Here is a 115,343-nt window from a genome sequence, read left to right as displayed (position 1 = left end):
CATCAAACTGGAAAGTCCCAATTTGCTGAAGCTGCCACATCAGCTTCTTGGAAATCTCAGCGGGGCATCTATGACTATAACCGCTCTGTATATGCTGAAGGGGCCTGGCTAACAGGCGGTACCACTAGTATTAGTGTGGAAGGGGATAGTTTTGTTGTATCCTCCGGTAATAAGCATGATGCAATTGTTATCTATACGCGTGATTTGGGTGGGGTCTATGAAAATACAGGTGCGTATTTTGAAGATGTACCTGCTTTTAACGAGACCCGACAGCCTCAGCTTGTGACTGTTGAATTCGTTGGGGGCCAATGGGAGATCGTGAAGCTAAGCGGTATTGATGGGGTTGATTATGGCGCGGATAAATAACAGTTGGTTTTTGCTTCCGTTAGTCTTTTTCTTGGCTTTTATTTTTTATGTGCCACCTGCCAATGCTGTCAATAGTAACTCGGAAATCTATGCCACTGCCTCCGGGGGGTCGACATCAGTAGGGGGTTTAGGGGCTGCATCGGTTGAATATCAGCAGGGTCTTGTAGCTCAACAGAATTTCGCCAGTAATCCTGATGCGTCCGCCCCGGTAGAACCTGATCCTAACAAGTACGCCTACACGGAACCCTGCACGGGGCAATCCACTGACTGTAACCTCACCAAATGCACCGATTCTAACGGGAACACTGGGGTTACTCTCTCCCTATTGCGTGCTGACGCTAACGCCGCCGTTGAGGGAGTCGGTGCTCATATTGATTGGGATAATCAAAACAGGTTGGCTGGGTGGCAGCGTGCTGGTACTTTTTGCTCGGCTATCTTGGATGCTCCTGAGGGTGATGCGCCTGCGCAGCAGCTGATTATTACCGTTACTAATGAGGATTTTCGCAGTCTTAATGTTTTACCTGCCAGCATTATGGGTCAGGGTTCTGGGCATACGTTGAAGAACTTCAACACAAATTTGTGGGCTGATGCTCAGGAGCAGACTTTTGATACCCAGATTAGTGGGCGCAGTGTGCGGGTTGTTGCTACTCCGGTGAGTTATATCTTCGATTATGGTGATGGAACCACCATTACTAGCTTCAGTCCTGGCTATGGGTTGCCTGCTGGTCAGGAGTGGGCTGATATTCCTACTGATACTTCTCATGTTTACACTGAAACCGGTGACTATAATGCTACGGTGACCACTGTTTACAGTGGTAGGTATTCTGTGGAGGGTGGCCCGTGGTTGCCGGTGGCTGGCACTAATGAGGTGGTTTCTGATCCTCGCGTGGTGCGGGTGTGGAAGGTGAAGGTGGGTAACGTGGCTGAGGATTGCCTGGCGAACTCAACAGCCTGGGGCTGTTAACCCAAATCCCGCGCGTCCTGAAAACTGAAATCAGCACATATTAACCGAGAACTGTGTACCCTTAGAACCGCTGTTGGCGAGTTCGGAGACTGGTTTTGGTGCGCCTCTTCGTCGCTGAACGTCGCGTCCCAACCAATGTAGTTGCGCTCCGTCTCATCAATACGTCTGCCAGCGCGAACACGAACGTTAACAGCCTTTTCTGGAATCTTCTCAATAAAAGGGGCACAGCAATTTCCACTTGCAGCGCAGGAAGCACCAGTAAAAACGCTATGAAGAAAAAGAACTGGCAGAAAAGTTTGGTCTCATCTCTTACTACGCTAAGGGTTACACTGATTCATATTTGGGTGTAAAAACTGCGAAAGTTAAGAAAGAGAATATCGCCCAGCTGGTTCAGCTCACCCTTGACGCCATGGTTGCAGCTCAAGAAAGTGTCTCACCTTAAGAACTGACGTGAAGCCTCCACCTGTCAATGACGGGTGGGGGCTTTACTTTTTCTCTCTGAAGGTAACCGTCATGTTCGAGTAACCGCACCGGTCGCAGCAATGAGCCACTATACCTCTTACAGCTTGTCTGAATCCAACAGGCTTAGAGAGTCGTCCAAAGGATCAAGTGCTGCGAAGTCCATCCTTACACTAGTGCCAGTAACTCCTCGTGTACCCTTGTATCGCCGGTGAGTTCCGGGTGGAACGAAATGCCGATGATGTTGCCCTGGCGCACGCCCACAACCTCACCGCGATACTTAGCTGTAATGACAACATTTCCACCAACACGCGAGATGCGGGGCGCACGAATAAAGACGGTTTTTACCGGCGTGATCTCACCCGTGACGGCCTGCCAATCGAGAACCGCCTCAGCAGAATCAACCTGCGAACCAAAGGCATTGCGTCCTACCGACACATCCAGCACCCCCAGCGACTGCTGACCCGGTGCAGAATCATCAATTTCCCGCGCCAACATAATCAACCCCGCACAGGTGCCCAAGGTTGGTAGCCCGCTTTCAACCGTATCAATGAGTGGCTCACGCAGACCAAAGATGCGCGTCAGCCGGTCAATAGTAGACGACTCCCCACCGGGTAGCACCAGGGCATCCAAGCCAACCAAGTGCTCAGGTTTCTTGACGAGAACGACGCTCGCCCCCAACCCCTCAAGCACGGCAGCATGCTCGGCAACGCCACCTTGCAAAGCCAAAACACCAACAGTTTTACCGTTGCTAACAAGAGCATCAGCCACGAAAGAACCCCCAAAAGAATGTGATTACAAAAAGCCAAAGACCCTGTACACCGACGGACGCACGCGACAACGACGTATGGACAGAGCGAAGCGGAAGGACGCCTAACGCCCGCACACAAAGCGAAGGAATCAGTCGCAGAGCGGCGTCCAGAGGCGTACCCCTCCCACAAGTCAGACAAGGCGCTCACAAGCTCGCAGTGCAAAGCACATTCTGGGAATCTACCCCCAAAGTTCACCAGCGCCAGCACTAATCTTCTCTACTCCACAATTTTTACTTCCTCGCACGCTCGGAAAATACTTATTGGTGCTCGCAAGCTCGCACTGCCCTCTACTCACCGCTTCGCTGTGTTCGCAGTAAATATGATTTTTTGGTTCGCCTGTCGGCGAAAAAATCATATTTACCAGCCTCTCTCCGCCAGACGATGCGGTGCCGGAAGATCCGACACATTAATCCCCACCATCGCCTCACCCAAACCACGCGACGCATCCGCAACAGCCACCGGATCATCAAACTGCGCCGTCGCCCTCACAATCGCCCTCGCGCGCGCCTGCGGGTTGCCCGACTTAAAAATACCCGAACCCACAAACACACCGTCCGCGCCCAGCTGCATCATCATCGCCGCATCCGCAGGGGTCGCCACGCCACCAGCCGTAAACAGAACCACCGGCAACTTACCAGTGCGAGCCACCTCAAGCACAATGTCATAAGGAGCCGCCAACTCCTTCGCCTTCACATACAAAAGATCAGGCGAAACCGCGTGCAACGCCTGCAACTCAGCGATCTGGGTTTTGATAGTGCGAATATGCTTGGTCGCCTCAGAAACATCACCCGTACCAGCCTCACCCTTAGAACGAATCATCGCCGCGCCCTCAGCAATACGACGCAACGCCTCACCCAAGTTCGTCGCACCGCACACAAAAGGAACCGTAAAAGCCTGCTTGTCGATATGATTCACGTAGTCAGCGGGGGAAAGCACCTCGGATTCATCAATGTAATCAACCTTCAGCGCCTCAAGAATCTGCGCCTCCACAAAATGCCCAATGCGAGCCTTCGCCATCACTGGAATAGAGACAGCATCAATGATGCCCTCAATCATGTCGGGGTCAGACATACGTGCCACGCCACCCTGCGCGCGAATATCAGCGGGTACCCGCTCCAGCGCCATAACAGCTACCGCACCAGCATCCTCAGCGATGCGCGCCTGCTCGGGAGTCACCACATCCATAATGACGCCGCCCTTGAGCATGTCAGCCAAACCGCGCTTTACCAGGGGTGAGCCGGTGATGTTTTCGTTAAAAGTCTTGTAATCAGTCATGTCTTTCATTCTGAACCCGTATCTGGTCTACTCTAAGAACCAGAATCACAAAGAATTTTTAGACCAGATGTATTCTCCGAGAAAACCCCACCATGTCCCGCTCTTCCGGCCCCGCCGAATTACCGCTTGCCATCAGCCGTGATGTGCCTGAGTCGATTCCTACCCAGCTTGCTGAACAGCTGCGCGCTCACATTCTGGCGGGAACCCTCGCCCCTGCGGACGCGCTGCCCTCAACCCGCGCGCTGGCGGCACGGCTTGATATTGCCCGTGGGTCGGTGGTTGCTGCCTATGAGCAGCTTTCCGCTGAGGGGTACCTTGAAACATCTAAAGGTGGCACCCGCGTTACCAAAAACTTGAAATTACAAGAAGTTCTTGGGGCTTGCTCAGGTGGGACTCAACCGGGGCACCTTCCTCGTAGCCAACAGGTGATGCTCTCAAACGGTGAGCCTTTAGTAGCGGGTGGGGGAGTGCGTCCGCCACGACCACCTGTACCGCCTAGAAATCGCACTATTAACCTCACTCCTGGCAGTCCCGATACTTCACTCTTGGCGAGTACTGCCTGGCGGGCGTCCTGGCGTGTCGCTGCCGCTGAACCCACCGCCAATTACGGTGCATCAGGTTCGCCCGCCCTGCAATATCAACTCGCTGAGCACCTGCGTACGATGCGCCACACGGTCTGCGCTCCGCACGAAATTATGGTGACTGCCGGTGCGCGTGACGGTTTTCGTTTGCTGTTGAGTTCTCTGCGAACCCAGCGCCGAGAGAGACCGCTGCGTATCGCGGTGGAGAACCCCGGCTACCCTTCGCTGTATCAGATTCCGGCGGTTTTTGGGCACGAGATCATACCTGTGAGGGTCGATCAGCACGGGCTTGACCCCGCTTCTTTGCCCGCTGAAGCTCCCGATCTTGTGCTGGTTGCCCCGAGTCACCAGTACCCGCTTGGAGCGTCGATGCCGGTCACCCGCCGCCTTGAACTGCTGGACTGGGCGCGGGAAAATAATGCCTACATCGTTGAAGATGATTACGATTCAGAACTGCGTTACGTGGGCGATGCCCTTCCGGCGCTCACTGCTCTTTCGCGGCAGCATCCTGATGATCGAACAATTATGCTGGGGTCTTTTTCTAAGACGCTGACCCCCGCTCTCGGTCTGGGGTTCATGCTGGCACCGGTGTCTCTTCACACTGATATTTTGCGGTTGCGGCGGGTCATGGGTAACCCTGTTTCAGCGTTGACGCAGGATGCCGCTACTCATTTCTTTGCTCGGGGTGGGGCGCATCGGCATATTGCGCGTATGCGCCGGGTCTACAGGCAACGCCGTGAAACTCTTGTGACTGCTCTGGCGCAGAGCCGGTTGCCTGACTGGGTGAATGTGCTCCCTATGGACGGCGGTCTTCACTTGGTTCTTGAGTTCACCGGTGTCTACGCTAGTGCAGGCTATGAGACGCTTGTCTGCGAAACTCTTATGCGAAGCGGGGTGGAGGTAGCGGCTTTGGGGGACTACTGGGCGCACGCTGCCCTCACCTCTCGCAGCCTGCCGCCAACTGGTACGGACGTGCCTTCTGATGCCCAGCGAACTTTTGGCGTAGTGCTGGGTTTCGGTGTTGAGGCGCCGCATCGTTTGCAAGCTGCTGCGCAGAAGATGACGCAAGTGCTCGATAGCATGGGTGTCGCCTGAAGATCTTTCCTGAACAGTTGCCCCTGTGTACTACCATTCTCACCCTGAAAGAAACTAAGCTAGGGAACGTGAATTTTTCTCTTGCTGCGCACCGTTTTGTTGCGCCGACTCTCGCCTTGTCCTTGGTTTTTGTGGTGTACGGTCTTATTACCGTTTTCTGGCAGCGACCTACTCTTGATTTTGCTGCGGTGCTGATGAGTATTTATTTTTTGTGTATGGGTGGTGCGAGTTTTTTGAACTCGCGTGCAGCGAGCACTGTTGCCTATGAGGGGGATTCTCGCCGGGCGGATGCGAGCCTGCAGGACGCGCCCGTCGGGGTGAATATCGGCAGCGTGGGTCAGCTGTGGCGTTCGTTGGCGATGATTCAACTGGCAGGTGGTGTTCTCCTGCTGGTGGTTCCTCATACTGAGCTGTGGATGACTCTTATTGGTAGCATCATTCTGGGTCTTACCGGTGTGGCGCTTTTGCTGATGGGTTTGCGTGTTAAGAATGTTCTGCCCACTGATAAGGATTGGCGCATAGCCGGGTTTGTGACCGTGATGTCAGCCTTGGGTCTCACCGTGCTCTCAGATTTGGGCGCAAAAGCTATGTTGGGTGTTACTGCGGGTGGTGCGCTCATTGCCGGTATCTTCATGGTGATTGGCGCTATTTCCCTGCGCGGTCAATCCAAAAATCACCGTTAGTAGTACTCACTAAGGGCGGCGTTTACTGAGCGGTAAGTAACGCCCCGCCCCGCCGTAATACTGAGTACTTCTGGGTGGTGGCGCGGGTAGAGTAGATTGAACACTCTTTTGTGGGAAGGAATTCTAGGTGACTCAGAAACGTGGCGGCATAAAGGAACAAATTAAAGGACCGCTTCTTATTGCGGTGGGTCTTGCCCTCGTAGCTTTTTTCGGTGTGGCGCTCTTTGCTACCGGTGGCACTAATAACCCGCCTAAGGTTCCCCTTGCGGCGTCTGTATCAGGTGCTGTTTTTGTGGTTACTCTGGTTATGTGTGCAACCCTCATGATGATTGAGACACCCAACGACGAATCCCTCGGCAAGGGCTCGGGCATCAACCGCTCCTCAGCGAAGCTCTATGCTGAAGCCCGCGCTAAGCGCGAAGCAGCAGCCCGAGAAGCCTCTAAGAATAAGACCTCATCAGCTCAGCACAGTGACTCAACAGCTCACACCCCTGAGCAACCGAGCGCCTAGAAAGACCCACTAAAGACTTTTACATGCACAAGGGGGCGCGTCTTGAGACTTCATAGAAGTCAAGACGCGCCCCTTGCACATACCTCAAATTGCCAGTGTTAAACGTTCACAGCCTCAAGATTGATGACGGTATCGTCATCAACATGCTGTCTGATAGCAGCTGTTGCGCGGCGCAGGACGTCCGGCACGCTTGCTTGGCGACTGACGCCTAAACGAGCGGTTACGCGCAGGGGTTCCTCTGAGCCGAACGACGGTGCGCCTGCGGCGGTGTCTCCCACGGGTGAACTGGCACGCTTCATCACATCAGTGGCACCTTCCACCATAGAACTAATCGCAGCACCAGCGGTCCCAACCGCCTCACCCAACATCTGAGCCGCTGTAGTTGTGTCATGAGCGGTTTGCGGCTGCTGATCATTTCCGTTGTTCAACACCGCCGAACTCACCATGCGCAAGGCACCACCGACCAGGGGCGCGTCCGCATACAAACGCTCAACACCCTCAACCTCGCAAACTGCCTTGTACAAGGTGCCCAGCAACTGCTGATGATCGCTCTCATCACTGTGAGCAGGGTCTTCAATATGCAATATTTTAGGCATGAGGCGGCTCCTCGGGCTTAGCATTGAGCTCCGTTGCCGGCGAGTGGACGTCCTCAACCGTGATATCTACAGCCACAAGATTCAGCTCACTCGTACGGTCAATTTCTTCAAGGACGCGCGCTCGCACTTGCTGCGCCGCATCGGGCACCGCGGTGTTTTGGCGGACGGAAATATTCATTTCCAGTGTGATTTCGGCGTCGGGGGTCTCAATGTCACCGTGCAGGCGAACCTTGCCGACTAGAACGCCGCTGACGCTCTCGCCGGCGCGGCGAGTGGCAGAAAGAATAGCGCCCTCCGTCACGCTGAGCGTGTCGAGGGGGTGATCGCCGGTCAGCGGAATGGCGCGCCCCGCTTTCGTCTCAAGAATAAGATTCTCCAGCAGAGTTTCAACCCAACCAACGTGTGCTGTTTGGGTGTTCTCATCTTCATCGATGAGTTCCTGGGTGGCGCGTTCTAAGCGCTGCAAAGCTTCAAAACGTTGAGTGCAGGTAGGGCAGTTTTCAATGTGTTTGCCCCGGCGCTGGTGCTCGGCACCGGCGATACCGCTGTGCTCATCGTCAAGCCAGATACTCAGGTCTTCAAGGGGGATGTGATTGCTGTTCACTTCCATTCCTCCATTTCCTGAACTAGTTTGACGCGTGCGCGGGCGAGTTTTCCGCGTACGCTTGCGGGTGAGATTCCCAGCAGTTCGGCGATTTCCTGGTACGACGAACCACCTATTTCACGCATAATCCAAATCTCGCGGGACTGCTCTGGCAGGGTCTCAAGAGCGTGGGCGAGAGCGTTAATCTGGGAACCGGTGATAGCACTCTGCTCGGGGGTTTGCTCTTTTGCGTGAGATTCTGCAACAGAATCAATCGAAACATTCGATTTGCGGGTGCGAATGAGGTCTATTGCTTTTCGGCTGGTGAGGGTCATGAGCCAGCTGCGTACTTTGCTGTGGTCTTCGAGGGTGTCGAGTTTCTTCCACGCTTGGATAAAGGTTTCTTGTAGAACGTCGTCAGCATCTGCGGTTGTGCCGGTAAGGCGAATGGCGTAGGCGCGCATCGCGGGTGCATGCTTACGTACCAGTGCTTGAAACGCTGCTTGATCCCCGTTGCTGGCTCTTTGGCTCAGCAGGGCGTCGGTTAATTCGCCGGCGTACTCCGCAAAAGTAGAAGACGTCATCGGTTTCCCTTTGTAGTGGGTATAGGGGTAAGAGACGCTCTCTCACCAAGTAATAAGTTTATATTACTGTCTACTTTCTCGGCAGGTAGACCCGAAAATTTATGCACCCCCTGTAGTGGAGTGTAGCGAAGATACCTCACAGGAAAGTGACTCCACCGTGCGCCCGAGAAGTCTCTCGAGATGAGCGGTGAGGTGTGGGGATGCGCTTTCAATGTGGGTGTTGATGGTGCGGGTGAGGGCCTCTGACCCGTTCTCAAAATCTTGCTGGCTAAACTTGGGGTTATTGCCGAGTAGGCGTTGCGCTAGGGGGGTTTTTGCTGAAATCGCAAGCCCCTGCGTCCGCTCGCTGACGCGCGTAGTTACCTCGTCATCGGCAACCCCGTAGGCGGCGGCAATGAGAGAGGTGGCGACGTCTTCGTAGGCACCGGTGGTGTAGGTAATCGTCAGGTTTTTATCGGGGTTGTTGGTTGTCGGTGCGGACGCGCCTGCGCCCGAAGACGAACCGGCGGGAAGATCATCTATAGACCCCACCTCAACGCTGGCAACTTCGACGGTAACAGCTGAGACGCCGGTGCCGGTGAGCTGTTCTATGTGTTCAAAAATGGTCTCGCCGACAGAGTAAGCAACATCGTGTGGAAGGTGCCCCGCACTGGTGTTGATGCGCACAAGAATCTGAAAACGCCCACGCTCGTACTTGGCGGTTACACCCTGTTTTTCGGGGTGCTTATTATCAAAGAGAGAAAGAACCGTGCCCATTACACGCCCCATGGGGCTGCCCAGTGATTTCACGCCGGGAAAATCGCTCAGAAGAATACCGACCATCTTTTCAGCGGTTGCCTCGGTAACGATGGTGCGTCCTTGCACTGTTTGAGCTTCAGTCACTGCAATATCCTCGGTAAAGATAGGAGGCGACGCCGATAAACGGTAAGTGGAAGGTGCCTAACGACGCCGCCATAGTAAGACGGGGTGATTAATCGATGTGTCACGCCGAAATATAAAACTTTTTCTTACTACCAACTTAGCAGTACACCGCTAGCAGGTAGAACTCACCTACCCGATGATACGGTTTAGGGCTTCCACACCGTCAGGCGCATGGAGTTAAGCACCACGAACACCGAGCTGAACGCCATAGCAGCCCCCGCAATCATGGGGTTGAGCAAACCTGCCGCCGCCACCGGAATCGCCACCGTATTGTAGGCAAAAGCCCAAAAGAGGTTGGATTTGATGAGTTTAAGGGTGGCTTTGGAGAGCTTGAGAGCGGTGGGCACAGACTCTAATTCTGAGCGCATCAGGGTCATATCGGCAGCTTCCATTGCAACGTCGGTGCCTGAACCCATCGCGATGCCCAGATCAGCCTGTGCCAGAGCTGCTGCGTCGTTAACACCATCACCCACCATCGCCACGCTGGCACCTTCACCTTGCAGGGCGCGCACCCGCTCTACCTTCTCTTGCGGGGTCACCTGCGCATACACGTTGCCCGGTTCGATACCCACCTGGGAGGCAACTGCCTCTGCCACAGCGCGCGCATCCCCGGTCAGTAGCATGGGGGTAATACCCAGCTTCTTAATCTCGGCAATCGCCGCCGCGGTACCATTCTTGGGGGTATCTTGCAGACAAATTAGACCCACCGCCTGATTCGCCACCGCCACGGCAACGGTTGTCAGTCCGCCGGTTTCTTGCTTGTGCAGTAGCTCCTTCTGGGTGCTTGTGAGCGCTACCCCCTGTTCTGTCAAAAAACTGGGTTTGCCCACCAGCACCGCGCGTCCATCTGCCAGCGTTCCGCTGACGCCACCACCGGCAAAAGACTTGAAATCGCTGACCTGTGGTAGGGCGGACGTGTGAGCCCCCGCCGCCGCAATCGCACGGGCAAGAGGGTGTTCGCTGTGGTGCTCAACAGCGGCAGCCGGTACTAAAACATCAAGATGCATATCAGCATCTGTAGCAAAGGGGTACACAGCCATGACTTCAAGGTCGCCGGTGGTGACCGTACCCGTTTTATCGAGCACCATCGTTGATACCTTGCGGGTATCTTCAAGAACCTGGGCGCTTTTAATAAGAACGCCCAACTGCGAACCCCGCCCTGTACCCGCCAAGAGAGCTGTAGGGGTTGCCAAACCCAGAGCACACGGGCAAGCAATGACCAGTACCGACACTGCCGCCACAAAAGCACGCGAAACATCACCGGTTACTACCAGCCACCCCACCAGGGTCAGTAGAGCAAGCACCAAAACTACCGGAACAAAAATTGAAGAAATCCTGTCAGCCAAACGCGCAATAGGAGCCTTCGACGACTGCGCCTCAGCCACCAAATGACCCATCTGCGCCAGGGTAGTTTCAGCACCCACACGAGTTGCCTCAACGGTTAGCGCGCCCGAAGTGTTTACGGTGGCACCCGTGACCTGACTACCCGGAGCAACCTCAACGGGAACAGACTCACCCGTCAGTAAAGACTCATCAACCGCAGAGGTGCCTGTTTTCACCACACCGTCCGTTGCGATTTTCTCACCCGGACGCACCGAGAAAACATCCCCCGGCAGAAGATCTTTCACGGGAATCCGAATCTCTTTATTATCCTGTATAAGGGTTGCTTCTTTTGCTCCCAGATCTAGCAGGTTGCGAAGCGCCTGCGAAGAACGTCGCTGCGTCCGCGCCTCAATGTAGCGGCCCAGCAGCAAAAACAACGCCACCATGGTCGATGAATCAAAGTAAAGATTGTGGTCGTGCGCGCTCATATCCGTCATACCCGCGTGCCCCGCATGAGCGGTCACCATAGGGTCTAAGAAAAGATTGGCAGCAGAGAAAAGGTAAGCAGAAATGACGCCCAAAGAAACGAGGGTGTCCATAGTGCCCGAAAAATGCCGGGCGTTAATAGCTGCCGAACGGTGAAAAGGCCACGACGCCCAGGTCACCACCGGCAGCGCCAAGAGCGCAACTACCCACCCCCAATGAGCAAATTGCAGGGGAGCGAACATGGTAATCGCAAAAACCGGCAGTGCGAAAAGCGCAGCCACCCAGATGCGTTTTTTCAACATCTCGGGCGAATGCAAAGACGTTGTATCAACCTCAGCGGGCTGCTGGTCAGTTTTCAGCTGCGCCGTATAACCTGCCTTTTCAATGGTTTCAATCAGCACCTCGTCGCTGATGCCTTGCGGGGCAATTACCCGCGCTGATTCCAAGGGCAGGTTGACGGATGCGTCCACCCCCTCAAGTTTTCGCAACTTACGCTCAACACGACCAACACATGAAGCGCAGGTCATGCCGCCAACGCTCACATTCACGATGCGGGTAGTAGCGGGCGTGGTAGAGAAACTCTCAAGGGGAGGCACGGTGAATCCTTTATCTCTAAAAATCGAGAGTGCAATTTAAGACATGTTTTCGCGAAAAAACGGTCTTAAATTGCACTCTCAGCGAGTAAAACTAGTTGGTAACAACCTCAAAGCCAGCTTCAGCAATAGCAGCGTTCACTGCGGTCTCGCTGATGGGGTCAGTGTGCTCAATGGTGATGGTTGATTCGCCGTCTTTGACAACGTCAACAGTTACCTCATCAACACCCTCAACCTCAGAAACCTCTTCGGTAACGCTCAGCGCGCAGTGGTTGCAGGTCAGACCGGTTGCTCGAACGGTAGTAGTAGCCATGGTGTGCTCCTTTTTTCTTCTCTATATTTCTTAGGGGCTCTTGCCGCGGGGGCAAGAAAACTAGGGGGCGCGTGTTAGCTACGCATCATGCGGGTAATAGCGTCGGTGGCTTCTTTGATTTTCTCGTCAATCAGACTTTGATCGCCGGTTTTCTCCGAGGTGATAGCGGCATCAACAACGCAGTGGCGAATGTGCTCTTCCAGCAAGTTGGTAGAAACCGCGTGCAACGCCTTATTAATAGCCGCAACCTGGGTGAGGATATCGATGCAGTACGTGTCGTTTTCGATCATGCGCTGAATACCGCGCACCTGCCCTTCAACCCGGCGCAGGCGCGTAAGGTGCGCGTCCTTAGAACTGTGATAACCGTGAACCTGGTGGTCGCAGGTGGTTCTCTTGCTCATATCCTCCACGCTATACCCCCAGGGGGTATATTTTCAAGACCTTTCCACCGTCAGCAGAGAGCAACAGGCAACCGGTTACAGGAACGGGAACTTTTTACCCCTGCCGCCTACCGTGTCTTTGGTAGGCTTAGGAGCATGGCTTCTTATATCGAGGACTACGCTCTGCTCTCAGATATGAACACCGGCGCTTTGGTTTCGCGTGCGGGTTCAATTGACTGGTTTTGCGCCCCGCGTTTCGACTCCGGCGCAGTATTCGCTGCCCTGCTGGGGGAGCGCGATAGCGGACGCTGGCTGCTTGCTCCGCTAGAGAGCGTCAATCCGAACCCAGTTGAAGAAATCAAGATTGAGCGTAGCTACCGCGAAAACACTTTCGTCCTGCAGACGGTGTGGTCTGTGGGGGACGCATCGGTGCGAGTCACCGACTTTATGCCGCTGGCTGCGGGCACCTCGATTGTGCGTAACGTGGAGGGTCTCACCGGTGAGGTCACCATGTACAACGAGTTCGCACTGCGTTTTGATAATGGCAAAACCCAGCCGTGGGTAACTCGTTATGAGGGCGCTATTGACGCTAACGGTGTGCCTGATCCCGATGAGTCGATGCTGGTGGGCATGGCTGGTCCGCACGCCCTGGTGTTCCGCGGCTCGCCGATGCCCGACGGTCAGCCTGACCAGCACGCTGGCACTTTTACCGTGACCGCCGGTCAGAACTACGTGTTCACCCTCTCTTACTTTGCATCTAACCAGAACCCGCCTGCGCCCATCGACTACCCCAAGGCACTGACCTACGCCGAAGAGCAGTGGAGCGAGTGGTCCTCGCTGTACGTTGATGAGGTTCCTGAACCCACACCCACGCAGTCCCAGCCGGTTGTTGCAAGCGAGCCGGAAGCATCCACGAACCCTGTGCCTCAGGTGGCACCACCTGCAACCGATGTAAGTGTCGATGCCCAAAGCATCGAGGTTACCCGCGAGGTTGACAGTGAAGTTATTGAACCCTCAACCCAGACCATCTCTTTTGAGGTGGACGCGGCAACCTACGAAGAGTTCGCTCAGACCAGCGCTAACCCCGTCGTTGAAGAAGACGATGAAAACGCTGCTTTTGACGCTGAATTGCGTGAGGCTCGCCTGCGCTCGCTACTCGTGTTGCGCGCGCTGATTTCGCGTGAAACCGGTGGTTTGGTTGCTTCTGTGACTACTTCCCTCCCCGAGGTTATCGGCGGTAAGCGCAACTGGGATCACCGCTTCGCTTGGCTACGTGACGTTGCTATGGCAATGGACGTTACCCTAGCTCACGGTCACGAACGTGAAACCGCCCAGCTGCGTAACTGGATGCTGCGCGCGCTTGCTAACAACCCCTACAAGTTGCACTCGGTGTACGGTGTTGCTGGCGAGAAAGATGATCTTGACCGCCGCCTGGCTCTGACCGGTTATGAGGGGTCTCAGCCGGTGCGTTCGGGTAACGGTTCGCATTCCTATTTTCAGGGGGACGCGCTGGGTCAGGTGCTGGCTACTTTCGCGAATCTGCGCCGTCACGGCGTGGGAGAAGATCACCTCTCGTGGCCGCTGCAGCAGGCTCTTTTGAACTCTGCGGTGGAGCGTATTGGTGAACCTGACCGCTCAATTTGGGAGATGCTGGGTGAACCCCATGTATTTACTCACTCTCAGGCGATGCTGTGGGCTGCTTTTGATGCCGGTGTTACTGCGGTAACTGAGCACGGTATGACGGGGGACGCCGAGGTATGGGCTGAGGCTCGCGACCGCGTGGCGGCTGAGATTTTGGAGCACGGCTATAACGAAGAGCTGAACTCTTTTGTGCAGACCTATGACGGTATACACGTTGATGCCTCCCTTTTGCAGCTCGCTCACATTGGGTTTGTGGCGTGGGATGATCCGCGCATGCTGGGCACAGTGGAGCGTATTGAAGCTGAACTGATGCACTCATCGGGCATGATTTACCGTTACATTAACCGTGACAATATCGATGGTTTCGAGGGGCAGGACAACCCACACTTTGGTGCTTCGCTGTGGCTTGCCGAGCAGTACCTGCGTTCCGGTCGCACCGAGGACGGTCGCCGTCTGCTGCGTACTGTTTTGGATCTTTCCAACGACTTGGGTTTGATGAGTTCTGAGTATGATTTTGACTTGGGACGCATGAGTGGCAACTTCCCGCACGTCATTCCACACATCGCGCTGATTCGCGCGGTGGAGGCACTCTAAAGAATGCTTTAAACGCCGGTGGGTGCGGCTCAGAAAAATCTTGAGCCGTACTCACCGGCGTTTTTATTTTTAAGTTTTGTGCAGGGCAGTGCAAGCGGCAGAGCTAGTTGTTCTGCGCCATGACGTCGAGCATCAGGGGTTTGTCGCTGGGGGCTGTGGCAGTTGCATCCTCAACAGTAATGCCGAAGTCCGTCACCTGACTGAGATCCTGCCCGGTCATTTCGGTGAAGACCTGACCCACCGACCCATCATTGAGTGTGCCTGAGCCTACAATCTGCCCCTCTGCATTGTAGAGCCAGATCATGTAAGCCTTTCCCTCCGGTAACGGGGGAAGGTCAGCGGTAGCGATGGCAGCCATATTGTGCGAGGGGGAATAGACCACAGAAACGTTGGAGCCGTCCATGTTGCCTTTCGCGAGAGAAACATCCTCAGCCATGCTGATTTGATCGACTAACGCGGTGCCTGCGCTCTGCTGTTTCAGGGCAGTTAGCTGGGTGCGCGCGTCCTGCAACTGCTGGTACTGGGTGAAGCCCCAGCTACCTGCAACCAGGGCAGCTGCCGCCGCAACGAGGGTGAGCGCCCGCCAAGTGCCACTCCAGCGCTCCTGGGCTCGGCGCTGCGCGCGAGAAACAGGTGCATCAAGGGGCGAAATGAGATGTGCTGATGAAAGTGAGGGGTCTTCTGCACCGGGTAGGGACGCGCCGCCCTTTCTAGCCGGGGGCTTAACCTGCGGTGTGCTGCGTACCTGCTGCATGAGCTGCGCCTTGAGGTAGGCGGGCGGAGCAAGGGGCATAACCCCCAAACCTATAGTTGCCGCGACCTCCTGGGCATCCCGCACCTGTTCCCGCGTTGGCTTATCAAGGGCAGCCTCAAAAGTCGCCCGCTCCTGCCCACCCAGGGAATTCAGGGCGTAACCAGCCGCGTCCTCACTCAAGAACTTATTGCTCACCGTAAACCCCCTCCAAAGCAGTGCGTAACGCCAACAAACCCGCCCGCGTTCTAGATTTAACAGTACCCAAGGGAACATTCAGTGCCCCGGCAATATCGCGTTGCGTCAGACCACCAAAATAGGCAAGGGTAATAACTTCTGTGTACTCCACCGGCAAGGACGCCAGTGCTTGAGCCACATGCTCAGCTTCAAGATGGGAGTTCACCGTCTCGTGGACGTGCTCATACACCTCTTGAAACTCCGCAGTGCCCTGAGACATATCACGGTTGTAAGATGCCTGCACCGACCGCACCCGGTCAACTGCGCGCCGATGGGCAATCACCATCACCCACGACCTCGCTGAACCCTTCGCAGGGTCAAACAGCGGAGCCTTCTGCCACACCTCCAAAAAGACCTCTTGGGTTACCTCTTCAGCGTGACTCTGATTGCGCGTGACCCGCCACACCAGCGAATAAATATAAGGTGCAAGCTGATCGTACATTCGTTCAAAACACTCTTCACTACCCGTAGCAGTACAGGCGATGAGCTCTTTCAACTGATCCTCATCAGTTGCGCCCACCGCCTGAGATGCCGGGTACAGGGTACGGTCTGTCATGCCTCTTATGCTACTCGTTAGCTCTACGCGAGCATGAATAATCCCAGTGTGATGTCGTGTTACTTCTTCATATCGTCCATGCCATCAGACATGCCGCCCATATCGTCCTTCATCATCATTGACTCGTCCATCATAGGTGAGGGCATCATCGACTCGTCCATCATCTTCTTATCCATGTCATTAGACATGCCGCCCATATCGTCCTTCATCATCATTGATTCGCTCATCATGGGCGAAGGCATCATGGATTCATCCATCATCTTTTCTTTATCCATGTTGTCCATCTTGTCGTCCATCATGGGAGACTCACTCATCATGGGTGAGGGCGTCATGGATTCATCCATCATGGCTGATGAGGACGCCGGTGCTGAGGTTTCTTTCATCATGTCACCGGTTTTTTCGGCGTTAGCGCCGCAGGCTGCCAGACCCAGAGCGAGGGCTGCGGTTGAAACTACCATGAATGAACGCTGTGCAAAAGTTGCCACGATTTTCTCCTTGAGAATGATTTTTACCAGCCCTTGTTGGGGCGTTGACATAAAGAGTTCGTAGCCGGGTGCGCGAGCGGTTTAAGTTTTTTAAGAAAAACTTTAAAACTTTTCTATGAGAGGGGTGATTGCGTTCTGCTCACTGTGACCGTACTCTGCTCAGGTGACCGCGTTTATCGTGGTCACCTGAGCAGAACGTGGTCACTAGTGACGGGAGCCTGGTCACCTCTGAGTAGAGCCTAATCACATGAGGAGCAGAGCAGAGCGGACGCAGGGGCTGGGTGGACGCAGGGGCGGGCAGTCGGGCGGACGCGCGTCCTGAACCTGCCTGCCGTGAAATGAAACTTCATCACAAAAATGCGCCCCGCGACCTTCAACAGTGAAGGCGGCGGGGCGCACCACAAGTGTTTAACTTATTCTTTTACCGGTCATCATCATTATCTGAATCATTGTCGGTATCATCGACGTCGGCGTCCTTATCACCCTTATTGTCCATGTCATTCTTGTCGTCGCGCTCGCCGTTAGCGTCGTCGGCATCCTTATCTGCGGTGTCGGGTGCGTCTGACTCGTTCATGTCGTCAGTGTCTCCGGTGTTGATAGCGCTGGGCTCAACGGTTGAGGTGGGTGCCTGGGTGGTTTCGGTTTCGGCGGGTTTTGAGGCTCCACACGCTACTAACCCGAGGGTGAGAACGAGGGTGCTGAGAGCTAAAAGTGGGGTGCGTGCTGCGGGCATCGTTGCCTCCAAGGGTAAAGATAGTCAGTAGTCTGTTCTTTGTACTCTAAACCTCTTACCATGACCTTCGCAACACCCTGTGAAGCTGTGTTACTGCTCAATATTGTTGGCTTTTGCGTAGGCTGCTGCCCGCCCGGCACAAATCATGAGCTGCACTTGGTGAAAGATCATCAGCGGCAAAATAAGCAGCCCTAAGGACGCGCTGCCGAAGATAATAGCTGCCATGGGCAACCCGGTGGCGAGGGATTTTTTGGTGCCGCAGAATTGAATGGCTATCCTGTCGGCACGGCTGAATCCCAGGCGTTGCCCAACACTGTTGGTTAGTGCCAGCATGCCCAATACCAGCAGTATTGAAAGACCTACCAGTACCAGTAGCTGCGGGGGTGAAACGTGCGTCCAGACCCCATCGACCATTCCCGCAGAAAAAGCGGAGTAGACCACCATACCAATTGAGGTGCGATCAACGTGTTTGGTGATTTTCTTTTTGGCTAGGTTGCCTACCCAGCGCCGCAACAGCTGGCCCAGTACGAAGGGTGCCAACAGTTGTAGGGCGACATTCACAAAGACTTGCCCTGAGATAGTCAGGGAGTCTGAGCGCATGAGCAGCATGACTAGCACTGGGGTAGCCACCACGCCCACTAAGTTGGAGGCACTTGCTGCCACGATGGCACCGGCAACATTACCGCGTGCTACTGATGTAAAAGCCACCGATGATTGAACGGTAGAAGGCACGAGACTCATAAAGAGCAGTCCCAAATACAGTTCATTGCCAATAACGTATTTAAGCGGAAAGAGCGCCAGCCCAATCAGCGGGAAGACCAGGTAGGTGAAAGCGAGAATGGTGCTGTGCAGCCGCCAGTGTTTGAGACCTGCCAGGGCTTCTTGCGGTGACAGGCGTGCGCCGTAGAGAAAGAACAGCAACGCAATTGCCGCTTTGGTGGCGAGCGAGAAAGAGTCGGCGAAATCCCCGCGTGCGGGCAGCGCAATAGCGAGAACCACCGCCGCAAGAATCATGAGAATCAGTGGGTCTGGTTTGCGAAGAAAAGTTGGTAGTGGCACTGTTCTAGTCTACGGCTGGGCGGATGCGTACACGAAGAATAGAGCTGAGCGTTCCGGTGGTAGCAAGAAACCAGTGAACTAGAAAAACTACCAGCAACATCGCTGAAAGGGCATGTCAGCCTATGTTGTAGGCACCCAAGGAGCGCACTCCTACGGGGAAGGTGAGCGCTCACCAGGCTGGTGAAAAAAAGTAGCCCGCGGGCAGTAACGTTGCGTCCTGACCTCTGAGCGAATACGCAAAGCCTGATAGGGGCGGTGCCTGCTGGTGTGGTCTGGAGTGGCGGTGCCGGGTGTTGATGCACGAGAAGGCATAGTTTTTAGTTTATAACTGCTCGTTCTCCTACGCCCGCCTCGGGTGTGACCACGTTATACCCAAGGTGACCGCGTTGATTGCGGTCATTTGAGCACAACGTGGTCACAGGTGAGTAGAACCTGGTCACACCGGGGGGGGAGGCGTTGGGGGGGGGTGGGTGGAAAGGGCGAAACGTGCGTGCCCAGCTAGCCCGGTGCGCCCGCCCTCTGGCGTCCGCTCGGTATACCCGCCCCTGAGTTGCTCTTAGACTTGCAGGTTTTTCCCGGTGTCAGCGTCAAAAAAGTGTACTGCGCCGCTGGGCTTGATCCAGACGTTGCTGTCGCGGGTGAGAGTACGCGCCGGTACTCGCACCGCCACGCACTGTTGCAGATCAGCTCCGTGCCCGGCGAGTTCTACCTCGTCGGTGCGAATGTAAGCGTAGGCGTCCGCGCCTAATTCCTCGATGGTCTCAACACGCCCCGCAATACCTTTGCCCTCGTCGGTGAGTTCTAGATGTTCCGGTCGTATGCCCAGCAGGACGCACCCTGCGTTCCCCTGCTCGGTATTGGTTTGAGGTAAGGGCAGGACGAAGCTACCTAGAGAAGCGCCCTCGCCAGTCACGGGGCACCGAAAGAAATTTATCGAGGGTGAGCCTATGAAACTGGCAACAAAAGTATTGGCGGGGTGGTCGTAGATGCGGGTGGGGGTGTCGAGCTGTTGCAGTACCCCCTGGTGGAGCACTGCTACGCGGTCGCCCATTGTCATTGCTTCTATTTGGTCGTGGGTGACGTAGAGCGTGGTGATACCCAGTTGCCCGGTCACCTCTGAAATGTGGGCGCGGGTGTGCTGACGCAGTTGGGCATCCAGATGTGAGAGGGGTTCGTCCATGAGGAAGGCTTGGGGTTGGCGTACGATTGCGCGCCCCATTGCCACCCGCTGCCGTTGTCCACCTGAAAGCGCTTCGGGCTTGCGGTCGAGGTAATCGGTGAGATCCAGCTTTGCCGCTGTCTCTTCAACTGCGCGCTGGATAAGATCGCGGGGCTGCTTGGCGACCACTAGCGGGAAAGCCATGTTTCCGCGCACTGTTAGATGTGGGTAGAGGGCGTAGTTTTGAAAAACCATGGCAACATCGCGGTTTTTCGGTGCCACGTGGGTGATGTCTGCACCGTTAATGAGTATGCGTCCGCTCGTGATGTTTTCTAAACCCGCTAGCATGCGCAGGGTTGTTGATTTTCCGCACCCCGAGGGGCCTACGAGTACCAGAAACTCGCCGTCGGCGACCTTTAGATTTAAGTTGTCTACTGCTGGGCGTTGAGCGCCGGGGTACGTGCAGGTGACGTTCTCAAAGGTGATGGTGGCCATGATTTCTTTCGGTAGCTGCAAGGTATGCCTGCGTGCGGACGCGGGTTTCTAGTGTATCGCGGGCATCTGAGCTGTGAGCTGACCTGCCGAGAGCGCAATTTTGAACATGTTTTGCGTGAAAACCTGTGCAAAGTTGCACTCTCGGCGGGGCGCTGGTTTTAGTCTTCGGGTTGGCTTTGCGGCTGGGTCTGACCTTGCCCCTGGCCCTGCGGTGCGTTCTGTGCTGCGCGCATCCGCTCTTCGCGTATATGTGGGGGCGCCCACTGGGTTTCGAGCATGTCTGCTACGCGGCGGTCGCGGTGACGGGCAGGTACTTTCTGTTCGACCTGAACAATACCGAAGTGCTGGTTGTTTGGGTTTTCGGGGTAGGTTGCCATGTAGTCGGTTGCCTGCAGCGGGTCTGCCCAGGTCTCTGCGGGTTCGGCGGCAGGAATCATAGAGAGCGGGTAGGGCGGGTTATTCTTGGGGCGCCAAATGAGACGTCCGGGTTCTGAGCGGTCGCGCAGGGCGTGGGCGCGCCAGGTGCCAACGGGGTGGGATGCGTTGAGGTTGGCGATCCAGGTGAAGAAGCCGCCTTCGTAGACAGCGCGGTTGGCGTATTCGTCGAAGTTCACCTCGTTCATGAGGTATTTGCCGGCGGCTAGGACGCCGGTGACTTCGGGTGCGCCCTGGGGGCAGAAGCGGTAGCCGTAGTTATCGGCGGTGTATTCTTGGGCGCGGGAGAGAATGGAGCCGACCAGGGGTAGTTGCATAAAGAGCGAGGTGAATATTAGGCGGAAGTAGCTGACGTGACCGGCTGCGATGTGCCCGACTTCGTGCCCGATAATGAAGCGCAGAGCGTTGGGGTTGCGCGGTGCGCCGCCGATTTCGAAGAGGTCTGAGTAAATCACAATGAAGCGGCGGTGCCCGTGGCCTGAGGCGAAAGCATTGATCTGGCCGTTGCCGAGCATTACGTAGGCGTCGGGGACGCGGCGTAGACCGGCGGCACGGGCTGCTTCTACTATCATTTGGTAGGCTTCGGGAAACTGTGTGGGGCTAATGCGTACGGCGTTGACGCGAATCTGTGCGTACATGAACGCACGCACTAAAAAGAGGAGTAGTGGCAGGTAGACGGCGAGCAGGGTGAGCTGCACCATGAGGCCGATATTGCTGGCGGTTCCTGTGGTTTCATCAACCTCAATCGCCATGAGGTCTGGAATGAACGAGGTTAGAAAGTAGATGCCCACACCAATATAGGCGAAGAGTGTCACACCGTAGGCAGAAATCAGCCAGGGTAGCTCGCCGGGGTGGCGTATGGCGTTAGCGAATTTGAAGGGCAGTAGTGATTGAAAACGGAAGAGCTTAGGGCCCGGTAGTGGGGTGAGCGGTCTTTGGCGGGTGTCTTCTGGCATCCAGCCTTGTGAGACGTCGTTGGGTAGCGGGCGTGTGAGCCCTTCGCTGGGTGCGGATGCGCCCTCTGGTGCGTGGTGGTCTCCTGGTTGGTTGTTCATGAGTACCCTTCAAACAGTTTGTGGCTGTGACACTGAATATAAAACCAATCTATAGAGTTCGCGGTAAATATCCAAAGAGGCTGGCGGGGATGTGAGGGGGGGTGGGTGCGTTCTATCTGCTTTCTTGATTCAGGTGGGGTGGGTGCGTCTTATCTGCTGTGGGCTGAGAGGTGCCATGCCGCGTCCATGTCCCCTACTGGGTGACTACATATTTCTCACAGGTGGCGGGAACGTGATTATACCGTTGGGGTGTAGTCAGATTTTGCTTGCGGACGCGGGTGGTGGGTGTGGGTGAGTGCCCGCCGACGCGCGTCCGTGCCGCTGGTGCTTAACTTCACAAGTAGCCTTATGGTGTGTGGTGGTGCGCGAAAACTTCAGGTACTGGAGTGCAGGGTATGCGTGGGAATGAGTATGCTGAACCCTGCATTTCCCCAAGTCAAGCGGCATTTGGTGTGGCATGGGATTGTTCGTGCCGAATTGTACTTTAAAAGATCAGATATTTAAAAGGAGTCGGTGCGTGGCAAGCCTTTCCGCCAATTTTTATTGCGCCTGAAAAAAGCGAATATATTCCAGATTTTTATAGTTTATGATTATTTCTCACCTAAACAATTACTTGCAGTGTCAATCAATAATGTTTACTGCGTCAAGTAATGCTGCTTGAGTGTGAGTATCCCCGAAAGAGAATCATGACATCATCCATTAACCGCCGCTCGCTGGTAAAGGGCGCCGCATGGGCAGCCCCCGTCGTTGCAGCAACTACCGCCATCCCAGCATATGCGGCATCTGCCCGCTCTTGCCCCACCGTCACCATTGCTCAGACTGCCGGTAGTGTCGCAGGCACCTACGTAGTAACCGTCATCTACAAGGGCACCGCAGAGGGCATGTACATCGGTGGTGTGACCCGCTACAACGATGTTCAAGAGCCAAACCAGCCTGCCATGGTGGAATACATCGATTACGACCGTAACCTGTTTGAACTAGATTTGGATGCTACCCAGTCACTGCGATACATCGGTCCCGCAAAAGAAGTCGACACTACCTTCACTTTTGTCATGGGCAATAATTTTGAAGAGGCTGAGTTCCTCTCATCTGCCCCTGAAACCGTTGAATTCATTCCTAATTCTTTGCAAACTGGTTGGACCGCAATAGCTGGGACAACCCGTTGCGGTCGTCTGCCCTCAACGTATGGTGCTAGTTCCTAAGCCATATTTGCTACTGCAACTGTGAAAATAGAGATGTAAGAAACTTCAATAAGCCCGATGCTTATTGCTCGGGTTGGATACAACGGGGCGTTAGGTTGTATTTGGCTGCGTGAGTGGGTCGCTTTTCTTTGCTGTGGGTCGGTGCTTGTCTCCGGCCTTTTTTCAATGAAAAATAGGGCTCCGAACATGCGGTTTTGCATGCCAGGAGCCTAGATGGTTGCGAAGTAGCTCGCCCTAGATTTTGACCTCAGTGCTGTCTTGGAGGGTGAAGATGAACCCGCCCTCGGGAGTGACGGTCAGGTGGTCTACTAGGGTCCGCCAGAGCATCGGGGTGAACCGGTCGGTTGTGGTGAGCTTGTTGCGTTCTTTGAGGTAGTACTCGAAGCGGACTTTTCTGACTCTCAATTCATCGAGTTGCCCTGCTAGTTCGTTGTACTTTTCGAGTGACTGCTGGTAGTTCGCTTCCATCCGCAAGCTTTGCTCTCGGTATTCTTCAGCGTCGATTTTTGCCCGCGCGTTGCGGTGAGCGAGGTCGAGGAAATCAGTCTGGGCCTTATTGAGGGCTTCGAGCGCATCTGCGACTTCTTCTTCGAGGCTGGTGGTGTCCAGCTGGGTCGATACGAGTTTGTCGACCTGGCGGTGGACTTCGCGTTCATTGATTATTTTGCCCAGCAGGGTGTTGAACGCTTCCTGAATTTGCGCTTCGTTCAAGTGCGGTGTGGTGCAGCCGGTGTGCTTTTCGTACTTGGCGTTGCAGCGCCAGATGACCTGGCGGTATTTGCTGTTGGAGTGCCATGTTTTTGACCCGTAGTAGTGTCCGCATTGCCCGCACACGATTGTTGAAGATAAGGGGTGTTTCTTCGAGGCGTGGTGGCGTCCGCCGCGTTTGATATTGGGGTCGAGCAGGGTCTGGACGTAGTCCCATACCGCTGGAGCGATGATTGGTTCGTGGTTGCCACTGACGTAGTACTGGGGTACTTCGCCGGTGTTTTTCGCTTTCTTCTTGGTGAGAAAGTCGATGGTGTAGCTCTTTTGTAGCAGGGCGTCGCCTTTTTATTTTTCGTTGGTGAGGATGGTTTTGATGGTTCCGCCGTGCCAGGTTTTGCGCCCTTGGCCTGTGAGCCGTCCCATTGCTTCGAGGCGTCGGGCGATTTGGTGCATGCTGATGCCTTCCAGGAACATCGAGTAGATGAGCCTGACGGTTTTGGCTTGTTCTTCATCGATTTCTAGTGTGTTGTTCTCGCCGCGTTTGTAGCCGAGGAAGTTGTTGTAAGGTACGGTTACTTTCCCGTCTGCGAAGCGTTTGCGGTGCCCCCAAGTGACGTTCTCACTAATGCTGCGGGCTTCTTCTTGGGCCAGGGAGGACATGATGGTGATGAGCAGTTCACCTTTAGCATCAAGGGTCCAGATGTTTTCTTTTTCGAAGTAGACCTCCACGCCTTTGTCTTTGAGTTGGCGCACGGTGGTCAGGGAGTCGACGGTGTTGCGGGCGAACCGGGAGACGCTCTTGGTGATGATGAGGTCGATTTTCCCTGCCAAGGCGTCAGCGATCATGGTTTGGAAACCAGCGCGTTTCGCTGTGCTGGTGCCGGTGATGCCTTCATCGGTGTAGACCTTTACTAATTCCCATCCGGAGTGTTCGGTGATGTATCGGGTGTAGTAGTCCACTTGTGCCTGGTAGGAAGAGACCTGGTCATCGTGGTCGGTGGAGACGCGCGCGTAGCCGGCAACCTTTTTGACAGTGAGTTGCTCCAGTGGGGATCCGGTGTGCATCCGCCTGGTGGCGGGAATGGCTGTGACTGTACGTGTGCTCATTTCTCCTCCTCTTTTCCGTTCGTGCCCTGCTGGTTGTTGGGTTGGCAGCGTCCTTGGGCACGCATTTCGCGCATGAACTTAGAGGCCTTGGCTTTACGTTCAGGCGTCCAGGAACGTTTTGATGCTTTCGCTTTACGTGCTTTGCCCTCGGGGGTGAATCCGGCTTTGATGCGCCTGAAGCGTTCAGCTTTTTCTTCTTCGGTCATCGCTGCCCAGCGTTCTCGGTTGCGCCGGCCAACCTCGGCTCTTGCCTCGGGTGTCCAACGGTCTTTTTGCGCCTGGCGCATTTTCTCGATGGTTTCGGGGCTGCGTTTATAGCTGGGCTTGCGTCGCTTCGTTCGGGCAAGGTACTCGCGGCGTTCCTCTTCGTTCATGGATTCCCAGAAGGAACGCAACTTTTGCCCATGGGTCTTGGCGCGTTCTTCTGTCCAGGTTTGGTGGCGGTAGTCGATGGTGGGGATTTCCAGTTCGCGATGTTCTCCGCTGGTCAAGATGAAAGTTCCCCACCCGTTGCGTGTGATTTCGATGCGTTCGACTACCTCTCGCAGGCTTTCAATGGTGAGCTCCTCGATGCCTAGTTGTTCTTGGCAGATATGAATCAGGGAGCGTTCAGCGATTGGTTTTGTGGGGCAACTGGCTACGCCGTCACGGTTGGTGCGGCACACCCAGCGCCTACGAGAATCGTCTTTCCGGCCTTTTTTCGTCCAGTTCGCGGCGCGGAAGTATCCCTGGCAATGGGTGCAATAAATCATTGAGGTGAAGGTGGAGGTGCGAATTGACCAGTTAGCAAATGCTCCTTGGCTACGTCGTTTGGCTCGCTCGGTTTGGACCTTGTCGAACGTTTCCCGGTCAATGATGGCGGGCACAGCGTTCTCGACCCGGTACATGGTTTGCTCGTTGTTTTGAGGGCGAGCATGCACACCCAAGCCGGGTGTTATCCAGCGGCCCAGCACCAGGGTGCCGGTGTAGGCCTCGTTCTTGAGCCAGCAGCGGATAGTTGATGGGCCGATGCTTTGCCCGTCGCGGCCTTTAATGCCTTGTTCTTCGAGCTGCTCACTCATGCGCTCGGCCGATACTTTGTTCAAGAAACTGTCGTAAACCCACCGGATGACTTTGGCTTCTTCTTCGACGATGGCCGCGTCCGTACCGTCTTTAGAATCTGTGTACCCATAGAGGTGGAAGCCGTTCGCTCTGCCTTGCTCGAACTTCTTACGCACCCGCCATTTGACGTTTTCGCTTAGCTGTTCAGATTCTGCTTGCGCGAAGGAAGCAAGCAAGGTCAGCATCAACTCCCCGTCAGCGGAGAAGGTAGAGATGCCTTCTTTTTCAAATCTGACTTCCACACCGATTTCTTTGAGTTCGCGGCATGTAGTGAGCACGTCAAGCGTGTTGCGTCCAAAGCGGCTGATGGACTTGGTGAGTACCAAGTCGATCTGCCCGTTTCGGCATGCCGCGAGCAGTTCTTGGAAACCTGCACGGTTTTGGTTCGTTCCGCTTTTGCCCTCATCGGAATACACGCCCATGTACTTCCAGCCGGGTGTGGACTGAATCAAAGTCGAGTAGTAGTCAATCTGTGTAGCCAAGGACTTAGGGGTTCGCTCAGTGACAACCGAGATTCTCGCGTAGGCGGCCACCCGCAAAATCCCTTCCCACTTCTCACTCACAGGTGGGCTTATCCGTTCCATCTTTTTGCTGCTCATCGTCAACGTTCTCCTTCACATTCCAAGGGGTTCAAGTTCTTGATGGTTTGTATCCATCTGACTCAATAACTCACTTGAAAGCTTTGGAAAGTCCAGGCGGACGCGGGCTAATAAAGCGGTGCGAGAATCAGGAAAACGGGCCTGAATATCTTCGAAGCAGCCGCGCACGTCATCAAGCGTTAAAACCCCTTGGCCAAAGAGTTCTTCAATGTGCAACCACACCAATAACGATTGGCTCTCAACAAGTGCGTTGCGCTGTTCCATCACTGGCCCCACCGAGTTTTTACGTAGCAGGCGTGTGAGCAGTACTTACGGCGCGCATCCCCATAAATACTCACCCGGATCCCGCAGCCTTTGCACATAAAAACACGCTCTGGGCTGCGCTTACCCGCCTCGGGGTGCAGGTGCCACCAGGTGCGTCGGTGCTTCGGGGAGCAAAAACGCTGGCTCGAACGTGAAGGGCTAAATCCAGTGCCGCAGTACCGGCACACCCCCACGCCTAACGGCTGGGCGGGTTTAGTGCCTTCGGGGATGATGTGCTGGCGGGCTAGGTAACCTTTGGCGGCATCACGCGAAATACCAAGATGCGCGCTTATCTCGCTAAGCCCATAACCAGCCCGGCGCAGCCTGGTAAGTGCCTGTTTTTCTACCTGTGATAATGCCACCTGTTAGCACCCCCGGTGTGCTAATTGGTGCCCCACCTCTTGGGGCTCTCGCAGGTATGTCAAAAGCGCCCCGAAAGTTAACCACCCCGCTTGCGTGATCACCTGAAAAACAAGAAAAGCCCTCGCGCCATGACCACAAAGGGCCACTAGCGCGAGGGCTTTCAATTCCGGAACAGGTTACCGGCTGAACAGCAGGGTTTTAACTCTCAGAGCGCATCAGACGTTGGGCTTCAAAGAACCAGTCTTTAGCTTTATCGAGTACTTCACCGACGCCACGCCGCCCGGCGGTGTCACGCCCATCCATACCGCCTTGATCGAAGGACTCTTTGGGGGCGATGAACTTTTCGTACTCGTAAAACACAGAGACGATCTCCTCCAAGAACTGGGCACGCTGTGCGGTATCCATGCCTGTCAGCTGAGAATCAATGGAGTCACGAATAGTCGTACCACCATTTTATTTCCTCAACCTATAGGCGGCTGGGCAAAACCCTAGCCTTGGCTAATACCCAAGTTTGCGGTTCACAATCCGCTGCTCGGCCGCGTAGTTGGCTCCCAGGCGTCGTCGGCGTTCGTCTCCGTTGCCGAACTCGCCTCGGATGACCGCATCAGCAAGGGCGTTCAAATCCGGTCCAGCAGAGGTGGTCGCGGAGCCGTAGCCCAGGCGCTGGTTCACAATCGCCTGCACAGCCGAATACTTAGAACCTAAGCGGCGCTTGCGTTCCTCGCCATTGCCATAATCGCCGCGTAGCACAGCGTCCGCCAGGGCGTTCAGGTCACCAGAAGGCGCAGTTGTGGTGGTGGCGGGTTTGGCGTTGCCGGCTCCGCCACCTCCGCCTAGCCATGGTGCGAGCACGGACGTGGGTGGGTAGTAGCGTCCAGGGCAGTCCGTAGACGTACAGTCCTTGTGGCCAAGAATGGTCAGCGGCCCATGCTTAGCTTGCAGGTCACGGATTAGTTCAGCCACGGTGGCTTTGTCGGCCTCATTGCAGCGGGGGTTGCATTCGATCCCGATGGACTCAAGGTTTTTCACCCAATTACCCGCGTGGTAGGCAGTGTTGCCGTCTGCAACCAACTGGGCGACGCGTCCGGCCTCTGCCACGTAGTGAGCGGAGGTGTTGTTGCCGCCGCGTTCGAACCAGCGGATAGTGCCCTCAAAGGTGGGGTGTTTGGCGGGGTCATCCCAGTGATGCACCACAATGTATTTAATGCGGTGGCCTTGGCGGCCTCGGGTGAAAGCGGTGGCGTCATGGGAATGGTCAATCGTGTAAGACATAGCAGTTTTCTCCTTGATGTAGTGGATGGGTTTTTAGGGTTGGACGATCACGTGCAACCAAATCAGCGCGGTCAATAGCGGGATGATGGCCTGCTCCCACACCCACCAGCCCACCCCGATTACAGAGGCGAGCATCAGGGTGCTGACCAAAGCAGTGAGGACAGTTGGCAGGTGGGAGGCTGGTTTAGTCACCATCACCACCTGCCTCGCCATCCGGCGCGGGTTTGGTGGTGTGGGCCAGAGGCTTCCGCACTTCTGCGATGTTGACTTCAGGGACATGTGGACGCGGCACCGCCACCGGCTCGCTCGTGTTTGTTGCGGCGTGGCGGCCGTGGGCCGAGTTCAAAAGACCATCCGTTGCAGTGCTTTCACGCTCGGTGAGGGTGGCTAGGGCCTGGCTGAACTTGGGTGGTACTGGCAGGCCTAGGACGGTGGCGTTTTCGATCAGGGAGATGCCTTCGTTGGCGATGTAGAAGAAGATCAACGCCCCGCGAAGCACCCCCACCCCACCAAGCACGTGGGTGTCCATCAGCTGGGCTAGAGCAACGAAGGCGAGGATAAGCATCTTGCCAAACAGACCTTTGAAGCCAACCGCGCTGGATAGTTTTCGGGTGGTGATGGCTGCCATGACGCCGGAGATGTAGTCGGCGGTGATGAAGGCGAGCAGGGTGTAGAGCAGGGCATCGGGGGTGCCAAACACCCAACCAGCCCCTGCGCCAATGATTCCGGCGATGGTGCGTAGATAGTGGTCTAGTGGCATGAGAAATCAGTTCCTTCCAAGAGAGGTTTGGGCATGAAAAAAGCCCCGAGGCTTCATTGGCCGTCGGGGCTTGGTGGGAGTGTGAGGATGTGGGTTTCAGGCTCTGAAAGAGGTGGAGGTTCCACCTGCTTTGGCACCTGAGGCTTAACGGCCTCATCTTCTGGCTGGGTCGGGTTAATCTCCATCAGTACTGGCCTCCTCTAACGTGTCGCACAGCAGGTCATAGGTTATGGCATCACTGCCGGAAAAGGTGCCCGGATAATCCACTAAGGCTTTGGTGAGGACCCCGTACTGTTCCTCGTAGAGGGATGGCACGGTGACGGTTTCATTCATCAGCGCCTGGTGCTCTGTCACGAACTCACTAGCCTGACCGGGGTCCTTCAGGGTGAAACCGCCGGCCTCATCCAACAGGATTTCACCGTCCTCGTTGAGGGTGGCGTACTGGCGAGCCAACTCCACCTCAGATACTCCCAATGCTTCAAGGTGAGCGAGCAAGGCAGAGTGGAGTTTGGTTCTGGCACGTGATGCACTACCGGCTAGTTCTAGCCCATCAAGTAGGCCGGTGATAGCAGGTAGATGGTGGTTGCGAATCTTCAATACAGCCATAGAGAGAATAATCATGTGCTCATGGCCGTCAACAATCTGCTGGCTATGGCCGTCTTCATCCCAGACTTTGATGGGGCGGTTATCAAAACATGTCAGCCCTAATACCGTGTTGTCTTGGGGAGAGGTGAAACCAGTTAATGTCTGCCCGTACGTGCTGCTCGGCGAAAGCCTCGATGTCGATACGGGTCGGGCGATCAAGAACCCCAGGGTCCCATTCGCACAAGATCTTCTCGGCCTTGATCTCAAGGCCCCGCGCTGAGTAACGGCGCACCACTATCGCTCACCGTCCCCAGCTTCTGACTCGATCACCTCAATAACCTTCTCCCAGCCCTGTGCTGAAAGTTTGGTATCCCGAGCCCTGCGCAGGGCAACCCTGGCCAGGTCGGTATCCATGATGTAGCCACCAAGATCAGTTGGAACAGCCTCTTTATCTCTAGCGATCACATCACGCATCAAGTCACGATCAGCGCTAGAAAGCTGCAATTGGGAGGCAATCCCTTCAGCAAGCTCAGCCGAGGGCAGGCGTTTACCTGCCTCTAAATCTGACATGTGCTGCCTGGTTACCTCGAGTTTCATAGCAAGGGAGCGTTGGGTTACTCCCGCTGCTAGGCGGCGATCTTTCAAAAAGGCTCCGAACGAGTTCTGTTGCGGATCCATGAACGCCTCCTTTCTATACACCATTAATGTCATATAGTCAGCAGCGCGGCTGACATGTTTAGAATATCACGGCTTTCCTGTCGGGGCGAACAAAAGTTCGATCCCGTGCGGTTGGGGTAGGGGTTAAACGTTGCCAGCGTGCCAAAAGGACAAAACCGTAGTCATGCGGTAAATTTTAGATATTGCGACGCTCAAGGTTCACAGGAGGTGGTAGACGTGGGCTTCGACTTCGGTAGAGCTAATGACGCACAGCGTCTAGCCATCGAAACTACTGATGGTCCGGTGCTGATCACTGCCGGTCCTGGTACTGGTAAAACTTTCACCCTCGTACAGCGCGCCATTTACTTGATCGAAGAGCGCGGTGTTGCCCCTGAAGAGATCATGGTGGCTACCTTCACCGAGAAGGCAGCCAAGGAGCTAGTCACTCGTATCACCAATGAGTTGGATGCTCGTGGGATCAGTGTGAACCTCACTGAGATGTATGTGGGCACCTTCCACTCTTTGTGTCTGCGGATTTTGAAAGAAAACCTCGAGTACACCCGCCTGAAACAAGGATTCAGGGTTCTCGATGAGTTTGACCAGTCCTACACGATCTTCCAGAATTTCCATCACTTCAAGACTGTTAGTGGCTGGGAGCAGGTTCTAGGCGGGCCACAGACTGGGACTTGGCGACGTTCAACAATGTTGTGTTCGTTGGTCAACAACCTGTGTGAAGAGCTGATCGATCCGGCCGCCTTACTTAGCGATTCTGACCCGGATATGATGGCGATCGGTCAACTAGCAATGAAGTACAGGGAGTTGCTGGCGGATGAAAACTTGTTGGATTTTGCCTCAATCCAGGTTGAATCCCACCGCCTCCTCACTGAACATCCCGAGGTTGCGGACAAGCTTTCGACGCAGCTGCGTTACTTGATGATCGACGAGTACCAGGACACTAACTATGTTCAAGAACAGCTCGTCTTCCTCCTAGCCAAGGAGCACGGAAATATATGCGTAGTGGGTGACGACGACCAGGGTCTTTACCGTTTCCGTGGAGCGACAATCCGAAACATTCTTGAGTTCCCCTCTAAGTTCCCAGACGGTGAGTGCCGGATTATCCCGCTCGTGACGAACTACCGGTCGGACGCGCAGATCGTAGATTTCTACAACGAGTGGATGACTACCACTTCTAGCTCAGAGTTCAGCTTCGACTGGGCTGGCTTCCGTTACGACAAGACCATAAAGCCAGCAGGGCCCACACCATTGTCTTCACCATCGGTGATTCGCCTAGAAGGAGAAGACGAAAAGGATTGGCAAGCCCAAGTTCTGCGCTTCGTGGAGCGGCTCAAGGCTTCTGGGAAACTCACCGACTACAACCAGCTAGCCTTCCTCTTTAGATCAGTCAAGTACCCCAAAGTCAAAGCACTGGCCAAGTATCTCGAAGAGCACGGCATCAACGTCTACTCGCCGCGCTCTGAAATGTTCTTCGACCGCACCGAGATCAAGCTCGCGATCGGCCTGCTGCTCCTGGTGTTCCCGGCATATGTGCAGTCCTTGGGGCAGAAAGACAGTCCAGCCGCGAAGTTTCTCAAACCGGAGCAGAGGACGTATTACTCCGAGTGCATCAAGCAGGCTAACACCCACTTGTCCACGCCTGAGGGCGAAGACCTACGTGAATGGCTAGTAGCGCACGGTCGTGAGCACATCGCGCTGACCGCACAGACTGACTACGCGATCGCAGGCCTGTTCTACCAGATGCTCGCCTTCGAACCATTCGTCTCCTACCTGGCTACGCCGATGGATACCGGGATGGTCGACCTGCGGCCCACAAGAAACCTGGCACTCCTCACCCAGATCATCGGGAAGTTTGAATACCTCTACAATGTCTCGATTCTCTCTGGACGCAAAGGCAAAGGACAGTCTCAGCGTCACATCGACCGCACCATAGACCACTTCTTCACCCTCTACTTGCGGCTGCTCATGGAAGGGGGCATTGGCGAATACGAGGATGACTCCGAATACGCCCCCTCAGGATGCGTCTCCTTCCTAACTATCCACCAGTCCAAAGGTATGGAGTTCCCGATCGTCCTCACCGACTCGCTGCATACCGTGCCACGCAAGGACAGAGAAACTATCATCGACCAAGTCATTGCGAAGTATTCCCATCGTGAGGCGTTCGAACCTGAAGACCAGATCAAGTTCTACGACTTTTGGCGCGTGTACTACACTGCGTTCTCACGCGCCCAAAACCTCCTCGTCCTCACCTGCGTGAGGGACGGTAAACGCACCCCCTCAAAGTACTTCCGACACGTCTACAACGATCTTCCCGAGGACAGCAGCGAAGCGTTCGATCTATCTGAGTTCACCTTCGAGACAGTCAAAGACGTCAACATCAAGGCGAAGTTCTCCTTCACCTCGCACATCTCGGTCTACGAGACCTGCCCACGCCAGTACAAGTTCTACCGTGACCTCGAATTCTCACCCGTGCGTATCTCCGCCAGGCTCTTCGGTACCTTGGTTCATCAGACCATCGAAGACGTCCACCGTGCCGCTCTTCGCGGAGAAGAACACCTGATTACTGCTGAGAACGTGGCCAAGTGGTTCGACGTGAACTACACCTACCTCTCACGGGCCGAACGCACCTACCTCGCACCCGCCCAGCAAAAATCCGCGCTCGGACAAGTCCAACGTTACGTTGAACGCCAGGACGGCAAGTGGGAGAGAATCAAACAAGCCGAAGTAGACGTCAGCCTAGTCAAGCCTGAATACATCGTTGATGGCACCATTGACCTCATCCGGGGCGAGAGCGGCACCGTCGAGATCGTGGACTTCAAGTCCGAGAAAAAACCCGATCTCCACTCAACTTCCAAATGGCATCAGGACCGGTTAGAGCGCTACCGTCGCCAGCTCCACCTTTATGCCCATCTCGTGCACGAGCGCACCGGCGAAACTGTCTCGAAGATGCACGTGTATTACACCGGCGAAGAAGACTCCAACCCGCAGATCAGTTGGGACTACTCACCGACCGCTGTGGAAGCGACCATGGAGGTCTTCGATGAGACCGTCCACAAGATTATGGCAAGGGAATACTCCGGATGTGCTCGGAGCGAGAAAACATGCGGCACTTGCGACTTTAACGCGTATTGTTCAACGCAGCCAGGAAAGCCAAGGAACTAGAGGAATAAAGGAATAAAACGACAATGGCAGATGAAACACTCTTCGAGTTCGATATCCGCGAACCCATCAAAGGCTTTCCTGAACTGAGGTGGACCGGCAAGCGCCCATACACCTCAACCCAGTACTACCCAGCCCAACTGCGCGAGTCCTACGGTGAGCCCACACCAGACGCCGACGGTAAAGACTGGATGAACAAAATATTCTGGGGCGACAACCTCCAAGTCATGAGCCACCTGTTGCGGGAATATCGTGGCCAGGTCGATCTGATCTACATCGATCCACCATTCGACTCCAAAGCCGACTACAAGAAAAAAATCAGCCTACGCGGCAAAACCGCCACCTCGGACGCCACCAGCTTCGAGGAAAAACAGTACGGCGACATCTGGACCAACGACGAGTACCTTCAGTTCATGTACGAACGCCTCATCCTCTGCCGAGAACTCCTCTCGGAAACGGGAAGTATTTATGTACACTGCGACTGGCATCAATCTAGCCGAATTAGAATTCTATTGGATGAAATATTCGGTCCACAAAACATTCGCAACGAAATTGTCTGGCGTTACTTCGGCTTTAAACGCGCTACGTCTAAAAAATTCCCACAAAAGCACGATTTAATCTACTCGTACACAAAAACACCTGAATACACTTGGAACGTCCAATATAAAGAGCATTCCGAAGAGTATAAGAAGCGCTTCAAAAAGGATGAGAATGGACGGCTGTACCGGGATGATGTCAATCCTACTGGGGGCGGCTCTCGAATTATTTATCTTGATGAGGTTCAAGGTGACATCATTGACTCAGTCTGGACGGATCTTCCTCCAGTAAATCCTGTAGCTAAGGAACGTCAAAACTATCCTACGCAAAAACCTGAATCTCTAATTGAGCGGATTTTGTTGTCATCCTCAAACTCCGGAGACTTGGTGTTTGACTGTTTTATGGGATCAGGAACCACTCAGGCGGTAGCGATGAAACTTGGTCGCCGGTTCATTGGCGCTGACATTAACCTCGGAGCAATCGCTACGACGACGAAGCGCTTGTCGAAGGTTTCTGCTGAGCTACGGGCGGCTGATGAGAAGGCGTCTTCTCAGCTAGCTGTTGATGGTGAGGAATTAGTGAAGCATTACAATGGCTTCGAAGTTTACAACGTAAACAACTATGACTTCTTCCGAAACCCCATTCAGGCACGACAGTTACTGATCGAGGCTTTGGAGATCCAACCGTTCTCTGCTTCGCAGGTGTGGGATGGCGAGCTCGATGGTCGTATGGTGAAAATTCTTCCCGTCAATCGGATTGCTACGAAGGCTGATTTGGAAGAGCTCAAGGCAAACTTGCCATACAAGACGTACGAACAGCGTAAGGCAGAGAACCCTTCGAGTGTAGTTGAGAAGATCACGCTGGTGTGCATGGGACACGAGCCTGACCTGAAAGCGTCACTGGAAGCTGACTTACCTGAGTACAAGCTCGACATCCAGGTCGTTGATATTTTACGGGACAAGAGCGAGCTGCAGCTCAAGCGTGAGGCAGAGGCCGAGATTGTCCGCGAAGGCGACAAGCTGGTGATCCGAAACTTCTTCCCACTCAACCTGCTACAGAAGCTTTCGCTACAGCGCGAGAACGTTGAAGATTGGCGTCAGCTTGTGGACATGATCAGTATCGACTGGAACTACGACGGTGTCGTCATGCAACCAGCTCTCCAAGATATTCCGGGGAAAAACGAACTTGTCAAGGGATACTACGATATCCCGGACGATGCTGGGACCGTGAAAGTCAAGATCACGGATGTGCTCTCTGAGTCCCTTGAAGTGGAAGTTGAGGTGGACTGATGGCAGTACTTGGTACAGAGGCACCCTTCTTTTCCCAGCTCTGGTTCTACTACGACCGAAACCGTGGGAAGATCCGTTCTCGCTACAACTCCTTGACCAAGAAGTTCTTGGCCTACAACGATCCGGTGGAGAATCCAGACGCGTTTTTGCGTCAGCCCCAGTTCGAGGCTCTGGAGATGTATGTCTTCCTCAAAGAATTTATGCACAACGCTCAGGTGGTTGAGATTTTCGATCAGTGGCGAAGGCGTGAAGGCGACTTCTCTGAGGCCTCCTATTATGGCGTTGACAAAAATGGTGCAGTGACCCTCTTCAACTTCATCACCGAAGAGGATACTGAAGCCCTTTTTAAGCAGATGCGTAAGTACCGGGAGGCCTACCCGAACTACATCTACGCACTAACCATGGGGCTGGGCAAGACCATCCTCATGGCCACGTGTATTTTCTATGAGTTCTTGCTGGCCAAGAAGTACCCCAAAAGTGACCTGTACTGCCACAACGCTCTGGTCTTCGCACCCGACAAGACGGTATTGGAATCCCTACGAGAGATCATCACTTTTGACAAGTCGAAGGTGGTTCCGCCCGAGTACGTCAAGGCTTTGGAACCCTTGATCAAGGTCCACTTCCTGGACGACTCTGGGGTGACCTTGCATGTGTTGGATGACTCGGACTTCAATATCGTCATTTCCAACACCCAAAAGATCATCACCAAGCGCAAACGCAAGGAAGACAAGCCTGCTGACTTGTTCTTCCAAGACATCGCGAAAGATCCAGTGCTTGGTGACCTCTACGGGCCAACTGCCCTGGAAGCTCCCGACTCACCTGACCTGGTTCAAGACGAGAAAAGCCTGATTGAGAACCAGCGATTCAAGAAGCTCACACGTCTAAAGCACCTCGGCGTCTATGTGGATGAGGCCCATCATCTTTTTGGTGCGGACTTGGAAAAGGAAATCCGTAAGGGGTCTGGTGCCAAGACTTCGCTGCGCGACACCATCAACCTACTTGCTGAGCGCACCAGTGTTGTGGCCTGCTACAACTTCACCGGAACACCTTATGTGAAGACTCAGCCGCTTCCTGAGGTGGTCTACGCCTACGGCCTACGCGAAGCTATCCAGAACGAATACCTCAAAGATGCTTTCCCACAAGGTTTTGAGGACATTAAAGGTGAAGTCTTCGTCCGTAACGCTATCAAGGAGTTCTGGCAAGACTATGGCGGCCAGACCTTTGAAGGGCTAAACCCGAAGCTTTGTTTCTTTGCTACCACTATCGAAGAAGCAACCCAAGAACTTCGCCCCATGGTTGAGGCGGCCCTAGCAGATCTTGGGCTGCCATCTTCGAAGATCTTGGTCAACGTCGGGGATGCGAAGATCACCAAGGACGAAGACATCAGGAACTTCAACGAACTCGACGTGCCCGGCTCTACCGGTAACGAGAAACAGTTCTTGATCCTGGTGGGCAAGGGTCGTGAGGGCTGGAACTGCCGCTCCCTATTCGGGGTAGCGATGTTCCGCTCGCCAAAGTCCAAGGTATTCGTACTGCAAGCCACGATGCGTTGCTTGCGCCAGATTACAGAGACTCAGCACCGTGCCCGCGTTTTCCTCTCGAACGAAAACCTCGAGACATTGGATGCGGAACTGCAATCCAACTTCAACATGACCATCAACGACCTGAAGGGTAAAGGCGAATCTACGAGTATCGCCTACGAGGTCAGGGTTGTTCCGCCACCGCGCACGCTCGCAATTAAAGAGATTACGCACCACTACGAGTTGATTGAAAAAGATCCTTCTGAGCCGGTCAACTTCGACCTCGAACACTTGGACCTTGAGAAGTACCTGGTCAAGGTTCATGAGATCGCCACGCTGCGGCGTGAGCAGGCGGCTAAGTCACGTACGGATGCCTCTCTCAATGATTCACGACCGTTCAGTGAATTGACCCTGGTGGCTGAGGTAGCAAGGTATCTCAACATGAAAGCGCTGGACGTCAAGCGCCATCTCGATGCGTCGGTTGATGGAATGGGGAAGACTGTCGAGACGGTCTCTACCTACAACGAGGTCCTCTACGACGTCATAATCCCTGGCCTTTTCAACCACCTATGGGAAGTGCGCTCCACCCAAGAGATCCATGATCGCGAAGTCGTGCTCCTCAAAGATCCCAAGGATGCCGATTACTACACGTTCCGTGCGAAACCAGAACTCGTCATCACTCAGGACAGTTCTGCGCTTAGCAAGGATGAAAAATCCAAGACTTTCCACGCCGACACTTACTGTTTCGACTCCAAGCCTGAACGTGAATGCTTCTTACAGTATGTGGCCAGCGACAAGGTTGAAGAGGTTTACTTCACTGGCATGTTCACCTCCGGCCAAGGCGAGCTCTCAGTCCAGTACTACGACCCCGATTCGCAACGTATTCGTTCCTACTACCCGGACTTCCTAGCCAAGATGACAGACGGCTCATACCAACTCATCGAGGTAAAGGGAGATAACAAGATCGACGACCGCATCGTCAAAGCAAAAGCCGAAGCGGCCACAGAAGTAGCCACCGCCTCCAACATCGAATATATCATGTACGCCGGTAGCCAGCTCACAAATACAAATGTGCTTACTGATCAAGACTTCTCTGACTCCATCCTGGAGGTGGACCAGTGAAAGGAAACGCACTTACCGCAGCGATAAACAAGCGCTTCCGCTTCATCGTCGAGCTCGGCAGTGAAAATATTGTTTAAAGTATGAACCTAATGCTTTAAAGTGGACTCCCTTCAAAGATCTGATCGCAGAAAATATTAAAGCTCTTGAGCCAGAGGCCAATGACTACTGGACCAGCCACTTGCTTAATCCCTGGACGGAACTTGAGGATGCAGTCAAACGTTTAACTGAGAGCGCAGTCTTTGGTTTCATCCGAAGAGAATGGATCGGCAGAAGACCAGCTCGAAAATCTTGTCCGCCAAAGCTTCAACGGCCTCTACCATGACCTGGTAGAGGCAGAGGCTAACATCATTGAGATTCACTTTGGGGTTAACTCCTCGTGCACGAAGGATCTGCGTTTTCCGGAGATGAAGTCCTTCATGGCTTGGGCCTCAAAGCGTTGCGCAAGGACAAAAGAAGCATGCGATTCTCAGGACGCATTGGCTGCTTTCCTTGTGACGCTCAAACAACCATCCTACTTGTACCAGTCAATTAACAGCAGTTACATCTCCCAGAAACTTCCTGATCTCTGGGCTCTTAAACACCAGTTTTCTCAGGATGGTGACCTCAGTGATTTCGCTTCTGACCTTCTGACTTCCTCTAAGGAACAACTCGCGAAGAGCGCGTCTCAACTAGCTGCATCTGACACTGACTTTAGAGTGTCTTTCTCTGCTCTAACCAAGAAGATGACTGCGTATCAGAGTGAGATCAACGATTGGAAGGTGGAGCAGCAACAAGAGATTGATAATCTCGAAAAGCTCCACCGAGAAAAACTAGCTCTCGAAGAACCGAAGAAAGTTTGGGATCACGCAGCCACTATGCACACCATCCGTGCAATCTGCTGGACCTTGGCTGCCGTGGCAGTAGCAGTGGTAACAATCTGGAAAGGGTCAGAAGCAATCCACTGGCTATTCACAGCAAACCTACCGAAGATTCCGCTTCTCTCCAATTCCTTCCTGGCGATTGCGCTGATTACCTTCTGCGTTTACACCATACGAGTATTCGTCAAGATAGCCCTGAGTAACAGCCACCTCGCTGCCGCCTACAGGCAGAAAGCCTCGATGACCTACTTCTACCTCTCTTTGATGGAAAAAGAGAAGGCCGTCAGCGGCGAAGAACGTGCCTTGATTCTCAACTCCCTGTTCTCTTCCGTCGACACCGGCCTGGTTAAACCAAGCGACAACAAAGACCTAGAGACACTGGCCGCGATTGCTTTCAAGAGAGCCTAGAAAAACTCCGATGCCTACGATGCCGAAGTCACTCACTGATGAGCAGCAGAGCGGCTGTTGATTGTGTTGAATCTACAGTCTCTCTGAAGAGCCTCACCGCAATCATTGATGTCCAGACATGACGCTTCGTATCGACTGAAGCCCATCACTGAATGGACTCTTAACGTAGAAGATAACCCCGAATCACTTTCCTAACCACGGCGCGCTTGCCCCGTTCCGGTTGAGCTAATGGGTCGCTATTCTCGCGCACCTACGGTTGCTCCTCTAGGTAGGCTCTCTAGGCTCGTCATGAAGAGCACTTCCAGGCAACCCTGAATAGCCACTTTCGCCTGATAGCAAGCGAAAACCCGAGCGGTCAGACAGAGCAATCAGCTAGACTGGTTGTATCCAACTCATGACGTTCTGCGTCCTCTCCTTGCGGAGGGGCGGGCTTTTTGTGTGCCTCGATATCAGCTCAGCAACTTGGGTCGCTTACCTGTTGCTTACTGACCGGTGTACACGCATCCACCTCACCCTTTGTTAAATGACCACGCATTTCTTACACCCGCTGCCTGCTGGTGTATCGCCTGACGCTACCGTGCTGATGCGCTCAGCTTTTCAGTGGAACACGCCAACCTGCATGCAAGGGGAATCTGTGAAACATAAAATTGTTTCTGAGAATATAGAACTAATCAATAACTGCTGAATATTTTTCTAAAAGGAGTAAAAATTGCCAGAATGAAAATTATTCCAATAATTGCGGCAATTAATGTTTGCCCGTTAATCTACATAATAATAGGGAATGCCTTTGAGGGTTGAATTTACACTACTGAGGTAGCCAACTGATATTTTATGATCTGCATCTGATAGAGCATCCTTTGCTCCTTTGGTTAGCCTAAATTCGTTGCCTTCAAGTGCTACATATTTATCGATTGCGAGCTTTTGCTTATGGGATAGAGACCCTATTCCCGCCTTATTTTGTGGGGTTGGTGCATTCCCTGCCGCAAATTTATTAATAGGCGTAGCCGATTTTCCTCATGGTGTAACCTGCTTGTTGACGTTAGCGTAGCTAGGGATTAGTTCCCATTGGGAGGGAAGGGCAATAAACACAGTTGCTACAGTGTTCTTGGTGTTTCGGTCGATTCGCATCATAAACTCCTTGAGTGCTTGGTTAGTCGCTTTTGACTGAAACTTGGAGATCAAGATTTACCTATCGTGACCTGCACAATATCAGTATGGGTGGTGGAAATCAATAGTTTTTCAGATCTTGATTATTGAAGGCAACCTGGTAGGAATCTGTTTCTGGTAAGGACACGCGTCCGCCCACCTTACAGCTAGCAACCACAAAGATGCCCTTGTAACCGGGTAAATTCCGGGCACAAGGGCACTTTGCAGTTACAGGGGTAATTACGTGGTTACCCCAGAAAAGCTGTTACTTAGGCGGCAACAAGTTCTACGGTTGCCTCTGCAATAGCCTTTTCCTCATTGGTCGGTACAACCAGAATGGGGATTGCTGAGTCCTCGGTGGAGATGATGCGGGCGTGGTCGCCACGAACCTTGTTTGCCTCTTCATCAATCTTGATGCCCAGGGCACCCAGGCGGTCGGTAACCAGGGTGCGGAACTGGTGGGAGTTCTCACCGATACCTGCGGTGAAAATCAGCGCCTGCGCGCCACCAACAGCAACGTTGTAGCCACCGATGTACTTAGCAACACGGTATGAAGTCATATCCAGCGCGAGCTTGGCACGCTCGTCGCCCGCCTCCATCGCATCAACAACAGTACGCATGTCATTGTTGCCAGCAATAGCGAGCAGACCTGACTCCTTGTTGAGAATGGTGTCAAGGCGCTCAGTAGTCATGGTTGAATCCTGCATCAGCACAGAGGTCAAAACTGAGGGGTCGATGTCGCCTGAGCGGGTGCCCATAACCAAGCCAGCCAGGGGGGTGTAGCCCATAGAGGTATCCAGGCACTTGCCGTCCTCAATCGCGGTGATAGACGCGCCATTGCCCAGGTGAGCAACCACAGCGTTAAATTCGCTACGCTCAATACCCAAGAAGTCAGCGGCAATACCGGTCACGTAATCGTGGGAGGTGCCGTGGAAGCCGTAGCGACGTACACCGTAGTCAGTGTAGAAGTTCTCGGGCACAGCGTAACGGAAAACGTGCTCGGGCATAGTCGCGTGGAAGGCGGTATCGAACACTGCAACCTGCGGAACACCGGGGTAGGTTGCGGTCGCAGCCTTCAGGCCCTGTACGTGTGCGGGATTGTGCAGCGGTGCCAGCGGTGACAGCTCGTCAATCTTTTCGATGACTGATTCGTCGATGATAACCGGCTGTGAGAAGACGTCGCCGCCGTGTACAATACGATGGCCGATAGCGTCGATGGTCTTGCCGTGTAGGGGCTCTTCAAGATCCTTAGCCATCAGCTCAAGAGCCGCAGTGTGGTTAGGAATCTTAGTACCGATGTTCTCAATTAGACCCTTGGCAATCACCTGAGCATCTTCGGTAGCGCCTTCAGTGTCGCGCACCTGGTACTTCACAGATGAAGAACCGCAGTTAATAACGAGTACGAGCATAAAAATAACTCCTTGTATTGGTATGAAAAATAGAAAAGTTGTTGGCTGTAAGGACGCTTGTTCGTGAGACCTCTGGCGTGCAGGCAAAGCGAAAAGGTTAGCTTGCCGACGCTGTGCTTGCTGGGCGCAGCGGGTCTGAGTTAGCGCAGGACATAAGAGCTGTGCTCAGTAGTTCCGATGCGAAGCACTCCTTGTAAAACATTGCATACAGGGGTGACCATCTTACAAAGTCTGCGCTTGTATAGCAGTAATCGCGACGGTGTTGATGATGTCTTCTACGGTGCAACCGCGTGAGAGGTCGTTGACGGGCTTGTTGAGACCCTGCAGAACCGGGCCCACCGCAACGGCACCTGAGGTTTGCTGAACGGCCTTGTAGGTGTTGTTGCCGGTGTTGAGGTCGGGGAAGATGAAGACGGTTGCTTTGCCCGCAACTTCTGAATCCGGCAGTTTGGAGGCTGCGATTGATGCGTTGGATGCGGCGTCGAACTGGATGGGTCCTTCGAAGGGGAAGTCGGGGTTTGATACCTTGAGGGCTTCGACGCCTTCGATGACGAGTTCAACGTCTGCACCTGAACCTGAGGTTCCGGTGGAGTAGGAGAGCATGGCGACCTTGGGGTCTACGCCGAACTGGCGGGCAGTTTCGGCGGAGGCTTTGGCGATGTCGGCGAGCTGTTCACCGCTGGGGTTGGGGTTCACGGCGCAGTCACCGAAGACTAGCACGCGGTCTTTCATGAGCATCAAGAAGACGGAGGAGACGATGTTGACGCCTTCGCGGGTCTTGACGAATTCCAGTGAGGGGCGAATAGTGTTGGCGGTGGTGTTGACCGCACCTGAGACCATGCCGTCGACGATGCCCTTTTTCACCATCATGGTGCCGAAGTATGAGGGGTCGGTCATCTTCTCGCGTGCCTGTTCGAGGGTGACGCCCTTCTTGGCGCGCAGCTCAGCGTAGGCGGCTGCGAAGTCTTCGGAGTATTCGTTGTTGTCGATATCGATGATGCAAACACCCTTGTCGCCTTCGTTCTTTGCAACGGGAAGGTTGATGCCTTCTTTCTGGGTGATTTCAGCGATTTTCTCGGGGTTGCCGATGAGTACGAGGTCGCAGAAGTCGCGTGCGATGATTATTTCGGACGCGCGCAGGATGCGGGGGTCGTAGCCTTCGGGCAGTACAACGGAGCGGCGGTTGGAGCGTGCCTTTTCGATGAGCCCGTGCAAGAAGCGCAGCGGGGTCATGGTGACGGGGCGGTCTAGGTCGAGGCGTTCGAGTAGTTCCTGGTCATCAACGTTGTTTGACCATGCACCGAGTGCGGCTGCTACCTTGCGGGGCTGACCGTTGGAGAGTGCGCCGTGTACGCTTGCGACCGCGCGTCCTGCTTTGAAGGTGTCTAGATCGGTGTTAAAGACGGGGAAGGGTGAGCGTTCAACCAGTGAGCTCAGTGCTGAACCGGGGGCTAGAGTTTCGTCGAAGCCGCCGGTGAGCAGCATGCCTGAGGGGGCGGGGAAGCTGGGGGCGAGTGCTGAGGCTAGGGTTGCTACCATGACGTCTGAGCGGTCGCCGGGAACGATGACGAAGTCGCCGTCGTTCATTTGTGACAGGAAGTTCGAGACGGTCATCGCCGCGATCTTGATGTCGTGGATGTCGCGGTTGAGCATGGTTTCGTCCATGTCAGAGGCATCAAGTTCGAGCGCCTTGACGACTTCGCGGACGGAGGGAAGCGCCAGCTCGGGCAGTTCGGGGATCGCATAGACCGGGCGGTTGTGAACGCCACGGTGGGCATTGGTTTTGATGTCATCTACAAGTTCGGGATCGCAGCGGTTGACGATGATTGCCAGAACATCAACTTTGGCTTCGTTCAGTTCGGTGCGGGCAACGTCTACAGCATTGATAGCGTCGGCAGTGTTTGAGCTCTGAGCGCCGATGACAGCGATGACAGGTACACCGAGGTCGCGGGAGAGCTGCGCGTTGAGGTCGAACTCTGACGTTGCGGCGTTGTGCGCCATCAGGTCGGTACCATCAACGATAATCGCATCGCACTCTTCAGCCATCTCGGAGTAGATAGAAACCGCGGTGGAGGAAATTTCTTCGTAGTTACCTTCAGCCAGCAGTTCACGGCAGCGTTCGAGTGAGATGCCGCCGCGTGCTACAGAAATAGTTGATTCGCTGCGTGAGGTGAGCAACTTGACCATGGGATCATCGGCTTCGGTGACGCCGTTGAAGACGGGGCGGAAGAAACCGATTTTGTTAGCTCGCTTGAGCAGTGAGGTCGAAAGACCCAGTGCAATCAGGGACTTGCCTGAGAGCGGGGTCATAGCTGAAAGGTAAATGCCGGTGGCCATGTATCTAAAACATCCTCTAGCGGTTGTGCTATACCGCTCTGTGCGGTATAGCGTGTGTTGCTCTCGCACCTCATGAAGATTGTTTTAACCGTGGGGGCGCGAAAGCCCTGTGTTCTTCTCTTAATGCTACTGAGTCTGGTGAGTGGGTGTAAATCGAAAGGGCTGAGTTGAATATGGCGTTGGGCACGCTTGCAGGCGTAGGGTAGGGAGTATGACTACGTATGACCTGGTTTCCCGTCGTGTGTTCATTTCTAGTGTGGGTGCTTTTGCCACTGCGGCAACGCTGTCAGCTTGTGGTGGTTCGGGCAGCTCCTCAGCCCAACCTAGCCAGGGTTCTGCGACGATCTCGGCGACTGCGTCCGCTAATCGTAGACCATTGCCAGTACCGCCGATTCTTGAACCTACACTTGAGGGCACCACGAAGGTTTTTGCCCTGGACGCGCGTACCGGCGAAAGCGAGATGAAGCCGGGTGTGCAGACCCCCACCTGGGGTTATAACGGGGCGTTGCTGGGCCCCACTCTTCGCATGGCTAACGGTGATAACGTGCGTATTGATGTGAAGAATTCTTTGCCTGAAACAACAACCGTTCACTGGCACGGTATGCACGTACCGGGCATCGCGGACGGCGGCCCCCACCAGCCCATCGAACCGGGTACATCGTGGAGCGCGTCCTGGCAGGTACGACAGAACGCCTCGACTCTCTGGTACCACCCTCACCCCCACGGGGAAACCTCCCGCCATGCCTACCGCGGGTTAGCGGGTCTTTTCATTATTGATGATGAATCCACCGGTACTTTGGGGCTACCCGAGGAGTACGGGGTGGATGATATTCCCCTAGTCATTCAAGACCGCCGTTTCAACGATGATGGAACTCTCGATGAAACTGACCTGCCTGATCTCGGTCTGCTGGGTGATACCACTATGCTCAACGGCATCACCAACCCTCATTTTGAGGCAACCACCTCACGGGTGCGTTTTCGTGTGCTCAACGGCTCTGTCATGCGCCTGTACAATCTCGCGTTTTCAGATGATCGCGAGTTCAGTCTGATCGGGTCTGATGGTGGTCTGCTGCATACGGCAAAAACCGTCAAGAACCTATACATTAGCCCCGGCGAGCGAGCGGAAATTCTCGTAGAATTCGCACCCGGCGACGAGATCACTCTGAAAGCTGTGCCCTTCACCGACCGGTTGGGTATGAGCGAGGGTAGCCAGCCTGAGTTCGGTATCTTTGATTCCTTTGAGCTACTGACCCTTAGCGGCCCTGCCAGCGCCAGCGACGCGGGGCAGGTCGCGTCCACCCTCAACCAGAAGGTAGCGACCTTACCCGAGACCAGCGAGCACACCACCGAACGCAGCTTTAGCCTCACCGGATTTCAAATCAACGGTGAGCTTATGGACACAGAACGCATCGACTTCACCGCCCACCCCAACGAATGGGAAATCTGGACCATCACCAACAACGACAGCTGGATTCACAACTTCCACATTCACAACACCCAGTTTCGGGTGCTCTCCTATGAAGACACTTTCTACCGCGACTACAACCAGGACGCGCTACTCACCGACGGCTGGAAAGACACCGTGCTACTACCGCCGGGCGTCGAGGTGAAACTGGCGGTACGTTTCACTGATTACACCTCTACCGCCTGGCCCTACATGTACCACTGCCACCTGCTCTTCCACGAAGATCAGGGCATGATGGGGCAGTTCATGGTGGTCGAACCCGGGCAAGAACCCGATGCCGTGATTGGCAACGGTGTCACCCACGAAGCCTCACACTCTCACTAGTTCTACACCCCTTGGAGAAAACCATGTTGTTCGCTTTTTCAGTAGCACCTACGACTACCGGTGAAGACGGCTCAGTACACGATGCGGTGGCTGCCGCGGTAAAGATTGTGCGCGAATCGGGCTTGGCACACGAGACCACTTCAATGTTCACCACCATTGAAGGCGACTGGGATCAGTGCATGGACGTCATCAAACGCGCCACCGAAGCAGTCGGTGCCTACGGTAACCGCGTGTCATTGGTGATTAAAGCTGATATTCGTCCCGGCCACGACTCCGGCGAAATCACCGGCAAGGTTCAGCGTCTAGAGCAGGCTATCGCTGATTCTGTGGGTTGAGATGCCCTAAACCAAGAAACCGCCGACCGCCTGATACGCGGATGTAGCCTGGATTAGATTCAGATAGGCTGTCGTGCCTTGTGGCAGGGAGCTTCACCGGATTGAGCAATCACCGGAATAGAAGGGCGACCGACTCCTACAGCGCGTGTTCACTTCACATTCTTTGTGTAAGAGATATGTCTAACCGGCGTGTCTATGACCTACACATCAACAACACCGCCAGATCACAAGGCGTATGCCGTCCGCGCGAGAGATTAGAGCCTCTCGCCATCTCTGCGAAGAGCGAGCCGTTTGTGCTTCTTATGCTTCGCCAATCGACCGACCGAGCCGACCGACCGGCCTGTGTCAATTGCTGATGCCCCTTGTGCTTTTCATTCAAATACCTTTGTGTATTTTGTTTGGAAAGTACAAGGGCATCCGTTTCTCTCCCTCCCTCACCTCTCTCCCAGCCTGAGCTGTGAGGCTGAGTCTTGGAGCAGAAGGAGAGAAGCAAAGATAAAAAGGGTCTGAGCGATAGCGAAGCCCGCTTAAGCAGACTTAAGATAAAAAGTTCTTAGATCATAGAACTTAAGTGAGGGAGTTGTGAGGGCGAGACCAGAGTTATCTCCTGCGCGTAAGAGAAGAAAGGCTTATGCTTGTAAGAAAGAGGAGGAGCGGTGGGTTAAGGCAGCAGGTGAGGTGCAGACCGTCTACCGGTGTATCTGCGATAAGAATCCTGATGCATGTAAGGCAGAAAAACATAAAGGAGATTGAACTCAGCATTCGAGGACAGTCGATTTTGTTAGAAATCGTTACCTAAGTAAGGTCGAATTCCCTCAAACCAATTGATAGCCTTAAGGTGTTCTAAACTACAGCGAGATAGATGTTTTATCTGCTCTAAGTGGCTTGAAGGAGAATAAAATTAAAAACCTCGGTAAGTCGATTGCAGGTCTCGTATCAGTAGCTCTGATTCTGGGTGCATCTGGTTTCGCTAATGACTCTGCCTATGCATATTCTCAGAAGCAGTGGACCGATTGCAGTGGGTGCCGCAATTCTGGGGTCAGCGTTCTTCGCCGACCTTGCCGTAAAAATTGTCGGAGCCGGTGTAGAAGGGCGTGGAATCGCGTTTTACGCAGATTGGGGTATACCACCGCTGAAAGCAAAAATTGAATAAATATCTGAGGTGATTAAAATGGTCGACACTAGATATATACCGGTATCTGAATTATTTTTCGCACTTTATTCTTGCTTTTATTTTTCATCTTCGCATGATTCAGCGGTTTATAATGTTGCCAGTATTTTAATTCTTTGTGGAAGTGTTGTCTACTCTGCATATCGTGCAAATAAGAACTACGTAAACCCTGCGGCATCCTTCATAAAATCCGTATTGTTTATGTTAGCTGTGGTATTTATTCAGGTGGTTTGGCATAGTTCGTTGGCTCAGCTAATAGTTGTGCTTATGAGCGCTTTGTACGCTTGTATCTTTTATAAGCAACAACGAGATGAAGCAAAGATGGAATCTTAGAGAGTAGAATATTAGCCTTTTAGGTTTCTACGGGGAGGTACTGGTAAGCTTCAGTACCTCCCCGGGAGTGTAACAACCCCAACGGTTGCGCACTGTTCTAGGCTCCGCGGAACATTCGGTGCATCTGCCCGCCCTCCCAGGCACCGGAAGTCGCGATGACTTCACCATCTGAGATAAAGCCTCGGGCAGTATAGAAGCCCTTGGCACGTTCGTTATTGGCGATGACCCACAAGTAGACATCGGAATCTTCAGGGTAAATAACAGCATTAAAAAGGGCCGCTCCCAACCCGGTGCCGTGGGTGCGCGCCAGCGTGTACAGATGGGTGAGCTGCCGGGCGTCCGGGGACGCCGGAGTAACGCCGGTATGCTCCTCCCAAGCATGCGCGCCCACCCCAGAGAGAGCAAAACCAACCGGAGCACCCCAATCAATCTGAGCACCAATCACGCAAGAAAGCCCGCCGGAGGGCGTCCACCCCGGAGTCTCATAAGCAAAGAAAGCTCGCGCAGCCGGGTCTGCGATAATTCGTGGCGAATTCTTTGAGCCAGCTATCACGCTGGGCTTCTTGCCGTTCCGCAAAATCTGGATGAAGAAGCTGCGGATAGGTTTCAGCCAAGCACCTGAGCTGCAGATCAATATATTTATTGGCGTCCCCGACCTCAACCGGAGCCAACACATACCTGCCATCAACAACAAAACCCATGAGCGTTCCTTGAACTTTTACCTAGCTCAACAGCCTATAGCGTAGGCTTATTCCGTGGCTAAACGACGTAAAAAACAAGAACCCCTCATGACCGAACCCGCCGGGCTCGTTGAAGGCAAATACAAGATTGATACCGGCATCGCCGAACTCATCGAAGATGACTACACCCCCAACGGGTGGGTGCTTGAAATCAACGGCATGGAATCCTCCCACATCGTTATAGGACGCCCACGCGAACTCGACTTTGAGTACATGCGCTGGCTTGCCGCCGTCATCGAACCCTACATCCAAGCCCACCTCGATGCCGAGAAACTACGCATCACCCACCTCGGCGGCGGTGCCTGCTCGATGGCACGCTACCTTGCCGATGCTTACCCCAAATCCCGCAACACCGTAGTTGAACTTGACGGAAAACTCGCCGAATACGTGCGCGAATGGTTCGAACTACCCAAAGCACCTCTGGTGAAGATTCGTGTGGGCGAGGCACGCGCCGTCACCGAAAGTTTCACCCCAGCCTCCCGCGACATCATCATTCGCGACGTCTTTTCGGGCTACATCACCCCCGAACCACTGACCACCCTGGAATTCACCCAGATTGCCGCGCACTCGCTGGCAGAAAATGGACTCTACATCATTAACTGTGGCGATACCCGCGACTTAATAGGCGCTCGCGCTGAGGCGGCAGCTATCGCTGAGGTGTTCCCCTACACATGCGCGGTTGCTGACCCTGCCATGCTCAAAGGCCGCCGCCGCGGCAACATTATTCTTGCGGGTTCTTTCTCACCGCTACCACTGGAAGGTGAGGTGGCGACAGCCGCGATTTCTAAGCGGTTGCTGGGTGGTGGCGTCCCTGCCCAATACAAGGACGATGCGTGGACGCGCGACTTCGCCCGCTCCGGCAAGCCCCGCCGCGACCCAGCAGTGGTTGAAGCAGCCGTCCCCACCGTCCAGAGTGCAATTTAAGACAGGGTTTCGCCTAAAACCTGTACTTTTTGCATTCTCGACGGGTAGGGTTGCCTTACTCCACGTTCCCATCTATGTAGAACCATGCCCCGCCCTCGCGTACAAAGCGGGAACTCTCACTCTGCACACCTTTTACTTTTTGCTTATCTGGCACAGCGGGCAGCGAGCGATAAAACGCGGCGAAACGTACTGTTCCGGTGGAGTCGAAGACCCCACCGCGCGCGTCCTGAATATCTAGGCGGTACCAGCGTAAGGTTTCATCGAGTTCTAAGGACGCCGGACGAGTGCTGGGGTGCCAGGTTGCAAGCAGGTAGTCTGTAGCGCCCACGGCGAAGGCAGTGAAGCGTGAACGCATGAGAGCCTCAGGCGTGGGGGCAGTGAGGGCGCCGGTTTCAGCGAATGTACTGTGAAAGCACGCGCAGCAGTTGCCGTAGGTTTCGCCCGTTCCGCAGGGGCAGCGAGTGTCTGTGTTCATGATGCTCTATTTTAAATCCGACAAGACGTGGGACGCGGGCTAGGGGCGCCTACTGCGACACTGAGCCTCTGCCCGTCCTTTTGCGCAAGTTGCCTGGGAAGGTGATGGGTCACGAAAGATCCTGGAGAGGTTTTAAAGATTTAGCATTTTTTCAAGGTTGGTAATCTCAATATCATAAGGAAACTGGTATCTTTTTTCTACTTCTATGATGTCAGGAATAGTGGAGTGTTTTTCCATTTTTTCTGTATCAAGGTTGAATCGGTAAATATCAGCGTCTTGTCCTTTGTGAAATTTTATCTGAAATAAGTATTTATCATGAAACTCAAGGAACCCTGGGCTTGTTTTGGTGTCGTAATCAGCTAGATGGAACACCGTGGTGTTATGGGCGGTTTTAAGGTCTGTTTTAATAACATCACCACTGCCGGAAATCCACCACAATGAATTATTGTAGGAGTATGCACTACTGAGTTGTGAGTGCCACATCTCATCGTTAATACGAGTTGACCAGTCGCCGCTCACCTCTTTTTCTGTAAATTCCCCAGTTTTAGTATTATAAGAAATCAGTGATGACCCGCTGAAGTCTTTTGGCCCTCCACCTATGGGATCTGTTATTTCTGGTTTGAAATTATCAACAAAGTAGTAGAGAGTATTTCCTTCGCAAATTGTTGGAACTGACTGGGAGTTGAATTTCTGATAGTTGAAAGAGCCTTGGGGATCTGGTGAAAAGTCTGGGTAGAGCGAGAGAAACTGGGCGGGTGAATTGGCAGGGCCGTAGCCGCTGTTGAAGGAGGTGTCATAGGGGCTTGTCCTGCCCCAAACGCTCCCATCTTCACACTGAGTCGCCCCAACAATATGGTGTCCGATAGTGTGTGAGGTTCTTTGGCCATTGTGATTAATGATGACGTCCCAGCGGTAGCCATGGGTGCTACTTTCAGATAGTGGTTCTTCGTTATCAAGCAGTTCTCCGTTATCAAGCAGTTCTCCGTTTTCTTGAGTCACTCCGACATTACTTAGCGCAATAGAGCCAGGCATATCGTGACGTAGGGGGAAGCTCAAGGGGATTCTTGGGGTTTCATGGTCTGGGTGGGCAGCGACAGTAGTTCCTTCTGGGGTTAAAACGTAGTCATTTTCGTAGTCGTAATAGTGCAGGTTAACTCCGTCAAAATTAAAACTTGCTTTTTCGAGGCCGCCGGTAGCAATATCACTCCATGATTTTGACTGTGGGTTGTAAAAAAGGATGCTGCCACCAGGGTTGTTATTAACTCCGCCAGCACCGTGATAGTCGGTTGCCATTGATAGGGCAAAAGCACTATTTTTTAGTTGTTCCTCAGGTTTTTCATTGCTGATCTGTATATTCCCAGGGGCACATGCAGTGAGTGCTGAAACTAGGACTATGGCGGTGTAAAAGGCACGGGGGTTTTTCATGAGGTTATCTCTTCGTGATTGTTGCATAAGTGGGAAAATCCCTGCTCACGCTGGTTCAGTTACAGGCGGATTTCATACCATGTTGTCCATGATGAGTTTGCAATATCGCTTGGATACACGCCTGGACCTCCATTGGCGTCAAGGTCAACGTTTGGATCATTTGATTTATAAGCAGCCCATACAAGCTGGGAACAATTGTATTTAGACGCATTAATTTTCTTATTGTTAAAAAATACGCCATTGTAAGGTTTTCCTACTTGTTGCAGGGCAAAATTAGCTGCTTTGATTTTATTGGGGCTCTGCTTATCCCAACCCACATAGTATTTATGAGCTGGGGCAGGCGCAACTCGATCTCCTGCATAGGTTCTTACAACTCCTTTCGAGAATCCAGCAGCCTCAACATAGTGGCTTAGAGTATAATAAATTCCATTGTGTCCGTGTCTGATGCCAAAACTGCTATTGGAAGAGTAGAAAATATCTCCAATGTAACGTGCTTTTCCAAAGAAGTTGTGCGCCCTCCCCTGCTTGCAACCTCAGCGTTTTGATTTGCAGTGGTGCGCGATTCATGTTCCATGCTGGAAGCATAGAATTGGTAATCTTGAACTGCTTGGGCAGCAGCCTGCTCAACTGAGATGCCTTCTTGTTGAGACAGATTCTTTAGGTCATCTATTACTTCGGTGCGTACTGTGTAATCATTAGTTTTTGCACCAACTGATGTTACAAGGTAATTAATATTCTGCTCGTAATCACTTTGAGCAAATACTGGTGAAACAGCGCCAAAAGTAAGAAAAATTGTTGCAACTGCAGTAGTGGTTAATTTCAGGAACTTCATATTTTTCCTAACTTTAAGTATGAGGCCGATCAAAAAACTCTTAGATAGTTCCGGGTGAGGTAACGGCGAACTAACTTTCTCGTAGGGTTCGCTAGAAATAACTAGGCAATTTATGTCAGACCTAGTCATTTTGCCTTTGCTGTGTTCCTCCGCCGTCAGAATTTTGAATAATCCTCTATTTAGTCATGGGAATTACCGGAAAATTAAATTTTCCGTGTGCTTTCAATCTAAACCTTCTGGTGCTTGTTCTGAAGATTTTGCTTGGAAGAGGGTACTTAAGTACTTTTGCCTTGATGATCAGCCTGGCAGAGGGGGAGTCTGCTATTCTCAATAGCAACAGATTCACTTCGTCCTGTCCATAAGAAGATACGTGTGCAGAGCATCAGCCTAACCTTCAAGCAACTAGCTTTCATGCCGGCACCACGCAGCATCAGGGTTGTTGCGCTCTGCGGTGCGTTTGCTCTGTGCTTCCTAGAAATCGCGTTTCATATCGATTACCTCTTGACCCCTTACGGCATGCAGGCTTTGGTTCTGGTTAGTCATTTTGCAGTTTGGGGGCTTCTTTTCTACAGGGGCAGTAGGCTTTCTATACTGGTGTACTGGTCAGCTCTTCTTTTTGGCTCACTTGTTTTTGCTACCTACTCTGACTATTATTTTCTTTTCTCGCTTGCGGTCTTTCCTGCGGCGGTAGCTTTCAGCTCTGCTCGTAGCAACCTTGTGAATTTCTGTATTTTTTGTGTTGCACTTGTGGACGACGTCCAAGGCGCCAGCATTTTCAACGCCGTTGCTTTCGTATTGGTTAGTCTTTCCGTCTTTTTCTTCTTCCCGCTTGCTCTCAGGATTCATTGGGAACGCAGACTGCACGAAACTAAAGAGCGTGAAGTGTTTCAGTCTCTGACTGAAGAGAGTAATAAGGAATTAGCTAGAGAACTTCATGATGGGCTCGCGCGACATATTAGTTCCCTTACCTTGCAAGCAAATAAAGCTTTTGCCACCCAAGATATTGATGGTAAGAATGAGCTCTTGATAATGATGAGCAAACAGTCACGCGATGCCTTAGACGATTTACGGCGGATTATGCGTGTGTTGCGTAAAGAGCAAGATTTGGTACCACGGTCTAATCTGACGGGTACTAGCATGAACCTCAACCACTTCCTGAATCAGAGGGTGGAAGACCTCCGCGAAGAGGGGTTTACTATGCAGGTGCAAATAAATGACCTTGATTCAGTGCCGACCAGTCTTATTCCCACAGTGCAACGCATTATTAATGAACTATTTTTTAATATTAAAAAACACGCTGATCAGTTAGAAACTATTACCTTTTCAGCAATAGTTGAGGGGAAAATTTTAAGTATTAGTACCAGTAATCGAACTCGTAGTGTTCTGGGTGTTCCGGGTACACAGTATGGTCTGGCTGGAATTGCTGAGAGAATAGAGGTTCTTGGCGGTACTATCGACGCGATCCGTAACCATTCTATGTGGAGAGTTCAGATTTCTCTCCCACTTTAGGACGTCCAGTGAAAAAGAAAATCACAGTTGTTGTTGTTGATGATGTACCCGAAGCGCTAGATGCTCTTGCTTTCTATATCACTTGTTACTCTGAGACTTTAGAACTTGTGGGTCAAGCTACTAATGGTATGGAGGCGGTAGAGCTCATTCGCGAGCTGCGTCCTGATGTTGTGCTTATGGATCTTCAGATGCCCGTGATGGATGGGATCCAGGCGAGCAAAATAATCCTTTGTGAGATTCCATCGACAAAAATTATTGCTGTGAGCACTTTCCATTCAGATGATTATGTGGTGCCAGCTTTGCAGGCAGGAGTACACGGCTATCTCCTTAAAGACTCTCTGCCTGATGAGGTCTATAACGCTATTATTTCTGCCGGACGTGGTCGTTCAACTGTTGATGCTAGGGCAATGCATAACCTTGTGTCTTCTCTGCCGCAGCCTCAGGCAGCGCCTGGGCAAGTGTGGAGTTCGCTCAGTAGTACTGAGCAGAGAATTACTGCTGCGCTCTGTAACGGAATGAGTAACCGTGAAATTGCCCGATATACCGGTTATGCGGAGTCAACAGTGAAGAACACATTGGTACGTGTGATGGAAAAACTGGGGGTAAATAGCCGACTGCAAATTGCAGTTGAGGCGGGCAAGCACCGCTTTCCTGTTCGAGAGCTTTAGTTATAAGCGGTGGTTGTTCAGGGAAAGAAGAACAAAATTGGGCGATTTCTGTTCTTTGACAGTCAGCGAAAGAACAGAAATCGCCCAATGGTGGGGGTGAGGTTTAGAAAACCCTAGCCGTGCATCCAGCCTTCAATGACGCCCATGCCGAAGAAGATTAGGAAGGCGAGCGATACAACGTACATGATGGGGTGTACGTCTTTGCCTCGACCCTGAATTACGCGGATGAAGGTGTAAGCAACGAAGCCCGCACCAATGCCGTCTGCAATGGAGTAGGTGAAGGGCATCATAATGATGGTCAAGAAGGCAGGAATGCCCAAGCCCCAGTCAGCCCAATCAATGTGGATTGCCTGGCGAACCATCAAGAAACCAACTACTACCAGCGCCGGTGCAACCGCCTCGAAGGGCACAATGTTTACCAGCGGTGAGATAAAAACAGCTAGCAGAAAAAGCACACCGGTGACGATGTTGGCGAAGCCAGTGCGGGCACCTTCACCGATGCCGGTTGCTGATTCTACGAAGATCTGGTGGGCTGAGCTTGATGAGCCACCACCTGCGATAGAGCCTGCTGCGTCAATCAGTAGGACGCGGTCGATGTTCTCGATTTTGCCGTCGGTGTCGATGGTGCCGGCCTCGCTTGCCAGACCCACAGAGGTGCCCATGACGTCGAAGAAGACTGCCAGCAGAATAGCGAACATGAGCATGGTTGCGCCCAGAGCGCCGAGTGCGCTGCCCGCGAAGGCACCGGTCATATCAACTGCACCAATCAGTGACAGGTCGGGGGTGCCTACCCACTGGGTGGGAATAGCGGGGATCATCAGTGACCAGCCGGTAGCTGAGTCTAGGGAAGAACCTGAGGGTGAAACCTTTTCAAGAATGATCGCCAGAATGGTTGAGGCAACCACGCCAATGAGGATTGCACCGCGCACGTTGCGAATAAAGAGTGCAATGGTCAAAAACAGGCCGAAAAGGAAGACGAAGATCGGCCAGCCTTGCAGGTGACCACCGGCGCCGAAAGAAACGGGGACGGTAGTGCCCGCTGCGTCCGGCATGCGGCGTACGATGCCCGCATTAACCAGACCAATCAGAGCGATGAACAAGCCGATGCCCACCACAATCGCGGTTTTCAGCGACTCGGGAACAGCCTGAAATACTGCGCGGCGGAAGCCGGTGAGTACCAGAATCGCCATGACGATACCTGCCCAGACTACCAGACCCATAATTTGCGGCCAGGTGAGGTTGGGGGTGGTTGCAATGGTGGAGGCAAGCAGGGCGTTAACTCCCAGACCTGCTGCCATGGCGAAGGGCTGCTTTGCCCACAGACCCATGATGATGGTGAGGATGCCGGCAATCAGGGCGGTTGCTGCTGCAACGCGTTCTACGCCGAGGGTGTTGCCTGCCGTGTCGGGGCCAAGACCCAGAATCAGCGGGTTAAGTACCACAATGTAAGCCATCGCGAAGAAGGTGGCGAGACCGCCACGGAATTCGGTGGCGAGGGTTGAACCACGTTCGGTGATCTTAAAGTAGCGATCCAAGCCGTTCTTCGGCTGTGGCGCTGAAGCGGAAGCATGAGCCGCGGTGTTCTCAGAAGACATTCGTGAAAATCCGTAGATACTCGTGGGGTGTGTGCGCCCCAAAATGAAAAGAGCGTCCCGCTGCGTGCATCTTTACCCCAGTGATTGAGGGCCCGGCGGCACACAGTTGACGCTCAGAAATGACGTATCAATATTACGGGGCGTGAGCACCGCACCCCACCGTTTGGGCGGGGGTGCGGGGTGTGTTTGTTCTTACGGACGCGCGGGTTCGGTGTTGATGCGCGCCCGGTTCTCTAAGGTTTACCTAACTTTTTATTTCAGTAGGTGAACATCGCTATATTTTGGGCAGGCGTAGCGGTAGGCTCACTGGTGGGTTGATAAGCAATCATTGAAAGATAAAAAAGTAGAGAGGCTCTGTGATATGAGCGAAAGCTCCGAGCATATTTCTGGCTCCGCTGATGTGGTTGGTCTTGACTCGGCTAGGTACCCCGGTGTTGATGAGATGGATTTCGTGAGTGAAACCATTGTTGATACTGACCGTCCTGAGCGTTACGCCAAGCAGTTGGCGTCGCATTTTGGTCATAAGATTCCGTGCAATGAGATTGAGCATGGGCACCGCCTGATTTTTAACCGTGAGGGCATATTTGGTGGATATGCCGATATCGTTGTTGAGCCAATTGACGGTGTTAATCATCTCAAGCTTGTAATTTACGCACCTGATGCTGCTAAGCGTGAAAATCTTGCCGGCGTGGTGGGCAGGCACCTAGAGCGCTTTGGTGAAAAAGACAGCATTGAAGTGTACTGGGATTTCTAGGCTTCACGGCTTAGACACTGATGTGGGCAGCTACTGTCGCGGTGGGTAGTTCAGCTGCCTGTTTGCGTGGGTAATTGCCCGCTGTCGTAGGGTGCTGAGTGGGCACGTCCGCCCGTTTTTTGGGTTTTGTCTCACTTATGCCTTGGAATCGCGGGGTATGCTTGCTCCCGGTGGCGTGGGCACAAGTAGACTGGTGGGAATACGTAATTACATAAATAATTCGCGCCCTTGTCAGGGGGCTTGAAAGGATTTACTGTGTCTGAAGCTTTGCGCCCCTTGCGCGTTGCGGTTATTGGTGGCGGTCCGGCTGGTATTTACACCGCCGATATTCTCACCAAGTCTGAAGAGGTTCGCTCGGGTGAGGTGGAGGTTTCCATTGATATCTTTGACCGTTACCCTGCGCCTTTTGGTTTGATTCGTTACGGTGTTGCCCCTGACCATCCACGCATTAAGGGCATCATTACCGCTCTGCACAAGGTGCTTGATCGCGGCGATATTCGCTTCTTCGGCAATGTTGATTACGGTACTGATCTGAACCTGGCTGAGTTGCGCGAACACTACGACGCAATTATCTTCGCTACCGGTGCTATTAAGGATGCGTCGCTGGATATTCCCGGCATTGACCTTGAGGGTTCTTTCGGTGCGTCTGACTTCGTCTCATGGTATGACGGTCACCCCGATTACCCCCGCGAGTGGCCCCTGAACGCCAAGGAAATCGCGGTTATCGGTAACGGTAACGTGGCGCTGGACGTTGCGCGTGTGCTCTCTAAGCACGCCGATGACATGCTGGTGACTGAGATTCCCGATAACGTCTACGAGGGTTTGAAGAGCTCCCCGGTCACTGACGTTCACGTTTTCGGACGTCGCGGCCCGGCGCAGATTAAGTTCACCCCGCTTGAGCTGCGCGAACTTTCGCACTCACGCGACGTTGATATTGTTCTCTACGAAGAGGACTTCGAATTTGATGAGGCGTCGGACGCACTGGTTCAAGAAAACAACCAGGTCAAGACTATGATGAAGACCCTCACCACCTGGCTCACCGACCAGGAAGAGTCAGAGCAAACCGCTTCGCGTCGCTTGCACCTGCACTTCTTGCAGTCACCCGTTGAGGTCTTGGGTGAAGACGGCAAGGTCGTTGGCATCAAGATGGAACGCAACGAACTTGATGGCAAAGGCGGAGTCCGTGGCACCGGCGACTACACCGAGTACCCCATGCAGGCTATCTACCGTGCGGTGGGCTACTTCGGGTCAGAGCTGCCCGAGGTTCCCTTCGACGAGCGTCGCGGCATCATCAGCAACAACGAAGGTCGCGTCACCGACGAAAATGGTGAGCACATTCCCGGTCTCTACGCATCAGGTTGGATTAAGCGCGGCCCTGTAGGTCTCATCGGTCACACCAAGGGTGATGCGCTCGAAACCATCACCCACCTGCTAGAGGACCGCGAAAACCTCTACACCGCCACCGAACCCAACGCCGACGCCCTCACCGACTACCTCGATTCTAAGGGCATCGAATACACCACCTGGGAAGGCTGGCACAAACTCGACGACCACGAAAAAGCCCTCGGCGCAGCAGCTAAGGACGCCGCGGGGGAGCCGAGAGCCCGCGTTAAGGTAGTAGACCGTGAAGAGATGAAGAAAATCTCACGCGGCTAGATTCTTAGATTTAGCTAGGTTAGTTACCTCTAACCACTCACGCGAAGGGAGCTTTGGGCAGCTTCTGTACAGAAACTGCCCAAAGCTCCCTTTTATGTACCTGCTTAGCCCAGCAGAACTTTTTCGAGGTAGGGGTTTAAGAAGGTGCCGTGTGGGTCGAGTTCTTCGCGTAGTTGGGTGAAAAACTCAAACTCTGGGTAGAGCGTGCTGAGGGACGCGGCACCCTGAGTGTGCAGCTGACCCCAGTGGGGGCGTCCGCCGTGGGCTTTGAAGATGTCTTCGATGAATTTGAAAGTCTTAGTGTAGGGGAAGCGCCAGTATTCGCGTACTGAGATGAAGCCGGTCGGGCGTCCGTAGGCAGGCGAGAGCGGAATATTGTCTGCCGCCGCTGATCGCACCACGAGAGGGTAAGAGAGCGTGAAGGGAGCCTGGGGCAGAACCCCCCGCAGTTCGTCGAGCACACCCTGAATCTGCGTAATATCAAAGGCGTATTCCATGTTATTCTGGCGCACTCGGCGGTTGATGGTGAAAACCTCAGGCGCTAGATCGGCGTAGCGGCGGTTGCCTCGGCCCATAGCGGTTGCTACACGACTGACTTTCTGCGCGGCGGGAACTTTAGTGCCGAGCATCAGTAGCGGTTCAAAAATTCCGTTGTTCACAAGGGTGTCTCTGCCGTGGCGGCGCAGGCGGCTCAGCTGGGCGTAGTGGGGTTCAAAGCCTTCGGGCAGCAGTTGCAGGTGCGTGAGACGGCGGGTGCGTACTTTGTCAGAGCCGGGCATCCAGCTCACTTCGTAGTGGTCAGCGCCTTCGGAGCGTTCAACGAAGCTGGACATGATGGTGTTGTAGGCGTGGCGGCGTTCAGCGGTGTGCAGGCGGAACATTGGCACCACCCTAAAAGTAATGCTGACTAGCACACCCAAAGCGCCCAGACCCACTAGAGCTGCCCTGAAAATCTCGGGGTTGAGATCGTGTGAGCACTCCACCAGATCGCCCTCACTGCTAACCATCACGAAAGACTCTACCTGCGTGGCGATAATGCCATACCTCAGCCCGGTGCCGTGGGTGCCGGTGGTGACCGCGCCTGCCAGGGATTGCTCGCCCAAGCGTCCGAGATTCTCAAAAGCTAAACCGTAGTGGGCGAGTGTTTTATTAGCATCGAGGACGCTGGTGCCCGCCAAAAAAGTTGCGGTCAGTTGGTGTTTATCAATGTCAGTGAGACCCGTCAGAAAATCAAGGCGCATGAGCTGATCGGTGGGCTGGGCAATAGCTGACGATGATTTTGAGTACCCCACCACTTTCAGCTTCTTACCAGCAGTGGACGCGGCCGTCACCGCAGCTTGCACATCGGCAATTGATCGGGGAGTGAGCACCTGATCGGTGGTGAAAGTGTGCTGGTGTCCCCAGGTCGACCAGGTATGTTTTTCGCTCACAATAACTCCTTGAAACTGCGTTTGAGGTGCCTGTAGCAGGTGAACCTTTTCTTGTTTCTATTGTGACATTCTTAGCGCCAGATGAACTGTTGGCAGGGCAAAAACAGGGCAATCGCGGTTCCATAAGGGTTGCTGGGAGTATGCGGGGTATACAATCACAATCCGATAAAAAGGGTTTTGACGGGGGCGCTGTTGTGCTGAAATGGGTTTAAAGAGAAAAGTTTTCGATTAACCGTAAAGCGCGGTGCTGGAAGTGTTATTTGCAGCGCTGCAATGAAAGGGGAATCCCCGATGACTATTTCAACTCGAACCAAGGTCTTGAAGACTGCTGCAGCAGCGGTGGGTGCCGCGTCCGCTCTGACTGCTGGACTCATTGCCCCCGCTCACGCGGTAGAGCCGGTCGAGAACCCGGCAGTCAGCTCGCCTGCTGCAGCCCAGCCAACCGGTAATGCTTACTACCAGCCTTTCGACGGTGGGGTGCATGTAAGGCATGATTTTCTGGGAACCCACACCGTTCGGGGCGGAATTTTCGCGGCATGGCACACCAACCACTCCCTCACCGCCCGCGGTGCCAGCCAAGTCTCTGACCTCATGCCTACCACCAACGAAACCCCTATTGCTGGAGGTTTCCAGCAAGCCTTTGGTCTAGCCAATCAGGGCCGCGGCTATTACTTCTGGAGCGAGGCAACCGGCGCCCACTTCGTTGATCTCGATACCGCAGCCGGTCAGTTTTACATCAAAAACGGCGGCCCCCAAGAACTGGGCTTCCCCACCGGCGAGGTTGTCACCGTTGATGGTGTGAGCGTCCTGCCCACACAGTACGGCGCTTTCACCGCCACCTTCAAAGACGGTGCAGCGATCGCCCAGTTCATACCCAACCCGGCGGGTAACTAAGCACGTCATCACCCGGTGCTCAAACGCTGTTCAACTCCACCGAAATATTCAGTCACACCGGGGCGCAGGTGTGTTCTAAGTCAACAAACAGGACTACACTTGAAAGTAGAAAGCCCCCGGTGCTCACGGGTAAAGGCGCTCGCACCGGGCAGAAGTCCTCTTACAGAAGGAGCCCTAGCCATGACCGCTGAATCTCACGAATCCTTTGGCGTACAAGCCGTAAGAAACCGCACTAACGAGGCTGACTTAGCCAATATCTCCGGTGAAATCATCGTTGGTCTTGACGGTTCAGAGCAGAGCTACGGCGGACTTCTATGGGCAGCCCACGAGGCGAAGCTACGCCAGGTGCCCCTGCGTATTGTGACTGCTTACTCCCTGCCAGTATTTACCGGTAGCGGCTTCGACTCAGGCTACACCGTTGTTGATGAAGAAGTACTTGAAGAGGGCGTCGCGCAGATTCTCGATGAAGCCCAGAAGCGCCTTGGCGCTCTCGCCGATGAGGTTGAGCTGCGCACCAGCGTCCAAACCGGCGATGCTTCAGTGATTTTGCTGGAACTCTCTAAGAGAGCTGAGCTGATGGTTGTCGGTTCTCGCTCGCACGGTTCTTTCTTGGGTCGTCTGCTAGGTACGGTTTCTACCTCTCTACCTGCTCACTCGCACTGCCCGACTGTTGCAGTTCCGCAGTCTTACGCTGAGAAAATCGCTGACAACCCCGCGGTTCTCAATGAAAAGCAGCCGGTGGTTGTGGGTTCTGACGGTTCTGATCAGGCGCGTATAGCGATGCTCAAAGCGGCAGAAGAAGCTGAACGTCGCGGTGTGAAGTTGGTGTTGGTTAATGCTTTGGCACCGTACACGGGCGCTCTTAACTGGGTTCCTGCGGCGGTTGATTTCGAAGCTGTATACCGCGAGATTGCTGCTCTGCAGCGCAAAGCTGCCGAATGGATCCGCAGTTACTTTCCCTCTCTTGAAATTGAGTTCAAACTTATCGACGGCTCACCAGCACAGGTTTTGGTTGAAGAGGGTAAGAACGCTTCACTCATGGTGGTGGGCACACGCGGACGCGGCGGCTTGGCGGGTATGGTGCTGGGCTCGACCTCTCAGGGCGTACTGCACCACGCGCATACTCCTCTCATGGTCGTCCCTGAGCTGGAAGATTCCCGCATTGAGAATGCTCCCTCCGCAGATATCACCTGGGGCTAGGGAACGCATATAGACAAAGTTTTCTAAAGCTGAAAACAGCAGGGTAGCGTCGGCGATGTTCTTATGGTGAGTGCATCGGCGGGCTATCCTGCTGTCTTTTAAAAATTTGAGAAATTTTTGGAAGAAATTTATCTGCTCTAAATATTGGCTTTGGTTAGGGTAAATAGTTTTCTGTGTAAAGTATATTTGCAATTTTCTGTGCTCTGGGTAACCAAAAAGCACCGTTTGGGGTGGGTTTTGGCTATTTTTCGATTTGCGCGGTCTTTTAATCTCCCGTAGAGTATTACTTGTTCGAGCGACGAACCGAAGAAAATAAAGTTCGAAGTTAGCGAATAGGCCCCCATCGTCTAGCGGCCTAGGACGCCGCCCTTTCACGGCGGTAACACGGGTTCAAATCCCGTTGGGGGTACAGTGAATCTTGCGAAAGATTCACGGCCTTATTCAAAACCTCGGTTTTGAATGTTAGGCCCCGTAGCGCAGTTGGTTAGCGCGCCGGCCTGTCACGCCGGAGGTCGCGGGTTCAAGTCCCGTCGGGGTCGCTCCGACCGCGTATTCTTTCGAGAATCGCGGTTGTGGCATATCTAAGCGATGTGCCTGGCTCTGTAGCTCAGTTGGTAGAGCGTGCGACTGAAAATCGTAAGGTCACCGGATCGACGCCGGTCGGAGCCACGAACCTATTCCCCAGGCTTCTACAGTGGGAATAGGTTCTTCCCAATTAACGGGAAAATTTTTCAAGCCCTAGCGGTTACCTTGTATGAGGTGAAGCGCGAGGGCTTTTTCTTTTTAAGTTTTACCTCTTCTGTTCTTGCGATTCTCCTTTAATTGCATGATTCACCCCATGTGTATGGGCGAATCGTGCATCTAAAGGTGACTTACGGGTTTGCTGCCACTTGAAAGCGTATCGTTTTTCGATATGCTTAACCATATCGAATATCAATATGTTAAGGGCTAAGAAAGGACGTGAGGACGCGTGCCACCGCTTGAAGATCACCGCATCAGGTGTCACCTGGACGAGCTGCTAGAGCAGTGCTCTATGAGCTTGGTGGAGCTTTCAGACAGGGTGGGTATCTCCGTCGCTAACCTTTCGATCCTTAAAAATAACCGTGCCAAAGCAGTTCGATTTTCAACTCTTACCGCTTTGTGTGAGGTGCTGGGTTGCGCACCGGGTGACCTATTTTCTCTGGAAGGAGAGGCTCATGTTAAAGGTTAAAGATTATTTTGGGTGCAATGCCCAAGAGGCTCAGCCCGCTGAAAACCACTTCTCTCTGCCGCTTGTATATAGCGGTGCGCTTCTAGTGTTTTTTGCTTATCTGGCGCTTCTGCAATGGCCTGCGTCTGGTATTCCCTCAGCCTTGCAACAGTACAACCTGCAACTTGAAGGCGGTACTTACTGGGTTGCTGATAAAGACCTACCTGCTTATGCGAAGGTTCTGGCATGGGTTGCTTTCGCCTGGAAGTTCTTTATCTACATCACGCTTACAGCGCTCATGTACCGGTTGGCACGTACCTTTTACACCAAGGCTGACTTTACTTCTCGCGTCTTCAAGACCCTGAAAGCAGCTCAGCTGACTTTACTCATTGGCATGATCGTTTATTCAATACTGGTGCATTTTGTGGGACGCGCAGTACAGCAGGCAAGCGGGTTAGCTGAATTTACGCAGATACCCACTTTCCTTTCAGACCAGGGTTTGCTGACTTTTCTTTTCTTGGTAGCGCTCTTCTTTATCGAGGGTGCGCTGCACCGTGGGCTGACGCTACAGGAGGACGTGGACGCCACCATCTAGCTTCCTGCTTCCCGCTGCGCGCCCACTGGCGCCGAGATCCTGATTTATCGCTGAGCCGGTTGCGGGGAGAGCCTAGCTCAGCTCCACTACTACGGGAGTATGATCGGACGCACCCGAACCGGCACGTTCGTCCTTATCAATGAACGCACCGCTCACGCGCGCAGCTAATGCGGGAGAGAGTAACTGAAAATCGATGCGCATGCCTTCATCTTTAGCGAAGCGCCCCGCCTGGTAGTCCCAGTAGGTGAAGCCGGGGGCGCGTTCGCGCACCGGATCAACCAGCCCGGTGTCTAAAAACCCGTTAAAGGCGGCGCGCTCAGGGGCAGAGATATGTGTGAGTTCGTTGTCTAAAAAGTACTGGACGTCCCACACATCTTCATCGCGTGGTGCCACGTTCCAGTCACCCACTAGGGCAAATTCTGCGGCAGAATCAGCATTAAGCCAGGTTTCAACATTACCGCGCAGAGCATCCAGCCAACGCAGCTTGTAATCCATATGCGGGTCGGTGAGTCCGCGCCCATTGGGCACATAAAGACTCCACACCCGCACCCCACCGCAGGTTGCACCTATAGCGCGGGCCTCCAAAACCTCGTCCTCATCGGGCTTACCGAACACCGGCTGATTCTCGAAGCCGCGCTGAACGTCCTCAAGACCTACGCGCGAGGCAATGGCAACACCGTTCCACTGGCTGAGCCCAAAATGCGCTACCTCGTAGCCCATGAACTCAAAAATCTCTGACGGAAAATTGACGTCCGTACATTTGGTTTCTTGAATGGCGAGCACATCGACGTCACTGCGCTCTAACCATTCTTCAACGCGTTCGGCGCGGGCACGCAGAGAGTTCACATTCCAGGTAGCAATTTTCATGGTTTTAACCCTACCCGAACCGCGAAAACCGATAGTCTGGGTTAAGAAGTCATTGTAGGAGAGGTTGCTATGTCTGAAGAATCGCTAGTACTGGTCGAGGTGCGTGGAGGTCTTGGGGTTATCACCCTCAACCGTCCACGCGCGGTCAACGCCTTGAACTATGAGATGCTGAAAAGTGTTGATGGTGCTCTGACTGATTTCGAGAGTAATGAGGGCGTACACGCTGTGCTGATTCGCGGTGCGGGGGAGCGTGGGTTGTGCGCCGGTGGCGATGTTGTCTCTTTGTACCGCGCTATCGAAGAAGAGAACTTTGCTTTTGCTGAGGATTACTTCCGCGTGGAGTACACCCTCAACCACCGTATAGCTTATTACCCCAAGCCCTACATCGCTTTGATGGACGGGTTGGTGCTCGGCGGCGGTATTGGTGCATCAGCGCACGGTTCGCACCGCATTGTCACCGAGAACACTAAAGCTGGTATGCCCGAAACGGTGATTGGTTTTAGCCCCGATATTGGTGGTTTGAATATTTTGGCGCGCGCTCCTCACCACTTTGGCACGGCGATGGCGCTCACCGGTATTCATGTGGGTGCGGCGGACGCCCTGGCAGTGGGCTTGGCTGACTACTTTATTCCTGCTGAGAGGCTGGATGAACTGCAAGAAGCTCTCACACAGGTAAGTGGTGCCGAGCAGGTTACCCGAACCATTGAGCAGTTCACGCAGGACGCCGGTGCTTCAGCTTTTGAAGAAAATAAGGAGTGGATCGAGGCTGCCTTTAGCAAGGAGAACCCCCAGCAGATTGCGGATACGTTGAAGAAGGCGGCGCAGGGGGAATCAAGCAGTCTTGCTGAGGAGTTATATGCGTCCATTTTGCGTAACAGCCCCACGGGCGTGAAGACTGCCCTGAAAGCCATTCGTCGTGCCGAGGGTCAGAGCTTGGCGCAAACGCTAGAGCAGGATTATTTGACCTCCTGCAATGCTTTGCGTGCTCACGATATGCGCGAGGGAATTCGCGCTCAGGTGGTTGATAAAGACCGCAACCCGGTGTGGGAGCCCGCTTCTTTTGATGAGGTGAGTGACGAGCTGGTGGAGAGCTTCTTCGCACCGCTGAATGAAGATGAAGATTTGAAGTTGTAACTATGGGTGTGGGCAAAAATTGTTGGTTTGTATCTAACAGGCAACAATTTTTGCCCCTTTTGGTTGTGGGAAAGAAAGGGAGGTTATGTACGAGAATATTTTGGTTGAAACCCGCGGGCGCGTAGGAGTTATTACCCTCAATCGCCCCAAGTCGCTGAACGCTTTGAATGAGGCAAGTATGCGTGAGGTTGTCGCTGCTGCTCGGGAGTTTGATTCTTCTACCGAGATTGGCGCAATAGTGTTGGCAGGTAGCGAGAAGGCTTTTGCTGCCGGTGCTGATATTAAGGAGATGGCTCCGCAGAGTGCTACCCAAATGTTTGCCGCTGACTGGTTCGCGCACTGGGAGGGTTTGACGAGCGTGCGGACGCCCGTGGTCGCTGCCGTACGCGGTTATGCCTTGGGCGGTGGGTGTGAGCTGGCGATGATGGCTGATGTGCTGGTGGCTAGTGAGGATACTACGTTCGGTCAGCCCGAGATTAATCTAGGTATCATGCCCGGCATGGGTGGTTCGCAGCGTCTGACCCGCGCTGTCGGTAAGGCTAAGGCGATGGACATGATTTTGACCGGTCGAATGATCGGCGGGTCAGAGGCAGAACGTATTGGTTTGGTTTCCCGTTTGGTAGAGGATGAGCAGGTGCTTTCCACTGCTCTAGAGATTGCTGAGACCATTGCGGGTAAGTCAAAGCATGCCTCCCAGGTTGCTAAAGAAGCGGTAAACACCGCTTTTGAAACCACACTGGCTCAGGGGCTGCTCTTTGAGCGCCGTGCCTTCCATGCCCTGTTCGCCAGTGAGGATCAGAAAGAGGGCATGGTTGCTTTCGTTGAAAAACGTGAGGCTGACTTCAAACACCGCTAAATTGATGTACCCCGCCTATTACGCAATATTTTCGCCTGCTCTCGTTTTCTCGGTAAAGTAAAGTGCATGACTACTAAGCAGCCAGATGACCTGGCTAATGCGCGTTTATTTCTTGCCGAGGTTGCGGGTGACCTCGATCTTGATGCGCAGATGATTGAGGACGCGATGCCCTACTTGCTGGGTATGACCAAGCACGTGGCGCATCGGGCGGTTCGACCGGCGGCACCTTTGGCAGCGTTTTTGGTGGGGTACGCATCCGCCCTCGCCGCACAAGATACTGACGGTAGCACCCTTGAAACGGTGCGCTCCAAAATCGGTAGCGTCGAGAAAGCACTGGAACAGTGGGTTGAACCTAGGGAGGGTGAAAAGTAACCGTGGGCAGAATTAATATCTCGGTGGCTACCACCAAGGTCACTCGTAACGCTGATGGCTCGTTTAGCTACAACAAGCGCGGCGATGCAGTGACAGCCGAGGAACCCCTAGAAATCAGGCTCAGCGGCACCACCATTACCACCACCATGCGCACCCCCGGTCACGATATTGAGCTGGCGCACGGCTTCTTGCACTCAGAGGGCATGATTCATTCGGCGCAGGACGTCACCAACGCCCGCTACTGCGCCGGAGCTACCGGACCCGACGGACAAAACACCTATAACGTTCTTGATATCACTCCCATCAGCACAGTACGCGCGCCGGGTCTTGAGAACCTGCGCCTGACGGTCACCAACTCAGCCTGCGGCGTGTGCGGTTCAACGTCTATCGACCAGATTATGCACAAGGCCCACCGCCCGATTGCACCGGTGGAACTAGACCCCGAGACGATTCTTCAACTACCCGAGATTCTGCGCAAAGAACAGAAACAATTTCGGCGCACCGGTGGCATTCACGCAGCGGGCGTTTTTGAGTCGGACAGCACCCTGATTGTCGCCCGCGAAGATATCGGACGCCATAACGCCGCTGACAAGGTCATCGGTCACCTCATGCTTGAGGACTCTCTCGACACCCCCGGACGCATTTTGGTCATGAGCTCGCGCGCATCCTTTGAACTCGTGCAAAAGGCGATTATGGCAGGTTTCTCGGCACTGATTACCGTCAGCGCAGCCTCCTCACTTGCCGTTGATTTGGCGCGCGAAGCCGGTCTCACCCTCGTCGCTTTTGCCCGTGAAGACCGCTTCAACCTCTACTCCGGTGAACTTGCCGAGGCGTCATAAATGTCCAAAAACTAAGCCTGTCTAGTAATCTTTAAAAGAAGCTCGAAAGATACATCCCACGCCCCACAAACTGTTAGGTATAGAGCTATGAATGCACCTTTAGAATCAAATCTTCCTACTGTCAGCCGGGTTAGCGAAGAAGCTAATGCTTTTGACAACCCCAAAGTAACCCATCGCGAAAAGGCTGCTGCCGGTATTCCTGGCGTTTTGCACGCGATGCAGCACGCTATTCCTGCGCGCGGTCTGCTACCCCTGATTAACATGAACAAGCACGGTGGCGTTGACTGCCCCGGTTGTGCATGGCCTGAGCCTAACCAGAAAGACCTCAACATTGTTGAGTTCTGCGAAAATGGTGCTAAGGCTGTTGCTGAAGAGACCACCCCTGATCGCGCTACCGCCGATTTCTGGGCTGCTCACACTATCAGCGATTTGCAGAACCAGACCGATCACTGGCTGGGCAAGCAGGGTCGTATCACCGAGCCCATGTACTATGATCGCGCATCAGGCGATGAGCACTACCGCCCCATCAGCTGGGAAAAAGCGATTTCACTGATCTCAGAGCAGCTGAAGAAGACCGACCCTAAGAAGGCTGTTTTCTACACTTCAGGACGCGCGTCCAACGAAGCTGCTTACACCTACCAGCTGCTTGCCCGCCGCCTGGGTTCAAACAACCTGCCCGACTGCGGTAACCTCTGCCACGAATCAACCGGTAGCGCACTGTCACAGACCCTGGGGCTGGGCAAGGGCTCTATCACCATGAATGATCTTGAAACCACCGACCTGTACTTCTCGGTGGGTCAGAACCCCGGCACCAACCACCCGCGTTCGCTGACCTCTTTCACCAAGATGAAAGAGAACGGCGGCAAGATGGTAGTGCTGAACCCTATGCCCGAGACCGGTCTGATGGCGTTCAAGGAACCCCAGTCCATTAAGGGTGGCTTGGGTATTGCTGAGAAGTTGGCGGACGAGTACCTGCAGGTTCGTCTTGATGGCGACCGCGCTTTCTTCCAGCAGCTTAACCGCGAACTGATTCGCCGTGACGCTATTGATCACGTATTCATTGAGAAGTTCACCTCTGGTTTTGAAGAGACCGTTGAGCACCTGATGAGCCTCGATGATGCTGAGCTGGAGCGCGGCTCAAACATCTCAGCTGCCAAGGTTTCACAGATTGCTGACATGGTTGAGAAGGCTGGCTCTGTGATTGTTGGTTGGACCCTCGGCGCAACCCAGCACAAGAGTGCCGTTGCAACTTTGCGCGAAATCGTTAACTTCTTGCTACTGACCGGCAACATCGGTAAGCCCGGTGCGGGCACCGCCCCCTTCCGCGGTCACTCCAACGTTCAGGGCAACCGCACCGTGGGTATCTGGGAAAAGATGCCTAAGCGTTTTATGGACGCTCTGCAGGACTACTTCGGTTTCGATGTTCCCCGTGAGTTCGGTTTGGATACCGTTGATTCACTGCGTCAGATGCGCGATGGCGAAAACCAGTTCTTCATGTCTTTGGGCGGTAACCTGGTGCGTGTTGCATCAGATACCAGCGCCTGTGAACGTGCAATGACCCAACAGGAAATGACCGTTCACCTCTCCACCAAGCCCAACGGTTCACACGCTTGGCCCGGTGAGAAGTCCTTGATTCTGCCCGTGCTGGCTCGTACCGATGTTGATATGCAGAAGTCAGGCCCGCAGCAGATTACCGTTGAGAACTCAGCTGGCGTGGTGTCAGCGTCTATCGGTAAGCGCACCGCTAATAAGGATCTGAACCTCAAGTCTGAGGTCGATATCATTTGCTCTATCGGTCGCGAGACCTTCGGGGACGATTTCTGGCAGCCCATGATCGACGATTACAGCGTAATCCGTGACGCGATTGAGGGCACTATTCCCGGTTTTGAGCGCTACAACGAGCGAATGAAGAAGCCTGGTGGTTTCTACCTGCCCAACGGCCCGCGTCAGCGCGTTTTCAATACCTCTGACGGCAAGGCTCACCTGACCGTGAACCAGCCTGCTGTTCTTGAGGTTCCCGAAAACCACTTCTTGATGTCAACCGTTCGCTCGCACGACCAGTTCAACTCAACCATGTACGGTTTGAACGACCGCTACCGTGGTATTCATAACGGTCGTCGCGTTGTCTTTATGCACAAGGACGATATCGCGGCGCAGGGTATGCGTAACGGTGATTTGGTAGACATCGTTTCGGTCTGGGAGGACGGCGAGCGTCGTGCGCCTAACTTCCGCGTGGTGGAGTACGATCACGCCCGTGGTTGCGTCAGCACCTACCTGCCCGAAGCCAACGTTCTGGTTCCTCTTGATTCCACTGCGGACGAGTCAAATACCCCCGTCTATAAGTCAGTTCTGGTTCGCTTGGAACCCCTGGGCAAGAACGCTGCGGACGCCTAAAAGCAAGGTCATTCTCACTGCTAAGTACCGTGTGAGTTAGCCCCAAAACGGCACCTAAAAACCCCGGTTCTTTCCTGAATCCTGTATTCAAGAGAGGGTCGGGGTTTTTAGCGGACGGGGTGAATGCTGAAAGTAATTAAAAAGGGGCTACCCTCTCCACTACTCTCATACCGGCATCTCGCCGGGAGGTAGAAAGATAAGGTAGCCCCTTTCACTCCGAGAGCGTTAGCGTCGCGGGTGGTGCTGCCGCCCCGCTGACGCTTCTAGCTCTCGGCGCGCGGGAAGGTGGGGGTGGTGCGTCCTGCCATTGACTCAAGCACGCGAATTACCTGGCAGGAGTAACCGAACTCGTTGTCGTACCAGACGTACAGCAATACATTCTTGGGAGTCACAATAGTTGCTAGCCCATCGACAACACCGGCGGCACGCGAACCCACAAAGTCGGTGGAAACAACCTCGTTAGAATCGGTGTAGTCAATCTGGCGACGCAGCTTAGAGGTCAAGGACGCCTCACGCAGCAAGGTGTTCAGCTCGTCCTTATCCGCGGGGAGCTTCTCAAGCTGCAGGTTCAGAATCGCCATTGACACATCGGGGGTGGGCACGCGAATAGCGTTGCCGGTGAGCTTACCCTCCAGCTGCGGCAGTGCCTTCGAGACAGCTTTAGCCGCACCGGTTTCGGTAATCACCATATTCAGTGCAGCCGAGCGTCCGCGGCGGTCACCCTTGTGGAAGTTATCAATCAGGTTCTGATCGTTCGTGAATGAGTGAACGGTCTCAACGTGACCGTGCTCAACGGTGTAGGCATCGTCAAGAACCTTTAACACCGGGGTAATAGCGTTGGTGGTACACGAGGCTGCCGAAACAACGAGGTCAGAATCTTCGATGGTGTCATCGTTGACGCCGCAGACGATGTTCTTCATGCCCTTACCGGGTGCGGTGAGCAGCGCACGCTTGACGCCCTTAGACTTTAGGTGCTGACCCAGGCTCTCTGCATCACGCCAACGACCGGTGTTATCAACAATAATCGCGTCATTAATACCGTAGGCAGTGTAGTCAATATCAGCAGGATCAGAAGCGTAAATGAACTGAATCGGGGTGCCGTTGGCAATAATAATGTTGTTCTCTTCATCAACGCGAATAGTGCCCTTGAACGCCCCATGCACTGAGTCACGGCGCAGCAAAGAGGCGCGCTTGAACAAATCAACGTCTGAATTCTTACGTACCACCACAGCGCGCAAATTCAGCTCAGACCCTGAAGAACGTTCAAGTAGAATACGTGCCAGCAGACGACCGATGCGTCCAAAACCGTAGAGCACTACGTCCTGCGGAGCCTGCTCATTCTTGCCCTTGCCGTCAATCACTTCAGCCAACTCTTCGCGCAACCACGCCTCAAGATCAGCGGAGTCAGACTTTTCAAAAGCGTGCCACAGCGCAGCAATATCAATAGAACACACCCCCAAATTCAGGCCCTGCAGAGAGTTGAGAACTTTCAGGGAATCACTGGGGTTCAGCTCCACAGTGTCAATCTGGCGGGCAAAACGGTGAGCCTTGAGAATCTGAATAACAGACTTATTAATCAGGCTTCGTCCGTAGATGCTCACAACCACATGGTTTTCGCGGTTGAGCTTACCAATCAGAGGAATCATTGCCTCTGCTTCTGCTTCGCGTGCTACCCACTGGTCACGGGCTTGTGCGGGAGAAATAGTCACTGGTCTCAGACCTACTTCCTCGGTTCTGCCTCATTGCAGAACCGGTAGAGCACACTAGGGTGCGGTGTGATGAGCGGATCCAACTCGCATCATTCAACGATTAGGCGACCGAATCGTCGTTGAAACGAGCGCTACTTCTAGCTTATCGGTTGCTTACAACAGAAATCATTAAAACGGCAGGTGTTTTAGAAAAACAGGTGAAGCAAAGAGTTATGCCGGACGCTCACCAATGAGGTCGAGGTACTCACGCACCTCAGGTGCCGCGAGTGGGTTCTGCGGGTGATCGAGACGCACCGAACGCAATTCGTGGATGCTGAGGTAATAGTTTTCGAGATCAGCAAGGTGACGCGCGATCGCGTCACTGACAAGTTCAGAGACGGCTACGCCTGCGCGCACGCTAATGTTCTCCAGCCGTTCAACGAGGGAGTCATCTAAGGGCACAGACAGAATTTTTTCCATAATTTAAATGCTACAAAAAACTACCCCGAAGCTAGGCGTTACCCACCGTCTATAGACATAAGTGGGGTAAAGAAGATGCGTCTTACCTAACTGTAGGATCCACTTCACAGTCGCTGATAAAATGAGTTCATGTTGACTGTGATTGGTGAAGCCCTCGTAGATATTGTTAAGCGCCCCGGAGAGCCGGAGCACGCCCACCCCGGTGGTAGTCCCATGAACGTTGCCGTGGGGGTCAGTCGCTTGGGTCACCATGCTCAGTTCATTGGTCGTTACGGCGCCGATGATAACGGCGAGAAGATTGACAAACACCTCAAAGACTCCGGCGTCATTCTGCCGGTGGGTGCCGACCAGAAGAAAACCTCAACAGCCCAAGCAAACATCAGCGAGACCGGTGCCGCTGACTACGAGTTCGACATCGACTGGTCGCTGGACGCCGCAGCCGACGCTCTTGCCGAGGTCGCCCGTGCCGCGTCCGCCATCCACGTTGGCTCTATCGGGGCAATGCTTGAGCCCGGCGCTTCAACCGTCGTAGAAACCATCAAAGCTGCCGATAATCACGCACTAATTACCTATGACCCCAACTGCCGCCCGACGATTATTCCTGATTCATCGGTTGCCCGCGCCTGGGTTGATCGAGTAGTTGCTCACGCCGATGTTATCAAGGCAAGTGATGAAGATATTCTGTGGCTCTACCCGCACCGCACCCTCGAAGAGAGCGCCGTTGCCTGGTTAGAAGCCGGAGTGAACCTTGTGGTGGTTACCCGTGGCGAGATGGGGCCTTGGGCTGTTAACAGCCAAACCCGTGACGTCGGTGTTGCTGTTCCCGCTCACCGGGTTGAGGTTGCAGACACCGTAGGTGCGGGCGATTCTCTCATGGCAGCGCTCATCGCTAACCTACTCGACCGGGGAATTGAGGGGGCAGAAGCCAGCACCAAGCTCGACGCGCTGACCGCCGAAGACCTCACCGAGATCCTGACCTTCTCAGCTACTGCCGCTGGAATTACCGTCTCACGTGCAGGCGCTAACCCGCCCACCCGCTCTGAACTGATGCAGGTCTTGGGCAACTAGTTACTCGTTTCGCGCCATCTACTACACTGAAATCTAATTGCTAATCCCGTAACTCAAAGGAGCTACATCCATGTTGAACCGTGAACCCTACGCCGATCTGCCTGACCTGCCTGAATTTACGCTGACCTCCACTGACATCGCTGAAGGCGAGAAGGCTCAGCCTGCCCAGCTTTCGGGCATCTTCGGCATCGAGGGCGGCAAAGATATTTCGCCGCAGCTTTCGTGGAGCGGTTTTCCTGCTGAAACCAAATCGTTTGTGGTGACCTGTTTTGACCCGGACGCACCCACCCCCAGCGGTTTCTGGCACTGGTGCGCCTCAAACATCCCCGCAAGCATTACTGAACTGGCTACCGGCGCAGCCGAAAATATGCCCGAAGGTACGTTGCGTCACCGCAATGACGGTGGTACAGACGCTTTCTTGGGCGCGGCTCCTCCTGCCGGTCACGGTGCCCACCGCTACATTTTCTGCGTGACCGCTGTAGACGTTGAAGAACTCGACATCGATGCAGAGACCAGCCCCGCCGTCGTAAACTTTAACCTCTTCTCCCACGGCATCGCGCGTGCTTTCCTCACCATCACCCACGAGGAACACTAAAAATCACCCATGATCAAACTGATAGCCAGCGATATCGACGGAACCCTTATCGGACACGATTTTGCCTTTAGACCGCGCACCTTGGATGCGCTGGCGGCTGCTCGTACCGCCGGGGTTCATCTGGTGCTGGTCACCGGGCGTCCCTACCGCTGGTTATCTGCCATCGTGGAGCAAATGGGTGGTTACGATTCTTATGCTATCTGCTCCAATGGGGCGGTGACCTATCACCTGGGGCGTCAAGAAATTATAGAAACCCGTACCCTTACCGGCGAGCAGATGTTGCAGGTACACTCATTATTGAAAGAAGCGTTACCGGGGGCACACTTTACTGCTGAGACTATTGATGCCGCCTACATTGACGGTGATTTTCAGGTGGTGCCCGGTGGACCTTTCGACGGTATTAGATGTGAGTACGGTGCCCTGGAAGATGCCATCACCCCAAAGAGCGAAATCATCAAATACCTGGTGCGTCTTGATGAGGCTGACCCGGCTGAGCTTCTAGAAAAAGTGCGGTCTTTAGTGGGGCAGTATGTGTCTGTAACCCACGCAGTACCGGGTAGTCCCCTGATTGAGATGGCTCAGCTGGGGCTGAACAAAGGGTGCGTACTGGAGGATTTCGCCGCAGCTCGCGGTATTGATGCCAGCGAAGTCGCAGCTTTCGGCGATATGCCTAACGATACGGAGATGCTGTTGTGGGCTGGGCACGGCTACGCCCTAGAATCAGGTGCGCCCGCTGTTCAAGCGGCGGTGGGACGCACCTGCCCGCCTTTTGACGAGGACGGTGTAGCTCAGGTGATTGAGCAGCTCTTGGACGAGAACCGGTAGTTGATAACCGCCTTCTTTCACCTTATCTGTGGGGGTGAGCGGTGGTGCTCCTCGCAGTAACCATTAAGTTGTAGTATAAAATTTGTAGTTATGGTTGCACCCTCCACTTCAGCTGAGCAGCGTCAGACTATTGAGCGCTTCGCCCACCGCGGTTTTAGTCTCAACGCGCCAGAAAATACTCTCGCGTCTTTCAAAGATGCCCTGGACGCCGGTACCCAGTGGCTAGAAATTGACGTAAATACCACTGTAGACGGGGTGCCTATTGTTTTTCACGACCCCTTCTTGAACAGGCTTACCGGTCACTTTGGTCTGGTACGCAACACCCCTTGGAAAGAGATCAAAGAGCTAGAGCTTGAGGGCGGGCACCGCATCCCCTCGCTTGCCGAGGCGCTCGAAGCGTTCCCCGAGGCGTCCTTCAATATCGACATGAAAGATGCCGCCTCTGCTATTACGGTGCCGCGCGTTCTCTCGCAGGTGAAGAAACTACCGCGCGTGCGCATCACCTCTTTTACCGAACGCACCCGAAAAGCTGCCTACCGAAGCCTGGCTTTTTATGGGCTACAAGATCAGGTAACTCTGGGCGCTTCGGAACTGTCGATGACTTTTCTCTACCTTTCATCGCTGATTCACCCCAAGATGTGGAGTGTCATCAGTGCTAAAACTAATAACTGGGTGGCGCCCATCGACGCGGTGCAGATTCCCCTAACCCATAATTGGCTGGGCAAAACCTGGCAGGTGCTGACCCCGCGTCTGCTCGAAACAGCTCAAACTGCTGGTTACCAGGTGCATATTTGGACCATTGATGAGGCAGAACGTATGCGCGAACTCATCGAGCTGGGTGTCGATGGAATCATTACAAACCGCACCGATATTCTTAGCCGGGTTCTCAAAGAGCTGGGTAGATAACTTCACATCCTGAGTGCATAAGTGCCCCTTTCGAATACCGGAAGGGGCACTTATACACTCAGTTTTTGTTTGCTCGGTGGGCGCGCTATAGCCTAGTGGGCGCTAGCTGCCGGGTCTGAGGGGTCTGTGGCGTCAGGGGTGAGCGGGTGGGTACCTGCTGCCCCGGTTGCCTTATTGATAGCTGCCATCACGTGGTAGACGATCAGGGTTGCCGTGGTGCCCAGAGCGATACCGGCAAACTGTAGACCACCGAAATCCCAGGTGTAGTCGGCGATGCCGATAATCATGGCAATGGACGCGGTGCTCAGATTGACTTGGTTGGAGAAATCTACACGATTCTGTACCCAGATGCGTACACCGAGCATGCCGATCATGCCGTAGAGAACGGTTGCCGCACCACCCAGGACGCCGGCGGGAACGGATGCAACGGCGGCGCCGAAGACCGGGAAGATGGAGAGTAGCAACGCGAAGATAGCAGCTACCCAGTAGGCGGCGGTGGAGTAGACCTTGGTTGCTGCCATAACGCCAATATTTTCAGCGTAGGTGGTAGTACCCGAACCGCCGCCGAAACCGGCAACAGTGGTGGCAAGACCGTCAGCCATGATCGCGCGTCCTGAGTAAGCGTCGAGGTTTTGGTTAGTCATCAGTGCCACTGATTTAACGTGACCGATGTTTTCAGCAACCAAAACTAGAATTACGGGAATGAAGAGACCGGCGAGGTTCCAGTGGAATTCAGGGGTCTGAAAATGCGGCAGACCAATCAAGCCCTCGGTTTCCCAAGTCTGGCGGATGGCTGAAAAATTGACTTCGCCGCGCAGTACAGCGGTGATGTAGCCGATGACGACGCCCAGCAGAATTGAAAGACGCCCAATCATGCCCTTAAAGAGTACTGAAATCAGCACGATAGAAACCAGGGTGATGAAAGCGGTAACGGGTGCTTCCATAAAGTTCTTCTTCGCGCTGGGAGCGAGGTTGAAGCCAATCAGCGCTACGATAGCGCCGGTGACCAGCGGCGGCATGAGCTTGGTGAGCCAACCGGTACCCGCGAACTGAATAATTAGACCCACGATAAAGAGCGAAACGCCAGCCATGACGATGCCGCCCAAGGCACCGGCGGGACCGTGCTGGTTGGTTGCCGCAGCCAGGGGCGCGATAAAGGCGAATGAGGAACCCAGGTAGGAGGGCACTCGTCCTGCTGTAATCAGCAAGAACAAAATTGTGCCTAAACCTGAGAAGAAGAGGGTAGTTGCCGGGGGAAAACCGGTCAGGAGCGGCACCAAGAAGGTAGCACCAAACATTGCCACCACGTGTTGGGCGCCAATACCGATAGTGCGACCCCACGCTAGGCGCTCATGAGGGGCAACAACAGCACCGGGGGCAACGGTTTTACCGTCGCTGTGAAGCTGCCAAGAAAAAGGAGAACGAGACACGAGAAAAATCCTTGCGAGTAAGAAGACTCAAACGCCCTCAAGTTTACTACCTCTACCGGTAACCGGTTGATAGTCGGTAGCGGGGAAAACTCTCGCACTGCCTTGAGGTCGCGGTGCTCTTCTGAACATAGCCAGGCGCGTATATTCCCACGATGACCGCCAATTTTTGTGGAACCGCCCATAACAGTAAGCAGAGATTATCGACTAAACTAGAGGTAACTACGCCCAAACACAAACACGTAAGGCCTTCTTGTGACCTTCATTCTTTTTGCTTTCTTCTTGTGTTCTGTGGTTGCCTCTGCACTGTACAAAAAGCTCGGCATCAAGACCTTCTATGTCTTAGCGGCTATTCCTGCCCTAGCGCTGGTGTACGTGCTGATGCATACTCAGCGCATTCTTGGCGGCGACGCTTTAGTACAGCAGCTGCAGTGGGTTCCACAGCTGAACCTTGAACTGACCTTCCGCCTCGATGTGCTCTCATACATCATGAGCTTGCTGGTGCTTGGAGTGGGTTCTTTGGTGCTCTTCTATTGCGCCTCTTACTTTGAGCACTCCAAAGGCTCGGTAGGAACTTTTGCCGCTTACCTCTTCGGTTTTGCGGGCGCGATGTTCGGTTTGATTACTGCGGACGACGTCATTGTGATGTTCGTTTTCTGGGAAATCACCACCATTCTTTCCTATCTGCTCATTGGCTATTCTTGTGAGCGTCTGTCTGCGCGTCGTTCTGCCTTGCAGGCACTGACTATTACCACCTTCGGTGGTCTCGCCATGTTCATCGGCTTGGTGATAGTAGGTCAGGCAATGGGTACTTACAGTATGCGCGAGTGGACGCAAAATGGCGCTGAGTTCGCCGGTCAGGTGCTTGCTGGTGAGGGTTCAATTTCATCTACAGTCTTATCGTGGGCGCTGTTCTTAATTCTTTTGGGCGCTATTTCTAAATCTGCTCTGCTGCCCATGCACTACTGGCTGCCCGGTGCAATGGCTGCACCGACCCCCGTCAGCGCCTACCTGCACGCTGCGGCGATGGTGAAAGCCGGTATCTATCTTCTGCTGCGTCTGGCACCTGCTTTCGGCGAGGTTCAGGTGTGGCATTACACCCTGCTCTTCTTGGGCGTTGCAACCATGCTTTTTGGTGGCTACGTTGCCCTCAAACAGTACGATCTCAAACTTGTTCTTGCCTACGGTACCGTTTCTCAGCTGGGTTTCTTGGCGCTCGTGATTTCAATTGGCACACCGGATGCGATCTACGCGGCTATTGCCATGATGCTGGCGCATTCGCTCTTCAAAGCAACCCTCTTTCTCTCGGTAGGCATTATTGACCACCAGACTGGTACCCGAGATATCCGTAAGCTCTCCGGTCTCTACCGCCGTGCCCCCAAACTCTTTATCGCGGCTCTGATTGCTGCCGCGTCCATGGCGGGTGTGCCCCCGCTTGCCGGGTTTGTAGCAAAAGAAGCTGTGCTTGAAACCGCCCTGCACGGCGTACATACACCGCACGGGCTGTTGGCTGTTGCCGGTGTAGTGCTGGGCTCAGCACTCACTTTCGCCTATTCGGCACGTTTTGTCTGGGGCGCTTTTGCCGTCAAAACCCAGGGCTACATTGTCACCGACGAAATCAAATACTGCGAAGATGTTGATCTCGCCAAGGTCAAGCACGGACGCAACCAGCCCAGCCCTGACACCCGCTTTCACGCGGTCACCAACGGCTTTTTGGTGGCTCCAGCGGTATTGACTGTTCTGACTATCATCTACGGTCTGTACCCCGAACCCGTTCACCAGCTAATCTCAGCGCACATGAAAACGGTGGGGGAGTACGAGCTGCACCTTGCCCTGTGGCACGGTATCACCCCGGCTCTGATGACCTCCGTGGGTATCCTAGTCACAGGCATCATTCTCTACATCTTCCGCAGCCCAGTTGAACGCTTTCAGAAAGCGCTCCCGGCTATGCGCGGTGCCTACATTATTCACCGCGACATCATGGACGCGCTCGACGTGCTGGCGGTGTGGGTCACCGGTAAAACCCAGCGTGGTTCACTGAGTTTCTACCTCTCGGTTATCCTAGTCACCGCAGTGACCCTGCCCACCATCGCGCTCTTCGTAGAAACCACCCCGCCGCTTGCCAACGTCCGCGCCAGCGAATCGCCGGTGCAGTGGATTGTTGCTACCACCATGATTGTTGCAGCCATCGTTGCTGCTGCAGTGCGCAAACGATTCCTCGCGATTCTGATGGTCTCGGTCACCGGCTACGGTATGGTTCTGCTCTTCGCCCTACGTTCAGCACCCGACCTTGCCCTTACTCAGCTGCTGGTTGAAACCCTCTCACTCATCGCCTTCGTACTCGCCCTGCGCGTTCTCCCGCGCAACATGCCCCGCGATATTGTCGCCAACCGCAAACACCGCATGACCAAAGCAACCCGCATGGTCATCGCCATCGGCTTCGCGGTGCTCATGATGGCACTCGCTATGTTCACCTTCTCCTCGCGTGAACTGACCCCCATCTCGGTAGAAATGCCCCACCTTGCCTACGAATACGGTTACGGTTACAACACCGTCAACGTCACCCTCGTCGACATGCGAGCCTGGGACACCTTCGGCGAAATCTCCGTGCTAGCACTGGCAGCAACGGGCGTCGCGTCCCTCATCTTTATCGGCGGACGCAACGACACCCTGGGCGCCAACCCCAGCACCGCCAAGATGCGCACCATCGAAGCGTCCTTCAACAAGGGCAAAGTCAGCCAGCAGCGCAAGATGTCAAACATCTTCGGGCAGGTTGAAGGCAGCAGCCGAGACCCCTTCTTGATCGCAGGACGCACACTGCCCCCCGAGGCGCGTTCGCTACTGCTTGAAGTGATGACCCGACTGCTCTTTCACACCCTGCTGATAATCTCGCTCTATATGCTGGTCGCAGGGCACAACCTGCCCGGCGGTGGCTTCGCCGGCGGGCTACTCGCAGGTCTGGCATTCACCATTCGCTACCTGGCAGGCGGCGGCGCTGAACTCAGCAGCTCCGTACCCTTCTCAGCCGGTACCTTCCTCGGCACCGGCCTTGCAATTGCAACCCTCTACGCCGTAGCGCCCCTCTTTGCAGGAGACCCCGTCTTCACCTCCTACGTCTGGGACTTCTGGCTGCCGGTCTTCGGCGACGTCCACTTCGCCAGCGCCGTCATCTTCGACATCGGCGTCTACCTACTAGTCATCGGCCTCGTCCTCGATATCCTCCGCAGCCTCGGTGAAGGCATTGACGACGCCATCGCCGATAACACCGTCAACGTCAGCGAACAAGTCGAAGAGAGATCCGACGCAACTACAGGAGGCCGCAAATGATCATCGACCTCAGCCTCATCCTCGTCATGGGCGTCTTCTACGCCGTAGGCGTCTACCTGGTACTCGCCCGCTCACTCACCCGAGTGCTGCTAGGGCTCATGCTCATCTCCAATGCCACTAACCTGCTCATCTTCCACGCAGCAGGCCCGGCAGGTCTACCCGTCTTCTACGAAAAAGACATAGACCCCAGTGAGTACTCAGACCCGCTACCGCAGGCACTGGTACTCACCGCAATCGTCATCGGCTTCGCCATGGTTGCCTTCATCCTCGGCATGATCTACCGTGGCTGGGTGCTCTCCCGCGCTGATGAGATTCAGGACGATGATGAAGATATCCGCGTGGCATCAGCCGACCGCTTTGATGCTGAAGAGGACGCGCTCGCAGACGTTGAAGAGTCAGAATTCGACGCCGACGAGCAAACCCGCTTGCAGCAGCAAGAAGAAGAGAACCTGCGACGCTCAAAGGCAGGTTCAAGTGCGGCGGGTGTAGACGATGATGAAGAAGTCGCCTTGACTGCCCCCGGTGCTCCTGACCTCTCTGACCGAATCTCGCCCGATGCTTCCGCTACTATCCCGAAGGAGAGCTAACCAATGAATATCTTTGCTCTTGCTCCGCTCTCTGTTGCTCTGCTTTTCTTTGCGGCGGCACTGACTTTTATTCTGCTTAAGTATCCGCGTGCCCAGGCACTGATTTCATTCGGCGCTATTTTGGTGGCGTTGGGTCTTGAAATCACCCTGCTGCTGGCGGTGTGGAACAAAGAACCCCAGGCGGTTCATTTGGGTGGTTGGGAGGCTCCCTTCGGCATCGTGATGGTGGTGGACCAGCTCTCAGCCTTGATGCTGGTAGTCTCATCGACAATCTCGCTTGCAGTCTTGGTCTTCGCCACCGGTCAGAACCTGGCTGATGAAGACGACGAAGTGCCGATTTCGGTCTACTACCCCACCTACCTGCTGCTGATTGCCGGTGTGTCTAATGCCTTCTTGGCGGGTGACCTCTTCAACCTCTACGTGGGCTTTGAGATTCTGCTCTTTGCCTCCTACGTACTGACCACCATGAATGCTTCAACCGAGCGCATTCGCGCGGGCGTTACCTACGTGGTGGTGTCAGTGATTTCGTCCATGCTGTTCTTAATCGCCATCGGATTCATCTACGCTTCGGTGGGTACCGTGAACATGGCGGATCTTGCACTGAAACTGGGTACCCTGCCCGAAGGCACCCGTATGCAGCTGCACCTCATGCTGCTGATTGCTTTCGGCATTAAAGCGGCAGTCTTTCCGCTTTCGCTCTGGCTGCCAGACTCCTACCCGACGGCACCGGCACCGGTGACCGCGGTTTTCGCGGGCTTGCTGACCAAGGTGGGCGTGTACTCGATTATTCGTACCGAGACCCTGCTGTTCCCCGGCGGACATCTCAACACTCTGCTTGCTATCGTGGCGATTTTGACCCTCTTCGTGGGTATTCTGGGTGCTTTGGCGCAGAAAGACATCAAACGTCTGCTCTCCTTCACTCTCATCAGCCATATCGGCTACATGATCTGGGGTATTGCCCTGAGCAGCGAGCTGGCACTAACCACAGTGGTCTTCTACATCGCCCACCACATCGTCATCCAGACGGCACTGTTTATGGTGGTTGGTCTCATCGAACGTCGCACCGGCAGCACCAACACCGACCGCCTGGGTGGCATGCTCGCTATCTCACCGGTCTTGGGTGTTCTCTACATGGTTCCAGCCCTGAACCTGGGCGGTATTCCTCCCTTCTCAGGCTTTATCGGCAAGATCGGTTTGCTGCAGGCAAGTGCAGACGCGGGCACCTGGCAGGCATACGCCATGGCAGGGGTCGGCGTGTTAGTTTCTCTGCTGACCCTGATTGCCCTCATGCGTATCTGGAACAAGGCATTTTGGCGTCCGGTCGCCCAAGCCGAAGACCCCATGGTTGAGCTACTGAGCGCCGAGGAATCAGATAATCCCTCACGCTACAAGCACAAGCCCATTCCCACCTCAATGTTCTATTCAACTCTCGGGTTGATTTCGGTTAGCGTTGCCATAACTTTCTTGGCACCCCCCCTCTTTGAACTTGCAGACTTCGCCTCGGATAACCTCTTTGAACCTGACCGCTATGTACAGGCGGTCTTCGGTCAGACAGCGCCGACCATCGAAGAGTACCTGGCAGATCACGCAGGAGGAGCACAATGAAACGCATCAAAGATTTTTTCTTGCACGGGCTACCGCCCCTGCTGTGGATTCTGCTGGTCTGGTGCGCCCTCTGGCAGGATTTCTCAGTATCTAACGTAGCTTTCGGTCTGGTGCTCGCCGTCCTCGTGACCGTGCTTTTTCCCATGCCCAGCCTCTACCTCTCAGACAGATTTAACCCCTGGTACGCCTTTCAGTTTATGGTGTTCTTTCTCTGGCAGGTGGCGCTGGCAAGTTTCAAGCTACTCTTTCTTGCTCTCTCCTTCGGCAAACCCGTCAATAGCGCGGTAGTGGGCGTGCAGCTGCGTACTAAATCTGACCTGTTTATTACTGCAACCTCCCATACGCTCTCACTGATTCCTGGATCTCTGGTGGTAGAAGTGGATCGAGCGAACTCTATTCTTTACTTCCACGTCATTGATATCTCCACCCCTCAAGAAGCCATTGACTACTGCCTGATGGCACGCGATGTTGAGGCGAGAATCCTCAAAGCGGCAGGTCACAGTGACGAGTATCGGGCGCTTTTGCATGAGGAACCCAGCGATGACACTCAGGCAATAGAAATCGTTGCCAGCTTTACCCGCGAGAACGCAATCGTTGGTGAACGCGAAAAAACTCCTCAGAGCATGAAGGTCGCACAGAAAGGTCCCCGCTCATGAATATGACTATAGTTGTCTGGATCTGCGGCATTATTCTAACCTTTGCCACCGTGGGCGCTCTCTACCGCTTGTGGAAAGGGCCGACCCTGCTTGACCGCGTAGTGGCGTCAGACGTCATTCTTACCATTATTGGTGCGACCGTGTGCATCAACATGGTCTACGACAAAAGGTACGATCTGTTGCCCATGCTGGCGGTTGTTTCAACCATTGGTTTTATTGGTTCGGTGACGGTGGCTCGCTTCGCATCGAATGCGCCGGTGAGTTCTGAACTTGATACCTACTCAGCCGAAGAACTCAGCGATGACCTGGCTACGGGTACACGGGAGGACGCTTAAATGCTGATTGATATTCTTGTTTCGCTCTGCCTGATTACTGGCTCGCTGATGTCGCTGGCAGCTGCTGCCGGTCTGGTGAGGTTCCCCGATTTGCTGACCCGTTTGCATTCTGGTTCTAAGCCGCAGGTGTTTGGTTTGCTCATGATGGTGGTGGGTATCGGGCTGTACGCTCGAGATTTGAAACTGTTGCCGCTGCTCATTGTAATTTTCATGTTGCAGCTGCTGACTATCCCCATTTCAACGCACATGATGGCGCGCTCAGGCTACCGCAACAAGCACTTCCACAAGGAAGACCTGCTGCGGGATGATCTTCGCGCCCGCGTGGAGGCAGAGGAGTAAAACCCCCTAACGTCGAGAGGACACTGGTGCGTCATTTTTAGACCAAAAATGACGCACCAGTGTCCTCTTGCGGTGGAGCGCTGGGGTGTTAGCGGATTCCTGCCATCCTCTTCACAATCCACTTGTTCATTGCCCACAGGGCAAGACCAATAGCGATAGTGATGATGCCCAAGGTGGTGAAGTAAGGTACTTCAGTTTCGAGGGAGTAGAAACGAGCCAACCAACCGGCAAGGACGGTACCCAGTGCAACAGAGGTGAAGTAAAGTGCCACCATTGCTACACGGTGATTCTCGGGTGCCAGCTTGGTCGCCAGTGAGGTACCCACCGGTGAGATAGAAAGCTCACCCATGGTGCAAATGAATAGAATCAGCACAATCCACATAAAGTTCACGTTGGTGTTGCCCGCCTGGGTCAAGAAAATCAAGAAAGCAATGCCAATAAGAATCAGCGCGATGGCGAACTTAACCGGCGTCGCAGGTTGCTTGTCGCCCATCTTCGTCCACATTGCGGTGAAGATAGCACCGAAGATGATGATGAAGACCGGGTTGATGGAGTTCATGAACTCGGGGGTCAGCTGCAGACCGAAGATGTTCCAGTTAATGCGTGATTCTGAGTAGATCGCCAATACGGTGAACTGCTGCTGAAAGAGCGCCCAGAAAGCCACGTTACCGATGAACATGGGAATGAAAGAGACCACGCGGGAGTGTTCTTCAGCGGTGGTGAGTTTAGAGGTGAGCAGGGTGTAGAAGAGAATCGCTGCGCAGATAGCAATGATGCTCATGACCCAGGTCGCTAGGTTCAGCGGGTTGATGATGCCGGTGAAGACCAAGAGCAGAATGACCGCCAGTATGACAACAGTACCGATGCCGTAGACCTTCTTCTCTCGTGCGTTGAGCGGCTGTGAGAGCTGGTGGACGCTGGCGGGCAGGTTTTTGCGGGTTAGTGCGTACTGAATCAGACCGACTGCCATACCTACAGCTGCCATACCGAAAGCGATGTGGAAGCCGTAGTTTTCACGCAGAATACCTGTGAGCATGGGGCCAAAGAGCGCACCGATGTTCACGCCGATGTAGAAGATGGTGAAGCCACCGTCTCGGCGGGGGTCGGTCTTGTCGTAGAGCGAACCGACGAGTACGGATGCGTTGGTTTTCAGACCGCCTGAGCCAATAGCTACCAGCACCAGACCGGCGATAACGCCAGCAGCGCCGGGCAGAATGGCAAGTGCAATGTGACCTGCCATGATGGCGATTGCTGAGTAGAAGAGAGTGCGTTCGGGGCCGAGGACGCGGTCGCCCAAGATACCGCCGACCACAGCCATGAGGTAAACCATGCCGCCGTAGGCACCCATAACGCCCGCTGCTGAGGTTTCGCTGAGCAGTGCTAGACCGCCGCGCTCTGCCTCCCAGTAGAGGTAGTAGAGCATGATGACTTGCATGCCGTAGAACGAGAAACGTTCCCACAGCTCTACCGAGAAAAGGTTAGCCAGGCTACGGGGGTGACCGAAGAACCCCGTGCTCTGCGTCGTCTGGGGTGTGTTAGGCGGGGTTGCCTGCACACCTTCAGAGAGTGATGCCATGTGTATCTCCCACAAAATGGTGACGCGTCCTGAAAACGCTGTAAAACTCAGGACGAGTAGTTTATTTTTCGTGGTTGAGTCTACTCTTCTTTGGGTAGGTGGGTGACATTTGGTTACAGGGTGTTAAACGGCAAGGTACACGGTTTTTCTAAAAACCTGCGTCAAAAGGGTGAGGCTCAGGGCATGGCTGCGAATAAAACATGTATGTGTGATTCAAATAACCCCAATGCTAAGAAAAACGGAGCTTTGTTAAGCACTCAGAGCGCAAAGTTACCCATGTTCCAGACGAAAACCTGTTAACTCTGCGCTCTGAGGAGAGCGAACCGCGAGAGGTTAGAGAGATTTAAGCGATGACGCTATCTACCAGTTTCTTCGCTTCAGCCTGCACCTGCGCCAGATGGTCAGCGCCTTTGAAGGATTCGGCATAAATCTTGTAGACGTCCTCAGTACCTGATGGACGCGCCGCAAACCAGGCGTTCTCGGTGGTTACCTTGAGACCGCCGATGGACGCGCCGTTGCCCGGTGCCTCGGTCAGCTTTGCGGTGATTGCTTCACCGGCAAGTTCAGACGCGGTCACATCAGCGGGGGAGAGCGCACCGAGCTTTGCTTTCTGCTCGCGGGTGGCGGCGGCGTCCACCCGCGCGTAAGCGGGCTCGCCGAAGGAACGAGTGAGTTCAGCGTAGCGCTGTGAGGGGGTCTTGCCGGTAACAGCGGTAATTTCTGCCGCCAGCAGAGCCAGAATGATGCCGTCCTTATCGGTTGTCCAGACCTTGCCGTTACGCATGAGGAAGGACGCGCCCGCTGACTCTTCACCGCCGAAACCGATGGCTCCGGTGCTCAAGCCATCGACGAAGTACTTGAAGCCCACGGGAACCTCAACGAGCGTGCGTCCCAGCGACTCGGCAACGCGGTCAATAATCGAAGAAGAAACCAGGGTCTTGCCAATGCCAGCATCTGCCGCCCAGCCGGTGCGGTTGCGGTAGAGATAGTCGATAGCAACAGCCAGGTAGTGGTTGGGATTCATTAGTCCGGCGTCGGGGGTGACGATGCCGTGACGGTCTGAGTCGGCGTCATTACCGGTAGCGATATCGTACTTTTCTTTGTTCTCAATCAAGGACGCCATAGCGCTGGGTGAGGAGCAATCCATGCGGATTTTTTCGTCCCAGTCCAGGGTCATAAATGCCCACTGCGGATCAACCTGCGGGTTCACCACGGTCATATTGAGCTTGTACTGCTGCGCGATGCGCTGCCAGTAGGCAACGGATGCGCTACCCATGGGGTCAGCGCCAATTTTCAGACCTGAGGCTGCGATGGCGTCCATATCAATGACGTCACCCAGCTCATCAACATAAGCACCCAGGTAGTCGTAGGTGCCGGTGGTCTCAGCAGCCTTCGCGTTCTCTAGGGAGAGGCGGGTGACGTCCTTGTTGCCGCCTTCAAGAAGCTCGTTGGCGCGGTTAGCGATCCAGCCGGTTGCATCGGAGTTAGCCGGGCCACCGTGAGGGGGGTTGTACTTGAAACCGCCGTCAGCGGGCGGGTTGTGGCTGGGGGTAATCACAATGCCGTCGGCCTGTGCGGTGTTTGCCGGGTCAGCGTTGTGTACAATAATTGCGCGAGACAGCGCAGGGGTGGGTACAAAGCCACCATCAGCATCAAGTAGCACGGTCACACCGTTAGCTGCCAGCACCTCCAAGGCGGTATCTTGCGCGGGGCCTGACAGCGCGTGGGTATCCTTACCCATAAAGAGTGGGCCTGTAATACCCTGCCCCTTACGGTACTCAGCGATCGCCTGCGAAATAGCGGCAATATGCGCGTCATTAAAGGAGCTCTTGAAAGAGCTACCGCGGTGACCCGACGTACCAAACGCTACACGCTGGGCGGGATCACTCAGATCAGGGATGAGGTCATAGTAGGCGCTGATCAGCGCGTCGATATCAACAAGATCTTCAGGGATGGCAACAGTGCCGGCACGATTAGACATACTTCAAGAGTAACCCGCAACACTCCAGTAATCGGCTCGGTTAAGGATTTTCGCGAATAGTTACGCGGGAGTTTTCCCGAGCACTTGGCTGTAGGCTGAAAAATTCTGCCAATCTTGTAGCACCCGGTCGCTGGTTCTAAGCTGAAAGGTAAGACAAAGATTTTTTCTTGCGAAAGGTGAAAACCGTGAATGATGATATTCCCCAGGTCACCGTAGACCAGATTCCTGAAGGCGCAAAGATTCTGGACGTGCGCGAGGACTACGAATGGCAAGAAGGTCACATTGAAAACGCCCAGCACATTCCCCTGGGTGAAGTGCCCGAACGCTACGGAGAAGTGCCGCTGGACGAAGACGTGTACGTCATCTGCCGCGCCGGTGGACGCTCCCTGCGCGCCGCCGCCTACCTCAACCAGTACGGTTTCGACGCCATTAACGTTATCGGCGGTATGGGTGCATGGCAGGACGCCGAACTGCCTATGGTCTCAGAAAACGGCGAAACCCCGCAGGTGCGCTAAAAATTTTCTAGGCTTGAAAGCCTTACCCCGTTGCTCTTTCATCTGGTTTTCAGTTGTTGGAGCAGCGGGGATTTTTATACCCGCTTGCCTCTCTACCGCTAGAATTCTTGGGTGACTACTGCGCCCCACACCTGCCCCGAACCGCTGACCGTTCGCCCCCTTATTACGAGTCTTTCTGTAGCTGAGATCTACCGGACTATCTCTGCTAACTCTGATTATTCTTTCTGGTTAGACTCTGCCCGAGAAGAATCACCCATGTCACGTTTTTCTTACCTGGGGGTCGTACCGCAGGGCACCGAACCTCTCATCTGCACGGACGCGCGCACCGCCGATTCTTTTGCCACTGACCTAGAAGCGGCTCTTGCCAACGCACCCCAACCTCACGACGTCCCATCAGCACTGACCGAAGCACTTTTGGGCGGTTACGTGGGGTACTTCGGGTACGAATACCGTGCCCTGACTGAACCGGCGTCTTCTGTTCGCCACCGCGCGTCCACCCCTGATGCCCTCTGGATTCCTGCCATACGATATATCATCCATGTGCATGCCACCGAAGAAAACTGGCTGATTGGTGATGAACAGTGGTGTGACGAGATGGAGTCGCACCTGGCAAGTACCGAAAACCGTGACTCGGCAGCAAGCCTCCTGACCGGCCTCACCTTCACCCCGCCCACCCGCGCTCGCTACACCGCAGCCGTGCAAGAATGCCAGCGCGAAATCTTTGAAGGCAATAGCTACGAAGTTTGCCTGACCGCGCAAACTCGGGCACGCGCATCCGCGCCAGTGAGCAAAGAGAATGCGCTTGCCACCTACCTGGCGCAACGCGACCACAACGCAGCCCCCTACGCTGCCTTTATGCACTGCAAAGACTTCTTCATTTTGAGTTCATCGCCTGAGCGTTTTTTGAGTATCAGCACCGATAGGGTCTCTGAAACTAAACCCATCAAAGGAACCATCGCTCGTGCAACTGATTCGGTGGAGGACGCCGCCCGCGCCCACTGGCTCACCACCGACGCCAAAACCCGCGCTGAAAACCTCATGATTGTGGACTTGCTGCGCAACGATCTTTCGAGGGTCAGCTACCCCGAAACGGTGCAGGTGCCGGTACTTATGGGCGTGGAATCTTATTCAACCGTACACCAGTTAGTCTCGACCGTGCGCTCTCGTCTGCGGGCAGATGTGAGTTCGGTGGGGGCGGTGCAAGCCTGTTTTCCCGGTGGGTCGATGACTGGTGCGCCCAAGCCTTCGACCATGGACATTATCGACCGGCTTGAGGGACGCGCTCGCGGGATTTATTCTGGGGCGCTGGGGTTTTTCTCTGCTTCTGGGGCGGCGAACCTTTCGATTGTTATTCGCACCCTGGTGGTCTCTGCCTCCGGTGAAGTCAGCCTGAGCGCTGGGGGTGCAATCGTTGCGGACTCAGACCCCGACGCCGAATACGAAGAGATGCTGACCAAGCTGCGCGCAGCCCTGCCGCCGAGCGTGGGCGGGCTGGGGTAGCGGGCGGAGTTCTCCCACTTGGGTGTTAATTCAAAATAATGCTTACATCTGCGTGTTCCACCAGACGCGCATCGTGAGTGGCAATCACTGCTATGCCTCCCTTGGCGCAGTGTTGGTTGACGAAATCCACGACGCGCCCCGCATTATCGTCATCCAAAGCGGCTGTTGGTTCGTCCAAGAGAACTAAGGGGGTATGACGTAGAGCCAAACGTATGAGACCGACCCTTTGCTGTTCACCACCACTTAGCTGAAAAACAGGTCTATCAAGATAATCGTAATCTAAGTTGAACCGCTCAAACGCTTCCTGGGCTTCCGCTTTGTGCTCCGCGACTTTGTAACCAGCAATATCTAGATTTTGCCGTACAGTCCATGAAGCAACTAGACCAGAGTTCTGGAAAGCAAAACTAACTTTGGTACGCAGAAAATCTCGTCGCGACTTTCCCTTTAGATGAGCGGGGTTTATATTGTCGAATTTAATGTCACCAGCTGTTGGTTTTTCGAGCCCTCCCAAACACTGTAATAAAGTAGTTTTTCCAGAACCGCTGTGCCCACGTAAGGCGATAAAGGAACCGGAGGGTGCTTCAAAACTGATGTTTTCCCATAAAGCTATAGCGGGGTAACTGAAACCGAGTTCTACGACTGATAAAGAGTTGCTTATAGTCATATTTTCCTTCCTAAGCTCATGAAATTTCAAGGGCGAAGCGCGAAATGGTGTAGTTATATCTACGTAAGGTTGTAGTGACTACTAGGAAGAAAACACACAACACGCCCAATGCGATCAGAACGGCGGGGAGAGGCTCCAGCGCAGACATAGCGACTGAAACTGCTACTGGTAGGGCAATAAGTAAAAGTATTTTATTCAGGAAACCCCGTGTATCTCAGTAAAATTAGCTCCCGACATAGTTTGCAAAAAGATTACTGCTCTATTACGGCTTACATAGATATACACTAATAAAATAGCACCGATAATCAATGCGCCTGAAGCTACAGATGTACCGATAACGACAACGGCAAGAGCAGCTTTTCGGTCTGTTTGGGCTAATTAGGTGTATTGCGAAAGACTCTCAAATCCAATAACCGCTAAGTCAAGATTATTCTCTGATACTGCTGCTTGATAAGCTGGGGCGCGATAGACCGTTTTTAAAGTCCTAACACTGCTTGGAGGTAAAACATTATTAGTGGAATCGACCACCACGAGGATGGGGTTCTTTATGTACATTTGAGTGTCAGTGCTGAAGTAGAGTAGCGGTATGATTCCCGTATTAATATCCGATGCAACTTTTACTGAAATATCGCTATTCTCAGGCTCCTCCGGGTTGTTCTGAAAAGATACCCATGATTGAACGCTTGACCGTATTTGATCTTCTGCTGAGGCATGCTCTGAGGGAATAAGTGCCACTACGGTGGAATCGGCAGATGCCATATCTGATATTTCTTCCACCGTCTGTCTATCAATCTCTGTAAAGGCAGAAAGATAATTAGGGCTGACGGCCATATTATGAGTAAGCACGCTGTCGCTTTGTTCGGTGTCAAAAAGAACATTTGGCTCAGCTAGAAAGCTGTCCCCAGTTCTTTGAAGCTCTGTGAACACATTGCCCATAGACTTTTTGACACTGTCTGCTTGGCTACCCTGCAGAGCATAACCCAGTCAGGCTGAACAAGGTTAGGCTGGTTCAGACGTACCTCATCTGACTGGCGTTCCGCCTTGTAGTTCTGAATCTGTTTTAAGGTGTAAGAAGCTGTGGCAGAAGCCCTCAAGGCGGCTACGACTACGAGTAAAGCAGAGAGAAAACTAAGGATTGTTTCTGGGCGTTTTCCTTTGATGAGCTCTCTCAGAGACTGTTGAGTCTCAAACAAAATCACTGCAACACGACTAATAAGTAATAACACCGCGAGAACTATGAACTGTTGGAACGCAATAGCGCCAATGCTGAGTAGACGGTAACCAGCAGATACTAATAGGCTATAGCTCAAAATAAATATTTTTGATGCTATGAAGGGTGCAAATACGGGAACAGCAAGTATTAGCAACTCAAATAATTGCACTCGTGTTTTTGACTCACCTGTGGAAACTCTTATAGCAACCACTGAGAGGCGGATGCTTTGCAACTGACAGAGGGCAAGCAACAACGCTAAAACCAAGATAGCGATAGCTACACCCCAGCCACTTCCAATCACGAAGAATACCCACAGTAAGTATCCAGGGCGCGCAGAAACCTCTCGTGTCTCGCCCCCCGCCTCTTGTAAAGAACTCGTAATACTGCGGGTTTCTGCTGAGGTGCCCTGCACCAGATAAGTGCCTGTCAACTGTGCTCGTTTGAGCGCAGAGGTGTCATACAAAGCAGCAGAGTATACTCCAGTAAAGGTGGGAAAAAATTGTGAATTGAGGTCACCTAAAGTCTCACTCGGATTCCCCTCGAAAAGGTAGTAATCAGTACTTCTAACATCATTATTAGATGATGGTGTTAATTTATAAACATTCAAGCCATTGTAATTAGCTACATCCTGTAGCGTTTTTATAAAGTGCTCAGTTTCAATGTTTGGCGAAATCTCAGAAACTGTAAAACCTGAGCTGAAATCTTCTGGTCCCCAACGGTCTTGGTCTACTAGAAACAAAAAGATTGCTCCTGTTAGTACGGTGCTCAATAGGCAAGAAATAACCCAAACTAAGGTAGAAGCTCTTTTTATATTATTCATGACGAGAACGCCTTTAATAAATTATTGTTGTAGCCCCAATAGCTACTGGGGCTACAACAATTAGCAGTAGGTAATAGACATCAACTCTTTAACGCCAGTATGCAGTGTTTCCACCCCAAGTTGCTCGGATGGATGCATCTGACCAAACACCCCCAAGAACAGTCGGGCTTACACTGCATGAGCTTTGCGTTACATGCGGTACTTCCATGTGCGCGAGAAGGATGGTGGTATTTTGGCCAAGTCTTCATTGTTAGGTAGGTGGTTCCGTAATCCCAAGTTCCACCACCTCCTGAAATGGTGGCCGCATTGGCTGCCGCCACCCCGCCGAGCAAGCTGACTCCAAGGGTGAGTGTGATTAGTGATTTCTTTGCAAACGATAGAGACATTATGGCCTCCGTAAGTAGTTCCTTTTACGATTTTGATAAATCGTAATTTGATTCTACCCCCTCTCTATAAATGCAATGAAGATCACAAATGAATATAAATTCAATTTTTGTGAATATTTCTGGATTTGTAAGCCTATATAGGTTTCATATGTTGCAGGTATCCGCCCCTCCTGCATGTTTTGATGGAACAATTGAAATTTTGTAATTTTTTGAAGGGAGAGCTATTTCTTAGCTACGTATAGGGCGCCCACGATCATCGGGATCTGCAGGGGTAGGCGCCGCGCTCGCTTAGCATCGGTATCAATCAGCCCCGGAATGTCGATACTCTCTCGCCACTGGTAAACATTTGCTGGGAAGACCGCGGCAAAGAGGGCTGCTGTGCCCAAGCCGGACGCGCGTCGTGCCCTGGGTGCGGTGAGTAAGCTCAGACCGAGGGCAAGTTCTGCAGCGCCTGATGCGTACACGACAGTTTCGGGGCTACCTGGCACCCAAGGCGGAACAATCGAGGCGAAAGACGGCACGGAATCCTTTTTAAAATGCAGGACACCCATGAAAGTAAGCCCGGCTCCTAACCCCAGGCGGGTGAGCTTCTGACCGGTGGTTTCGGTGGGGTCTTTTTCGAAAATAGTCATGGTTCAACCCTACGCCCGCATTGATCTCTGTGTAGTTTATTTTCGTACACCCTATTGCGTGTACGGCAAGGGCTTTCGGTGTACCTGGCGCCGAGAGTGAGGGGGCGCTGTCTGCGCGCGTCCGCCTTGCCATCGCCGAGAGTGCAGTTAAGACCGGCTTTCATGAGAAACCGGTCTTAAACTGCACTCTCGACGCTGTGAGGCTGCGACCACCCACTAGACTGGGCATTATGGCTAATTTTTCTAACACCCTCCCTATTGACCAAGCACGCGAGCGTCTGCGCGAACTAATTTCTGAACTTGCTGTTGTTCGTGGCAAGGTGACCCTGGCTTCGGGTAAAGAAGCTGACTACTACGTTGATTTGCGCCGCATTACCCTGCACCATGAGGCATCGCGTCTGGTGGGGCAGGTCATGCTTGATTTGCTCGATCAGAACGCCATCGAATTTGAGGCTGCCGGCGGCTTGACTATGGGCGCAGACCCGGTAGGTCACGCCATCATGCGCGCTGCGGGCGATGCTGGACGCGCCATTGACACTTTTGTAGTGCGCAAGGCGCAGAAGTCCTATGGCATGGGCCGTCAGGTTGAAGGCCCCTCTGTCGAAGGACGCCGCGTGGTTGCTGTTGAAGATACCTCCACCACCGGCGGTTCAGCCTTGACCGCTGTCGAAGCTCTAAAAAAAGCTGGTGCTGAGGTTGTTGCTGTTGCCGTCATCGTTGACCGCGCAACCGGCGCTAAGGAGCACATCGAAGAGATAGCGGGCGTGCCCTGTTTCTACGCCTACTCCAAGGACGACCTGGGTCTGAGCTAAAAAGTTTCGTTTCTTTTTCAAGCGCCACCGGTAGACTTATCGGTGGCGTTTTGATGTGTAAAGGGTGAGGGTATGAGTAAAGAGAACGATGCACCGGTGCAGTCTTCTGAAGTAGAGCAGGTTGAGCCGACCTCTGCTGAAGCCAACCACGTGATTGGTGTTGGCCCCTGGGAAGGCGAGTTGCCTGAAGGCGACCACTGGGATGAAGAACTCTTGCGCGAGGGTGACCGTCGCAACGTGGTGGATCACTACCGCTACTGGAAGATGGACGCGATTATCGCTGACCTTGATACTAAGCGGCACGAGTTCCACGTGGCGATCGAGAACTGGCAGCACGACCTCAACATCGGCACGGTGGTACGTACCGCCAACGCGTTTTTGGCGAAAGAAGTACACATTATTGGTAAGCGCCGCTGGAACCGTCGCGGTGCCATGGTTACTGACCGCTACCAGCACGTGCGTCACCACCCCACCATTGAGGAGTTTTTAGCGTGGGCTGAGTCTGAGGGCATTGCTGTGATTGGTATTGATATTTTCCCGGATTCCCAGCAACTTGAAACCTACGACTTACCCGAAAAATGCGTCCTGGTTTTTGGGCAGGAAGGCCCCGGTCTTTCGCCGGAGATTCACGAGGCTGCGCAGGCGACGCTTTCCATTGAGCAGTTCGGCTCGACCCGTTCCATGAATGCTGCATCTGCCGCCGCCGTGGCAATGCACGCCTGGGTGCGTAGGCACGTATTCGGGCAAAGGGTGAACTAGACGCTCGCTGATCTTTGGGCGAATAAATGAGAGTGGCGGACGCGCGCCTGCCTCTCTCTGTTCCCTCGACACAAGTGGGGCTAGGTCTTTGGGCTGTGAGCATGGGGGGCAATTCCTGCCCATCAGTAGTTTAGATTCTGCAAGTCTGCTGTTTTTACCGGTATGCACCTGCAAAAACCTTGTCAGGGGAGGTTTTCCCTCTGGATCAGGTGCTCTGTAATCCGCTCTAGGTAGAGTTGCCCGGCTGGGGTAAGCGTGAAATCTTTGCGTTTGGCGCCGGTGCCGGGCACGCTTGCAGGGGTGACGGCAAGTAAATCTGAGGACGAGAGGCGTTTGAGGGTGCGGTAGGGTCCGCGTTCGGTGATGGTCCAACCGGTGTGCTGTTCGAATTTCAGCTGAATATCACTTGCTGAAATGGGGCCGTGTGTTTTGACGATGCGTAGCAAAACCAGGGTGGTTACTGACTTTTTATAGACTTCTGCCCACGAGGCGGCGAGTTCTTCTACCCATTCACGCTCTGCCGAGCCAAGCGCGCTCACGAGATTTTTTCTGAGCCAAGCACGCTTGATGCCTCAAAGCCACGTGCGCCGATGACAGCGAACACGTGAATGAGTAAACCGATACCCCAGAACGCTCCCATGCCTACTGCTGACCCACCCCAGCGAGCAAGGAGTTATAGGCATCTCAATTTCCCTTGAGCCAGCGGCGATTGCGAAATGTGTGAGGTTGGTAGAGACTAACAGGGTGTAGGTGAAAGCGTTAACAATGAGCCCGCCGAAGCGTAGGCGGTCAAGCCCCTTGCCATAAAAAAGTGCGTACAGTCCCATGAGGAGAGCAACAAGGCCTGTGCCTCCTGCCAGAATGATGAGGGTGAAATCGGAGGCGAAAAATATTGCCGTGTGCATGGTGAGCGTAATCGCCGTAATGGTAAGACAGTAGGGCATGAGTGTCTTGAGCGCGGCGTCTGGACTGGTGTGGCTGAAGCGTGTCATTGGGGCTCTAAAGATCTGTGTACCTTTCGTGCATTGGAAAATTTGCCGTCAAGTTTTTTAGCGAGTTACTTGCACAGTAAAGCATTCTTGGGTGTCTTCTGAAAGAAATAGAGGCAAAAAAGAAGAAAGAGAGCATCACGAGTTCGCAACAAATACCGGCTATTAGCCCCGGCAAGATTTTGTTCGTGCTGATAGTGCCGCTTTTCATGGTGCTGGCTGCCGTCTCAGCGGTCAATGTGGCGATGACGCCTATGGCGCGTTCCCTCACCGCGTCCTTCGCTGCGATTTCTGTGCTGGTGCTGGGCGGTCTTTACTTTGCGGTGAAGGATCGCAAACGTGAGCTGCGCGAGTAAGCCGCCGCTTAAAAAGTTCTCCCCGGGGTTATTTACATTTCCCTCTACTTTATACACGGGGAAAAGTAAATAACCCCGGGGAGAACCGGAGGGGTACTTTAGGCTTGCAGCCCGAAGATCCAGACTGCCAGGGTCATGGTGACCAGGGTAATGAGCACAATACCGATGAGATTGAGCCAAAGGCCGCCCTTAACCATCTGCCCGATGGAAACGTAACCCGAACCATAGGCGATAGCGTTCGGCGGGGTGGCTACCGGCAGCATGAAGGCGCAGGTTGCAGCCAGCGCTACGGGAATAGCTAGCAGCATGGGGTCGAAGCCCATACCGATGGCTACACCACCGGCAACGGGCAAGAAAGTTGCCGCAGTTGCAGTGTTTGAGGTCAGCTCGGTCAAGAAGATGATGCCTGCGGTGAAGAGAATAACCAGCAGTAGAACTGAAATGCCTTCAAGACCGGCAACCGATGAACCGATCCAATCGGTCAAACCTGATGACGAGAACTGTGATGACAGTGCCAGACCGCCGCCGAAGAGCAACAGGACGCCCCAGGGTAGCTGTAGCGCGGTATCCCAGTCGAGCAGACGGACGCCCTTTTTGCCGGCTGAGCCAGCGGGCAGCAGGAAGAGCAGAATACCTACAATAATAGCGATGCCGGCGTCTGAAATCATGGGCTTGTCGAAGAGAATCGGTACGAAGATCCATGCCAGTGCTGCCAGTACGAAGATGATAAGGACGCGAATTTCTCCGGAGCTCATCTTGCCGAGTTTGGTGTATTCGTTGGCGATGAGTTCTTTACCGCCGGGGATGTCATCGATTTCAGGTTTGAAGACGACTTTGGTGAGCATGAACCAGCAGATGAACATCATGACGACCGCCAGGGGAACGCCCACGATCATCCACTGACCGAAGCCGATTTCGACGCCGTGGGTGTCTGCCATGTAACCAGCCAGCAGGGTGTTTGGGGGTGTGCCGATGAGGGTGCCGAGTGAGCCGATGGATGCTGCGTAGGCGATGCCGAGCATGAGCGCGGTGCCGAAGTTGGATTTGACGATGTCTTCAGCGCCGCCGCCTGCTGTAGTGCGCGGGTGCTGAATCTGACCGATGAGGGTGAGCACTGAAATGCCGATGGGCAGCATCATGACTGCGGTTGCGGTGTTTGAAACCCACATGGAGAGAAAACCGGTAGCAACCATGAAGCCCGCAACCATGGAGGAGGGCTTGGTTCCCATCATTTTCAGCGTCAGTAGGGCGATGCGGCGGTGCAGGTTCCAGCGCTGCATAGAGAGCGCCAGCAAGAAGCCACCCATGAAGAGGAAGATGATGCTGTTGCCGTAGGATGCGCCGATGTCGTTGATCTTGACTTCTGAGTTGAGGGTGGGAAAGATCGCCAGTGGCAACAATGCTGTTGCCGGGATGGGCAGTGCTTCGGTCATCCACCAGCCACCCATGAGGATTGCGGTGGCTGCGGTGAGCTTGGCGCCGTGGGGAACGTCGGCGGGCATAATGAAGTAGATTGCCAGTGCGAGCAGGGGAGCGCCGATCAAGCCGATGAAGCGTTTGGTGCGTTCACTGCTGTCGATTTCTTCTGACTGGGCACCGCGTGAAAGCTGAACTTGCCCGATTGCTTGGGTGGGAATGGGTTCGTAGTTCTTGAGGTGGTCACCCACCATGTGGGGGTGCTCAGCGTGTTTTTCGTCGTGGTGCACGTGAGGGCTCCTTTGCTAAGTGTGTGTGGGCATCAGTGGATGCTTTCATACCCTAACCGAGAAAGATGAGTCGGTGATGAAAATAAGGTGCAGGTTTCTTCATCTGGGCGTGTTGCGCGTAACAAAACTTTCGGTAATGACAGGGGTGTGCGCGTCCGCCTGTTTTTCAGTGCCGGTGGGCGGTGGTTAAGCGTGCGGACGCGGCTAGGTGAGGAATATTGAGATGAGGTTTTTTGACCCCTAGGTAGGTGGGGTAAATGCAGCCTTAAAATCTGTTATTAAGTGGGTTTATGTGCGATTTTTTGCCCGTGGACTGAGGGCTTTTGCGCTTAACTTGGTAGACTTGAAGAAGGCAGGGGCGCGCCCTCACCGCACGGTAAGTACGCGACCCGAGTAACTACACAGACTCATCAACCAGGCGAGTCATAATCCAATTCAAGGAGTCAGCATGCCTATTGCAACCCCGGAAGTCTACGCAGAAATGCTCGACAACGCGAAGAACAAGGGCTTCGCGTACCCCGCAGTTAACGTCACTTCATCACAGACCCTGAACGCTGCTATCCAGGGCTTCGCAGAAGCTGGCTCAGACGGCATCATTCAGGCATCAACCGGTGGTGCTGCGTACTGGTCAGGCGCTTCAAAGAAACACATGGTTACCGGTGCGTTGGCTATGGCTGCTTACGCTCGTGTTATTGCTGAACAGTACGATGTGAACATTGCGCTACACACCGACCACTGCCCCCAGGACAAGCTAGATGAGTACCTGCTGCCCCTGCTCGCAGAGTCAGAGAAGGCTGTTGCTCGCGGCGAAGACCCCATCTTCAACTCACACATGTGGGACGGCTCAGCAATCGCGCTGGATGAGAACCTGAAGATCGCTCAAGATATTCTGGCTCGTACCAACAAGGCGAAGATTGTTCTTGAGGTTGAGATCGGTGCTGTGGGTGGCGAGGAAGACGGCGTTGAAGGCGCTATCGATGACACTCTCTACACCACCATCGAGGACGCGCAGAAGACTGTTGACGCTCTTGGTTTGGGTGAGAACGGTCGCTACATGGCAGCACTGACCTTCGGCAATGTTCACGGTGTATACAAGCCCGGTAACGTTCACTTGCGCCCCGAGTTGCTGAAGGAAATTCAGGACGCTATCGGTAAGAAGTATGGCAAGGACAAGCCTTTCGACCTCGTATTCCACGGTGGTTCAGGTTCAACTGAGCAGGAAATCGCTGACGCTGTTAAGTACGGTGTTATCAAGATGAACATCGATACTGACACCCAGTACGCTTACACCCGCCCCGTTGTTGCTCACATGTTCAGCAACTATGACGGTGTGCTTAAGGTTGATGGCGAAGTTGGTAACAAGAAGACTTATGATCCCCGAGTATGGGGTGCTGCTGCTGAAAAAGGTATGGCTGCTCGCGTTGTTGAAGCTGCAGCTCAGCTCGGTTCAACCGGCACTTCACTCGGCAAGTAAAGTGTGTGAGCCCCGGTGGGGCTCGCAAGAGTGCTTTACTTGCCTGGCTGAGACAGAAAATTCCGAGTTAGTGAGGGGTAAATTTTCTGTCTCAGAAAGGGTAAGTGCGTTAGCCTAACCTGCTGATAAAGCTGAGAAGACCCACCTGCTCTCTACGGTGAGTGGGTGGGTTTTTGTGTTCTGCTGGTGCTGAAACTTGTGGTCTGATCATTACTGATGAGCGTGTGATGGGCAATGTTCAACACCGTCACTTTGGGGTGACCGCGTGCTGGTGCGAGGGGTAAAACTTGACCGTGCGGACGCGTCCGCCTAGCCCCTTGTTGTCCACCTACTCTCCAAGGAGTAAGTGGGTAGGGTGTAGGAAGCTCAGTGGTTCATTTTTGTGAACTATATTCATGTCGCTCGTGTTTTCGATGCCCTTTGTAGTGTGGGCAGCCCCTCACAATAGAGAACAAGAAGGTGAGAACCACAGGATTCTTCTGAGTCTTGTGAGTATTGCGGCGAACAAAAGGTAGCCAAGCTTAACCCGATTGACGCCCTACGTTACGAGTTACGAGTAAGGGCGGGGGAGGGATGCGTGTCCCCACCTGCCGAGGTGACCACCAAAAATAAGAGGTGACCGCGAAAAGTCATGCTGACCGTACATATCACGGTCAGCATGACTTTTCGCGGTCACCCCTGACGGGGGCGTAGAAGAGGACGCACATCCTCTCGCCCCTGTAAGCTGAACATAGTTCTACACGATCGATTTGAAGGAGCACCCCCCATGTCACTTGCCGGTAAGAATCTGCTGGACGGTCCCGCGCCCACCTACCTACCCGAAGAAACCGAGCTACTGGCTGCGGTAGCCGATGGCGCGTCCGCCGCTGAAACCGCGCAGAAGTTCCCCAAATCATCGCTGGCGTGGGCAAACCTCGCCGAAGAAACCCTGGCCGAGGGCAAGCTCATTGAGGGCTACGCCTTTGCGCGAGTGGGCTACCACCGCGGGCTGGACGTGCTACGCGGCAACGGCTGGAAAGGTCACGGTGTGATTCCCTTCAGCCACGAACCCAACCGCGGTTTTCTTAAAGCACTGAATCTGCTGGGCAAGGCAGCGGCTGAAATCGGTGAAACTGATGAGGCGCAGCGTATTGAAAAGTTCCTCAATGACTCTGACCCTGAGGCGGCAGCGCAGCTGAACTAAGCAGTCAGTCTTAAACGAAAAATTGCGGGCATCCCCATGAGGTGGTGCCCGCAATTTTTATGTCGTCATCTGCGCGGTGATCTTATGTTGCAGGTAGCTTGGGGTAGGCTGCTGCCACGCCGGGGTGGGTGATTTTACCGGCGTCTGTGTTCAGACCCTTCGCTAGATCATCGTTGGAGGTAAGTGCCTGTTCCACACCCTCAGCCAGCTTCAGCGCGTACCCCAGGGTTGCATCGGTCAGCGCAATGGTTGAAGTGCGCGCAACCGCGCCGGGCATGTTGGCAACGCAGTAGTGGCGAATACCCTCTACCTTGTAGATGGGGTCATCGTAGGTGGTGGGTTTGGAGGTCTCAAAGCAACCGCCCTGATCAATAGCAACATCAATCAGCAGTGCGGTGGGCTTGAGGTTTGCCAGGTGCTCTTGACGCACTAGCTTGGGAGTCTTAGCGCCGGGTACCAGTACTGAGCCAATAATGACATCGGCATCAGCGATTTCACGCTCAATATTTGCTGGGGTGCTGGTGAGGACGCGCGCCGTTGAGCCAAACTGCGTGGCAAGTTCGCGTACGCGCGGGCCGTAGCCCTCCAAAATAGTGACCTCAGCACCGAGACCAACCACCAGTTGCGCTGCCTGAGTGCCCACGTTACCGCCACCCAGCACCACAACACGGGCTGGAGCTACACCGGGAACACCGCCCAACAGAATGCCTGGCCCGTCCTCGGTGTTGAGCAGGTACTGCGCGGCAGCCTGGGCAGCCAAACGCCCGGCAACTTCACTCATGGGCAGTAGCAGAGGTAGAGCGCGTCCGTTTGCTACGGTTTCGTAGGCGATAGCGCGAGTGCCGGCCTCTAACAGAGCCTTGGTGAGTTCAGGTTCAGCCGCTAGATGCAGGTAGGTGAACAGGGTGAGGTCTTCGCGGAAGTACTTGTACTCAGACTCAATAGGTTCTTTGACCTTGATTAGTAGCTCTGCCTTGCCCCAGGCGTCCTCGGCGCTGACCAGTTGCGCGCCTGCCTGGGTGTACTGCTCGTCGGAGAAGCCAGCGCCCATGCCGGCTGAATGTTCAACAAAAACTTCGTGACCGGCATCGACCAGTGCTTTTACGCCGTCGGGGGTCGCGCCTACTCGTTGTTCGCGGGGCTTAATCTCGCGGGGAATACTAATACGCATGGTGGTGCGTTCCTTTCCTATCACCATTGATGGGTGTCCTTTTAGTCTAATCCTCAACGAGATAAAAACCTACCCGCGAAAAGGGGAAAGCTGCGCCTGTATACCTGCTCACAAAGACTGAGCCGCGCGTCCTGCAGTTTCTGCGTCACTGGTAGGTCTCAACACGGACGCCGGTGCGCTGGTATACCCGGGCGTGAAGGAGGCTTTCCCTGGACTTGGCGGGTTAGAGCTTGCGCTTGAAGTACTGAAGCACCGGCAAAACGCTGACATACAAGTAAGGCGCCGAGATCCCGGGTTTAATCTGGTATCTCGGCATCCTACCGGTACTTAGAAGTTAGATCTTAGGGTCCAGCGGCAGATCCTCAGTCTCTGGAACCTTCACACCGGTACTCATATTCAGCGATTCTCCGCGGAAGAAGGGTCGCATCGACTCTTGGCGCGAGCAGAAAACCATGACGATTCCACCGATGCCGAAAGCAACCACCGCCGTCAAAAAGACACCCGAGACTCCGAAGGCTTGGGTCATACCGTACTCTGGGTTCACCATATTAATCATCGAGAAGACCAGCACAAAGAGCATGAGAACGCCGCCCACCAGCGGTAACATCAGGCGGTTAATAATGTTTCGGGTCGAAGTGAAAATATCGCCCTTAAAGTAGCGGACGCAAGCAAAGCAGGTTACGCAGTAGTAGAAGCCCACTGCCAGGGAGGTCGCTTCAACGGTGTCAGCCAGCATGTTAGTGCTGATGTAGCTCATGCCAGCGTAAAAGACAGCAGAGACGATACCCATTATCATTGTGGCAGGCTCCGGGGTGCGAAAGACCGGGTGGGTTTTCGCAAAGTTTGGCGGCAGAGCCTTGTACACGCCCATCGCAAAGACGCTACGGGCGGTCGGCAAAATCGTGGTCTGGCAGGTGGCAAGCGCTGAAACTGCCACCGCGAGAACCAGTACCCATCCCAGAGACCCTAGGGTCGCGTCCTTGAAAGCAAAAAACACGTCATCAACGATTTCTTCGTTGGCAAGGCCGATGCCGGTATCGCCAACACCTGCGTACATCATGATGATGACGGTGACAGCAACATAGGTAAGCACCAGAAGAGAGCTTGAAAGAATAGCCGCCTGACCGGGAGTTTTGTGGGGATTCTTAGTTTCTTCGCTGAGGGAGAGTGAAGTATCCCAGCCCCAATAAATAAAAATGGCAATCAAAACAGCCTGCAAAAGTCCGTTGAAATCAGCGGCAAAAGGATTAAACCAGCTCCACGAAAAATCCAAGGCGGGGGTAAGCGAGCCACTTATAAAGGCGCTCACAATACCTACCAGCAAAATACCGATTGCCAGGTACTGAATAATAATCAGACCCCATTGGGTGTACGCACCTGCCTCAACATGGCGGTGCGAAATCCAGGTTGTAAAAGCAATCAGTAGCACCCCAGTACCCGTGACCAGGTGCTTGTTATCCGCAAGAGAACCATCCCCGAGCATCAACCACAGGTAACGGGCGGCAATCTCAATCTGATTTGCCATAATAATGACGCCTGCCACCAGCACTCCCCAGCCCGATAGCCAACCCCACACCGGGCCAAAAGCCTTCGTCACCCACGTGAAAGAGGTGCCCGCATCAGGTACTGCGGTGTTGAACTCTTTATAGGCAAAAGCGGTCAGCAGCATAATCACAAACGCAATAATCAGCGCAATAGGAGCCTGCACACCCACCGCCATGACCACAAATCCAATGGTCGCCGCTAAAGAGTAAAGAGGGGCTGTCGATGCTAAGCCAACAACTGTCGAAGAAGCCAAACCGAGGCGGTCAGATGCCAAGCCCTTATCATGGGGCTGGCTGTGTGGGGCGGTAGCGCTCAATAAAGTCTCCAAACCGGTGGGTGTGAAAAAGAACTCCACCCATAGTAGGACTTTATGCCGGTTACTGGGGCAACCTCGCAAACACACGGGGTGTTGAGCTGGTCACCACCATCGCTGGGGGCGGACGCGCCTAGTTGCGTGGTGGGCGCAACATCCAACTGGCGGCGAAAAAGAACAGGACAACCACCGCCGATTGAAGAAGCACCAAGGGCAGCGCATCCGGGTGGAAGAGCTGCAAAACAGAAAATGCGACAAGAAGAAAACCAATGCGCAGCGCGGAGGCTTTGCCGTTTACCGCTCGCATCGGGCCGTAGCTTGGTCTGAAGGCAAGCGCCGCCCCGACAGCTATAGCAATCGCGAGAACAACGGTGCCCACAGAGAACCAGATAATGGCATCAGGAAAAAGATACCGCCACAGGGGTAAAAGCCCCAGACACAGGGTAACCCCGGCAGCCATCACCGTGTAACTTTTACGCGTGCCCGCCCGCTCTTTGTCTTGTCTGGTGGCACGCGCGTCCAACTCTGCAAAAGTGTTAGGCATGAGAAACCTCTTTAGCTCCGTGTGACCCATTTTACACACTTAGGGGGTGTCAAGGGTAGGCAGAGTAAGTCTTCGGACGCATCCGCCCGGCTACACCACCCCTAGCCTCCGCTAATACCTGGCGTAGGGTCTAGGGGCTAATCACAATTTCAGCCCACAGCACGCGAATGACCTTCTACCCGGCGTGTTCTAGCTCGCGCTGATGTCGATGCTCAGCCTGAATAACCTCCGTCGGATCCCCATAGGCACCCGAGTACTTGACCTCAGCATCAACCTCCAGAATCAGCTTTTGTTTCTGCCACAAAAAATCGGGGCGGTAGTGGGCACCACTGAGTGTCACCAGCTCTGCCTGCTCCACCGGCATGTCTACACCCCACTCATGAAGCAGCAACTGCACCAGAGTCTCGGTGACTGACTCAGCACGCTCACTCATCTGCTCTTTAACTGTACGGACGCATGCCGCCCGCGGTGCTTTAAGGACTTAATAGAATTCTTAAATGGTAATTTTAGGGGTTTGGTGAGTGAGCGGCTATGGGTGTGGTTGTTGAGGTGACAGATAGGGCTGGGCGTTCATTTCGCTAGAGGTTGGTTAGCAACTTTTGAGGAGGCCTCATTTTGCACATGGTTTCGTTTTTACTCCGGGTGGTTCTTCCTGCGGTTGCCCATTTTTTGCTCTCGTTTCTTGCACTCGGTGACCCGGGGAGCCATATCCCTACTTACTATTTGAAAAACGGAGGTGCAGCCATCGTGCCCCCCCTATCCGCTTCGCCCAAGATATTGCCGAGCTGTTACGTCGTGCCTGTGCTGGTGATTCTGCGGTGAATGTGCTGAGTCCGTCTAAGGGCCGTAATTCGCTGTTTGAGGGCGCGGATGCTGTTTTTCCCTGCTGTGGTTGCTCGCTGTATGCCCTCAAAGCTCTCTCAGGGTCTTTCTAGCAGCTTCCAGGCTAATAAAAGTAGCCGTACGCCCGTTCTGTGCCCGTGTGGGACGATTTGGCGGATGGGCAGCGTAATGGGGGGGTACTACTCCCCAAAAACCTACGAATAAGAGCATCCTCAATCCCTGCAAACGCCCAAAAACTCAGCATCACCAGCATCAGGCAAAAAGGTGTCCTAGCGTTGATTTGTTGGTGTGCTAGCTGGGCTATAGCCTATCGAAACTAGAACCTACCGAAACAAGCATTAGGGTTCCCTAAGTAAATAACTTTCTCCTCTTAGAGGGTTGTTACTCAAATCAAAACCTGACGAATGTTGCATTCGGGGTTTCAAAGGGCGCGTGGAGTGTGCAGGGTGGTGTTTTGGTGGCTGGAATGGGCTTTGAATAACCCTCGAAAATTTAAATAATGAGTGGAAGTATTTGAAAAAATTGCCTCCACTCATTATTCATGCAGTGAAAAATTTAACGCACTAACCAATGTTCATAATATTATTTATTAAATATCTATCCGCCATAGCGGGTAACTTTTCCACCAGCAGAAAGAGTCCAGGATTCATTCCTTATTTTTTATAATCAAAGTGATTTTATTAATTAGCGCAAAAGATAGGGAGAAGAATAGTATTGAACTCACTGAGGGCACTACACCCCAGTCGGAATCATCCCTCCCCGAAGAGAGATAATCGAAAAAAGAAAACCTGAGATTGCTCCCAGAATAAGTGCCCCGGATGTTCTACTACTTAGCATCAGGTTCTCCACTTCGCTTGTCTTTTCTGATGAAGTCACGGATCCAAGCCTTCACTGAGTCACTTGCTTTTTGGTGACTGGGCGCAAAGCTACCTGTATAACTGATGTAATGCATCCATCAATCACCCCTTCCATACGCTCGTTCGCTTCAGTATAACGCCCCTCAAAGATGAGTGTCTTAACTTCTGAATAGGTAGTACCGACCAATGCTCCTACTACACATGTGCCCAGCACAGCTGCAAATGGAGCTAAAACAGCAGGTAGTGCTCGAAAAGATGTTTCTGAATAATCTTCTTTAGCGTTAGCCCATTTAGTAATTAAATCGATAAATTCTTCGCGCTCTTGAGCTTGTCCCTCATTGGGAAAAATAAAATATGCTTGCTCTCCAAGCGTTAGGTGTTGATAATCCTGATAAGAGGAGACGCTATTTGTAACCGGGACAGAGACCTCCCGGCTTGAGTAGGTAACGTAGTTGCCAATAAAGAACCAATAGTCAGAAAGGCTATAGGAGCAACTGTGCCAGCTGGAATTTTTTTACAAGGGTCATTGTCCTTCCTCTCGTTCCAGAGCATCTTCACTCTGGTGATGGAGATTACTTTAATCCAATCAAACCCCCTCACGCTGAGTCAACTTAGTAGATAACAATTCAATAACAAACCCAGCAAAACACCTAGTCACACCCACACCAAAAACTCCCTGTAACATCAACCCGTCAGGATGCTAGGTGGCAGCACCACCCAACCGGCACCCCTGCCGGCCCTCCGAGTCTTGATGGAGCCCGTCAGAAACCCAGTCATCGCACTAAAGAACACTACTGCCGATGAACGTGCCAGAATAGTTTTTGCCGGATTTTATCACCGCAGTGTGGTGGGCACGGTATCGTTCAAAGGGTGTGAGCTGCCGGCACCTGTCGGCAGATATATAGATACCGTGGCGCAGTTTAACAAGCTGCCCTTGGCACGCCTTGCGGACGGTGGCTGAGCGGCTCATTCCCTCGGCGACGAGCTGGGTTGAGGTCTTGACATCGTGACGTGCTTCTATGCTCACCAGTGTGTATGAAAGGTGCCGTGCTCGCACCCGGTAGGTCTGTAACCTATGGATAACTCAGAGGGCCGCGCCAAGAAAAAATCTTACTCCGCCTCAAAGCGCCACACCAGGGGTTAAATACGCTCCCTTGTGGCACTTTCGTGCGGAGTAAGCCTGCACAGTGCGTCCGTCATATAGCGTTAAATACCGTGGCGCAGGTGTTCCGGACGTCCGTGGGGAAAGAGCGATTCAACCCAGTTGCGCGCCGCATCGAAGGCATCATCGCGATGGAACTCAGGGGTTTCTACATGCCGCAAATCAGCGCGGGGGTAAGAACCCAAGAACTGGATGCCCGGCGATACGCGGTGAAGCCCGCGCAGGGCATCGCGCACACGTGCGTCGTAGATGTGACCGTCTACGTCAATAGAGAAAAAGTAAGAACCCAAGAACTCGCCGGTCGGTCGTGACTCAATGCGCGAAAGGTTGATGCCGCGGGTTGAAAATTGCTCCAGCAGATCAAGCAGAGCACCCGGTCTATCAACCGGTAGGGGAATCACGAGGGTCGTTTTATCAGCCCCGGTCGGCTCAGGGATCTGCCCGTTGCGTGCCACCAGCACAAAGCGGGTTACTGCCTGCTTATTATCGCCAATATCCTCGGCGAGCACCTGTAACTCGGGGTTTTGCTGGGCAACGATGGGGGAACAGATAGCAGCGTTATAACCCGGCGACTCGTTATGAATCAGCCCCAGCGCAGCCGCTGCAGTAGAAGAACCGGGCAGGTACTCAACCTGCGGCAGGGTATCAGCTGCCCACTGGCGCACCTGCGCCCAAGCATGGGTGTGGGTTGAAACGGTAGTGACATCAGTCAGAGTCACGCCCTCTCCCGCCACCAAAACGAAGGAGACGGGTACGAGCACTTCAGCGATAATCCGTGCGTCCTGAGCCTGAGCAATAGCGTCGAGAGTAGCAGTGACACCACCCTCCACAGAGTTCTCAATGGGCACCATCGCGGCGTCTACTTCACCGTTTGCCACCATCTCCAAAGCCGCCGGAACCGACACCGCAGGCACGCGCGGCGCGTCCGCCCCCGTATACGAGAGCAGGGCTTGTTCAGTGAAAGTTCCGGCGGGACCGAGAAAGGTGTAACGCATGGTTTTCATTGTAGGACGCGCCCACCCACACCCGCGAATAGTGACCGCTATTCGGTGGGTGCTTTGTAAACCTTTACGTTCAGCACCTTCGGGTGTACCGTGGCGTGCAGGCTAGCTGCTTCACCCACAATGTCGCCATCTACCTCAACGGGCTGCGGATCTTTCAGGAAGTCCAGGTGAACCTCCTCGCCCACAATATGCTCAAGTACCGGGGTGCGCCCGCCAAACTGGCGGGTAGCGATACGAATAACGAGGTTCAGCCAACCCAGCAGGGTATGCGGTGACAGCACAATAACCTCAAGTTTGCCGTCGGACGCGGTGGTGGTAGACGCCAGATTAATACCGCCCTGAATCTCACCGCAGTTGGCGATTAGAACTCCGCGCATCTTGCGCCCAAAAGATTTCTGCCCATCAATGGTGATGCGCACGCGCTTACGCCGAGCCAACAGGTGCTTACCAGCAGCCACAAAGTAGGCAATAGAACCGAACTTAGATTTAAGGTCGGGGTCTGTGTCGGTCATAACCAGCGCATCAAAACCAGCACCACCCATCACCAGAAAGTCGCGCCGGCCGCGGCTACCGTCAGAGAACACCGTATTGAGCCGCACCATATCGACCGGGCGTTCACTGCCGAAAAGGGCAATATTGACGCAGGCGGGAATGTCATGCACGTCTAACCCGAGGTTGCGTGCCAGCAGGTTGCCGGTGCCCATAGGAACAATGCCCATCGGAATATCGGTATCGCGCAGGGCAGCTGCGACCGCACCTACCGTGCCGTCACCGCCGACGACCAGAACAATCTCTGCGCCCTCGTCCACGGCTTGACGTGCTATTGAAATGCCGCCGTCCTCAACGGTGGTTTCGTACATTTTGGCGGGTTGCCACCCTGCCTCAGATAGCGCCCGGTAAATGACCTGCAATGCAGGCTGCGCGCGAGCTTTTGAGGGGTTGTAGACAATACCTACACGCTGAGCGGCGGTGGGGGTAAGCGGCCGGTAGGTGAAAGAATGTACCGGCAGCAGGTCTGGTCGGTGGTAGAGCACCGTCCGCAAACTAATCGCACTCAGCGCTGTGAAGCCCAAAAATGCAAGACCGGCACCGGTAATGAGGGTGCGCTTAGCCAGCAGCTTCTCGGCAAGAGTAGATAAAGACATACTCCTAAGCATAATTGCTACCTCTCTTTATTACGTGCGCGGGCGTAACGCCTTTCCGCAGGATAAAAGACACCACAGTGGGGCGTCTTATCAGTACCCACTATGCGGACGCACGTGGTCGCTGTGGAATCGTCCAGCAGGTTTTCCCCGTGACAACGCCTCATTATTGGGCAAGGATTAGGCGCATACGGTAAATTTAGAGGCGTGATTGACATTAACCTCCTGCGCGAAAACCCTGACCTGTTCCGTAATTCTCAGCGTGCCCGCGGCGCTGATGAGAGAATTATCGACCAAATTCTTGAGGCTGATGCTGCCCGTCGATCAGCTATCGGCGAATACGAGACTCTGCGCGCCCAACAGAACGCTTTTGGCAAGAAGGTTGCTAAGGCGCAGGGCGACGAGAAGAAGGCTCTGTTGGCTGAGGTCAAAGAGCTCGCTACCCGTGTAAACGCTGCTAAAAGCGCTAATGAAGAGGCTCAAGCGACCACGGATGAGCTGCTCGGTCAGGTCAAGAATCTCATTATTGAGGGTGTTCCTGCCGGTGGCGAAGACGATTTCACTGTTGTAAAGACCGTGGGCACTCCCCGCGATTTCGCCGCTGAGGGTTTTGAACCCCGCGACCACCTCGAAATCGGTGAGCTGGTTGATGGTATTGATATGCAGCGCGGCGCTAAAGTATCGGGCGCTCGCTTTTACTTCTTGAAGGGTCAGATTGCCCGCTTGGAGCAGGCACTGATGTGGATGGCGCTGGATCAGGCAAGCGCTAACGGCTTCACCATGATGACCACCCCCACCCTCGTGCGTCCTGAAGTCATGAACGGCACCGGGTTCAACGTTGAACACGATGACGAGATTTACCGTCTTGAGCGCGATGACCTTTACCTAGTAGGTACTTCTGAGGTGGCGTTGGCTGGCTACCATGCCGATGAGATTATTGACTTTGAAAAGGGTGCTAAGAAGTACTTGGGCTGGTCATCCTGTTACCGCCGCGAGGCAGGTTCGGCGGGTAAAGATACCCGCGGCATCATTCGTGTACACCAGTTCAATAAGGCAGAGATGTTCGTCTACTGCCCCGTTGAAGAGGCTGAAGAGATGCACGCTAAGATGCTGGCGTGGGAAGAAGAGATGCTGGCTAAGTGCGAGCTTTCCTACCGCGTGATTGACACTGCTGCCGGTGACTTGGGCACTTCAGCTGCCCGTAAGTTTGACTGCGAGGCGTGGGTTCCGACTCAGGACACTTTCCGCGAGCTGACCTCTACTTCTAACTGCACCACCTACCAGGCACGTCGCCTGAATATTCGTGAGCGCATGCCTGACACCGTAGACGTCAACGGCAAGACCAAGAAGGGCGCAACCCGCACAGTGGCTACCCTCAACGGCACCCTGGCGACGACCCGCTGGCTGGTTGCCATTATGGAAACCCACCAGCAGGCAGACGGCTCAATCCGCATTCCCGAAGCCTTGCGTCCCTACATGGGCGGCGCTGAGGTTATTCCGGTAGTTTCCTAGCTCTATAAAGCTGAGGTGCTGCGTCCGTAGATGGGCTGAACGCGAATTTTCCGAGTGTGCGAGGAAGCAGAAATTTGTGCTCAGGGGCGAAGCGTTAGCGGAGCAGGCGGATGTTATCCCGGTAGTTTCCTAGCTCTGCAAGGTCGAGCACGGACGCGTGCTGTTGGCTCAGATGGGCGCGGTATGGCGCGGGGTGAGAAACGTTGTGAGTTTCTCATCCCGCGCTTTTCTTTATTCGCTTGTGGCGGTGTGTTTGCTGACTGAACGCTGGTGCTGTTTGTGCGATACGGCGAAGGAGCGCGCGTCCGCCCTGTCCCACCAGCTTTGCCAGTCTTCGTGGGCGGTGCCGGTGAGGAATGATTCGGGTTCTAGCCAGTTGTAGATTTGGGCGAGGGACTGGCTGTGGGTGACGCTGGTGCGGTGCATGACGTGCTCGGGGCTGAGATCGTCGAAGGAGCGCAGACCCATGGACGCGAGCAGGCGGGTTGCTGAATGAATGACGCCCGCGTGGTAGTTGCGAATACGGGTGCCTTTGTCATCAACGTCGAGGCTGCGCACGAGCCAGGGGTTTTGGGTGGCGACGCCGGTGGGGCAGGTGTTTTCGTGGCATTGCTGGGTTTGCAGGCATCCGGCTGCCATCATCATGCCGCGTGCTGAATTGGTGAAGTCAGCACCGAGCGCGATGCGTTTGATGATGTCCGCGCCGCCGGCGATCTTGCCTGCCGCGCCGATAACGATTTTGTCGCGCAGACCTGCGGCAACGAGGCTGTTTTGCAGAATATAGAGACCATCGGTGAGGGTGGTGCCCACGGTGTCTTCAAATTCGATGGGTGCCGCGCCGGTTCCACCTTCGGCGCCGTCCACGGTGATCCAGTCGGGGGTGATGCCGGTTTCGAGCATTGCTTTGCAGAGCGAGAGCACCTCAATGGTTGAGCCAACGCAGAACTTCAAACCGATGGGCTTACCCCCGGAAAGTTCGCGCAGCTGCTTGACGAAGTGCATGAGTTCTAGCGGGGTGGAGAACGCTGAGTGCGCCGAGGGGCTTAGGCAGTCTTCGCCTTCGGGGACGCCTCGGGCAGCAGCAATTTCTGCTGTCACCTTAGCTGCCGGCAATAGACCGCCCATGCCCGGTTTGGCGCCCTGAGAGAGCTTGACCATGATGCCCTTAACCTGCGGGTACGCTGCCTTTTCGGCAAAGATTTCAGGGCTGAAGTTGCCTTCTTCATCGCGGCAACCAAAGTAACCAGAGCCGAACTCCCACATAAGATCAGCATCGTATTTCAGATGGTAGTCGGTAATGCCGCCCTCACCGGTTTCTTGCGCGAAACCACCCATAGCCGCTCCCTTGTTCATCGCCAATACTGCATTCGATGAAAGCGAACCGAAGCTCATCGACGAGATATTGAAAATAGAAATGTCATAGGGCTGGGTGCAGTCGGGTCCGCCCAAACGTACTTTGGGTGCGTCCTTCATCTGCTCCACCGGTGCCATTGTATGCCGCAGCGTCTCATAACCCTCGGTCTGGGGTTTGCGTTCGGTGCCGAAGGCTTTCTCACCGCCCAAACCCTTGGAATACTCGTAAATCATGGAGCGGGTGTCGCGGTCAAAGGGACGACCGTCGTAGTTATTTTCGATGAAGTATTGGTGCATGGGCGCTCGCATGTGCTCCATGAAGTAGCGGCCGTGACCGAGCACGGGAAAACTGCGCAGCAGAGAGTGCTTTTTCTGCGTCAAGTCGTGGGCTGCCACCGCGGTGACAGCGGCGCCGGTTGCCACCGCAACACTGCGTAGAATCTTGGGCAAGTGTGTAGTCATGAGTATCAGGTCTTTCTCGCAAGTGCCGCTCACCGTCGGTGAGGGGCTAAGGGCTATCTAAAAGTAGATTACCCTTAGTTTCTACCTAGCTGGCGCAGGTGAACTAGGGAACATTATCATTCTTTTGGCACCTCCAAAGATGTAGGCTTAAGCCCTGGGTTTCAGATCGGCAGAAAGCTATAACAATGACGTTTTTCTCTTGCGTACAGGCACACTCACGCGGTGTCACTGGGATTTTGACAGCATCTGCTCTGCTACTTGCGGGGTGCTCTTCGACGGATACGCCCGGCGCAGGTTCGGCGGCGGGCAGTGAGGACGCCCCGCGCGTCCTGACAACCTTTACAGTGGTTGAGGATATCGCTCAGAACGTTGCCGGTGAGCACCTGGTGGTGGAGTCTTTGATTAAGCCCGGTGTCGAGGTGCATGAGTATGACCCGACGCCCAGTGACATTCGCCGGGTGCATGATGCCGATGTGGTGCTTAATAACGGGTTGAACCTTGAGGCATGGTTTGAGCGGTTCACCCGCGAGGCCGATGTTCAGCATGTCACGGTGAGCGAGGGCGTTGAGGTTATTGATATCGCCGGTGAGCCGGGCACCCCTAATCCGCACGCGTGGATGAGCCCCAGCAACGTGCAGGTTTACGTTGATAATATCGCTGAAACTTTTGCGGAACTTGACCCCGAGCACGCCGATGAGTTCCGCGCGAATGCAGATACCTACAAACAGCAGTTACAGCAGGTGCGCGATGATCTGGTGCAGGGTCTTGAGAGGTTAGAGCCGAACCAGCGTACCTTGGTGACCTGCGAGGGCGCGTTTAGCTACCTGGCACAGGATGCGGGTTTGAATGAGGCGTACCTGTGGCCGGTGAACTCTGAGGAGCAGGCTACTCCGGCGCAGGTCGCTGAGGTTATTGAGACCGTTCGTGAGGGCAAGATTGCCGCGGTGTTCTGTGAGTCCACAGTGAATCAGGACGCGATGCGGCAGGTCGCTGAGGCTACCGGGGCAGAGTTCGGCGGCACCCTGTACGTGGATTCTTTATCTGATGAGGGCGGGCAGGTGCCTACCTATTTGGATCTGTTGAAACATGACGCTGAGCTGATTCGTCAGGGGCTAACGCGTTGATGGCGGATTCTGTTGCTGATCGGGCCTTGGCAACGCGTCCTGTCTTAGAGGTGCAGGCGGTGAGCGTGCGTTACCGTGAGGTTCAGGCGTTAGAGCGGGCAACGTTGAGCTTGAACCGTGGCACAATCTGCGGGCTGGTGGGTATGAACGGCTCGGGCAAATCAACTCTTTTTAAAGCGATTATGGGCGTGGTGCCGTCCGTGGCGGGCACTGTTCAGATTGCCGGTATGCACCCTGCGAAAGCGCGGGCGCAGGGGATCGTCTCGTACGTACCGCAGAGTGAAGATATCGACTGGACTTTCCCCGTATCTGTGCGCGATGTGGTGTCGATGGGTGTTTATCAAAACCTGGGGTTTACCCGGCGTATGAACGCGCAAGCGCACGCTCGGGTTGATCGGGCTTTGGCGCAGATTGAGCTGACTGATTTCGCCGACCGTCAGATTGGTGAGCTTTCGGGCGGTCAGCGCAAGCGTGCTTTCGTGGCGCGCGCTATTGCCCAGCAGGCGCAGCTATTTCTGCTGGACGAGCCTTTTGCAGGTGTTGATAAGCGCAGTGAGGCAATGCTGGTGGAGGTTCTTAAAGACCTGGCTGCTGCCGGTGCCACGGTGCTTGTCTCTACCCACGATCTGCAGTCGCTGAGTCAGATGGCTGATGAGGTGGCTTTGCTCCGAAAGACTATTGTGATGCACGGGGAACCGCAGCAGGTGCTGGCTCCCGAAAATCTGGTGACGGCTTTCGGCATGAACGTTCTAGGTGGGGAAGGGCAGTAGTAATGGAGTTTTTGATTGATCCCCTTGCCTACGATTTTATGGTGCGTGCCCTAGCGGTGACCGTTCTTGCCGCGCTGACCTGCGCCCTGCTCTCATGCTGGTTGGTACTAATGGGCTGGTCGCTGATGGGGGACGCGATTTCTCATGCGGTGTTGCCCGGCGTAGTGCTCGCCTACATTTTTGGTGCGCCCTTTTCAGCAGGTGCGCTTGTGGCTGCCTTGGTTGCGGTGGGCTTGATTGGGCTGGTGCGCCGCGGTAGCCCGCGCATCCGTGAGGACGCAGCAATCGGTATTGTTTTTACCACCCTGTTTGCCTTGGGGCTGGTGCTGATATCAGTGACGCCCTCGAACACTGATTTACACCATATTCTTTTCGGTAACGTGCTGGGCGTTTCTGCGGGTGATCTGCTACAGGTGGGCGGTTTGGGTGCGCTGGTTGCCCTGGTACTGCTTATCAAGCGCAAAGACCTCACTCTGTACGCTTTTGATCCGGGGTACGCACACGCTATTGGCATGCGTCCGCACCTTTTGGGGGCTCTGCTGCTGGTGGTGCTTGCGCTAACCAATGTGATTGCCCTGCAGGTGGTGGGCGTGGTGTTAGTGGTTGCCATGCTCATTATTCCCGGTGCAACGGCTCGGATGCTGACCAACCGTTTTCCGCGGATGCTGCTGGTTTCGTGCGCGGTTTCTGTGGTGGGGTCTGTCACCGGGCTCTACGCCAGCTACTATCTGGATGTTTCCCCCGGCGGTGCCGTGGTCTTAGTCCTTGGCGGTCTTTTCTTCATCGTCTATCTTTTCAGCCCCACCTACGGGGTCATCAGCTCGTACCTGAGATCTAAGGGCACCTACGGTCGCTTCTAGAGGTTGCGAGGAATACCACTAAGAGAGCGCCGGAGAAGTTTACTTCGCCTCAAAATGCCGTGCTGGGGGGGGGGGGGGGGAGATAAAAATACCCGTGTATGGCAAATTCGGGGGTCCAAA

General features: G+C 54.1%; 104 protein-coding genes and 3 tRNA genes (1 of these 107 only partly in view). 52 read left to right on the top strand and 55 right to left on the bottom strand.

From position 1 onward, the window contains the following. A protein-coding gene (locus tag JTP09_RS06875; RefSeq protein WP_204877710.1) for a DUF6318 family protein crosses the window boundary here: on the top strand, nucleotides 1–366 show its final stretch. Its footprint begins 384 nt before the window's first position; only the last 366 of its 750 coding nucleotides appear in the window; the start codon falls outside the window, past its left edge; it ends in the stop codon at nucleotides 364–366. 31 nt (nucleotides 367–397) lie between these two features. Further along, a complete protein-coding gene (locus tag JTP09_RS06870; RefSeq protein ID WP_204877709.1) occupies nucleotides 398–1,330 on the top strand; it encodes a hypothetical protein in 933 nt (310 codons plus the stop codon). A gap of 627 nt (nucleotides 1,331–1,957) precedes the next feature. Here the strand turns inward: JTP09_RS06870 and pdxT are convergent. Together pdxT and pdxS are read right to left on the bottom strand one after the other, a co-directional pair. Then, nucleotides 1,958–2,560: a pyridoxal 5'-phosphate synthase glutaminase subunit PdxT gene (gene pdxT, locus JTP09_RS06865; RefSeq protein WP_204877708.1), complete on the bottom strand. Its 603-nt coding sequence runs from the start codon at nucleotides 2,558–2,560 to the stop codon at nucleotides 1,958–1,960. A 398-nt stretch (nucleotides 2,561–2,958) separates the two neighbouring features. After that, nucleotides 2,959–3,885 carry a pyridoxal 5'-phosphate synthase lyase subunit PdxS gene (gene pdxS / locus JTP09_RS06860; RefSeq protein ID WP_370592527.1) on the bottom strand — a complete coding sequence of 309 codons (927 nt, stop codon included), beginning with the start codon at nucleotides 3,883–3,885 and terminating at the stop codon, nucleotides 2,959–2,961. 83 nt (nucleotides 3,886–3,968) lie between these two features. Between pdxS and JTP09_RS06855 the strand changes: the two genes are divergently transcribed. The 3 genes from JTP09_RS06855 (at nucleotide 3,969) to JTP09_RS06845 (ending at nucleotide 6,746) form a co-directional block, all read left to right on the top strand. After that, the gene (locus tag JTP09_RS06855; protein ID WP_204877706.1) at nucleotides 3,969–5,552 is read left to right on the top strand and encodes a PLP-dependent aminotransferase family protein; all 1,584 of its coding nucleotides are present in this window, start codon (nucleotides 3,969–3,971) and stop codon (nucleotides 5,550–5,552) included. Between the two features lie 68 nt (nucleotides 5,553–5,620). Continuing rightward, on the top strand, nucleotides 5,621–6,235 hold the full coding sequence (locus JTP09_RS06850; RefSeq protein WP_204877705.1) for a hypothetical protein: 615 nt from the start codon (nucleotides 5,621–5,623) through the stop codon (nucleotides 6,233–6,235). A 127-nt stretch (nucleotides 6,236–6,362) separates the two neighbouring features. After that, nucleotides 6,363–6,746 carry a hypothetical protein gene (locus tag JTP09_RS06845; protein WP_204877704.1) on the top strand — a complete coding sequence of 128 codons (384 nt, stop codon included), beginning with the start codon at nucleotides 6,363–6,365 and terminating at the stop codon, nucleotides 6,744–6,746. Between the two features lie 98 nt (nucleotides 6,747–6,844). On the opposite strand, the gene JTP09_RS06840 is transcribed toward JTP09_RS06845, so the two are convergent. The 7 genes from JTP09_RS06840 to JTP09_RS06810 form a co-directional block, all read right to left on the bottom strand. Further along, the gene (locus JTP09_RS06840; RefSeq protein ID WP_204877703.1) at nucleotides 6,845–7,342 is read right to left on the bottom strand and encodes a hypothetical protein; all 498 of its coding nucleotides are present in this window, start codon (nucleotides 7,340–7,342) and stop codon (nucleotides 6,845–6,847) included. Then, complete coding sequence (locus JTP09_RS10185; protein ID WP_204877702.1) at nucleotides 7,335–7,946, bottom strand: Asp23/Gls24 family envelope stress response protein; 612 nt, start codon at nucleotides 7,944–7,946, stop codon at nucleotides 7,335–7,337. Before JTP09_RS10185 ends, JTP09_RS06840 begins: the two co-directional genes overlap by 8 nt. Next, nucleotides 7,943–8,509: an RNA polymerase sigma factor gene (locus tag JTP09_RS06830; protein WP_204877701.1), complete on the bottom strand. Its 567-nt coding sequence runs from the start codon at nucleotides 8,507–8,509 to the stop codon at nucleotides 7,943–7,945. The genes JTP09_RS10185 and JTP09_RS06830 overlap by 4 nt, the downstream gene beginning before the upstream one ends. 99 nt (nucleotides 8,510–8,608) lie before the next feature. Continuing rightward, on the bottom strand, nucleotides 8,609–9,391 hold the full coding sequence (locus JTP09_RS06825; protein WP_204877700.1) for an Asp23/Gls24 family envelope stress response protein: 783 nt from the start codon (nucleotides 9,389–9,391) through the stop codon (nucleotides 8,609–8,611). Nucleotides 9,392–9,576: 185 nt separating this feature from the next. Further along, entirely contained in the window at nucleotides 9,577–11,835 is a 2,259-nt protein-coding gene (locus JTP09_RS06820) for a heavy metal translocating P-type ATPase (RefSeq protein ID WP_370592526.1), read from the bottom strand. 91 nt (nucleotides 11,836–11,926) lie between these two features. Continuing rightward, entirely contained in the window at nucleotides 11,927–12,145 is a 219-nt protein-coding gene (locus tag JTP09_RS06815; protein WP_204877699.1) for a heavy-metal-associated domain-containing protein, read from the bottom strand. 74 nt (nucleotides 12,146–12,219) lie between these two features. Then, a complete protein-coding gene (locus JTP09_RS06810) occupies nucleotides 12,220–12,546 on the bottom strand; it encodes a metal-sensitive transcriptional regulator (RefSeq protein WP_204877698.1) in 327 nt (108 codons plus the stop codon). Nucleotides 12,547–12,681: 135 nt separating this feature from the next. On the opposite strand from JTP09_RS06810, the gene JTP09_RS06805 reads away from it, so the two are divergent. Further along, nucleotides 12,682–14,760, top strand: a complete 2,079-nt coding sequence (locus tag JTP09_RS06805; RefSeq protein ID WP_204877697.1) for a glycoside hydrolase family 15 protein — start codon at nucleotides 12,682–12,684, stop codon at nucleotides 14,758–14,760. Nucleotides 14,761–14,863: 103 nt separating this feature from the next. Here the strand turns inward: JTP09_RS06805 and JTP09_RS06800 are convergent, their stop codons facing one another. The 8 genes from JTP09_RS06800 to JTP09_RS06765 form a co-directional block, all read right to left on the bottom strand. Next, nucleotides 14,864–15,709: an anti-sigma factor domain-containing protein gene (locus JTP09_RS06800; RefSeq protein ID WP_204877696.1), complete on the bottom strand. Its 846-nt coding sequence runs from the start codon at nucleotides 15,707–15,709 to the stop codon at nucleotides 14,864–14,866. Beyond that, entirely contained in the window at nucleotides 15,699–16,304 is a 606-nt protein-coding gene (locus JTP09_RS06795) for a sigma-70 family RNA polymerase sigma factor (RefSeq protein ID WP_204877695.1), read from the bottom strand. Before JTP09_RS06795 ends, JTP09_RS06800 begins: the two co-directional genes overlap by 11 nt. Before the next feature lie 59 nt (nucleotides 16,305–16,363). Further along, nucleotides 16,364–16,789: a hypothetical protein gene (locus JTP09_RS06790; RefSeq protein WP_204877694.1), complete on the bottom strand. Its 426-nt coding sequence runs from the start codon at nucleotides 16,787–16,789 to the stop codon at nucleotides 16,364–16,366. Nucleotides 16,790–17,032: 243 nt separating this feature from the next. Beyond that, nucleotides 17,033–17,191 carry a hypothetical protein gene (locus tag JTP09_RS06785; protein WP_204877693.1) on the bottom strand — a complete coding sequence of 53 codons (159 nt, stop codon included), beginning with the start codon at nucleotides 17,189–17,191 and terminating at the stop codon, nucleotides 17,033–17,035. A gap of 19 nt (nucleotides 17,192–17,210) precedes the next feature. Next, entirely contained in the window at nucleotides 17,211–17,522 is a 312-nt protein-coding gene (locus JTP09_RS06780; protein ID WP_204877692.1) for a hypothetical protein, read from the bottom strand. Between the two features lie 90 nt (nucleotides 17,523–17,612). Continuing rightward, nucleotides 17,613–18,581, bottom strand: a complete 969-nt coding sequence (locus tag JTP09_RS06775) for a bile acid:sodium symporter family protein (RefSeq protein WP_370592525.1) — start codon at nucleotides 18,579–18,581, stop codon at nucleotides 17,613–17,615. A 556-nt stretch (nucleotides 18,582–19,137) separates the two neighbouring features. Continuing rightward, entirely contained in the window at nucleotides 19,138–20,235 is a 1,098-nt protein-coding gene (locus JTP09_RS06770) for an ABC transporter ATP-binding protein (protein ID WP_204877691.1), read from the bottom strand. A 158-nt stretch (nucleotides 20,236–20,393) separates the two neighbouring features. Further along, complete coding sequence (locus tag JTP09_RS06765) at nucleotides 20,394–21,725, bottom strand: M48 family metallopeptidase (protein ID WP_204877690.1); 1,332 nt, start codon at nucleotides 21,723–21,725, stop codon at nucleotides 20,394–20,396. A 686-nt stretch (nucleotides 21,726–22,411) separates the two neighbouring features. Here JTP09_RS06765 and JTP09_RS06760 point away from each other — a divergent pair. Further along, nucleotides 22,412–22,927: a hypothetical protein gene (locus JTP09_RS06760; protein ID WP_204877689.1), complete on the top strand. Its 516-nt coding sequence runs from the start codon at nucleotides 22,412–22,414 to the stop codon at nucleotides 22,925–22,927. Between the two features lie 234 nt (nucleotides 22,928–23,161). Here JTP09_RS06760 and JTP09_RS10060 read toward each other — a convergent pair whose 3' ends face one another. After that, entirely contained in the window at nucleotides 23,162–23,818 is a 657-nt protein-coding gene (locus JTP09_RS10060) for a recombinase zinc beta ribbon domain-containing protein (protein WP_370592534.1), read from the bottom strand. On the opposite strand from JTP09_RS10060, the gene JTP09_RS10050 reads away from it, so the two are divergent. Beyond that, the gene (locus JTP09_RS10050; protein WP_239478962.1) at nucleotides 23,780–23,965 is read left to right on the top strand and encodes a hypothetical protein; all 186 of its coding nucleotides are present in this window, start codon (nucleotides 23,780–23,782) and stop codon (nucleotides 23,963–23,965) included. The genes JTP09_RS10060 and JTP09_RS10050 overlap by 39 nt on opposite strands. Nucleotides 23,966–23,980: 15 nt before the next feature. Here JTP09_RS10050 and JTP09_RS10045 read toward each other — a convergent pair whose 3' ends face one another. The 8 genes from JTP09_RS10045 to JTP09_RS06720 form a co-directional block, all read right to left on the bottom strand. Continuing rightward, the gene (locus JTP09_RS10045; RefSeq protein ID WP_239478961.1) at nucleotides 23,981–24,742 is read right to left on the bottom strand and encodes a recombinase family protein; all 762 of its coding nucleotides are present in this window, start codon (nucleotides 24,740–24,742) and stop codon (nucleotides 23,981–23,983) included. Further along, nucleotides 24,739–26,406, bottom strand: a complete 1,668-nt coding sequence (locus JTP09_RS06750; protein ID WP_204877688.1) for a recombinase family protein — start codon at nucleotides 26,404–26,406, stop codon at nucleotides 24,739–24,741. The genes JTP09_RS10045 and JTP09_RS06750 overlap by 4 nt, the downstream gene beginning before the upstream one ends. A 51-nt stretch (nucleotides 26,407–26,457) precedes the next feature. Beyond that, entirely contained in the window at nucleotides 26,458–26,706 is a 249-nt protein-coding gene (locus JTP09_RS06745; protein WP_204877687.1) for a hypothetical protein, read from the bottom strand. 600 nt (nucleotides 26,707–27,306) lie between these two features. Beyond that, nucleotides 27,307–27,513 (bottom strand): hypothetical protein, encoded by a 207-nt coding sequence (locus JTP09_RS06740; protein ID WP_204877686.1) that lies wholly within the window; start codon nucleotides 27,511–27,513, stop codon nucleotides 27,307–27,309. A 93-nt stretch (nucleotides 27,514–27,606) separates the two neighbouring features. After that, nucleotides 27,607–28,380 carry an N-acetylmuramoyl-L-alanine amidase gene (locus JTP09_RS06735; protein ID WP_204877685.1) on the bottom strand — a complete coding sequence of 258 codons (774 nt, stop codon included), beginning with the start codon at nucleotides 28,378–28,380 and terminating at the stop codon, nucleotides 27,607–27,609. A gap of 184 nt (nucleotides 28,381–28,564) precedes the next feature. Next, nucleotides 28,565–29,140 (bottom strand): holin family protein, encoded by a 576-nt coding sequence (locus tag JTP09_RS06730; RefSeq protein ID WP_204877684.1) that lies wholly within the window; start codon nucleotides 29,138–29,140, stop codon nucleotides 28,565–28,567. Between the two features lie 174 nt (nucleotides 29,141–29,314). After that, the gene (locus tag JTP09_RS06725) at nucleotides 29,315–29,761 is read right to left on the bottom strand and encodes a DUF1617 family protein (RefSeq protein ID WP_204877683.1); all 447 of its coding nucleotides are present in this window, start codon (nucleotides 29,759–29,761) and stop codon (nucleotides 29,315–29,317) included. A gap of 258 nt (nucleotides 29,762–30,019) precedes the next feature. Beyond that, nucleotides 30,020–30,403 carry a helix-turn-helix domain-containing protein gene (locus JTP09_RS06720; RefSeq protein WP_204877682.1) on the bottom strand — a complete coding sequence of 128 codons (384 nt, stop codon included), beginning with the start codon at nucleotides 30,401–30,403 and terminating at the stop codon, nucleotides 30,020–30,022. Between the two features lie 216 nt (nucleotides 30,404–30,619). Between JTP09_RS06720 and JTP09_RS10355 the strand changes: the two genes are divergently transcribed. The 4 genes from JTP09_RS10355 (at nucleotide 30,620) to JTP09_RS06700 (ending at nucleotide 39,289) form a co-directional block, all read left to right on the top strand. Beyond that, on the top strand, nucleotides 30,620–33,559 hold the full coding sequence (locus JTP09_RS10355) for an ATP-dependent DNA helicase (protein ID WP_204877681.1): 2,940 nt from the start codon (nucleotides 30,620–30,622) through the stop codon (nucleotides 33,557–33,559). A gap of 23 nt (nucleotides 33,560–33,582) precedes the next feature. Beyond that, complete coding sequence (locus JTP09_RS06710) at nucleotides 33,583–35,382, top strand: site-specific DNA-methyltransferase (RefSeq protein WP_204877680.1); 1,800 nt, start codon at nucleotides 33,583–33,585, stop codon at nucleotides 35,380–35,382. Next, complete coding sequence (locus tag JTP09_RS06705) at nucleotides 35,382–38,024, top strand: TnsA endonuclease N-terminal domain-containing protein (protein WP_204877679.1); 2,643 nt, start codon at nucleotides 35,382–35,384, stop codon at nucleotides 38,022–38,024. The genes JTP09_RS06710 and JTP09_RS06705 overlap by 1 nt, the downstream gene beginning before the upstream one ends. A gap of 239 nt (nucleotides 38,025–38,263) precedes the next feature. After that, nucleotides 38,264–39,289 (top strand): DUF6161 domain-containing protein, encoded by a 1,026-nt coding sequence (locus JTP09_RS06700; RefSeq protein WP_204877678.1) that lies wholly within the window; start codon nucleotides 38,264–38,266, stop codon nucleotides 39,287–39,289. A gap of 1,415 nt (nucleotides 39,290–40,704) precedes the next feature. Here JTP09_RS06700 and JTP09_RS06695 read toward each other — a convergent pair. Next, complete coding sequence (locus JTP09_RS06695) at nucleotides 40,705–41,844, bottom strand: acetate/propionate family kinase (protein ID WP_204877677.1); 1,140 nt, start codon at nucleotides 41,842–41,844, stop codon at nucleotides 40,705–40,707. Between the two features lie 222 nt (nucleotides 41,845–42,066). Further along, the gene (gene pta, locus JTP09_RS06690) at nucleotides 42,067–44,181 is read right to left on the bottom strand and encodes a phosphate acetyltransferase (RefSeq protein ID WP_204877676.1); all 2,115 of its coding nucleotides are present in this window, start codon (nucleotides 44,179–44,181) and stop codon (nucleotides 42,067–42,069) included. A gap of 211 nt (nucleotides 44,182–44,392) precedes the next feature. On the opposite strand from pta, the gene JTP09_RS06685 reads away from it, so the two are divergent. Together JTP09_RS06685 and JTP09_RS06680 are read left to right on the top strand one after the other, a co-directional pair. Continuing rightward, nucleotides 44,393–45,970, top strand: a complete 1,578-nt coding sequence (locus tag JTP09_RS06685) for a multicopper oxidase family protein (protein WP_204877675.1) — start codon at nucleotides 44,393–44,395, stop codon at nucleotides 45,968–45,970. A 23-nt stretch (nucleotides 45,971–45,993) separates the two neighbouring features. Beyond that, nucleotides 45,994–46,305, top strand: a complete 312-nt coding sequence (locus JTP09_RS06680) for a thiamine-binding protein (RefSeq protein ID WP_204877674.1) — start codon at nucleotides 45,994–45,996, stop codon at nucleotides 46,303–46,305. A 1,601-nt stretch (nucleotides 46,306–47,906) separates the two neighbouring features. On the opposite strand, the gene JTP09_RS06675 is transcribed toward JTP09_RS06680, so the two are convergent. Then, on the bottom strand, nucleotides 47,907–48,362 hold the full coding sequence (locus JTP09_RS06675) for a GNAT family N-acetyltransferase (RefSeq protein ID WP_204877673.1): 456 nt from the start codon (nucleotides 48,360–48,362) through the stop codon (nucleotides 47,907–47,909). Nucleotides 48,363–48,597: 235 nt separating this feature from the next. Between JTP09_RS06675 and JTP09_RS06670 the strand changes: the two genes are divergently transcribed. After that, nucleotides 48,598–49,473, top strand: coding sequence for a spermidine synthase (locus JTP09_RS06670; protein ID WP_204877672.1), 876 nt, complete (start codon nucleotides 48,598–48,600; stop codon nucleotides 49,471–49,473). 55 nt (nucleotides 49,474–49,528) lie between these two features. On the opposite strand, the gene JTP09_RS06665 is transcribed toward JTP09_RS06670, so the two are convergent. The 4 genes from JTP09_RS06665 to JTP09_RS06650 all read right to left on the bottom strand — a co-directional run bounded on the left by JTP09_RS06665 (nucleotide 49,529) and on the right by JTP09_RS06650 (nucleotide 52,205). Further along, complete coding sequence (locus JTP09_RS06665; protein ID WP_204877671.1) at nucleotides 49,529–49,948, bottom strand: YchJ family protein; 420 nt, start codon at nucleotides 49,946–49,948, stop codon at nucleotides 49,529–49,531. Nucleotides 49,949–50,080: 132 nt separating this feature from the next. Then, nucleotides 50,081–51,373 carry a hypothetical protein gene (locus JTP09_RS06660; RefSeq protein WP_204877670.1) on the bottom strand — a complete coding sequence of 431 codons (1,293 nt, stop codon included), beginning with the start codon at nucleotides 51,371–51,373 and terminating at the stop codon, nucleotides 50,081–50,083. A 59-nt stretch (nucleotides 51,374–51,432) separates the two neighbouring features. Beyond that, on the bottom strand, nucleotides 51,433–51,690 hold the full coding sequence (locus JTP09_RS06655; RefSeq protein ID WP_204877669.1) for a YiiX/YebB-like N1pC/P60 family cysteine hydrolase: 258 nt from the start codon (nucleotides 51,688–51,690) through the stop codon (nucleotides 51,433–51,435). A gap of 92 nt (nucleotides 51,691–51,782) precedes the next feature. After that, a complete protein-coding gene (locus JTP09_RS06650; RefSeq protein WP_204877668.1) occupies nucleotides 51,783–52,205 on the bottom strand; it encodes a hypothetical protein in 423 nt (140 codons plus the stop codon). A 372-nt stretch (nucleotides 52,206–52,577) separates the two neighbouring features. Between JTP09_RS06650 and JTP09_RS06645 the strand changes: the two genes are divergently transcribed. Continuing rightward, nucleotides 52,578–53,714, top strand: a complete 1,137-nt coding sequence (locus tag JTP09_RS06645) for a histidine kinase (protein WP_204877667.1) — start codon at nucleotides 52,578–52,580, stop codon at nucleotides 53,712–53,714. A gap of 8 nt (nucleotides 53,715–53,722) precedes the next feature. Beyond that, nucleotides 53,723–54,382, top strand: coding sequence for a response regulator transcription factor (locus JTP09_RS10350; RefSeq protein ID WP_204877666.1), 660 nt, complete (start codon nucleotides 53,723–53,725; stop codon nucleotides 54,380–54,382). Between the two features lie 113 nt (nucleotides 54,383–54,495). Here the strand turns inward: JTP09_RS10350 and JTP09_RS06635 are convergent, their stop codons facing one another. Beyond that, complete coding sequence (locus JTP09_RS06635) at nucleotides 54,496–55,977, bottom strand: NCS2 family permease (protein ID WP_204877665.1); 1,482 nt, start codon at nucleotides 55,975–55,977, stop codon at nucleotides 54,496–54,498. A 361-nt stretch (nucleotides 55,978–56,338) separates the two neighbouring features. Here JTP09_RS06635 and JTP09_RS06630 point away from each other — a divergent pair, with 361 nt between their 5' ends. Continuing rightward, nucleotides 56,339–56,731, top strand: a complete 393-nt coding sequence (locus JTP09_RS06630) for a DUF2218 domain-containing protein (protein WP_239478959.1) — start codon at nucleotides 56,339–56,341, stop codon at nucleotides 56,729–56,731. 255 nt (nucleotides 56,732–56,986) lie between these two features. Continuing rightward, a complete protein-coding gene (locus JTP09_RS06625; protein ID WP_204877664.1) occupies nucleotides 56,987–58,387 on the top strand; it encodes an FAD-dependent oxidoreductase in 1,401 nt (466 codons plus the stop codon). Nucleotides 58,388–58,491: 104 nt separating this feature from the next. Here JTP09_RS06625 and JTP09_RS06620 read toward each other — a convergent pair whose 3' ends face one another. Then, nucleotides 58,492–59,817 (bottom strand): D-arabinono-1,4-lactone oxidase, encoded by a 1,326-nt coding sequence (locus JTP09_RS06620; protein WP_204877663.1) that lies wholly within the window; start codon nucleotides 59,815–59,817, stop codon nucleotides 58,492–58,494. Nucleotides 59,818–60,108: 291 nt separating this feature from the next. Between JTP09_RS06620 and JTP09_RS06615 the strand changes: the two genes are divergently transcribed. From JTP09_RS06615 to JTP09_RS06585, 7 genes are all read left to right on the top strand, one after another. Next, a complete protein-coding gene (locus tag JTP09_RS06615) occupies nucleotides 60,109–60,711 on the top strand; it encodes an LGFP repeat-containing protein (protein WP_204877662.1) in 603 nt (200 codons plus the stop codon). 180 nt (nucleotides 60,712–60,891) lie between these two features. After that, the gene (locus JTP09_RS06610; RefSeq protein WP_204877661.1) at nucleotides 60,892–61,911 is read left to right on the top strand and encodes a universal stress protein; all 1,020 of its coding nucleotides are present in this window, start codon (nucleotides 60,892–60,894) and stop codon (nucleotides 61,909–61,911) included. Between the two features lie 336 nt (nucleotides 61,912–62,247). Continuing rightward, nucleotides 62,248–62,320: transfer RNA gene (locus tag JTP09_RS06605), tRNA-Glu, on the top strand. 56 nt (nucleotides 62,321–62,376) lie between these two features. Then, nucleotides 62,377–62,450 (top strand) — tRNA-Asp (locus tag JTP09_RS06600). A 57-nt stretch (nucleotides 62,451–62,507) separates the two neighbouring features. Further along, nucleotides 62,508–62,580: transfer RNA gene (locus JTP09_RS06595), tRNA-Phe, on the top strand. Between the two features lie 301 nt (nucleotides 62,581–62,881). Next, nucleotides 62,882–63,121: a helix-turn-helix domain-containing protein gene (locus JTP09_RS06590; RefSeq protein WP_204877660.1), complete on the top strand. Its 240-nt coding sequence runs from the start codon at nucleotides 62,882–62,884 to the stop codon at nucleotides 63,119–63,121. Then, nucleotides 63,108–63,695: a hypothetical protein gene (locus tag JTP09_RS06585; protein ID WP_204877659.1), complete on the top strand. Its 588-nt coding sequence runs from the start codon at nucleotides 63,108–63,110 to the stop codon at nucleotides 63,693–63,695. Before JTP09_RS06590 ends, JTP09_RS06585 begins: the two co-directional genes overlap by 14 nt. Before the next feature lie 72 nt (nucleotides 63,696–63,767). Here JTP09_RS06585 and JTP09_RS06580 read toward each other — a convergent pair whose 3' ends face one another. Beyond that, on the bottom strand, nucleotides 63,768–64,562 hold the full coding sequence (locus tag JTP09_RS06580; RefSeq protein ID WP_204877658.1) for an exodeoxyribonuclease III: 795 nt from the start codon (nucleotides 64,560–64,562) through the stop codon (nucleotides 63,768–63,770). A 69-nt stretch (nucleotides 64,563–64,631) separates the two neighbouring features. Between JTP09_RS06580 and JTP09_RS06575 the strand changes: the two genes are divergently transcribed. From JTP09_RS06575 to JTP09_RS06555, 5 genes are all read left to right on the top strand, one after another. Then, the gene (locus JTP09_RS06575) at nucleotides 64,632–65,696 is read left to right on the top strand and encodes an enoyl-CoA hydratase/isomerase family protein (protein ID WP_204877657.1); all 1,065 of its coding nucleotides are present in this window, start codon (nucleotides 64,632–64,634) and stop codon (nucleotides 65,694–65,696) included. A gap of 85 nt (nucleotides 65,697–65,781) precedes the next feature. Beyond that, nucleotides 65,782–66,552 carry an enoyl-CoA hydratase gene (locus tag JTP09_RS06570; protein ID WP_204877656.1) on the top strand — a complete coding sequence of 257 codons (771 nt, stop codon included), beginning with the start codon at nucleotides 65,782–65,784 and terminating at the stop codon, nucleotides 66,550–66,552. 66 nt (nucleotides 66,553–66,618) lie between these two features. Continuing rightward, nucleotides 66,619–66,924 carry a DUF6457 domain-containing protein gene (locus tag JTP09_RS06565; RefSeq protein ID WP_204877655.1) on the top strand — a complete coding sequence of 102 codons (306 nt, stop codon included), beginning with the start codon at nucleotides 66,619–66,621 and terminating at the stop codon, nucleotides 66,922–66,924. Nucleotides 66,925–66,926: 2 nt separating this feature from the next. Continuing rightward, nucleotides 66,927–67,763, top strand: coding sequence for a formate dehydrogenase accessory sulfurtransferase FdhD (gene fdhD, locus JTP09_RS06560; RefSeq protein ID WP_370592524.1), 837 nt, complete (start codon nucleotides 66,927–66,929; stop codon nucleotides 67,761–67,763). 87 nt (nucleotides 67,764–67,850) lie between these two features. Beyond that, a complete protein-coding gene (locus JTP09_RS06555) occupies nucleotides 67,851–70,157 on the top strand; it encodes an FdhF/YdeP family oxidoreductase (protein ID WP_204877654.1) in 2,307 nt (768 codons plus the stop codon). A gap of 263 nt (nucleotides 70,158–70,420) precedes the next feature. Here the strand turns inward: JTP09_RS06555 and JTP09_RS06550 are convergent, their stop codons facing one another. Beyond that, the gene (locus JTP09_RS06550; RefSeq protein WP_204877653.1) at nucleotides 70,421–71,866 is read right to left on the bottom strand and encodes a glyceraldehyde-3-phosphate dehydrogenase; all 1,446 of its coding nucleotides are present in this window, start codon (nucleotides 71,864–71,866) and stop codon (nucleotides 70,421–70,423) included. Between the two features lie 210 nt (nucleotides 71,867–72,076). Next, nucleotides 72,077–72,325, bottom strand: coding sequence for a hypothetical protein (locus tag JTP09_RS06545; protein WP_204877652.1), 249 nt, complete (start codon nucleotides 72,323–72,325; stop codon nucleotides 72,077–72,079). Between the two features lie 129 nt (nucleotides 72,326–72,454). Between JTP09_RS06545 and JTP09_RS06540 the strand changes: the two genes are divergently transcribed. The 4 genes from JTP09_RS06540 to JTP09_RS06525 all read left to right on the top strand — a co-directional run bounded on the left by JTP09_RS06540 (nucleotide 72,455) and on the right by JTP09_RS06525 (nucleotide 75,719). After that, on the top strand, nucleotides 72,455–73,393 hold the full coding sequence (locus tag JTP09_RS06540; RefSeq protein ID WP_204877651.1) for a carbohydrate kinase: 939 nt from the start codon (nucleotides 72,455–72,457) through the stop codon (nucleotides 73,391–73,393). A 70-nt stretch (nucleotides 73,394–73,463) separates the two neighbouring features. After that, entirely contained in the window at nucleotides 73,464–73,988 is a 525-nt protein-coding gene (locus JTP09_RS06535) for a YbhB/YbcL family Raf kinase inhibitor-like protein (RefSeq protein WP_204877650.1), read from the top strand. 9 nt (nucleotides 73,989–73,997) lie between these two features. Then, complete coding sequence (locus JTP09_RS06530) at nucleotides 73,998–74,813, top strand: HAD family hydrolase (protein WP_204877649.1); 816 nt, start codon at nucleotides 73,998–74,000, stop codon at nucleotides 74,811–74,813. A 90-nt stretch (nucleotides 74,814–74,903) separates the two neighbouring features. Continuing rightward, complete coding sequence (locus tag JTP09_RS06525; protein ID WP_204877648.1) at nucleotides 74,904–75,719, top strand: glycerophosphodiester phosphodiesterase family protein; 816 nt, start codon at nucleotides 74,904–74,906, stop codon at nucleotides 75,717–75,719. 92 nt (nucleotides 75,720–75,811) lie between these two features. Here JTP09_RS06525 and JTP09_RS06520 read toward each other — a convergent pair whose 3' ends face one another. After that, the gene (locus tag JTP09_RS06520) at nucleotides 75,812–77,149 is read right to left on the bottom strand and encodes a solute carrier family 23 protein (RefSeq protein ID WP_204877647.1); all 1,338 of its coding nucleotides are present in this window, start codon (nucleotides 77,147–77,149) and stop codon (nucleotides 75,812–75,814) included. A 252-nt stretch (nucleotides 77,150–77,401) separates the two neighbouring features. Between JTP09_RS06520 and JTP09_RS06515 the strand changes: the two genes are divergently transcribed. From JTP09_RS06515 to mnhG, 6 genes are read left to right on the top strand one after another with little or no spacing between them, the layout of a single operon-like run. Continuing rightward, nucleotides 77,402–80,473 carry a Na+/H+ antiporter subunit A gene (locus tag JTP09_RS06515; protein ID WP_204877646.1) on the top strand — a complete coding sequence of 1,024 codons (3,072 nt, stop codon included), beginning with the start codon at nucleotides 77,402–77,404 and terminating at the stop codon, nucleotides 80,471–80,473. Beyond that, nucleotides 80,470–81,060, top strand: coding sequence for a Na(+)/H(+) antiporter subunit C (locus tag JTP09_RS06510; protein ID WP_204877645.1), 591 nt, complete (start codon nucleotides 80,470–80,472; stop codon nucleotides 81,058–81,060). Before JTP09_RS06515 ends, JTP09_RS06510 begins: the two co-directional genes overlap by 4 nt. 3 nt (nucleotides 81,061–81,063) lie before the next feature. Beyond that, entirely contained in the window at nucleotides 81,064–82,665 is a 1,602-nt protein-coding gene (locus tag JTP09_RS06505; RefSeq protein WP_204877644.1) for a Na+/H+ antiporter subunit D, read from the top strand. Further along, nucleotides 82,662–83,321 (top strand): Na+/H+ antiporter subunit E, encoded by a 660-nt coding sequence (locus JTP09_RS06500; protein WP_204877643.1) that lies wholly within the window; start codon nucleotides 82,662–82,664, stop codon nucleotides 83,319–83,321. Before JTP09_RS06505 ends, JTP09_RS06500 begins: the two co-directional genes overlap by 4 nt. Next, nucleotides 83,318–83,656, top strand: a complete 339-nt coding sequence (locus tag JTP09_RS06495) for a monovalent cation/H+ antiporter complex subunit F (protein ID WP_370592523.1) — start codon at nucleotides 83,318–83,320, stop codon at nucleotides 83,654–83,656. Before JTP09_RS06500 ends, JTP09_RS06495 begins: the two co-directional genes overlap by 4 nt. Next, on the top strand, nucleotides 83,657–83,995 hold the full coding sequence (gene mnhG, locus JTP09_RS06490; RefSeq protein ID WP_204877642.1) for a monovalent cation/H(+) antiporter subunit G: 339 nt from the start codon (nucleotides 83,657–83,659) through the stop codon (nucleotides 83,993–83,995). An 88-nt stretch (nucleotides 83,996–84,083) separates the two neighbouring features. On the opposite strand, the gene JTP09_RS06485 is transcribed toward mnhG, so the two are convergent. Both JTP09_RS06485 and pgm read right to left on the bottom strand, forming a co-directional pair. Further along, nucleotides 84,084–85,571: a peptide MFS transporter gene (locus JTP09_RS06485; protein WP_204877641.1), complete on the bottom strand. Its 1,488-nt coding sequence runs from the start codon at nucleotides 85,569–85,571 to the stop codon at nucleotides 84,084–84,086. Between the two features lie 343 nt (nucleotides 85,572–85,914). Next, a complete protein-coding gene (pgm, locus tag JTP09_RS06480) occupies nucleotides 85,915–87,552 on the bottom strand; it encodes a phosphoglucomutase (alpha-D-glucose-1,6-bisphosphate-dependent) (RefSeq protein WP_204877640.1) in 1,638 nt (545 codons plus the stop codon). Nucleotides 87,553–87,728: 176 nt separating this feature from the next. Here pgm and JTP09_RS06475 point away from each other — a divergent pair, with 176 nt between their 5' ends. Together JTP09_RS06475 and pabB are read left to right on the top strand one after the other, a co-directional pair. Then, nucleotides 87,729–88,067 (top strand): rhodanese-like domain-containing protein, encoded by a 339-nt coding sequence (locus JTP09_RS06475; protein WP_204877824.1) that lies wholly within the window; start codon nucleotides 87,729–87,731, stop codon nucleotides 88,065–88,067. 111 nt (nucleotides 88,068–88,178) lie between these two features. After that, on the top strand, nucleotides 88,179–89,567 hold the full coding sequence (pabB, locus tag JTP09_RS06470) for an aminodeoxychorismate synthase component I (RefSeq protein ID WP_204877639.1): 1,389 nt from the start codon (nucleotides 88,179–88,181) through the stop codon (nucleotides 89,565–89,567). A gap of 25 nt (nucleotides 89,568–89,592) precedes the next feature. Here pabB and JTP09_RS06465 read toward each other — a convergent pair whose 3' ends face one another. The 5 genes from JTP09_RS06465 to JTP09_RS06445 all read right to left on the bottom strand — a co-directional run bounded on the left by JTP09_RS06465 (nucleotide 89,593) and on the right by JTP09_RS06445 (nucleotide 93,282). Beyond that, nucleotides 89,593–90,231, bottom strand: coding sequence for an ABC transporter ATP-binding protein (locus JTP09_RS06465; protein ID WP_204877638.1), 639 nt, complete (start codon nucleotides 90,229–90,231; stop codon nucleotides 89,593–89,595). Nucleotides 90,232–90,609: 378 nt separating this feature from the next. Continuing rightward, a complete protein-coding gene (locus JTP09_RS06460; RefSeq protein ID WP_204877637.1) occupies nucleotides 90,610–91,077 on the bottom strand; it encodes a hypothetical protein in 468 nt (155 codons plus the stop codon). A gap of 41 nt (nucleotides 91,078–91,118) precedes the next feature. Next, a complete protein-coding gene (locus JTP09_RS06455; RefSeq protein ID WP_204877636.1) occupies nucleotides 91,119–92,264 on the bottom strand; it encodes a hypothetical protein in 1,146 nt (381 codons plus the stop codon). 80 nt (nucleotides 92,265–92,344) lie between these two features. Then, complete coding sequence (locus JTP09_RS10345) at nucleotides 92,345–92,650, bottom strand: lactococcin 972 family bacteriocin (protein WP_204877635.1); 306 nt, start codon at nucleotides 92,648–92,650, stop codon at nucleotides 92,345–92,347. A gap of 221 nt (nucleotides 92,651–92,871) precedes the next feature. Further along, the gene (locus JTP09_RS06445; protein ID WP_204877634.1) at nucleotides 92,872–93,282 is read right to left on the bottom strand and encodes a hypothetical protein; all 411 of its coding nucleotides are present in this window, start codon (nucleotides 93,280–93,282) and stop codon (nucleotides 92,872–92,874) included. 230 nt (nucleotides 93,283–93,512) lie between these two features. On the opposite strand from JTP09_RS06445, the gene pyrE reads away from it, so the two are divergent. Both pyrE and JTP09_RS06435 read left to right on the top strand, forming a co-directional pair. After that, on the top strand, nucleotides 93,513–94,094 hold the full coding sequence (pyrE, locus tag JTP09_RS06440; RefSeq protein WP_204877633.1) for an orotate phosphoribosyltransferase: 582 nt from the start codon (nucleotides 93,513–93,515) through the stop codon (nucleotides 94,092–94,094). Between the two features lie 72 nt (nucleotides 94,095–94,166). Beyond that, nucleotides 94,167–94,853, top strand: a complete 687-nt coding sequence (locus JTP09_RS06435; RefSeq protein ID WP_204877632.1) for a TrmH family RNA methyltransferase — start codon at nucleotides 94,167–94,169, stop codon at nucleotides 94,851–94,853. A gap of 182 nt (nucleotides 94,854–95,035) precedes the next feature. Here the strand turns inward: JTP09_RS06435 and JTP09_RS06430 are convergent, their stop codons facing one another. Beyond that, the gene (locus JTP09_RS06430) at nucleotides 95,036–95,392 is read right to left on the bottom strand and encodes a helix-turn-helix transcriptional regulator (RefSeq protein WP_204877631.1); all 357 of its coding nucleotides are present in this window, start codon (nucleotides 95,390–95,392) and stop codon (nucleotides 95,036–95,038) included. Nucleotides 95,393–96,030: 638 nt separating this feature from the next. Between JTP09_RS06430 and JTP09_RS06425 the strand changes: the two genes are divergently transcribed. Further along, entirely contained in the window at nucleotides 96,031–96,198 is a 168-nt protein-coding gene (locus JTP09_RS06425; protein ID WP_204877630.1) for a hypothetical protein, read from the top strand. Nucleotides 96,199–96,296: 98 nt separating this feature from the next. Here the strand turns inward: JTP09_RS06425 and JTP09_RS06420 are convergent, their stop codons facing one another. Then, complete coding sequence (locus JTP09_RS06420) at nucleotides 96,297–97,868, bottom strand: DASS family sodium-coupled anion symporter (protein ID WP_204877823.1); 1,572 nt, start codon at nucleotides 97,866–97,868, stop codon at nucleotides 96,297–96,299. 484 nt (nucleotides 97,869–98,352) lie between these two features. Between JTP09_RS06420 and fbaA the strand changes: the two genes are divergently transcribed. After that, complete coding sequence (gene fbaA, locus JTP09_RS06415) at nucleotides 98,353–99,378, top strand: class II fructose-bisphosphate aldolase (RefSeq protein WP_204877629.1); 1,026 nt, start codon at nucleotides 98,353–98,355, stop codon at nucleotides 99,376–99,378. 766 nt (nucleotides 99,379–100,144) lie between these two features. Then, entirely contained in the window at nucleotides 100,145–100,561 is a 417-nt protein-coding gene (locus JTP09_RS06410) for a DUF3151 domain-containing protein (protein ID WP_204877628.1), read from the top strand. A gap of 82 nt (nucleotides 100,562–100,643) precedes the next feature. Here JTP09_RS06410 and ald read toward each other — a convergent pair whose 3' ends face one another. The 6 genes from ald to JTP09_RS06380 all read right to left on the bottom strand — a co-directional run bounded on the left by ald (nucleotide 100,644) and on the right by JTP09_RS06380 (nucleotide 109,145). Then, nucleotides 100,644–101,732 (bottom strand): alanine dehydrogenase, encoded by a 1,089-nt coding sequence (gene ald / locus JTP09_RS06405; protein ID WP_204877822.1) that lies wholly within the window; start codon nucleotides 101,730–101,732, stop codon nucleotides 100,644–100,646. Between the two features lie 334 nt (nucleotides 101,733–102,066). Then, nucleotides 102,067–103,632, bottom strand: a complete 1,566-nt coding sequence (locus JTP09_RS06400) for an APC family permease (RefSeq protein WP_370592522.1) — start codon at nucleotides 103,630–103,632, stop codon at nucleotides 102,067–102,069. 91 nt (nucleotides 103,633–103,723) lie between these two features. Next, a complete protein-coding gene (locus JTP09_RS06395) occupies nucleotides 103,724–104,134 on the bottom strand; it encodes a hypothetical protein (RefSeq protein WP_204877627.1) in 411 nt (136 codons plus the stop codon). 175 nt (nucleotides 104,135–104,309) lie between these two features. Further along, nucleotides 104,310–104,567 (bottom strand): hypothetical protein, encoded by a 258-nt coding sequence (locus tag JTP09_RS06390; RefSeq protein WP_204877626.1) that lies wholly within the window; start codon nucleotides 104,565–104,567, stop codon nucleotides 104,310–104,312. 2,473 nt (nucleotides 104,568–107,040) lie between these two features. Beyond that, on the bottom strand, nucleotides 107,041–107,991 hold the full coding sequence (pheA, locus tag JTP09_RS06385; RefSeq protein ID WP_204877625.1) for a prephenate dehydratase: 951 nt from the start codon (nucleotides 107,989–107,991) through the stop codon (nucleotides 107,041–107,043). Between the two features lie 47 nt (nucleotides 107,992–108,038). Continuing rightward, nucleotides 108,039–109,145 carry a diacylglycerol kinase family protein gene (locus JTP09_RS06380; RefSeq protein ID WP_204877624.1) on the bottom strand — a complete coding sequence of 369 codons (1,107 nt, stop codon included), beginning with the start codon at nucleotides 109,143–109,145 and terminating at the stop codon, nucleotides 108,039–108,041. Between the two features lie 204 nt (nucleotides 109,146–109,349). Here JTP09_RS06380 and serS point away from each other — a divergent pair, with 204 nt between their 5' ends. After that, complete coding sequence (gene serS / locus JTP09_RS06375) at nucleotides 109,350–110,654, top strand: serine--tRNA ligase (protein ID WP_204877623.1); 1,305 nt, start codon at nucleotides 109,350–109,352, stop codon at nucleotides 110,652–110,654. A 231-nt stretch (nucleotides 110,655–110,885) separates the two neighbouring features. Here serS and JTP09_RS06370 read toward each other — a convergent pair whose 3' ends face one another. Continuing rightward, on the bottom strand, nucleotides 110,886–112,469 hold the full coding sequence (locus JTP09_RS06370; RefSeq protein WP_204877622.1) for an FMN-binding glutamate synthase family protein: 1,584 nt from the start codon (nucleotides 112,467–112,469) through the stop codon (nucleotides 110,886–110,888). 185 nt (nucleotides 112,470–112,654) lie between these two features. On the opposite strand from JTP09_RS06370, the gene JTP09_RS06365 reads away from it, so the two are divergent. Genes JTP09_RS06365 through JTP09_RS06355 form a run of 3 tightly spaced genes read left to right on the top strand, consistent with a single transcriptional unit; the run spans nucleotide 112,655 to nucleotide 115,223 of the window. Next, nucleotides 112,655–113,593: a metal ABC transporter substrate-binding protein gene (locus tag JTP09_RS06365; RefSeq protein WP_204877621.1), complete on the top strand. Its 939-nt coding sequence runs from the start codon at nucleotides 112,655–112,657 to the stop codon at nucleotides 113,591–113,593. Then, nucleotides 113,593–114,363 (top strand): metal ABC transporter ATP-binding protein, encoded by a 771-nt coding sequence (locus JTP09_RS06360; RefSeq protein WP_204877620.1) that lies wholly within the window; start codon nucleotides 113,593–113,595, stop codon nucleotides 114,361–114,363. The genes JTP09_RS06365 and JTP09_RS06360 overlap by 1 nt, the downstream gene beginning before the upstream one ends. 2 nt (nucleotides 114,364–114,365) lie before the next feature. Continuing rightward, complete coding sequence (locus JTP09_RS06355) at nucleotides 114,366–115,223, top strand: metal ABC transporter permease (RefSeq protein WP_204877619.1); 858 nt, start codon at nucleotides 114,366–114,368, stop codon at nucleotides 115,221–115,223. Nucleotides 115,224–115,343 lie beyond the last annotated feature (120 nt).

Source organism: Rothia sp. ZJ1223 (assembly GCF_016900985.1).
In the GTDB taxonomy this organism is placed as follows: Bacteria; Actinomycetota; Actinomycetes; order Actinomycetales; family Micrococcaceae; genus Rothia.
This window is presented reverse-complemented; position numbering and strand designations above follow the sequence as displayed.

What these genes read in the sequence shown, in the direction of transcription:
- JTP09_RS06535 (WP_204877650.1), top strand. Translation starts at nt 73,464, where the DNA reads ATGTTGAACCGTGAACCCTACGCCGATCTGCCTGACCTGCCTGAATTT.
- pheA (WP_204877625.1), bottom strand. Translation starts at nt 107,991, where the DNA reads ATGCGTTACACCTTTCTCGGTCCCGCCGGAACTTTCACTGAACAAGCC.
- JTP09_RS06740 (WP_204877686.1), bottom strand. Translation starts at nt 27,513, where the DNA reads ATGGATACCGCACAGCGTGCCCAGTTCTTGGAGGAGATCGTCTCTGTG.
- pdxS (WP_370592527.1), bottom strand. Translation starts at nt 3,885, where the DNA reads ATGAAAGACATGACTGATTACAAGACTTTTAACGAAAACATCACCGGC.
- JTP09_RS06505 (WP_204877644.1), top strand. Translation starts at nt 81,064, where the DNA reads ATGAATATCTTTGCTCTTGCTCCGCTCTCTGTTGCTCTGCTTTTCTTT.
- JTP09_RS06770 (WP_204877691.1), bottom strand. Translation starts at nt 20,235, where the DNA reads ATGGCCACCATCACCTTTGAGAACGTCACCTGCACGTACCCCGGCGCT.
- JTP09_RS06445 (WP_204877634.1), bottom strand. Translation starts at nt 93,282, where the DNA reads ATGACTATTTTCGAAAAAGACCCCACCGAAACCACCGGTCAGAAGCTC.
- JTP09_RS06720 (WP_204877682.1), bottom strand. Translation starts at nt 30,403, where the DNA reads ATGGATCCGCAACAGAACTCGTTCGGAGCCTTTTTGAAAGATCGCCGC.
- JTP09_RS06815 (WP_204877699.1), bottom strand. Translation starts at nt 12,145, where the DNA reads ATGGCTACTACTACCGTTCGAGCAACCGGTCTGACCTGCAACCACTGC.
- JTP09_RS06730 (WP_204877684.1), bottom strand. Translation starts at nt 29,140, where the DNA reads ATGCCACTAGACCACTATCTACGCACCATCGCCGGAATCATTGGCGCA.
- JTP09_RS06580 (WP_204877658.1), bottom strand. Translation starts at nt 64,562, where the DNA reads ATGAAAATTGCTACCTGGAATGTGAACTCTCTGCGTGCCCGCGCCGAA.
- JTP09_RS06525 (WP_204877648.1), top strand. Translation starts at nt 74,904, where the DNA reads ATGGTTGCACCCTCCACTTCAGCTGAGCAGCGTCAGACTATTGAGCGC.
- pgm (WP_204877640.1), bottom strand. Translation starts at nt 87,552, where the DNA reads ATGTCTAATCGTGCCGGCACTGTTGCCATCCCTGAAGATCTTGTTGAT.
- fbaA (WP_204877629.1), top strand. Translation starts at nt 98,353, where the DNA reads ATGCCTATTGCAACCCCGGAAGTCTACGCAGAAATGCTCGACAACGCG.
- JTP09_RS06500 (WP_204877643.1), top strand. Translation starts at nt 82,662, where the DNA reads ATGAAACGCATCAAAGATTTTTTCTTGCACGGGCTACCGCCCCTGCTG.
- JTP09_RS06530 (WP_204877649.1), top strand. Translation starts at nt 73,998, where the DNA reads ATGATCAAACTGATAGCCAGCGATATCGACGGAACCCTTATCGGACAC.
- JTP09_RS06585 (WP_204877659.1), top strand. Translation starts at nt 63,108, where the DNA reads ATGTTAAAGGTTAAAGATTATTTTGGGTGCAATGCCCAAGAGGCTCAG.
- JTP09_RS06840 (WP_204877703.1), bottom strand. Translation starts at nt 7,342, where the DNA reads ATGCCTAAAATATTGCATATTGAAGACCCTGCTCACAGTGATGAGAGC.
- JTP09_RS06735 (WP_204877685.1), bottom strand. Translation starts at nt 28,380, where the DNA reads ATGTCTTACACGATTGACCATTCCCATGACGCCACCGCTTTCACCCGA.
- JTP09_RS06485 (WP_204877641.1), bottom strand. Translation starts at nt 85,571, where the DNA reads ATGGCATCACTCTCTGAAGGTGTGCAGGCAACCCCGCCTAACACACCC.
- JTP09_RS06575 (WP_204877657.1), top strand. Translation starts at nt 64,632, where the DNA reads ATGTCTGAAGAATCGCTAGTACTGGTCGAGGTGCGTGGAGGTCTTGGG.
- JTP09_RS06360 (WP_204877620.1), top strand. Translation starts at nt 113,593, where the DNA reads ATGGCGGATTCTGTTGCTGATCGGGCCTTGGCAACGCGTCCTGTCTTA.
- JTP09_RS06745 (WP_204877687.1), bottom strand. Translation starts at nt 26,706, where the DNA reads ATGGAACAGCGCAACGCACTTGTTGAGAGCCAATCGTTATTGGTGTGG.
- JTP09_RS06390 (WP_204877626.1), bottom strand. Translation starts at nt 104,567, where the DNA reads ATGAGTGAGCGTGCTGAGTCAGTCACCGAGACTCTGGTGCAGTTGCTG.
- JTP09_RS06455 (WP_204877636.1), bottom strand. Translation starts at nt 92,264, where the DNA reads ATGAATAATATAAAAAGAGCTTCTACCTTAGTTTGGGTTATTTCTTGC.
- JTP09_RS06855 (WP_204877706.1), top strand. Translation starts at nt 3,969, where the DNA reads ATGTCCCGCTCTTCCGGCCCCGCCGAATTACCGCTTGCCATCAGCCGT.
- JTP09_RS06695 (WP_204877677.1), bottom strand. Translation starts at nt 41,844, where the DNA reads ATGCTCGTACTCGTTATTAACTGCGGTTCTTCATCTGTGAAGTACCAG.
- JTP09_RS06420 (WP_204877823.1), bottom strand. Translation starts at nt 97,868, where the DNA reads ATGGTGGGTGACCACCTCAAGAACTACGAACCCATTCCCACCCAAGCA.
- JTP09_RS06410 (WP_204877628.1), top strand. Translation starts at nt 100,145, where the DNA reads ATGTCACTTGCCGGTAAGAATCTGCTGGACGGTCCCGCGCCCACCTAC.
- JTP09_RS06725 (WP_204877683.1), bottom strand. Translation starts at nt 29,761, where the DNA reads ATGATTATTCTCTCTATGGCTGTATTGAAGATTCGCAACCACCATCTA.
- JTP09_RS06760 (WP_204877689.1), top strand. Translation starts at nt 22,412, where the DNA reads ATGACATCATCCATTAACCGCCGCTCGCTGGTAAAGGGCGCCGCATGG.
- mnhG (WP_204877642.1), top strand. Translation starts at nt 83,657, where the DNA reads ATGCTGATTGATATTCTTGTTTCGCTCTGCCTGATTACTGGCTCGCTG.
- JTP09_RS06355 (WP_204877619.1), top strand. Translation starts at nt 114,366, where the DNA reads ATGGAGTTTTTGATTGATCCCCTTGCCTACGATTTTATGGTGCGTGCC.
- pta (WP_204877676.1), bottom strand. Translation starts at nt 44,181, where the DNA reads ATGGCCACCGGCATTTACCTTTCAGCTATGACCCCGCTCTCAGGCAAG.
- JTP09_RS10345 (WP_204877635.1), bottom strand. Translation starts at nt 92,650, where the DNA reads ATGTCTCTATCGTTTGCAAAGAAATCACTAATCACACTCACCCTTGGA.
- JTP09_RS06610 (WP_204877661.1), top strand. Translation starts at nt 60,892, where the DNA reads ATGACCGCTGAATCTCACGAATCCTTTGGCGTACAAGCCGTAAGAAAC.
- JTP09_RS06705 (WP_204877679.1), top strand. Translation starts at nt 35,382, where the DNA reads ATGGCAGTACTTGGTACAGAGGCACCCTTCTTTTCCCAGCTCTGGTTC.
- JTP09_RS06555 (WP_204877654.1), top strand. Translation starts at nt 67,851, where the DNA reads ATGAATGCACCTTTAGAATCAAATCTTCCTACTGTCAGCCGGGTTAGC.
- JTP09_RS06365 (WP_204877621.1), top strand. Translation starts at nt 112,655, where the DNA reads ATGACGTTTTTCTCTTGCGTACAGGCACACTCACGCGGTGTCACTGGG.
- JTP09_RS06830 (WP_204877701.1), bottom strand. Translation starts at nt 8,509, where the DNA reads ATGACGTCTTCTACTTTTGCGGAGTACGCCGGCGAATTAACCGACGCC.
- JTP09_RS06465 (WP_204877638.1), bottom strand. Translation starts at nt 90,231, where the DNA reads ATGACTATAAGCAACTCTTTATCAGTCGTAGAACTCGGTTTCAGTTAC.
- JTP09_RS06810 (WP_204877698.1), bottom strand. Translation starts at nt 12,546, where the DNA reads ATGAGCAAGAGAACCACCTGCGACCACCAGGTTCACGGTTATCACAGT.
- JTP09_RS06435 (WP_204877632.1), top strand. Translation starts at nt 94,167, where the DNA reads ATGAGTAAAGAGAACGATGCACCGGTGCAGTCTTCTGAAGTAGAGCAG.
- JTP09_RS06685 (WP_204877675.1), top strand. Translation starts at nt 44,393, where the DNA reads ATGACTACGTATGACCTGGTTTCCCGTCGTGTGTTCATTTCTAGTGTG.
- JTP09_RS06615 (WP_204877662.1), top strand. Translation starts at nt 60,109, where the DNA reads ATGACTATTTCAACTCGAACCAAGGTCTTGAAGACTGCTGCAGCAGCG.
- JTP09_RS06660 (WP_204877670.1), bottom strand. Translation starts at nt 51,373, where the DNA reads ATGAAAAACCCCCGTGCCTTTTACACCGCCATAGTCCTAGTTTCAGCA.
- JTP09_RS06370 (WP_204877622.1), bottom strand. Translation starts at nt 112,469, where the DNA reads ATGACTACACACTTGCCCAAGATTCTACGCAGTGTTGCGGTGGCAACC.
- pyrE (WP_204877633.1), top strand. Translation starts at nt 93,513, where the DNA reads ATGGCTAATTTTTCTAACACCCTCCCTATTGACCAAGCACGCGAGCGT.
- JTP09_RS06510 (WP_204877645.1), top strand. Translation starts at nt 80,470, where the DNA reads ATGATCATCGACCTCAGCCTCATCCTCGTCATGGGCGTCTTCTACGCC.
- JTP09_RS06765 (WP_204877690.1), bottom strand. Translation starts at nt 21,725, where the DNA reads ATGAACAACCAACCAGGAGACCACCACGCACCAGAGGGCGCATCCGCA.
- JTP09_RS06495 (WP_370592523.1), top strand. Translation starts at nt 83,318, where the DNA reads ATGAATATGACTATAGTTGTCTGGATCTGCGGCATTATTCTAACCTTT.
- JTP09_RS06570 (WP_204877656.1), top strand. Translation starts at nt 65,782, where the DNA reads ATGTACGAGAATATTTTGGTTGAAACCCGCGGGCGCGTAGGAGTTATT.
- JTP09_RS06565 (WP_204877655.1), top strand. Translation starts at nt 66,619, where the DNA reads ATGACTACTAAGCAGCCAGATGACCTGGCTAATGCGCGTTTATTTCTT.
- JTP09_RS06395 (WP_204877627.1), bottom strand. Translation starts at nt 104,134, where the DNA reads ATGCCTAACACTTTTGCAGAGTTGGACGCGCGTGCCACCAGACAAGAC.
- JTP09_RS06680 (WP_204877674.1), top strand. Translation starts at nt 45,994, where the DNA reads ATGTTGTTCGCTTTTTCAGTAGCACCTACGACTACCGGTGAAGACGGC.
- ald (WP_204877822.1), bottom strand. Translation starts at nt 101,732, where the DNA reads ATGCGTATTAGTATTCCCCGCGAGATTAAGCCCCGCGAACAACGAGTA.
- JTP09_RS10045 (WP_239478961.1), bottom strand. Translation starts at nt 24,742, where the DNA reads ATGAGCACACGTACAGTCACAGCCATTCCCGCCACCAGGCGGATGCAC.
- JTP09_RS06670 (WP_204877672.1), top strand. Translation starts at nt 48,598, where the DNA reads ATGACCGAACCCGCCGGGCTCGTTGAAGGCAAATACAAGATTGATACC.
- JTP09_RS06635 (WP_204877665.1), bottom strand. Translation starts at nt 55,977, where the DNA reads ATGTCTTCTGAGAACACCGCGGCTCATGCTTCCGCTTCAGCGCCACAG.
- JTP09_RS06630 (WP_239478959.1), top strand. Translation starts at nt 56,339, where the DNA reads ATGAGCGAAAGCTCCGAGCATATTTCTGGCTCCGCTGATGTGGTTGGT.
- JTP09_RS06805 (WP_204877697.1), top strand. Translation starts at nt 12,682, where the DNA reads ATGGCTTCTTATATCGAGGACTACGCTCTGCTCTCAGATATGAACACC.
- JTP09_RS06710 (WP_204877680.1), top strand. Translation starts at nt 33,583, where the DNA reads ATGGCAGATGAAACACTCTTCGAGTTCGATATCCGCGAACCCATCAAA.
- JTP09_RS06665 (WP_204877671.1), bottom strand. Translation starts at nt 49,948, where the DNA reads ATGAACACAGACACTCGCTGCCCCTGCGGAACGGGCGAAACCTACGGC.
- JTP09_RS06380 (WP_204877624.1), bottom strand. Translation starts at nt 109,145, where the DNA reads ATGTCTTTATCTACTCTTGCCGAGAAGCTGCTGGCTAAGCGCACCCTC.
- JTP09_RS06795 (WP_204877695.1), bottom strand. Translation starts at nt 16,304, where the DNA reads ATGACAGACCGTACCCTGTACCCGGCATCTCAGGCGGTGGGCGCAACT.
- JTP09_RS06540 (WP_204877651.1), top strand. Translation starts at nt 72,455, where the DNA reads ATGTTGACTGTGATTGGTGAAGCCCTCGTAGATATTGTTAAGCGCCCC.
- JTP09_RS06650 (WP_204877668.1), bottom strand. Translation starts at nt 52,205, where the DNA reads ATGAAGTTCCTGAAATTAACCACTACTGCAGTTGCAACAATTTTTCTT.
- JTP09_RS06545 (WP_204877652.1), bottom strand. Translation starts at nt 72,325, where the DNA reads ATGGAAAAAATTCTGTCTGTGCCCTTAGATGACTCCCTCGTTGAACGG.
- JTP09_RS06780 (WP_204877692.1), bottom strand. Translation starts at nt 17,522, where the DNA reads ATGCCCGCAGCACGCACCCCACTTTTAGCTCTCAGCACCCTCGTTCTC.